Below are 114,733 nucleotides of genomic sequence, written 5' to 3'. Positions count from 1 at the left end.
GATACTTTCGCATCGCGCATGGCTGCTGTAATTTCAGCAAGGACGCCCGGTTTATCTGCTACAACAAAGCGGATATAGCTTTTTCCTGTGCGATTACCGCTTTCGGCGCGTCCACCGTCGGCCATTTGTTTGGCGGGCATGGCGAACACCGAACCGCCATCACAGCGGGCGATATCAATAAGGTCAGCGACAACCGCTGATGCCGTAGGCCCATCACCCGCGCCAGCGCCCTGGAACATCAACCGGCCGACAAAATTGCCTTCGGCAACCACAGCGTTTGTTGACCCTTCGATATGGGCAAGGGGATGATTTTCAGGAACCAGATAGGGGTTGACGCGCTGGAATAATTTTCCGCCATCAATCCGTGCCATGCCGAGCAGGCGGATACGATAGCCCAATGCTTTTGCCTGACTGATGTCAGCGGCCATGATATTGCGAATACCAGCGGTTTCCACACCGTCAAAATCAACCGCTGTGCCAAAGGAAACAGCGGCCAATATTGCCAGTTTATGTGCAGCATCAACGCCGTCTATGTCAAAACTCGGGTCAGCCTCCGCATAGCCAAGATCCTGGGCATCTTTCAAAACAGCATCAAAGTCGCTGCCATATTTTTCCATTGTGGTAAGCACATAATTGCTGGTGCCGTTCAATATGCCATAGACCCGCTCGATGCGATTGGCCGCTGCGCCGTCGCGCAATCCCTTGATTACCGGGATACCGCCAGCAACGGCTGCTTCATATTTCAACGACACGCCCTTGTCTTCTGCCAGCAGAGCAAGCTCCATACCGTGATGGGCGATCATCGCTTTATTGGCGGTGACAAAGGATTTCCCGTGTTTCAGACTGTTTCGGGCCAGATCAAGCGCCGGACCGTCCGAGCCGCCGACCATTTCAACAACACAGTCCACATCTTCAGCGGCCAGTGCGTCCATATCATCAACCCACTTATAAGGTGTCAGGTCAACGCCGCGGTCCCGGTTACGGTCGCGCGCAGAAACCGCAACAACCGAAATAGGACGCCCGGCGCGTTGCGCTATCATTGCACCATTTTCGTTAATCAGGCGAATCACGCCGGAACCGACGGTGCCTAGACCAGCAAGAGCGATACGGAGAGGAGCTGTCATAATATAACCTTGAATTCGTGAAGATGGATCAACTGATCCGATAGTGATGATTAGATGGTGAATGAATGTCTCAGAGCGTCTAATAACGTTACAGCGCTATAATGCCAGCCCGTCCCAGTATTTTTAATCCCAGTATTTTTAATCCCGGTATTTTTTTATCCCGGTAGTTTAATCAACGCCCGTATGAAAAGTCATCATGCCCGCGACATTATATAGGAAGGGCCGCAACAGGAGGACTGAGTTGTCCGCCTGTATAAGCCTTGCTGTATTAATTATCTGCGAATTATCATCCACGGATCAGGCAGCCGAATTAAAGCCCGCGATACTCGGCAGGCCGGGATCGTAGACAATTGCCCAAATCCTGTATCACCAGATCATAATCGCGCCGTGCCTGGTTGGCATTGGCAGCGGAATCGCCGGCCAAGGCTTCTTCGGGCAATGATTTTGGCAGAAAGCATGCCAGCCGATACCATAGCAATGTATCGCGTTTGGGTGCGCGTGCTGCTGCATCGACAATTTCACTTAAAGATACAGCCCAGTGTTTTTTCTGCCCGGCGCGGCTTAATATAGTGATGGAAACCGGATCGCCGGTTTTGGTTTCCAGAAAAATCTGTGTCTCGCCTTCACCGATGATAGTGCCCGGAACGTGAAAGGCATTGCCAATACGATCAATGGCAGGCGGAGCATCACGGGCAACGATTTCCCGCACGATAGAACGGACCCGCTGGTCCCGCTCTGCTGTCCATGCAATCTGGGCGTCCGGTGCGGAAAGCTGTAATTCACCATTGGCAGCGGTAAGATTGCGCGCAAAAATTATAAACGGTTTTTTCTTTATTTTCGGGGCCCGTCCACGCGCGTCAAGGGGCAGGTCGATAAGATAGCGAATCGTCTGTGGGGCTCCGCCCTGACCCCGAATCAAGGCGATTGTTGCGGCTTCAATATAGAATCTTTGCGTGCCGGGAGGCGCATTAGGCGCTCTTTCAGGCTCAACTTTAATGGCTTCCTTAATTGTAACATGAGCTATCACAGGCGAACTGACACTAAGGTCAGCAAGATCGGCGTATTGCAGCGAGTCAGCGGTGGAATCCGATTGTGAAAATGCCGGAGAATCAGCCATTAACGCATAAAGAAAGGCGGCCAGTATCAGAATTGATTTATACATGATTATCCTATAATTTCGGGCATCTTCAGGACCGGTTTATAGGCAATATCAGGTGTTAATGACAGCTTAATTAATAGTAAGCAAACAAAGCGATTGCCTGTCTCCATATACCGCGTTAAAACATTTTTAAGATGGCTTTCACCTTCAAGAAAAGCTGTTATGGGGATTATACAGGAGATGCTGTGTGCTACTATCCAATGGTACGCAGTGTTGATCTTTTGCAAAGATCTGTTCCTGAGGGAAGAAAAGGAGTTATGTTTCTGAATGGCTTATGCTGACCAACAACAAATGAGTTCGAGCAAGATAGTTTCTATTATTCTTGTTGTGCTCATTCACGCGCTGATTGGATATGCTTTGGTTACTGGGCTGGCTTATAGTGCGGTCAAAAAAGTGGCCTCAGAGCTCGATATGATCGATATTCAAGAAGATGAACCTCCGGAAGAGGTTGTAGAACCGCCACCTCCGCCGCCGGACAAGCCGATTGAACCGCCTCCAGTGGTGACGCCTCCACCGATTGTGGCACCACCTGCTGCTCCGCGGCCGGTGATTTCGCAGCAGCCTATAGCGCCGCCAGTAATTGCGCCCGTTATACCTGCTCCGCCACCGCCACCACCTCCACCGCCCCCTCAACGGGCGAATCCGGAACCGCGCGGCAACCCGGGTAACTGGGCGAATGCTAACGATTATCCTTCACGTGCCCTGCGTGAGGAACGCGAAGGTACAACCAGCTTCCGACTGACTGTCGGGACAAATGGTCGTGTGTCTGATTGTCAGATCACCGGTTCCAGCGGACATTCCGATCTTGATGCGGCAACCTGCAAAAATATCAAGCGTAGGGCACGTTTTCGTCCTGCTCTCGATAGTGAAGGAAATCCTGCTGTTTCCACATGGTCCAGTCGGGTTCGTTGGCAGATACCTCGATAATGTAAAACGCAGCGCGGCTCGTTTCTCGGGCCGTTGCAAAAAACTAAATTTTGAATCTAATCTATCCTTGAGGGGAAAATATAATGTTTACTGAAATCTTAGCTGCCGCAGGATCAACGGCACCTCAAAACTCTTTCGGCTTCTGGGAAGCCATGCAGCAGGGCGGTATCATCGCCTGGTTTACACTGGCAGTTCTTGCTATCATGTCCGTGTCGTCATTCTACATTCTGTTTTCAAAACTGTTCGAACAGAATAAAGTGATGAAACAGGGTCAGGCTGCCCGCACAGCATTCTGGAAAGCAAACACGCTGAAAGAAGGCGCTGCGAAACTTGATAAGAACAGCGCGTATCGCCAGATTGTTGATGACGGTATCAAAGCCGAAGAAGATCACGCTCGTCTGACTGACCCTGTGGAAGCCCATGACTGGCTGCACGGTTCGCTGAACCGTTCGCAGGCGCAGATCAATTCTAAACTTGCGACCGGTCTGCCATGGCTTGCAACGGTTGGTGCTACTTCACCGTTTATCGGACTGTTCGGTACGGTTATCGGTATTTATCGCGCACTGATCAAAATCGGTATCGCTGGTCAGGCATCTATTGATGCGGTTGCCGGTCCGGTGGGTGAAGCTTTGATCATGACCGCGCTTGGTCTTGGTGTGGCTGTTCCTGCTGTTCTTGCCTATAACTGGCTGCAAGGTCGTAACAAGCGTATCGCAGAAGACCTGAGCGGTTTTTCCAACGACGTTCTTGGTTACATCTCTTCTGATGGTGCGGTGAAACCGACGACATTGAACAAACCCGCAGCTCCGGCAAAGCCCGCAACGGCAGCCGCTGCAAAGCCAGCCGCAAAGAAATAAGGCGCTAGCCATGGGCCATTTGCCGGCAACTGATGTTTTTGCAAATGGCCCTGGCTGCCCCTGATTTCCGAAGTGCAGAGTTTGCTCTGCCATTTCGATTAGTATTTTTTTGAGAGGATAGAATCTATGGCGATGAATGTTGAGGAGGTAGGCGGAGCTGAAACTCCTCTATCGGACATTAACACGACCCCGCTAGTGGACGTCATGCTGGTTTTGCTGATCATTTTCTTGATCGCCGTTCCGGTGGTGATCCAGACAGTAGAACTGGAATTGCCGGTTCTACCGTTTGAGGTGACGACAACAAAGCCGGAAAATGTCTTGCTCGCTGTTACGACAACAGATGCAGCAGGTCGTGATCCTGGCCATCCGGAATATTCGGGTGCTAATCCCGGCGGCAATTGCCGTATCTACTGGAACACGACGCCGATCAATTCCACCGAATTGGTTCAAAGGGCCGTGAAGCAGTTGGAAAACCAGATTGAATCTTATGGCGGTGTTGAAAACATGTCTCCTGAAGATATGCCCGAAGTGCATATCCGCGGTGACATTAACACCCCTTACCGGTGCATTGGCGGTGCAATTTATGCCATGCAACGCGCCGGTTTTGCCAAGGTCGGGTTCCTGTCTACACCGGTTGTAATCGAGTAGTCCGACACGGTATGAGTTATAGAGTTTTTAAGGAGACGCACCAATGGCCATGAGTGGCGGCAAAGATGATGGTAAGCCGATGATGGAGATGAACACGACGCCGTTGATCGACGTCCTGCTCGTTCTGCTCATCATGTTCATCATTACAATCCCGGTTCAGACCCATGCGGTCAAACTGGATCTACCTGTGGATAGCCCAGACCAACCACCGCCGGACATTGATCCGGTGAAAAACCGGTTGGGCATTACGCCGACAAACCAGATTTTGTGGAATGATACGCCTGTTTCGCTTACTCAAGTAGAAACATATCTGGCACAAACAAAGTCGATGGTTCCGGAGCCTGAGCTTCAGTTCCAGCCTGATGCTGTTAGTGCTTATTTGACGGTTGACCGCGTGTTGGCCAAGATCAAAGACAGCGGTGTCAGCAAATTCGGATTTGTTGGTAACGAACAATATAGCAGCTTTAACAAGGCATCACGTTTGCCCAACTAAGCCTAGCGATTATTCATACAGGAAGGGCGGTGGAGCGATCCATCGCCCTTTTTGTTGCGGAAAAGCTATGGTGGCTTGGGTAATTGCAGCGACGGGATTGGCGCGATTTAATGCCTCGATTTGATGCGTAGGCAATTACTTATGTAGCCTCACGAATAAGCCGCCGCCATCTATGATGTCCTTACTGTCATTATCCTCAACGCGCAGATAAAAGGTTATTTAACCGGCCATTTAGGAAAAGCCCCGTCTAAGCAGGAATAATGATATCGGGACATGCGGCCAAAGCGCAGGCCGGTATAGGCACAGAGATATGGGGCGGGGCTAATTCCAAATGTTCACGCTGACGCATCTCTACAGTGCCAGCAGGCTTGCTCGCTAAACGCGGAATATTGGCCAAGCCATCAGCTTGTTTTATTGCTAAACAGCAACGGCAGGCTGAACCTGTTCCCCGCTAAATTGTAGCTCGGCGAGTTTGGCATAGAGACCGTTCTGGCCGATCAGACTGTCATGATCGCCCTGTTCGACAATCCGTCCGTCATCCATCACAATGATCCGGTCAGCCGAGCGGATAGTGGCGAGGCGGTGGGCAATAACAATGGTCGTCCGGTCCTTCATCAGCCGGTCGAGCGCATCCTGAACCAGTTTCTCGCTTTCGGCGTCCAGCGCCGAAGTGGCTTCATCCAGCAGCAGGATCGGTGTCTTACGCAGCAGCGCGCGGGCTATTGCGACGCGTTGACGCTGCCCACCCGATAGCCGCGTTCCTGCTTCACCCATAAAGCTATCCAGCCCATCGGGCAATTCCAGCAGGAATTTCTCTGCATTTGCGGCGCGCGCAGCGGCCCATATTTCATCATCGGTTGCATCCCATTTGCCATAGCGCAGATTGTCGCGCGCCGAAGCGGCAAAGAGCACCGTGTCTTGCGGAACAAGTGCCATCCGTTCGCGAATATCCGCTGGATCGGCAGAGGGCAGGGCAACCCCGTCAATCCGGACGCTGCCGCTTTGTGGATCATAAAAACGCTGGGCAAGCTGGAATAATGTCGATTTTCCGGCTCCGGAGGGACCAACAACCGCGACGGTTTCGCCGGGTGAAACCGTGAGCGAGAAATGTTTTAGCGCCGCCGTTTCTTGCCGTGTCGGGTAAGCGAAGCTGACATTATCAAATGAAATCTGCCCCCGTGGAGGCTGTGGCAAGGCGATGGGTGATGCCGGAGCAGCAATGCCGGGTTCTTCCGAAAGCAATTCTGCAAGACGGCCCGCCGCCCCCGCGCCGCGAAGCAAGTCGCCATAGACTTCGGTCAGTGCGCCAAAGGAACCTGCGACCAAACCGCCGGTCAGCACAAATGCGGCAATTGTCCCGCCTGATATGCTGCCATCGGCAACGCCAAGGGCTCCGCGCCACATCAACAAGGTTATGCCCGTGAATACCAGCGCAATGACGACAGCGGTTAGCGCGGCGCGCAATCGTATCCGCCGTTTGGCCGTATCAAAGGTGTTTTCGACCGCGCCGGAAAAGCGTTCATGCTCGCGCTCTTCTTGTCCAAAGGCTTGCACGATTTTCATCGCGCCAAGCGTTTCGGCAATCATCGCTCCGACATCGGCAACCCGGTCCTGGCTAAAGCGCGAAACATTGGTGAGTTTCCGGCCAATGAACATAATCGGCAGGATGACAATGGGAATACCCAGCAACAGGCCAGCGGTCAGCGTAGGGGCCAGCGTGAACAAAAATATAATTCCGCCGATCCCGATAACCATATTACGCAGCGCCACCGATACGGTCGTGCCGACAATCTGTTCGATTATTGCGGTATCCGATGTCATCCGCGACGCAATTTCCGATGGCCGGTTTTCTTCAAAGAAAGCGGGGGCAAGGCGCAGCAAGTTGCGCTGGACCGCCAAGCGGATATCAGCAACCACCCGTTCGCCAAGCCAGCTCACAAAATAGAAGCGAAGGGCCGTGGCAACGGCCAATATGGCAACAATGACCAACAAAGTCTGGAAATAGGGGGCCACATCCCCGCCGCCCGATGCAAAGCCTTCATCGACAATAGACTTAAAGCCCCAGGGAATAGCCAAAGTCGCCAAGGCAGCAAACAACAGGGCTAGCGCAGCAAGGATGATTTGTTTCGGGTAACAAATGGCCCGATCCCACACCATTCGCAAGTTACCGATTTTTCTGGTTGCTGGCTCCTGGGCCTCTGACGGCTCCTGTTCGGGGGCAGTTTCGTTGGTATTTTCACTCATAAACAAAGCCCCTAGCAGCCCGAACTTTCGGTCACAATCCTGTTGGCAACCGGAAGAAGATAGTATGACAAACGCATTAAAACCGGCCTTGCATAAATAGGAAATAATTCCCCGATACCAAGAAGCCCTTCCATATTTTCGAACCAATATGCCAAGTAACGCGTTTGGTTATAGCCGGTGGCAGGCGAAACCCATTGGCCTATGCGGATGAGCTACCCACTGGTAACATCGTGCAAAAGCCCCTAAGAACCCATGACATTTTGGCGGTTTTCCGTTGAACGATTCGCTCCGAAAGTCAAGAAGGCAAACGGCAGCATAATAATTAGGGGGATATTCGGTGAACCAGATCGCATCAAAGGGGCAATTGCGAATGTCACTGTTACGATGGGTTTTTTTCATCGTTCCGGTGGTTGTATTATTGGGATTTCTATCTGGCCAGATAGCTGGATCAACCGAAGATAACCGCTGGTTTCAAGCGCTGGTAAAGCCGGATGCACAGCCGCCCGGATGGATGTTCGGCGCTGCATGGACAGTTCTTTATATCATGATGGGCACCGCACTGGCGATGGTAATGCATGCCCGCGGTGCGCCGTTGCGCGGTTTGGCGATTCTGTTGTTTCTGGTCCAATATGCCATGAACCTGCTCTGGTCACCGCTATTTTTCGGCATGCATCAGGTAACAGCTGCATTTTGGCTGCTCATCGGAATATTGGTGGCCGCTTTTGTCACAACCGTAGTTTTCGGACGCGTCCGCAAGGCCGCGGCATGGTTGATGGTTCCTTATCTGGCATGGTTGTGTTTTGCCGGTATATTGAACAAACAGATCATCGAGCTGAACCCGCGTGCGGAAACACTTGTTGTACCGGCGGCCAGTACCCAGATATAAGTCCTATCAACAGCCTGACCCCCAGACGGAGAATATGACATGCAGAGCCAGAACAGATTTTTTGATGACCTATCCAAAGTGTTGAACGGCTTTGCGGGCACGGTGGCCGGAGTAGGCCGTGAAGCCGAGGCCGGTGCGCGGGAACGCGCAAAGGAATGGTTTGGCGGTATGGATTTCGTATCGCGTGAGGAGTTTGAAGCGGTCAAGGAAATGGCGGCAAAGGCCCGCGCAGAGGCGGACGCATTGAAAAAGCGGCTTGATGCTTTGGAAAAAGCGGCTGCCGGTGCGGCAAAACCCGCAGCGCGAAAACCGGCTGCGAAAAAGGCTGCTGTAAAACCTGCGGCCAAGTCCCAACCAAAGGGCTAGGTTTAATCCCGCTTTGGAAATATGCTTGATGGTAAAATGCCACTGGTTCCTTGCGCCGATTATCCACAATCTTCCCACAAACAATGTAGATGAGCGCCCCGCTTCGCTTGCCCTCTATGCTGTGCTGGGCCACTAAGGCCTAAGAACACAGTCTGCGACACGCGAACAGCGACGCAAATGATTTGGAGCCGTTATGCTTGACGATATTTGGTCCGAGCTGGATCAGGAAGAAGCCCCGCCGGTTGATATGCTGGCTGCGTTTTTTGAAGCGCGTGGCTGGTCGGTCAACCATGCCAGCGACGAAGAGATTTCGGTAGAGATAAAGGGCAATTGGACCAGTTATCAATTACGGGCGGTCTGGCGGGACGAAGACCATGTGCTGCAATTGCTGCTGCTGCCGGAGATCCGCGTTCCCGATGACAAGAGGCTCGCCATTTATGAAACGCTGGGGCTGATAAATGAACAGCTGTGGCTGGGGCATTTTGATTTTTGGTCGAGTGACAATATATTATTGTTCCGTCATGCCATCATGTTGAACGGCAGCGGGATGCTCGGCCTTGATCAGGCACAGACAATTGTCGATATGGCGATTGATGAATGGGAACGCTTTTACCCCGTGTTCCAGTTTGTCCTGTGGAGCGATAAAAGCCCGCAGGATGCAATTGCCCATGCTATGATTGATATTCAGGGCGAGGCATGAAGGACTGTTAGCTGCTTTGGACAAGGAGGAAACCGTTAGTGCTGTGCCTGTCGATGCACGTTTCTGAATTAAGCACGGCGTAAAGGCCGTAAACACCCTTCGACAGGCTCAGGGTTAACGGAAAAAGGATGCTTGTCCAAAAGGGATAAACGCCAAGCACAAGAGGAAGATTTATGATTGCAGACGGCTATAACAACATCTGGTTTATCGGTTGCGGCAATATGGGCGGAGCGATACTTCAGGCTTGGCTTGATCAGGGTCTCGATGCAGGCCGGGTCACGGTGATTAAACCTAATCAATCTGCGCTGCCCGGCGGATTAAAGTCGCAGCCCGATTATCCCGAAGGCCCGGCGCCTGATCTGGTCATGCTGGCGATGAAGCCTTATCAGCTGGATGATGTCTCTGCCGGACTTGCGCCGCGTGTGACGGGCAATACCCATATTGTTTCCGTGCTGGCGGGCACCGAACTCGACATGCTGCGCCATGCCTTTCCTGAAGCCGGTAAAGTCATCCGCCTCATGCCCAATATGGCTGTCACCGTTGCCAAATCACCGATGTTGCTGATTGCGGAAGGGGATGATGAAGACCTGAAGCAAAAGATGAATCAGCTATTCTCTCCGCTTGGGCCGCCCGAATGGCTGGAAAACGAAGGGCAGATGCATATTGCAACGGCTTTGTCGGGGTCCGGCCCTGCCTTTGTGTTCCGGTTCATTGATGCACTGGCCGGCGCTGCGACAGATTTGGGGATGAACGAGACACAGGCCGCGCGCATGGCACTGGCCATGGTGGATGGCGCGGCAACGCTGGCGGTGGCATCGGACGTCAGCCCCGGCACGCTTGCGGATCAGGTGGCTAGCCCGAACGGCGTAACGCGCAAGGGACTGGATGTGCTGGACAAAGATGGCCGGGTCCATGCGTTGCTGAACGATGTCCTGAAAGCAGGGCGGGAGCGCAGCCGCGAAATGGCCGAAGAAGCGAAGAAATAGGGGTAAATCCTAGCATGGTTTGAGTTGGGCAATTTGGGTAGGCGCTGTCCTACATGAATGGGATATGATACCCATTGTCCGGCTCTTTCTCATTTTTGAATCTTGCGCTTCGGGATGGCAAAATCCTGTGTAATCACCGTGTGATTTGTGTGAACTTTGAAATCATCCCCGCCATTATTATCCCCGTCAATATTATCCCGGCCAAAATCAATGGCCAATATTATCCCGTTGGCTGAAAAATAAGCTTCCTTGGTGTGAACTTAGTGAACTTAGCGCCGTTATTTCTTGTCCTGACGCAGGTCGAACACCATTTGCCGGTCGGTTTCGGGGATCAAGCCTTCCAGAACATGCCAGAACCCCGATACGGATTCCTGTCCGGCGGTGACATAAGCGGTGGAGAGGCGTTCCCGCAACTGCGTGAACAGCTCGGCTTCCAAAGCCACGCCTTCGTCCGTTAACCGCAATAATTTTTGCCGGCGATCCACCGGGCCGGTTTTTGTCACGACCAGACCACGATCATTCAGTTCTTTTAACACCCGTCCCAATGATTGTTTCGTTATCGCCAACAAACGCAGCAATTCACCGACAGTCAGATCGGGTTGGCGCGCAATAAAATAGAGCGCCCGATGATGTGCCCGCCCAAGTCCCTGTTTTACCAGCTCTTTGTCAATAGCGTTGGTCAGGCGGGTATAGCCGAAATAAAGCAGCTCGATTCCGCGCCGCACTTCATCTTCGCGTAGAAAAAGTGGTGATGCTCCTGTGGAAGCCGAAGAACGAGATAAGTCAGTCATGTTGACATATCTTGACATGCAGTTTCAGGGATTGCAAGATAATCCATATCACGAATCTTATATATATATTATCAAAACAGCGGAGTGAAAATAACCGGATATGGCCAATAGCGACAGCCTGGAATTTCTGGTCGAAAAACATAGCAAGCCGGTGCCCCCTGCTGAACGGACCGAGATTTTGATGAATCCGGGTTTTGGTAATCTGTTTACCGATCACATGGTGTCAATCCGCTATAGCGAGGGGCAGGGCTGGCATGATGCCAAGGTTCAGGCGCGCGCGCCCATTCCTATGGATCCGGCTTCATCGGTTTTGCATTATGCCCAGGAAATATTCGAAGGGATGAAGGCTTACCGGCTTGCCGATGGCACGACCGCGCTGTTTCGGCCCGAACAAAATGCGCTCCGTTTTCAAAAGTCGGCCCGGCGCATGGCAATGCCCGAATTGCCCCAAGAGATTTTTCTGAAATCGGTTGAGGCACTGGTCGATATTGACCGTGACTGGTTCCCGTCTGCCGAAGGCGGGTCGCTTTATTTGCGGCCTTTCATGTTCGCCAGCGAGGTGTTTCTAGGCGTTCGTCCGGCCAAGGAATATCTCTACATGGTCATCGCATCGCCGGTCGGCGCTTATTTCAAAGAAGGGGCTTCGGCCATTTCGATCTGGGTATCGGAAGAATATAGCCGCGCGGCACCTGGCGGCACCGGGGCGGCCAAATGCGGCGGCAACTATGCCGCCAGCCTTGTGGCTCAGGCAGAGGCCATTGCACAGGATTGCGATCAGGTCGTATTTCTGGATGCTGCCGAACACCGCTGGGTCGAGGAACTGGGCGGGATGAACCTGTTTTTCGTGATGGACGATGGCCGGTTGATTACGCCGCCGCTCACCGGCACGATTCTGCCCGGTATCACACGGGAATCGATCATCACTCTTGCCCGTGAAGAGGGGCTTGAAGTTAGCGAAGAACCATATGCGATTGACCAGTGGCGCAGCGATGCAGCCAGCGGAAAATTAAAGGAAACCTTCGCCTGCGGAACCGCTGCGGTAGTAACGGCAGTGGGAACAGTCCGTTCTGCACAAGGTGATTTTACGATAGGTAGCGGCGGGCCGGGCCAGTTAACAGAAAAGCTGCGGATGCGGCTGGTCGATATTCAGCGCGGCCTTGCCGAGGACAAATATGGCTGGGTTAAACGATTGTTCTAAAATAAGCTGCAACTGGCTCTTGCCCCATGGAGGTAAGTTGGATATTAGGCCCACTTCGCTGACGAACGCGGCGCCATTATCGGGGCCGTAAAATTTGTTGGGGTGTCGCCAAGTGGTAAGGCAGCGGCTTTTGATGCCGCCATGCGCAGGTTCGAATCCTGCCACCCCAGCCAATTTTTCTTAGACAGTCAAGCTTTTGAGAAACCTTTGATTTCTCTACAAATTAACACCCCGTGTTACCCCCTAGCGGTCCCCCAGAGCGGCCTTTTTGATGGCGTGTGTTTTATCCGATACAGCAGGGAAGATCCGCGGGGAGCTCAATCCTAGATAAAAAATTAGCCGGTCAGAAAGCCATAGCTCCTGACCGGCTTATCTACGAACCTATCGCTTAATTCCTGAACATATTAACTCATCCAAGAATTACATCATAGGAAATCAATATTTGAACTTAGCCTGTACCGCAATTGTCCGGGGGGGCTGAATATATTTGCCGATCAGACCAGGAGACAGGGGCGTATTGAACGCGTGGGATGCGGTGATTTCATTGGTGATATTTTTACCGATGACAGCCAGTTCCCAACGTTTATCACTCGACTGGACACCTGCACGAAGATCAATTTTTTGATAAGCCTCCTGTCCAGCTGCTGGATTGAAAGATTCTTCCAGGAACGAGAAGCTTCGGAAGCTCATAGTGCCACCAGCGATGAAATTGACCGAGTCGGTAATTGGCTGCTCGACATTGAGGCCGAAAGTCCCGCTCCATTTTGGAGCGCGGGGCAGGCGGCTGCCCGCCGCATTATTATTCGCCGGGACACAACCAGGGTTTGTGAAAGAACATGATGCGCCCGGAAAGTCCAGATATTTTGCATCGAGATACGCCACCGATCCTGTCAGTGAAACGCCCGTAAGAATGTCGAACGTGAAGTCACCCTCGACACCTTGGCTTCTGGCCTTACCCGCATTGGATGTAATGAATGAATTGGTTATTGCATCGAATGATGACACTTGCAGATCTTTGAACGTCGTGCGGTAAACTGCGACATTAAAACGTAGTGACCGGTCAAGAACCGCTGCTTTCAGTCCCGCTTCATATGTTTCGGCAGACTCTGGCAGAATTTCGAATTGGGCCGGCGTGGTAGTTGATTGCGCGCCGATAAAGCCACCGGCTTTTGATCCCTGTCCATAAGATATATAGGCCATAATATCCGGAGTGACATCATATTGAATCGCTACAGATGGGTCCCATTCCCTTTCGACACGGCGACCTGACAAAGGTGTATCTAGCCATGAAGGAATGACGGTTCCGGTATTGGTGCGCTCCTGCTCGGCGGTTTTCCGATCATATGTGTAACGCAGGCTACCGATAAGCCGCAACGCATCGGTCATATGAAAGGTCATACTGCCGAACGCAGAGATCGCCGTATTTTCTTGACGGAACACTCGCTCCGATGAACCATTAAACGGGCCGAAAGCAATTGCTGTCTGACCCCTCAGATCATAATCGTTTATATGGGCATAGGCTCCTAAGATATATTCCAGCCGTTTCCCTGCGGGTGAGGCTAGGCGAATTTCCTGAGAAAACTGGGAAAAATCTTCTGCAAATAAAGATCCAAACAACGGAGCGGGGCCAAAATCTGAATCAAGCCGCTTTTCGAAATCATAAGATGAGAACCCCGTGATTGATGTGAGCACATGCTCCCCAATCTCGAAATTAGCGGTTGCAGATGCATTAAATGTGTTGGTGTCGTCAAAATCCTTATCCACGAACCCGGGAAAGCCGGATGTTGCACGCTTAAGATCAGGATCGCTAGGGGTAGCCAAGCCTTCTGTTGCAGTGCCGGTCAAATCAACACTACCCCCTTCAACCCGTATCAACAGGTCTGCAGGGCCGCCGGAATCAATGAGAAGGGATCCGCGTGCGAAAAATGATTTTCGCTTTGGTTCAAATCCGCCAAGCATGACATTCTCGATAAATCCGTCGGTATCTTCATACTGGGCCGCAATACGGGCACTCACCACATCACTGATTGGCCCCGATACCATTCCGGCAATACGCGTTCCGCCTAATTCAAATTCATGGCTAGCCTCAAGAGAGGCCGTAAAATAATCGGTTGGCTTGGCGCTAATCACGCTGATTGCGCCAGCACTGGTATTTTTACCTACCAATGCACCTTGCGGGCCACGCAGAACCTCTACGCGCTCTACATCCAGAAACGGCGCTTGGAATTGACGGGCGTGGCCGCCATAAATACCGTCTACGAACAGGCCAACCGTTTGCTCAAACGCCAGGTTGCCCGGTGTTGAGCCGATACCGCGGATATAGAAAGCATTATTGCCCGGAGTTGCCTGAACATAAAAATTGGGCACATATTGATCAAGCTCGGTAAAATCCTGCACTCCCATGTCCGACAATGTTTCTCCGGAAAGGACAGCCATCGAGATCGGTACGTCCTGGACATCCTGTTCGCGCTTCTGCGCCGTCACAATGATAGTATTGTCAGACGCGGCTTCACTTTCACTCGCAGTATCTTGGCCAAATGCAGGTGTAGCTAATAAAAAAGATGCAGCCGTTGCATATAAGCCGACGCGAAACGCAGATTTTGTATCTTGAAAAGTGATCAACAGACTTCTCCCATATACGCACGATACGATGTCGTGCGTGTTTTCTCATTGGTTAATTATGCTGGTAACTTACATAATAAGCAATTTGAATGTTGTAAAGTAGGTTGACATTATTTAGGGTGCGGCAGTGGCTGCAAGATAACTCTGCTTCGCTATAAAGCGGGGGGATGCAGGCAAAATTGGACAAGTCTCTCGTCTGCAAATAAAAAGCTGAATATGCGCTTATGATGTATATTTTTAGCTGGGTGGGAGAGGTGATAAGGAGAGATAAGCTATTATGTTCACACGTCGCAATGTTGTAAAAGGTGGCGCTGCATCCGTTCTGAGCGGCCTTCTTGCCAGTTCTCTTTGGGCGAAAGGCCCTAAGGCACCTAATATTATATTCATTCTTGCAGATGATCTCGGCTACGCTGACCTGAGCGTCTTCGGCAGAGAGGATTTTGAAACCCCCAATCTTGACCGGCTCGCAGCATCCGGCATGGCGTTGACGCGCTCCTATGCGAATTCGAGCGTATGCTCCCCGACGCGTCTTGCGCTGATGACCGGGCAATATCAATATCGCTATCCCGGTGGATTAGACGAACCGCTCGGCGTCGATCCCACGCTTGGACTACCTGCTGATGTTCTGACTTTTCCTGACCTGCTCAAGAAAGCGGGCTATGACACATCGCTCGTCGGTAAGTGGCATCTTGGAGGATTACCGGAATTCGGGCCATTAAAAAGCGGCTATGACCGGTTCTGGGGAATATATCAGGGAGGTGCTGATTATTTTGATCATGGAATGACAATCCATAGTAAATTCACCCATGACTTGTGGGATGGTGAAAAAGAAATTCACCGCCAAGGCTATCTCACGGATCTGATTACCAATCAAAGCCTACGTGAACTGAAACATTTCAAAGCAAGGCAAAATCCGTTTTTACTCAGCGTACATTACACAGCCCCTCACTGGCCATGGGAAGGTCCCGAGGACGAAGAAATAGCGGCAGAAATTAAAAATTCTTTTCATTATGATGGAGGGAATAACGCAACCTATGCTGCTATGGTAAAAAGTCTCGACGATGGTGTGGGGCGCATAATGGACGCTCTTTATGCCAATGGTCAGGCAGATAATACTATCATTGTTTTTACCAGTGATAACGGCGGTGAAAGATTTTCCAAGATTTGGCCATTCCGCGGGATGAAGGGCGAATTGCTGGAAGGCGGAATACGTGTTCCGACGATTTTCCATTGGCCCGGTCACATACCAGCAGGAACAACAAGCGATTTGCCGAATATGACAATGGATTGGGTGCCTACTCTACTTGCCGCTGCAGGCATTGAGGCACGAGATCAAATCCCGCTTGATGGAATTAACCTGTTACCCAATTTATTATCCAAGACGACAGGCCAGGATAGGACGCTCTTCTGGCGACACAACGCACAAAATCAAAGTGCGGCTGCCAAAGGGTCATGGAAATATTTGTCGATGAGCGGCCATGAGTTTCTCTTTGATCTTGCCGCTGATCCGCGTGAAGTTGCGAATTTGAAAGACAAGCATCCGGATATTTTCACAAATCTGAAAAGCAGTTTTGCCAAATGGAATAAGGAAATGCTCCCCTACCCAGAAAATAGCTTTAGTTACGAGTTCCGCGGCAAAGGAAATATTGCTGGATATTAGATGGCCAGCCCTTAATTGATAGCGGAGCCAAGCCCTGTAAAAAAGCGTATATAGCTGCTAAGAAATGGTGATCTGGGGAGGTGGGCCCCAATCTTTTGACAAAGCATTGCGAAAAGCTTTCAGAGAGCCAGCGCCTATACGCTTCCCAAGCTGCAACTCCAACTCTCCGAGAATCTCGAGTGCGTCTGCACGAAGCTTAACTGATTCTTCGCTGAAATTCACTATCTGAGCGCGCTTGTCATTTGGGTCTGCTTCAATGGACAATAAATTATCTTCGGTCATTTCTTGCAGCATTTTGCTGACGGCTTGTCGTGAAATACCCAAATTCCGGGCAAGGTCTGCTGGGCGTTTTATATCCAGCGCAATATTGGCAAGCATGATTGATTGGCTACGTGAGATGCTTTGCCAACCTCGCGCCTTCAGCGCCGATTGCAGGCCTTCGTCAAACCAGTAAAAGGCACGCATTACGTCCATGATCATAAAATTAGCAGTCATGCGCCCGTATTACCTAGGTCGCTTGATTGCGCAAGTTAGTTGAACGCCGATTTTGCGAGTGGGAAAATATAGCCGCCATTGTGAAAAGAAAGCGGGGCGCGATTGGAACTCGATGACACATCAGTGATCTCGCCAATGACAACGGCATGGGTGCCATGGTCCACAATCTGGGTGGGGCAGAGCACCATCGTGGCACAGCTGTCGACCAGACGGGGCGGCTTTCCTTCTTCCAATAGCCAGTCACCAACATCAAATTTCGCATTTTGTGTAGCACCGCCACCGCACCGCTTTGATAATTCTTCGTGGCTATCTGCAAGAAAGTTTAAACCGATGTCAGCGCCCTCTGCAATAACGGAGAAGGTTGCATTGCTGCGATTAACGCAGACCAACATTGAAGGCGGATCCATGCTTACTTCGCAAAAAGCCGTGGCTGCCATAGCAAAATTTTGTCCATTATGTTCGGCGGTAATAACCGCAACAGGCCGCACTAATGAGCGCAAAGCGTCACGAAGTCCTGTAGCGATCTCGTTTTGAACAATGTTTTTGGTCATAGCAACAATATGGCTTCACTCATAAATAATGTCAACTAGATTGACATTATAATAACAGCCGTTATGCAATAACTAACCAATTATGGAGAGCAACATGTCCGAGATCAAAGCTGATCGTATTATTCCTGCTGGCGATGATTTTCTTTCTAAACAAGAAATTTCATCCATCACCCCCGAAATATTAATCGAGCGCATGATCGCTCTTAAACCGCTGGTAGCTGAACGGGCCTATTCCGCCGAAGAAAATCGTCGTCCCGATATTGATGTCTGGAATGCGCTACGCAAAAGCGGCTATTTTTACATATATGTTCCTAGTCGGTTTGGCGGGCTTGAGTTCGACCCGGATACTTATATTAGCGCTACCCTGCCTGTCGCAGAGGCATGTCCTTCAACCGGCTGGACAGCGTGTTTTGCTGCGGAGCACAATTGGTTCGTAGCCCAGTTACCCGAAGCTACCCAAGCTGAAGTTTGGGGAAAAACACCTTATATAATCGCTCCCAGTGCAGCATTTCCTCCCGGTACGGCAACTCCAGTAGATGGTGGCTACCGGCTTTCGGGTCACTGGAAGTGGGGCACTGTTGTTATGGACGCTGACTGGATCATGGTACAAGCGCTTGAACCACAAAAAGACGGCCCCCCGATCGCTAGAATGATGCTGCTACCCGCCGAACAGGCAGAGGTAATCGACACATGGCAAATGTCCGGAATGGCAGCAACGGGTAGCAATGATATTGTCGTCAATGACATCTTCGTGCCCGAGGATTATCAATTCGCCACAGCCGAGGTTCGGTCAGGGCGCGGAAACGGGCGCGAGATATACGGACCGGGACTATATGGTTCCCCGATGCTACCAAATCTGTGTATCACCGCATCAATCCCTGCGCTCGGCGCAGCACGTCAGGCCGTTACGCTTTTGAAGGAGCGGCTGAATGTTCATATCAAGAAAGGATCAGATGGCTCCAGCGTCGAAAAGCCGGCTGCCCAGATGCGGTTAGCGCGCGCTGATCTGCTAGCACGCAGCGCTGAACGCACAATTCGATGGGCTGCGAAAGAAGCACAAGCGATCGGTGAAATTGACGAGCCAGATCAGACCAGCGAACGTATTCGTCTTCGCGCTGAAATTGCCATTGCCGTTCAACAATGCGTAGAAGCGGTCCGGACATGCTGTGAAGCGGCTGGGTCCAGTATCTATGCGCTTGATAATCCGATGCAGCGTCTGCTGCGTGATGTTCAGGTCATGCAGAGCCACGTCGTCTATGATCTTGATCTTGCCACAGAGCTACACGGACGTGCTTTAATGGGACTGAAACCCAATTCACTACTGACCTAGATTTATAAACGCCCAGGCAAGGCGAATGTCTGCCTTCTATGGAAACAGTCAATTTGGTGATTGGCGGAAATATTGGCATAAAGCGGGCTGGCGGTAATTAGGCCGTCAGCGTTCTGTTATACAGCTGCAATAAAGTTGATAGCTGTCGTTCAGTCATGCTGAATATTTCAGAATTGTCGGATTTTCTATCCGCAATATATGTTATTAAAAGATAGCATATTGGCCATTTTATCTCACCGTAGAAAATAGCAGACATTATATGAAAAATATCTTTGGCTTAGGCGCAACCATATTAGGCTTTATTTTAGCCGTAGCTGCGGTCAGCTTTGCCGGAAAGCCTTCAAATGCCGCGATAAGCCTCGATCCAATAGAAGCGTTATCGGTATATTTTTTTTTCTTTTGCCTGGGTGGGCGGAACCGTGGGCACTATCATTGGAGTGGTGGTGCTTTTGGGATATTCCGCGCTCTGCTATTATATCGGGATCAAGATATATGCCGCAATATTCTCCCGCGATTGATAGGTAGCTTTGGTAGCCACTTTAGATGGCATTACCCTCATCTTGCTCAAGAATTATTAGCTATCCTCACAGCACTGAAGCCAAAATACTCATATAACCCATGCAACCAAAAGCTGGCAGATGCGTAAATCACTCAGACCGTAGTTATAATAATGAGCAGGATAAAATGAAAAAAAAGCATAAGAGGTATTTCTGGAGAACACTTACCGCCGCCGCTGTCTCAGTAGCTGTCCGTACAGTGATGAAGAAATTTCAGGATAAATCTGAAAACGACAGTTCTGGTTCCGGAGAATTGACGGGATCAATTGATGGCAGCGCGGAGCAAGCCTAGCGAAAAGCATATAATATATGAATGTCGCAATCTGTTGTTACACTAAGATGAATTCGGGCCTGGCTTTCAAGGGCAGTTGCCATAATGTTTAGTGGTGACGCACAAATCGACCTTTTTCTGCGTATATTGCTTCTGGGGCCAGTTGCACTGCTCTGGGTGGTTTTAAATGTGCGCCTGATCGGGTTGCGCTCGTTTTCCAAAATGGCAGCTTTTGATTTTGTGGTAACAATAGCAACTGGTTCCCTTTTGGCGAACGCCGTTACTGTGGAAAAATGGACATCATTTATACAATCTATAGGTGCCATTAGCGCTTTACTTGGTTCGCAATATCTTGTCGCTAAAATGCGGATTCACTTCCCCCAACTTTTTAGATGGCTCGCCAATGAACCTGTGGTTTTAATGAAAAACGGCCAGTTTCTGGACGAAAATCTTAAAATAACGCGGGTCACACGTTCTGATGTTTATGGTAAACTTCGCGAGGCAAATGCCTTGAATCTGTCAAAAGTGCATGCCGTGGTATTGGAAACGACCGGAGACATATCGGTTTTACATGGTGATAAGGCAGATCAAGCTATATTGCCTGAGTAATCGGATGGTTTTGCTGCTAGGCAGACCCGTGTCTTTGGCACGTAGTTGCGTGTTTTTATAGAGGCAACGGCTATATCCTGAGAAGTCAAAGGAACGCAGACTATGAAGATAGCAATAATCATAGCCATGCTCATTCTTGGCTATCCTGTCGTTCCATTGTCAGCGCAAAGCTTTCCTTCGATTGGTGACACTGAAGAAAATGCTGCTCAGTCGGTGACCGGCGATGATAAGTCATCTGCAATTTCTACGTCGGACAACGGCACGACAGACGAGGCTATTGCCCGGCGATTACAGGGCATTTATCAAGAATTAAAAGGACTGGAAAAGACCGTGGTAGCGGTAGATTCCGGTGTTGTGTCGCTATCCGGTTCGCTGGCCAAGCCCGGAGATATTACGCGTGCCGAACAGATTGCATTGCGTGTTGACGGTGTGGTTGCCGTACAAAATAGCCTGACGCGCGACGCTGATGTATCACGCAATCTGGCTCCGGTTATGGAGCAATTGAACGAGCGCATTCAACAGTTGGTGCAGCTTTTGCCTTTACTGGGAATCGCAATTGTCATCATTATAATATTCTGGCTTTTGGGTAGCCTTGTCGCGCGCGCCAAAAGATTTTGGTCGCGTGTATCGCCTAATATTTTTCTCGCAGATCTGCTGGCGACTACGGTACGACTGCTATTGACGCTTATCGGCATCGTCATTGCCCTCGATTTGTTAGGCGCTACGACTTTGATCGGTGCCATATTAGGGTCAGCAGGACTTATCGGCCTTGCGCTGGGTTTTGCTATCAAGGATACTGTCGACAATTATATCAGCTCGTTAATGCTTTCCATCCGGCAACCTTTTCGCGCCAATGATCATGTGGTGATCGGTGATCGGGAAGGCAGGGTGTTACGTCTTACGAGCCGCGCGACCATTTTGATGACGTTAGACGGAAATCACCTGCGTATTCCCAATAGCACTGTCTTCAGGGCAGAAATATTGAACTATTCCCGCAATCCCGAGCGCCGTTTCGATTTCATATTGGGTGTCGATGCTGACGATGATCCCGGGATAGCGACTAAGGTGGGCACGGAATGTCTTCTCGCATTACCTTTTGTTCTTAAAGATCCTGCACCGGGTGGCCGTCTGGAAGAGGTGGGTGACAGTAATATCATGCTGCGCTTTGTTGCCTGGGTTGATCAAAATGAAACCGATTGGTTCAAGGCGCGCAGCGCAGCGATCCGTGCGGTAAAAATCACTCTTGAAGCGCAAGGCTTTGGTTTGCCGGAACCAATATACCGCCTGCGTTTTGACAGCGGAAGCCCGTTGGAAATTGCACGTGGTACGCAAAGCATTTCAGCAAATGAATCGAAACCGCAGCCTCGTACAGAAATATTGAAGACACATGATGATGTGTCGATCGATAAGGATATTGAGGAAAAAGTTAATGACGAGCGTCAGAGCAATCAGGAACAGGATATGCTCGATGAGGATCGGCCAATAGAGTGAATGAATTAATATTCGTGGCTTCAATATTCTCAGGATTATAGTCGGATGACGATATCGGGCAGACGGAATATTCCTTCATAAGGTGCGTGGGCAATTATTGGAACGATTATGCGGTTATGGCCGTTGTATGAAGTAACCATTAACCAAAGGAATTAGGTAAATGACCAATATTTCAAACGCAAAAATTGCCATTCTCTCAACAGACGGTTTTGAAAAATCAGAGCTTTTTGAACCGCGGAAACAATTATCGGAAGCCGGCGCAACGGTAACTATCGTCTCGTTGGAAGCAGGTGAAATCAAAAGCTGGGACAAGAAAGACTGGGGCGAAAGCGTGTCCGTTGATATGACACTCGATGAAGCGAATGAGGAAAATTTTGATGCGCTTGTTCTACCGGGCGGTCAGATAAACCCCGATCTGCTTCGCGTTGAAAGCAAGGCGATTGATTTTGTGAAAGCATTTTTCAATGCGGGCAAGCCTATAGCAGCCATTTGCCACGCACCTTGGCTGCTTATTGAAGCTGATATTGTGAAGAACCGTAAAATGACCAGCTATCACTCGGTGAAAACCGACATGATAAACGCGGGTGCACAATGGGAGGACAGCGAAGTCATTGTCGATAATGGCATCATTACCTCACGTAGTCCCGACGATCTTGATGCTTTTTGTAACAAGATCATAGAAGAGGTGCGTGAAGGTCAGCATGCCCGCTGAATAGACCGTAAAAGCGCCGCAACTTTATGCCGAAAGGCGCTTTTGCAAATCAAGCCCGCTTGGTTCCTGAAAAGGGCGAAGGCCGAACTCGGGTAAAATCGCGAGCATATGATCAAAAATGTCCGACTGGATGCCCTCATAGGCCGTCCAGTTGGTCGTGTTCGTGAAGCAATAGATTTCAATGGGTAGGCCTTTTGATGTCGGGTCAAGTTGGCGCACCAGCAAGGTCATGCCCTTGGCGATGTCAGCGTGGGCACGAAGATATTCGATGACATAGGCGCGAAATGTGCCAATATTGGTAACGCGGCGGCTATTGACCGGATCCCGGCCAGCTTTTTCGATCGTCGCATTCCATTTCGCAAGCTCGGTCTTCTTCTGGCCGAGATATTCGTCGAGGAGGTGAAACCGGTGCAAATCTTCCTTTTCTTCGTCCGTAAGGAAACGGATTCCATTCTGGTCGATGAAGATAGAGCGTTTGATTCTTCGTCCGCCTGACTCGCTCATACCGCGCCAGTTTTTAAAACTCTCGGATATCAGCCGATGGGTCGGAATGGTCGTGATCGTCTTGTCCCAATTCTGCACTTTGACTGTGTGCAGTGCAATGTCGATCACGTCGCCATCAGCATTTAATGCTGGCATTTCAATCCAGTCACCCACGCGAAGCATATCGTTTGAGGTAAGTTGGACCGAGGCAACAAGAGAGAGGATCGTGTCTTTAAATACCAGCAGCACAACCGCCGCCATTGCGCCAATACCCGAAAGAAGGAGGAGCGGTGACTCGTCCATAAGTTTGGCGATGATGAGTATCCCGACGCCTGCATAGAGGACAATCTTGAGCATCTGCACATAGCCCTTGATTGGCCGGGTCGCAGAATCGGGCCGCTGCTCGTAGACTTCCTGGGCGAGAGTTAGAACCTTGCTGAACGCCATGCCGATAAAAAGTATGATTGAAGCGGCAACCACATTGCTAATCACAGTGATGACCGTAGGCGGCAAGTGCGGGACCAGATTGATGCCGTTCGATATAATGAGCGCAGGCACCACATTGGCAAAGCGCGATACAACCGGAAGCGGGCTAAGATTATCGCGTTGCAGCCAACGTGTAGCGATCCGCAGAACGATGTGTTTGACAATAAAATTAGCTATCCACGCAACAAGCACAAGAATGCCGAGGCCCATCAGCGTTTCGACCCAATTCGGTAGATCGGTGAGAAACGGGAAAACTTCAGTAATCAAACGGCTTTCAGTCGTAAATTGGCGCATAGCGTTATACCCGGCAGCGGGCTCTATCTCCTGAAGTGAGCGAGTGACGTGATGCTCAATTCGTGGCCGATGTCTCAGCCTGTGTCAACGACAGCATGGCTGTTCGTGTTCCGCACCAATCTGGATATTCGGCCCTTTTTCAGCGGGTCGCGCAGGGTGCCATCAGTCATCTGCTCCTCCGGATGTTTTTCGGATCTAGGCTGCCGCTACGTTGAGCACTGGATCGAATCAAGAGCGTGCTGCGTTACTACGATTTAGTGGGGGGAAAATGGTCCGCACCGGCATATAGGATTTAAAAATTGTTGGCCGATTATGCAAAATGGACCAAAATGGTAGGAAATTGTGTAAACCTATGTAAAATCGCGGCTGCAGCGCTGGTAAAACTCGCAAACATGCCGCTAGATGAATGAAATACAGTATATTTGACATGTAGCGGCTATGATTAGCTTGCTGCACGCTACGGGGAATGTGAATGCGTATTGCTATCGCTGACGATGATAAAGAAGTTGTCGAGTTTTTGGGAAAGATCGTTGAAAAGCAGGATTGCGTGTTTGTGGGCTTCAATGATGGTGATTCATTGAGCAATGCATTGCTGCGGGATACTTTTGATCTGGTGATATTGGATTGGAATATACCGGGTAAAACCGGATTAGAGATCCTGAAATGGATGAAAGAGGCGATCGATGACAGCCCGCCTGTCATGATGATGACGAGTCGCACCGCTAAACAGGATATCAGCGAAGCATTAAATGCCGGCGCTGATGATTATGTCACCAAACCGGAAGACCCCGATGTAATCGCTGCTCGGATCAACGCGATCCTGCGACGCAGCAATGGCGCAGCCGCTATGGAAACGACCGCGCAATATGGGGAGTATATACTGGACCGGATCGAGCAGAAGGTTAGACATAAGCAAAATGAAATCTCGCTAACGGCAAAAGAATTTGAATTGACCGATTTAATGTTCCGCAACCGCGATCGAACTTTGTCGCGCCGTTATATCATGGAAACCGTCTGGCGCACCAATGCGCATCTGACCACCCGGACGCTCGACATGCATGTTTCGCGTGTGCGATCGAAATTGTCTTTGAAGCCGGAGAACGGGTTTCGAATTTTCACAGTGTTCGGATATGGTTACAGACTGGAGACATTGAGCAACGCTGTATGAATATGACCCTTGGACAAGATAGACACAAATATTTCACTTGCTCACATATTATATATTTTTGTCTAATTATCTTAGTTGCTTTTCCGACATTTCTATTTCCCAATATTGCTTATGCGCGGGGTAATGTGGGGGATGACCATATAGAATATATTATCAAACGCGGTGACACTCTGGTTGATTTGGCACAGAAATATCTGCGTGGACATAATGATTATATAACGGTTCAGCGCATCAACCGCATAGATAGCCCAAGGCTTCTTCCGATAGGCAAAAAAATAGCAATCCCGTTCAATCTGCTGAAATACCGTCCTAGCGAGGCCAGTTTGGCTGCTTATCGCGGAAAGATTTCCATTGGCCATGAAGGTCGGACGATAAAGCCGGTAGCAGGTATGAATATTCCCGAAGGCAGTGTTCTTGCAACCTCATCAGGCAGCTTTCTAGCGCTTCAACTGGAAGACGGATCGCGGATTTCCATGCCCTCTAATAGCAAGATGCGGATTACCCGGCTGCGCCATATTCTCTTAACCGACAGTGTGGATTACGAATTGGCGGTTGACCGGGGCCGCTTACGATCAAAGGTGGCTCCTTTTGACAAGGGATCAGACCGCTACCGGGTTCGCACGCCAGTCGCAGTATCGGCTGTGCGGGGCACCGATTATAGGACCCGGGTCGATGAGAACAGCGGAACCGTCTATTCAGAGACAGTTGAAGGCGTGGTTGACGTTGCAGCAGGCGAAACCTTTTCGGATAGCGGGGCTGTGTCAATTCCCGCCGGAACGGGTGCTGCGGCTAATGCTAGTGGTGAATTGTATAAGGCCGATTTGCTGACGCCTCCGCAACTTCTGGAACCGGCCAAGGTTCAATCGGAAGACATGCTGGAATTTGCAGTCGAACCGCGTGGCGCGGCTACGGCGCATCGCATTTTGATCTCAACAGACGCGGGTTTCGTTGATGTTATCGCGGAACAGCTAGAAAATGGCGAAAAGATACAATTGCCCGGCATTGCGGATGGCCAATATTTTGCCAAAATTACAGCTTTTGGTCCCAATGGTTTTGAGGGCATGCCAGCCAGCTACTCTTTCAAGCGCCAACTCAGCACATTAAGCGGTAGCGCTGTCAAAGATGATTTTGGTTATCGCTTCAAATGGGCAGGTGCTGGCAAGGGTAAGCGTGTTTATCGTTTCCAGCTCTTTCTTAACGATGAAAACTCCATTCCGGTGGTTGATGAAGCGGGATTATCATCCGAGACTATCACCTTGTCCGACCTGCCTGATGGCACGTATTATTGGCGTGTGGGTGTAACACAATATTCCCCGGACCCCGAAGAAGAGGCTTTTCAGAAATGGACCGATTTTGAAAAATTGATAGTGGCTGGCTAGTCGAAACCGGTTAACCACTTCATGGTATGAGCCGGCCTGTATAGCCTTAATTGGAGAGCGGATTATCAATGAAACTGCGCCGCCGTCTGGGCATTGAATGGGCTGGTGTGGCGATGGCGGCTTCGCTTATTGTCGCCGGTTTGATCCATTGGAATAGCCTCTCCGGTTTTGATCATCTAATCTATGATCAATTGTCGGAATATGACCGGCCAGCAGCATCGCAAGATATTTTGATTATCTCGGTCGATGAGGACAGTCTGGAAAATTTCGGCAAATGGCCATGGCCGCGCAGTCGCCATGCCGAATTGCTGGATATATTGGCTCAGGCAGAACCAAAGGCCGTTGCCTTTGATATATTGTTAAGCGAACCCGGCGATCCGCAAGAGGATATTGCTTTTGCCAATGCTGCGGCCAAAAATGAAAATCTGTTTTTACCGGTGCATTTTGTTTTTCCTGGCCGGAACGGCGCAGCATTTTATATCAAGAAACCTATCGCGCCATTTGAAGAGGCCGCCAGCGGTGTCGGACATGTAAACCTGTTATTTGACCGCGACGCTGTGGTGCGCCGGACCGCACTTTGTTTTGGTAGAGACACAGATAAAACAGGTAATCAGGCTAAGTCCCCGGGCCATTGGACGCATTTGATGGAACAGGTCTACCGCAGTGTGAGTGGCCGCACTTCGCAAGCATATGCGCGTCTGGACTATTGCGGTCAGCCGCTACTCATCCCCTATGCAGCCCGAGGTGCATTTTCACAGATTCCTTATGCGGCTGTAGTTAATGGAGAAATTCCCACCGATTTTTTGCGGGATAGGATCATATTGGTTGGTGCTACAGCTCAAGGATTAGGGGATCAGCATTCTGTGCCGCTCGGTGATGGCGGGCCTATGGCGGGCGTAGAAATTATGGCCAATATGCTGGGTGCTATCATGGCGGATAATTTTATCACGCCAGTATCGCAGGGAACCCGGATCATATTGGCATTGATACCAACCTGGGTTTTGCTGATCGGATTTTGGCGATGGCGGCCTCGCACCACGATTTTTATTTCGTTGGGCCTGGTGATGGTAATTTTGACGACGAGTGCAGTGCTATTGTCCTTCCGGATATGGTTCGCGCCTGGTGCTGCGCTGGTCGGTTTGGCACTGGTATATCCGGTCTGGGGCTGGCGAAGGTTGCAGGCGACCAGCGATTTCATGGATAATGAATTGAAAAACTATCGCAGTGATACGCCAGATATTCCGGTCTTGCAGCCATCGCTTGGGCCGGTCGATCTGGTGACGGAACAGGCTGAGGAACTGGCCCATGCGATTAAGCATGTCCGCGACTTGCGCCGTTTCATTTCTGATGCGCTGAACAATTTGCCCGACCCGATGTTCATTACGGATTTGCATGAGAACGTGATATTCGTCAACAAACTCGCCAAAAGCGGTGTCGGGACGCAAGATCTGGCTCTCGATGATATGATGGAGCGTTTTGTTGCACCGGAAAATTTGGATGATGTCAGAGAATATGTGAATCTGAATCATGAAATGCAGGAACATGACTTTGTGAATTTCACATCCCGAAACGGGGAGGTCTATGCATTACGCCGCGCGCGAGTGATGTCGAATAAAGGCGAACTTCGCGGACATATCCATTATCTGGCCGATATTACCGAAGTTGCCAATGCGGCGCAGGAGCGTGAAGAAGTCTTGCAACTTCTCTCCCATGACATGCGATCACCGCAGGCTGCAATATTGGCTTTGCTGGATGGGATGGAAGTGACCGATCAAGTCAAAAGGATAGAATCCCATGCGCGGCGCACTTTGGCGCTGGCCGATAATTTCGTCGGTCTGGCGCAAATTAAATCAAAAGACTTCTCCGGCGAAGCGATATTGCTGTCCGATCTTGTGATTGAAGCCAGCGAAAGCCTGTGGCCGATTGCAAATCAGCGCGGGATTAAAACCACGGTGGATGATCAGTCGGAGGATGCTTTCATCATCGGTGAGCCATCCAGCCTTTACCGCTCGTTTGCCAACCTGATCGACAATGCGATAAAATATTCTCCTGATAATAGTCATATAAATATAGTGCTGCGTAATATCAGCATTGATAATAAGCTGTTTGTTTCGGTGGCTATTACGGATCAGGGCGAGGGTGTCGCCGATGACATGCTGGAACATTTGTTTGACCGTTTCGCCAGCGATGATGCCGGGGCAAAAGGGGCAATCAAGGGGATCGGGCTGGGCCTGAATTTTGTCGCGACGGTTATTGATCGTCACGGCGGCACTATAAGCGCGGAAAATACCCGCGAAGGGGGTGCGCGGTTCACTGTCTTGCTGCCGCTGGCCCCTGAACTTGCAACCGGATAATGAGACTGGATAACCGGGCTATTCAATCCCGCTACGGGTGCGCGTTTTGATATTCATCGGCTTATCAATTTTCCCCAGATCGGACAGGGCAGCATCCACCAGATGGGGTAAAGATTGTTCCAGTGAACCCTTGCAGTGATATTCTGCGGCCGTGCCGGAATAATAAGCCGATCCATCCAAAATATTAACCATGGTGATGGTCAGGCGATGCTCCCTGTCATCACAGGATTGCAAAAGTTTGCGTTTCTTTTTTTCGGCAATCACGTTGAGCTTATCATTTTCACCTGTAGTCATCGCAATGGATGCCGGGCGGTTGGCCAAAGCTATATGAACCCGTATCGGGGCGTCTTCTGTTGCAACAAAGTTTTTACTTTCCAACACGCCGGCAACTATTTTTCGCGCTGTCTGATAGGCAGGGCTATTTTGTTCCGGCCTGGCAGTGAAGCTATATATTTTTTTCGTGGGCAATGCCGGACCGGCCTGTGTTTGAATCCGGGTTTCAATCGGACCAACACAGCCCGAAACAGCGGCGACTATCGGGATCATCAAGACGGCAAAGCAGCGCATAGCTATCCTTCAGGTTCATTAGTGACCGAGCAATCCGATAAGGACCTGATCGGTAAAGTCACGATGTTAGGCGGTCGTCTCGCAATATATAGCCTGTTTTATCACAAAACGGGCAGCGCCTTATTTAGCGGGTCAACGCATAGTAAATGACATAAAGCCAAGAGAAAAAACCATGAATAATCGCCCAGATTATTGACTTATGTGTCGTAAAACTGATGGCTATGGCAAGAGCGCTGCCAAAGCCGACGCCCTTGCTGACAATTTCCTTACGCACATAGGTGGCGCCACGGCTCATCGGTGACGCACCCGTCGGATAATCTTCGGGACGCATTCGCTCTGGCTTAATTTTCTCGGCCATAGGATCAGGCAGCTTCCTTAGATCGCTCGGAAAGTTCGTGGTTGAGCATTTCTGCAAGAAGGAATGCCAGTTCCAGCGATTGCGCTGCGTTTAGACGCGGATCACAATGCGTATGATAACGGTCCCCCAAAGAGGCATCTGTAATCGCTACGCCGCCACCAGTGCATTCCGTCACATTCTGGCCGGTCATTTCACAGTGAATACCGCCAGCAAAAGTGCCTTCTGCGCGGTGGACCGCAAAGAAGCCGCGAACCTCAGCCAATATCCGCTCAAACGGGCGTGTTTTATATCCGCTATCCGCTTTGATCACATTGCCGTGCATCGGGTCACAGGACCATATAACGGGATGACCTTCCTGTTTGACAGCGCGGACCAGCGGCGCAAGCCCGCTTTCGATTTTGTCATGGCCAAAACGGGAGATCAGAGTAATGCGGCCCGCTTCCCGGTTGGGGTTGAGCGTGTCGAGCATTTTAAGCAGATCGTCAGCTTTGAGCGAAGGCCCGCATTTCATACCGATGGGATTGCCAATACCGCGAAGAAACTCGACATGCGCTGAACCTTCAAACCGGGTGCGATCCCCGATCCACAGGAAATGGGCGCTGGTATCATACCATTGGCCGGTCAGGCTGTCCTGCCGTGTCAACGCTTCTTCATACGGAAGCAACAACGCTTCATGGCTGGTATAGAAAGATGTGGTTTTCAATTGCGTTGCGGTGTCCGGATTGATCCCGCACGCTTCCATGAAAGATAGTGCTTCGCTAATCCGGTCGGCCATTTCTTCGAATTTCTTGGCCCAAGGGCTGCGGCTCATGAAATCATGGGTCCAGCCATGGACTTCTTGCAAATTGGCATAGCCGCCGGTGGAAAAGGCCCGCAGCAGGTTGAGCGTTGCCGCTGCCTGATTATAGGCGCGGATCATCCGGTCGGGGTCGGGTTGACGAAGAGATTCATCAAATTCGATGCCGTTGATAATGTCACCGCGATAGCTGGGCATTTCTATGCCATCTTGTGTTTCGGTCGGTGCTGAACGGGGCTTGGCAAATTGCCCGGCCATGCGGCCCAGCTTTACCACCGGCATTTTTGACGCATAGGTTAATACAACCGCCATTTGCAGGATGACCCGAAATGTATCGCGGATATTATTGGGGTGGAATTCGGCAAAACTTTCCGCGCAATCACCGCCTTGCAACAGAAAGGCCCGACCTTGTGCAACTTCGGCAAGATCTTCTTTCAGACTCCGCGCTTCACCGGCAAAGACCAGTGGGGGATATGTACCAAGCAGTTCTTCGGTATCCGCGAGCTTCTTTGCATCGGGATAATCAGGCATTTGCAGCCCTTCAAAATTCCTCCAACCGTTCGGCGTCCAGTTCGTCGCCATTTGTGCACTCCAATATCTTTAGTAGCTGTCAATTCAAATCGGGTGCTCTTAGGCCCGTTTCAAGGGCAAAGGCAAGCAAAAGCACGGCATGGTTGCGTCCGATACCAACCCGCCATGCTGCCGGACGGTCTTTATTTGCTTATCCTCCTGCGGGTTTCACTTTCCAGGTTCCGGAATTGCGATATTCCGGTTTGATCCGGCTATCATCGGGCAAATGCTGTTCGGTAAAGGATTTTTCACTGCTATGGTGCTTGGTTTCCCTGTTGTAGGAGAGGGCTTGATCGCTGCGGGAGGGAGCCGGCAAACCGTGTCTACGCGCATTATCTGCGGCCATGGCTTCTGCTGCGCGGGCTTTAACCGCGGCCTTGCGCCGGCCGGCTTCATAGGCCTTTTCCAGTGCGATGGGATCAAGCGATGGAGCGGACGCCAGATTGTGAACGCGCGGATTGGGGCCGGGCAGGGGTTCACCGCCACGATAGATCTGGTTAAACGCGCTGGCTTTGCCGGCACTGCCTTGCCAACTGTAAAAACGGTGCGCGCCAATCGTTCCCAAGAAACGCAGGCTTTTAGCCCAATAGGGGTGGATTTCGGTTGTGTGATAATGTGTTGCGGTTCCGACCGGCGATATGCTTTTACCTGACAATGCCATAGCCGCGACTTTTTGCGCCCGCTTCCAATGGAAGAGTGACGGCGTGCGGCGCATTGATCCGTCACAAGTATAGGAAAACTGGCATCCGGTCACGCGTTCACTGCCCTGAAATACCACGCCGCAGACGGTAGCGGGGTAGCTGGGATGGCGCACCCGGTTCAGCACAACCTGTGCCACGGCTTGCTGTCCTGCATCGGGTTCCAGCCCGGCTTCATAATATATTGCTGACGTCAGGCATTGCATCGCGCGGCTATTGTCGGTTGCCGACCCTTGAAACACAGCGGGCGCGAGCATGGGAGCCGATGCTGCTTGGGCATTTTCGCTGAAATCTTGTGAAATCGCATAGTCGGGGGCGAGAAAATAAAAAGCGGAACCAGCGAAATTCTCTTCCGGCCGCTCTACTGGCTGTAAAGCGGGATCGCTGGGTACATATTGATGGGCATCAAGGCTTGCCTGCGGCGTGATTATGACTGTGAGCGTCAGGCTAAGAACCAATAGGCAGAGCAAGATCCGCTCGCGTGCATTTAACGCCAGCCCATGTGGCATCCGCCAGCCCGTTATGGATGCTTCACGCTTGATAGTCGTGGCAATCGTCGGTCCATTGCCCCAGGGGGCCGCGTCAAAATAGGGCGCGTCGCGAGAAGGCGTATCGGGTGAGGGCGCGATTACATATCCCGCCGGACCGGGAATGGCGGGGCCACCATTGCCAAGTTTCGGCACATAGGGAGGAGGAACGCGCACTATAATCAAAACCTTGAAAAACGCCCATGCGGGCCCAAAGCCTGAAGAATAGAGTCTATTGGTGTCTATATCGTCAATGAAAAGCAGGGTGTTTCAAGATGGGACGTAGCGCAGGCGGATGTGAACGGCTTAGCACAGTAAATCCGCGGAACAGGCGGCTTATAGACTCAAGTTGCCCTTAAAATGCCCCAGTTAAATCAGGCTGTTTTGTTCATATATAGCTTGGCAAATTCAGTGCGGCAGGTGATTCGCTTCCTGCAAATTGACCAGATGCCGCGTTATAGCATAACCGATTATGCCAAATAACACGCCGCCGACAGCTGGTCCGATCACAATGCCTTCCAATCCGAAAAGCATATCACCAATCCATAGAAACGGTAATATGCCAAGCGTGTTGCGTAGCCAGTTCATAATCATCGACCATTGGGGCCGCTCCAGATTGTTGCAAGTGGCATTGGCGATGAACAATATACCGTTAAAGAAGAATAAGGGCGCAAGAAAAGCTGCAAACAGCCAGAACACATCGCGGCCCTCTCCCTCCAGATTGAACAGATCGCTGATCGGGCCGTTCAACAGCATCAGCACCGGCCAGATTATCAGGGTATAACCAAGGGCAAAGCCCATCGACTGTTTGATCGTCAACCGGATACGATCAAATTGCAGCGCACCGAAATTTTGTCCGATAATCGGCCCGACTGCACCGGAGAGCGAGAAAAGCAGGCAAAATGCAACTGGCACCACCCGGCCCATGACTGCAAATCCGGCAATAACCTCGTCCGGATAGCTGGCGATGTAGCGATAGGTAATGAACCCGCCGACCGGCGTGGCAACATTGGTCAGTATCGCCGGGAGCAGGATCGCAATAATAGGTTTCAGGTCTTCCCGGAAAAGAAGCGAAGAAAATACCTGAAAACCGCCATAATGTCTGATGATCGGAACAACGGCCAATATGGATGAAACAATCGCGGCGCATGCCGTGGCGATGGCCGCGCCGTTAATGCCAAGGCCAAAGCCGAAGATGAAAATCGGATCGAGTATAGCATTGGCGATGCCCATGCTTAACGTCACGATCATCGCGCGCCGCGCCGCGCCGTGCGCCCGCAAAAAACCGGAGCAGACCATGGCCGTCACGCTGAACGGCATGAATGGAGCAACAATGCGGATATAGCCGGTGGCAGCGGCTTTCGCTGTTCCGCTGGCTCCGGCAAGATCGAGTATCTGCGGCGCAAAGATAAAAAATATAACCGCCAGCGGAACGATCAACAGCATGCTGAGCGCCAATATATTGGTGAGATAGCGGCGGGCATAGGCGCTATCGCCCTGGCCAATTTTGCGCGCTGCCAATGCGCTTGCCGCGATCATCAGGCCGATATTAAATGCGGTTCCGAAAAACAGGATGGTAGAGGCAAAGCCCATTGCGGCCGTGAGTGCATTATCGCCCAATTGCGCGATATAGAGCAGGTCGACAAAATCGACGATAAACATCGTCAGCAGGCCGATGCTGGCTGTCAATGTCATGACCGTAATATGGCGCATCGGACTGCCGGTCAGAAATATAGCGGGCTGGCTGGCGATAATATTATCCTGAAAAAGAAAGGTCCGGAATAATCGGGCTTGGACTAAATTACACTATAGCGTTTTGCTATCAGCTTAAATCCCCTCTATGCTAAAACAAAAAGGTGGGGGAGCAATTATGTTCATGCGGTTTAATTTTCTGCTTGTTGCAGCGACGATGGTTTCGGCCTGCGCGGTGAGCGGCGATGAGCAGGAAAATGATAGACGTGATACGACGGAACAAGGCTATTTCGAACGCAAGAATGTCGCGCCCGACCCCGCTGAAAATGAACAGGCTCCGCGAAAGCCGGAACATGCTTATGCGCGAACCGCGCTGGATTGTATCAACAAGCAATATCCGAACAAGATCAGCCATGTCATGTCCAGTGCCAATGATGTGCAAGAGCCAGTGCAACTGACGCCGGTTTTCTATGGCTGTTTTGATTGGCACAGCGCTGTGCATGGTCATTGGCTCCTGACACGTCTGTGGGGCAATGGTTCTGTGCCCGAAATGGATGAGGAGATCGCGGCGGCTTTATCCTCCAATTTTACCAAAGAGAAAATCGCCGGTGAACTGGCCTATTTCAATGGCAATGACCGCGCTTCGTTCGAACGGCCTTACGGCCTTGCGTGGTTTTTGCAATTGACTGCGGAATTAAGGGAAATCGCAGCGGGGGAGGGGCCAAAAGCGGATCAGGCCCGGCAATGGCTTGATACTCTCGTGCCGCTGGAATCGGTGATTACAAACCGGATTAAATCATGGATACCCAAGCTCGCCTATCCCATCCGCTTGGGCACGCATAATCAGTCTGCTTTTGCTTTCGGGCTGTTTCTTGATTGGGCACGCACGAGCGGTGACGGGCAAATGGAACAGCTTGTCACCGAGAAAACTTTGGACTTCCACCGCGATGACCGCAATTGTCCGATCGCCTATGAACCTTCGGGGGAGGATTTCCTCTCTCCCTGTTTAATGGAAGCGGACCTGATGCGACGGGTGCTGCCCGAGGGTGAGTTTGCCGACTGGTTAAGCCGGTTTCTGCCCAATATCCCGCAGGATGGTAGCGAGGACTGGCTGTCGGTCGGTATTGTCAATGATCCCAGTGATGGCAAGCTGGTCCATCTGGATGGTGTAAATCTGTCGCGTGCATGGGCTTTGGAAGGAATCGCAACGGCTTTGCCCGGCGGCGATAAACGTAAAGCGGCGTTGCTCGCTTCGGCAAAACTGCATGGCGAGGCTGGTGAACAATCGGTCCGTACGCCCCATTATGCCGGTAGCCATTGGCTAGCCAGCTTTGCGACATATTGGCGAACCGAACGTGGTCTGACCCGCCCGGAAACGGCAATCGGCAAGGCCGGGGCAAATTCAGGGCCTGCCACACCAGATAGCGCGTTGCCGGAATAAGTATATGGCATCGCGTTTCATTCCGCACCCTGATAACCTGACCCCGCAAGTTTCACCTTTTTGGCATCACTTGTTTCCGGTCAATATAGACCTTGCGCTAAAGAGCATATTTGGCGTCTGGGCCGCTTATCTGCTCGTTAATATATTGCGTGCAGCGATGTGGGGCGCGCCGGATCACAGCCATCCGTTTGTGGATTATATCGTCACTGCCGCAATTTCCGTTTCGGTGACATGGCTTCTTTATCGCTTGCTGGTCCAGGTGGAGCAACGCACCGCATTTGCGGTCTTTATTCTGGTGGTTCCTACCGTCTTTCTGGCTCTGGCGACTGTTTATCTGACCAATTTTATATTGGGTTACCCCCGGTCAATAATGGAGAATATCAGCGCAGTGCATCATATTCCGCTGGATCAGGCGCTTTCGCATTTCTTTGATACGGCCTTTGTTCATTATCTTATATTTCTTGGCTGGGGCGGCATTTATCTGGCCATGGCCAATAACCGTAGCCGACAGATAGCATTGGTCCATAGCCGCAATCTGGAACGCTTGACCCGCGAAAGCGAGATGCGCGCGCTGCGCTATCAGCTTAACCCCCATTTTCTCTTTAACGCGCTAAACTCTGTCAGCTCTTTGATCATCGACAAGAAAAATGATCCGGCGGAGCGTCTGGTCGATGCGATCTCCGATTATATGCGATCTGTGTTAAATGATGACAAAGAGGATATGATTAGCGTCGAGCAAGAGATTGCCCAGCAAATCCGCTATCTAGAAATCGAGCAGGTCCGTTTTCCCTGCCGCCTTAGGTTCACTGTGGATATCGACCAAGATGTTAGAGACTGGAAAATACCCGCGCTTATTCTTCAGCCGCTGATCGAAAATGCGGTCAAGCACGGAGTGGCGCAATCATCTGTGCCGGTTCGTATCGCTATCAAAGCAATTAGAGATGCAGATCGCCTGAAATTGGTAGTTACAAATGACGGGCGTGTGCAGATGAGCGGTTCAAAAGTAAAAGGGACCGGAACGGGGCTGGCCAATATACGGGAACGATTGGCGGCTATCTATGGCCCGGCGGCGGGTTTGTTTACCGGAAACGGTCCGGATGAAACAGTGAGTGCGACCATAATTATTCCCGATGAACAACAGATTTTCGGGGATTATTGGCTATGAAGCAGGATTATAAACTCGACATATTGATTGTTGATGATGAACCTTTGGCGCTTCGCCGGATGAAAGCGTTATGCAGCCGGATGGATAATATTAACCGGATTGATGTTGCCAATGAAGGGCAACAAGCACTGGACCTTCTGGCGCAGCAATGCCCGGATGTGGTTTTGCTCGATATTGATATGCCGGACATATCGGGCATGAAAATAGCATATCGCTGTAAGAACTCCGACCAATGTCTGGGAAAAAATCCGGAGATTATTTTTACCACTGCACACAGCCGCTATGCGGTTGAAGCCTTTCGTATTGATGCGACGGATTATTTGCTGAAACCTGTGAAAGAAGCGTTGTTAAAAGAGGCTCTCGACAGGGTTTTACAGCATAAACGGCGAGAGCAAATCAATCAGCCAAAAGCCAGCCAGCCATTGACCAATGACCATTGGCTATGGGTGCAGGACGGAAATGCCGCTGTCCAGATACGCAGCGCGGATATCGGCTGGATTATCGCTGAACGCGATTATATGCGCCTGTGCCTGCCAGACCGCACATATCTGGTGCACGAGCCAATGCGGTCTTTGCTTGAGCGGCTTCCCCCGGATTTATTTGTCCGGATCCACCGTTCTGCTGCGGTGCGCCGGGACTTTTTGCGCGACATCCGGCGAAAGGGACGACGCAAATATATCGTGGTTGAAAATAATATCGAACTGACCATCGGGCCAAGCCATCTTGAAGCCGTCATGCGCGCGACCAACCGTTAGGGCGACAGCTTTTCTATCGCCCTAACCTTATTTTAAGCTGGCGGAGTTGGTTTGTCCGATTTGGTGACAGAATAGCGCGGTGCCGGGGCGGGCTGTAGTTGACCACCGACATCGACAAAGGTTTCCCGCTCGACATTATGAGGATGCTGTTTTGCCTCGCTCAATGACAGGACAGGTGCGAAACAAATATCCGTTCCCTCCATCAGCTCGCACCATTGATCGCGGGATTTGGTCAGGAACAGGGCCGTCAGCTTTTCTTTCAGCGGCTTCCAGGATTTCGGGTTCATCTGCGAATCGAAATCCGCATCATCCTCCAAGCCGGCTACTTTGCGTAGCTGCGCGTAAAATTGCGGTTCGATTGAGCCGAGCGAGATATATTTGCCATCCGAAGTTTCATAGGTGTCATAAAAATGCGCTCCGGTATCGAGCAGGTTGACACCGCGTTCATCGCGCCATTGGCCGATATTATGAAAATCGAATATCATGGCCATCAAAGCGGCTGATCCGTCGGTCATCGCACAATCGACAACCTGACCTTCTCCGCCGGTTTTGGCGTGTAGCAATGCCGATACCATGCCCAGCGCCAGCATCATACCGCCTCCGCCAAAGTCGCCAACCATATTGATCGGCGGTGTCGGTTTTTGGCCCTCGCGGCCAAAGCCGTGGAGCGCACCTGAAATAGAGATATAATTGATGTCATGACCAGCGGCATGAGCCAGCGGCCCATATTGGCCCCAGCCGGTCATCCGGCCAAAAACCAGCTTTGGATTATCTTTCAACAGGACCTCCGGGCCAAGGCCAAGCCGTTCCATAACGCCGGGGCGAAAGCCTTCGATCAAACCGTCGGCTTGCTTGACCAGATCACGCGCTTGCTGAATCCCCGCTTCGGTTTTCAAGTCCACTTCCACCAGTTTGCGGGAGCGTGAGAGAGCAAGGCGACTATCGGGCGCCCCGCCGGGACGGTGCAGAACAGTGACATTTGCGCCTTGATCCGCGAGCATCATGCCGCAAAATGGCCCTGGACCAATGCCTGCAAATTCGACGATGTTAATTCCTGCCAGTGGTCCGGCCATATCCTACTCCTGTTTAATCAAATGATTAAACGTCCTATGCAGGCGGTGGATTCTAATCAAGCAGATTTATGGCTGTTTTATCGCGAACGGGGGCTTTTACGCAGCGGTGAGCGTTTGCCATCAGCGGGCTTCAGGTAACGGGGCGGTTCATATTTTGACTGGCTCACAGGTTTACGCACAAGTTTTGGGTCAATCATATGGTCGAAAGCGATCCCAAGGCGGCCTTGGGCAACCCATGCAACCTTGCCAGTGATACGGCCGATATTACGTAATTCCAGTTCCACCTTGTCGCCGCGTTTGGCAACTACCGGCGCTTCGGCCATCAGGCCACCGGCCGAAAGATTCCGGATGCGGACTTCGCCGCAATCATCGCCCTCTACAAAGCGCAAAGTTGCGTGCAGGAAGAGGCTGTCCCGTTCGAGCTCGCGCTTGGGCATACCGCTAGTCTGGTTGTTCTTGCCCAAGTTTTCGTCAAATGGTTCTCTCATCTATTGCCCTGCGACCTATTTACAACCTGTGTTACAATATCTTTTCCTGAAGCTGTTAATAGCAGTAAAAGGATGGAAAATTCGTTAAGATTTTACGCAGAAATAGATAGGGATACACGGCTGGAAACGGAGTTATTTCCCGGTCATACCGCGTAAAGCCACCCAGATCCGTGAGAGGGTGAGGGGCAGTTGCACAGGGGGCGGTTTATACAGCCCCGTTATTGATCGCGGGAGATTTTCTCGTTGCGCTCATGGGCTTCCTGTGCCTCGACGCTCATTGTTGCGATCGGACGGGCGACCAGACGTTCCAGCGATATGGGTTCGCCAGTTACCTGACAATAGCCATATTCCCCTTCTTCGATCCGGCGCAGCGCTGCATCTATTTTCGATGTCAGTTTGCGCTGCCGGTCGCGGGTCCGCAGTTCCAGACCCCAGTCACTTTCGCTAGAGGCGCGAACATTGAGGTCGGCCTCCTGGATTGGCCCGTCTTGTAAATGAGCCAATGTTTCCTTCGACTCTTCAATAATATCGCGCTTCCACTGTTGCAGAGCGCGCTGGAAATAGGCCAGCTGCCGTTCATTCATAAATTCTTCGTCGGCACTAGGATGATAGTCATCTTCAAGCACAATTTCGCTAATAGGACCGCCCTCTGTAGCGGATGGTTTTTTCGCTGAGGTCGCCAACTCTACTCTCCAACAACTTACCCAACCCGTGGGTGGGCGTATGAACGACTATGGAGCGGCCCTATAAACTCGGCTTTCGTGATACACAAGATACAAACGAATGTTGCTGTATGATTCCTGTCATTCAATCGCCTTATCATCGATTCGGTGTCGGTAAAAATACGGCTGAATATCCTCGTTTTTTCCGGCTATGTTAAAGACATGCACAATAAACGGTATCAATTCGGGACATTAACTCTGCTTTGAAAGAGTTGTGATGAATCAATTGCGTAATTTCTTCTAAAACAGAGTTAATTTCATTGTGATTGCTGCATTTATATGCGCTTTTGGGATCTGACGGAACGCCTGAGTGCGAGTCAACTTGATGACGGGCTTAACCGTTCCAGAAGCAAAAGAGAGTGAGCAACATGTCGGTAAAAATGGCTTTGGCAAAATTATGTGCGTGCACCTGTGGCGGCGCATTAATTGGAGGTGGAGCAGTGCACATCTCCGAAGCACCGGCAGCGCCATATATTAAAAAAATCGACAAGAAAAAGAAGCTGCGTACCCGAGTCGTGAAACGCGCTGCGCCGCGTAAGGTAAAACGCATACGTCGAACGGTGACAACAGCGCCTTCTTGTGCGCCTACGGTGATAAAAGTTGCACAAGCTCCGGTTCCGCTTCCACCGCCCTATATGCCGCCGCCTGTATCGGATGTTCCCGTATTGCAAAGTAGCAGCGGTTCCGTTCCGGTGGTCATAGGCGGTAGCAGCGGCGGTGGCTTTGGTGGCGGATTCTTTGGCGGGTTTTTCGGTGGCGGATCAACCGGCGGATCGGTTGTTATTTCCTCCACCAGCAGCGGTTCGACGAGCACATCTTCAGGCGGCAGCTCCACCAGCGGCGGCTCGACCAGCACTTCGACCGGCGGTGTTTCCACCAGCGGCGGTTCGACCAGTACCTCGACCGGCGGTGTCTCTACCAGCACGTCTACCGGCGGTGTCTCTACCAGCACATCGACCGGAGGCAGCAGTTCATCCAGTTCATCGAGCAGTTCCAGCTCGTCCAGCTCGTCCAGCTCGTCCAGTTCATCAAGCTCAAGCGGCAATGATACATCGACAGGGAGCAGCGGATCGTCAGGAAGCTCCGGCTCATCAAGCAGTTCCAGCTCATCGACCTCATCCGGGGCGAGCAGCACGTCATCGAGCTTTGGCGGCAATAGCACCTCCAGTTCAAGTTCATCTTCGTCATCATCGTCCAGCTCCAGTTCGAGTTCCAGCGGTGGCTCAAATGGTGGTTCCAACGGTGGCACACCGGTCCCGGCACCGCCTGTGATCTTGCTCTTTGGCGCAGCAGCAGCGGCTCTCTTTGCCCGCAGCCGCATGGCAAAATCGCAAATACGCGAAGGGTGACTGCATCTGTAAAAACCGCGAAACGTCGGCATTCAAAGTCAAACCATAGGGTCAAAGCATACGATTGAGGCTTGAATGAAAGCGGTCTGCTCGGCATAGGCTTGTCGCATGCATGATCTAAGATATATCAGGGAAAACGCGGCCGCTTTTGATGCCGCACTGGCGCGGCGCGGCGCGGAGCCGGTGGCAGCAGCCATATTGGCGCTGGACGAGCAAAACCGCAGCATCACGACCCGCCTGCAAGAAGGACAGGCGCGGCGCAATGAAGCATCCAAAGCCATTGGCAAGGCCAAAGGGCAGGGCGATGAAGAGGCCGCACAAGCCTTGATGGCAGAAGTGTCGGCGCTCAAAAGCAGCCTGCCAGCGTTGGAAGAACAGGCACGCGACGTTTCTGGAAAATTGCGCGACATTCTTGCCGCGTTGCCCAACCTGCCTGACGCCGATGTTCCGCAAGGCGAGGATGAAGATGATAATGTCGAGCTGGAGCGCTGGGGCACGCCGCGCAGTTTTGACTTCAAACCGCGTGAGCATAGCGATATCGGTCCTCCGCTGGGTCTGGATTTTGAAACGGCGGCGGATATGTCTGGTGCGCGCTTTGCGTTCCTGCGAGGCCAAATGGCGCGGCTCCAACGCGCTATTGGTCAATATATGCTCGACCAGCAAACAATAGAAAACGGCTTTCAGGAATGTGCGCCGCCGCTTCTTGTGCGTGACGAGGCCGTATTTGGCACGGGGCAGCTTCCGAAATTTTCCCAAGACCTGTTCCAGACCACCGATGGCCGCTGGCTCATCCCGACCGCAGAGGTCAGCCTGACGAATAGCGTGCGGGAACAGATATTGGACGAAGCGCAATTGCCGGTCCGCTTGACCGCGCTCACCCCCTGTTTCCGCAGTGAGGCCGGTGCAGCGGGCAAGGATACCAAAGGTCTGATCCGCCAGCACCAGTTTGAAAAGGTCGAGATGGTGGCCATTGCCCATCCCGATCACAGCGATGCCGAACATCTCCGGATGACCGAGGCGGCGGAATCAATCCTCAAGGCGTTGGAGCTGCCCTATCGCAAAATGCTGCTCTGCACCGGTGATATGGGCGCAACCGCGCGCAAGACCTATGATCTGGAAGTATGGCTACCGGGGCAGGATGCGTACCGTGAGATTTCGAGCATTTCCAACTGCGGCGATTATCAGGCGCGGCGCATGAACGCCCGTTTCCGCAGCGAGGGCGAGAGCAAGGGCACACAATTTGTCCATACGCTCAATGGCTCGGGCCTCGCCGTGGGCCGGACTTTGGTTGCGGTGCTTGAAAATTATCAACAGGATGATGGTTCTGTCATAATTCCGGAAGTGTTAAAGCCTTATATGGGCGGAATTGAACGGTTGGCGGTTGTCCCTGAAACATCTTCGCAGGAGTGACGAAGAAAAAGGAAATATCATGCGTATATTGCTAACCAACGACGATGGATTTGACGCTCCGGGCATGAAAATATTGCTTGATATAGCGCAGCATTTTTCCAATGATATCTGGATTGTCGCGCCCTCCGATGAAAATTCCGGAGCCGGACATTCCTTGACTCTCACTCGCCCATTGCGGATTCGCAAGCGCGGGGACCAGCAATATTCGGTAGATGGCACCCCGACGGACAGTGTGATGATGGCGGTGGCAAAAATCATGAAGGATAATCCGCCCGACCTTATCCTGTCCGGGGTCAACCGCGGAGCCAATCTGGGTGAGGATGTGACCTATTCGGGCACTGTTTCAGCCGCTATGGAAGGTGCGCTGGCCGGTGTGCCGTCGATTGCGCTTAGCCAGAGCTATGCACGCGGAGAGATGGGCGATGACGTGCCGTTTGAAGCAGCCCTGCAATGGGGGGAGCGCGTGCTGCGCCCGTTAATAAAACAGAGCATGGATCACCGGACGCTGGTAAATATCAATTTCCCCGCGCTTCCGGCGAGTGAAGTCAAAGGCATCCGTATCGCCTCGCAAGGGATCCGTGATTATGGCCGGCTACAGATTATCAGCAACCGCGATCCGCGCGGATTTGAATATCACTGGTTCGGCCTTGGCCCCATGGTCGAAACACCGGCGCATAGCACCGATCTTGAAGCGATAGCCGACGGTTATGTCTCTATTACGCCGCTGCATCTTGACCTTACGCATTATGAATCGATGGACAAGCTGAACAAGCTCTATGAAAAATAGGCGTGTTTAGCCCTTTCGACCGACAAGTTACATCTTACGCGTGGACAAAGGGCGAAAGCCGATGATAGGCTGGCAATGGTCTATAACAGGGGCTATATACTGGAACCGCAAGTGTATATTGAAATTGGCACCGATAAAAAGCCCGTAAACCCCGCCACAATTTTTACGAAGCGGATCTGATCGCATTATGGCCCGACGCGGTTCCCGAAATATTTCCGACTATCTGACGCTGCGCCGTCGTCCGGGTCTGCCGATCTGGATAGACATTGCGTGGCGGGTTTTGTTCGTCCTGGGGCTGATTTCTGCTGCGGTTGCGGTACACTGGTTTGACCGCAACGGCTTGCAGGACAGCTATGACGGCGATGTCAGTTTTTACGACGTCATATATTTTACCATGATATCCATTACGACCACCGGATATGGCGATATCACTCCGGTGACAGAGCGGGCCAGATTGTTCGATGCCTTGCTTGTGACACCTATTCGCATTTTTGTTGTGCTTATATTTGTTGGCACAGCCTATAATTTTGTATTCAAAAGAACCTGGGACAAATGGCGCATGAAAATTATCCAGAGTAATTTGCACAACCATATCGTGATTGCCGGCTTCGGCACCAGCGGTAAGGAAGCCGTGCATGAATTAATCGCGCGCGGAACCAGCCCTGAAGAAATTGTCGTGGTTGATCCTTCTGATGATGCCTTGTCGGAGGCTGAAAAACTTGGCTGCGCCGTGATAAATGGTGATGCCACGCGCGACGGCGTATTGATGGATGTCAAAATATCGCGTGCCCGTTCGATGATTGTTTCGGCTGGCCGCGATGATACCAGCATATTGATCGTTCTGACCGCCCGTCATCTCGCCTATCATCTACCGATCAGCGTTTCGGTCCGTGCGGCGGATAATGAAATGCTGGCACGGCAGGCGGGAGCAACAACAGTGATTAACCCGGTAAGTTTTGCCGGATTATTGCTAGCGGGCAGTTGTGAGGGCGCGAAAATCTCCGATTATCTTAGTGATCTGGCTTCGGCAACTGGCCGGGTAAAGCTGGTGCAGCGATCTGTCACCGAAGAGGAAGTCGGTCTGTCGATGCAGGATATTGCCAAAGACGGGCTGGGCGTCCGCATATACCGCGATAATAATATGTATGGTTTTTGGGAGGAGGAAGCGAAGAATCTGGAAGCCGGTGATATTATCGTAGAGATTATGCCGGGCACGGTTGAGGAGGGTAAGAAAGCAAAAGAAGATTAAGCCATATTGGCCAGTTTTCCTGCTCCGTGGAACCTTACGACCTTTCAGGTGTAGTTTCAGGGATAGGAGAATAGAACATGGCGAAAATATTCGAGTTTCTTAAAAAAGATCACGACAAGCACCGCGAATTACTTAAAAAAATTGAAAATACTGAAGGCGATAGCGCTGACCGGCGTGAATTATTCACGGAGTTCCGCGAAGAAGTGACCGCGCACGCCAATGCAGAGGAACAATCCCTCTACGCAGAAATGCTGTCCCGGCCAGAGTTACAGGCAGATGGCCGCCATTCTGTAGCCGAGCATAAAGAAGTGGATGACCTGTTGGCCGAGCTGGCCGACATGGATATGTCTTCTCCCGGCTGGCTTCAGAAATTCAAGAAACTGCGTCATGATTATGAACATCATATCGACGAGGAAGAACAAGATATGTTCCCTGCCGCAGATGAAGAGTTTGCCGCAAAATGCGAAGAACGCCTCGGCGACCTATATGCCGACCGCTATCCGGAGGAACTGGAAAGTGCACAACAAGGCATCGAACATGATGACCGGGAATAGGTTGGTGTTCGGCCTTTACATCGCAGCATAACCCCGTCAGTCCCGACGGGAATGACGGGGTTGCCCGTTTTCCAACAACGCTTTCCTACACGCCTTGTTTCATGGTATTTTATGCCTGTTTTTCCTGTTTCATGCAGGATGACTGCAACGAAGATTTGCTTGTGAGACGGGTGTGAATTGTGTGAACTTTGGAGGCAAGCTGCGCCGGGACGGCAAAGCCACAGGATATGCCAAAAGGGTGTGTGAAATGTGTGAACTTTGGAAAAAACCTATGCCGCAGCTACAGCCCGAAAGGATTGTTTGATATGTATAAGCGGCGTAAGATTTTTGAGTAGTTACAATGATTTAGATGGGGTTTAGCTGGGGTTTAGCTCAGCCACGCATGAACCAGTCCCATGGCGATATAGAATAATAACCAATATCCTGCGTCGATAAAGAATAGCGTCTTGCTCTTTCTTGAGAACAGATAATTGGTGCCGATGGCGGGAATGATGAAGGTCAGGGCGATGCCGGTCGACATCATCATTTTTACATGGAAGGGCGGCTGGCCAAGGCGGAAGAATAAATGCGCGAGCATGGCAGAGGAGACCAGCGAGAGAATAAAAGCACCGCCATAGATCAGGGCCATGTTGCCGCTATTGACTTCATCTTCGCTCAGACCAACAGCGCCCAACCATTTTTTGCCCATGACAGGACCATACCAGATGCCACCGACCAGAAACCCGCATAGCGCAGCCAAAACAATAGCGAGCCAGTTCACCTCAAGAATATCCATTTCGTCCTCCCCGATTGTAACTATCGGCTTTTATACCTAAATTACCGATAATGCCAGCAACGCTGCTCAAGCAAAGGATTTGCCCGGCTAATATCTATGCAGACGGGGCGTGACTCACAGGAGAATAGGTCGTAAAGGCGCGCAATATGGCAACAGCAATATCCTCCCCGCCCAAAGTCGGCATGGTGTCCCTTGGTTGTCCCAAGGCGCTGGTCGATAGTGAACGTATTTTGACGCAGCTCCGCTCTGACGGCTATCAGATGTCGGGCGACTATGCGGGGGCGGATGTCGTGCTGGTCAACACCTGCGGATTTCTCGACAGTGCCAAGGAAGAATCACTGGAAGCTATTGGCGAGGCAATGGCCGAAAATGGCCGGGTGATTGTCACAGGCTGCATGGGCAATGAAGCCGATGCGATCCGCGCACGCTTTCCCGGCATTTTGGCCGTCACCGGGGCGCATCAATATGAAGATGTGGTGAGCGCAGTCCATGAAGCAGCACCGGCTGCGCGGGGTGCGTTTGTTGATCTTGTGCCGGATGCGGGGCTAAAGCTCACGCCGCGGCATTACAGCTATTTGAAGATTTCCGAAGGGTGCAACCACCGTTGTTCCTTTTGCATTATCCCGTCCTTGCGCGGTGATCTGGTATCGCGGCGACCCGATGCAATCCTGCGCGAAGCGGAAAAACTCGTCGCCAACGGGACGAAGGAACTGCTGGTCATCAGTCAGGATACCTCGGCTTATGGTGTTGATATTAAACATCAACCCCGCGAGTGGCGCGGCAAAGAGGTTCGGGCGCATATGACCGATCTGGCCGCAGCGCTGGGCGAATTGGGTGTCTGGACCCGGCTTCATTATGTCTATCCCTATCCGCATGTGGACAAGGTTATCCCGCTGATGGCAGAAGGCAAGATCACGCCTTATCTCGACATTCCATTTCAGCATGCCGCACCCAATGTGCTCAAACGCATGAAACGGCCCGCGAATGAAGCGAAGGTATTGCAGCGGGTGAAAAGCTGGCGTGATATTTGCCCCGATCTAACCATCCGCTCGACCTTCGTGGTCGGCTTCCCCGGCGAGACAGAGGAAGATTTCCAGTATCTGCTCGACTGGTTAGAAGAAGCCCAGCTTGACCGGGTTGGCGGTTTCCGCTTTGAGCCGGTCGAAGGTGCCGCCGCCAATGCTCTTGACGGCGGTGTGCCCGAGGAAGTCAAAGAAGATCGCTATCGCCGGTTTATGGAGAAAACCGCCGCGATCAGCGCTGCGAAACTGCAAGCCAAAATTGGCCGGACATTGCCGGTAATCATTGATGAAATTGGCGTCCCTGATGAAGATGGCGACATTGGTGCCACAGCGCGGTCGCAAGCCGATGCGCCAGAGATTGATGGCAATATGTTCTTGCGGAATATAAGCGCTGATCTTGCGATAGGGGACATTATCGAAGCGGTTGTCGAAGATGCCGACGCGCATGATCTTTATGGGGTGCCTGTCTCGACCCGATAACAGTGAATATAGTCATTATATATCAGGAAAAAGGGCTTTTTAACTAATAATGGCCGATTTATGCTAAAAATACAGAATAAGCTCTAGTATTATTTAACCATAAACCTGCACATCTCGGAAATCTATTTAATATATGGAAGCCGGCATGGATAAAATGACCCAGAAGCTATCTTCGGCACGCCAGGCGAGCATGATGTCGGCAGCAGAGGTATTGCTGGCCTGTATGGTAACAGCAATTGCCTATCTCACGCTATTTGGCATTGATGAAAAATTCTGGAATGTGATGATTTTAGCGTTGATCGTACCATGGATCATATGTTTTCCGGCCAATCTCTATGGCACGACACAGCGTCAGCGATTAATGGAAGTGGCGGACAAGCTCAAAGCCTCACACCATAGGCTTCAACAAGATAATAAGGATTTGCAACGCCGGGCAAATATTGATGGGCATACGGGGCTGATTAACCGGGAGCATTTTCTGGCGCTCTTTAATGAGCGATGTAAGCAATCTGCGAATAACGTCCTGCTGATCGTCGATGCGGATCATTTTAAATCTATTAACGACAGCTATGGCCATCCGGTGGGCGACAAGGCGTTGACGCTGATATCCTCTGTATTAAAAAAGGTCATGCGGAAAAATGATCTGGTTGGCCGTATTGGTGGTGAGGAATTTGGCGTATTGTTGCCTGATACATGCGAAGCCGAAGGCGAGGTTATTGCCGAGATGGTTCGCCACGAGATTGCAGGTATAATGTTTGAGCCGCGAGCAGGTGTTTACCATCGCCTGACCGTGAGTATTGGCATAGCCGGTGTGCCGCCATCTAAAGAGCGTGCCTTGTCGATGCGTAACGCCGATAGCGCGTTGTTCGAGGCCAAGCGCCGTGGTCGCAACCGATGTGTGCTCTACTCTCCCGGTATGCGCGAAAAGCCGCGCCCTTTTTATGAAGCTAATCATATGCAAAATACATTCGCCCTGCGCGCCTGAACCAAGTTCAGTAATTCCGAGACCGGATCTACAGATTAGCAATGACGGGCGCTGCCTCCACTGCTAGTGCATTCTGCCATGACCGATAAAGATTCCAACAACGCCGCACCGTCCGTTAATAGTGCCAGTGAGCAAAAGCACCTCTATCTGGTTGATGGTTCGGCCTATATTTTCAGAGCTTACCACCGTCTGCCTCCGTTAACGAATCTTCATAATGAACCAGTAGGTGCGGTATATGGTTATACGACTATGCTGTGGAAGCTTGCCGATGAACTGCACAAAGCCGATGGACCGACCCATTTGGCAGTAGTTCTCGACAAATCATCGAAAAGCTTCCGAAACGATCTGTACAGTGAATATAAGGCGCATCGCCCTGAACCACCGGAGGACCTGCGCCCGCAATTTCCGATGATCCGCGATGCCACACGGGCCTTTTCGCTTCCGCTTGTCGAAGAAGATAATGTCGAGGCGGACGACATGATCGCCAGCTATACTAAAGCGGCGCTCGAGAAAGGCTGGAAGGTTACCATTGTATCATCGGACAAGGATCTGATGCAGTTAATTGAACCGACAGATAATAGCCGGGTCGATATGTTGGATACGATGAAAAATGTCCGCATGGGCAAGGCGACAGTCGAAGAGAAATTTGGTGTCGGCCCGGAAAAACTCGGTGATGTTCTGGGTTTGATGGGTGATAGTGCGGATAATATTCCCGGCGTGCCTGGTATCGGACCGAAAACCGCGTCCAAACTGATCAACGAATATGGCGACATAGAAAGCGTGCTTGCTGCTGCGCCTGATATGAAAAAATCCAAGATGAAGGAAAATCTTCTTGCGAATATCGAGCAAGCGCGTCTTTCGCGGCTGCTGGTATCTTTGAAAGATGATTGCCCGCTACCCTATACGCTCGACAGCTTTGCCTTGCAGGATATACCCGATGCGCCGTTGCGGGATTTTCTGACCCATCATGGTTTTAATTCCTTACTCAAAAAACTGGGGGGTGGCCAAGCAGAGCCGCAAAATCCGGATGTTGATAAGGCAGGATATGATGTATCCTTGGTCAAGCCCATTGAAGCGCCAGCGATTGACCGCAACGAATATGAATGTGTGCAAAACCTGGCAGACCTCGATCAATGGATAGACCAGGCGCGTAAAGCCGGAGTTTTTGCAATTGATGTTGAGACAGATAGTCTGGAAAGCGTATCTGCGCGCGTCGTCGGAATATGTATGGCGACTGGTCCTAACAAAGCCTGTTACATACCGCTTGGACATGGGAACGGCGATATGTTTGCCGAATCGCCTCAACAGATATCCCTTGAGGACGCTCTGGCACGGCTAAAGCCGCTCTTGGAAGATGAGGCTGTACTGAAAGTAGGGCAGAATCTGAAATATGACCTAACTGTTCTTGCTCAACATGATGTTCGCATTTCACCGTTTGACGACACTCTAGTAATGAGTTTCAATCTTGATGCGGGGTTGCATGGTCATGGCATGGACGAATTGGCCAAACTGCATCTTGATCATGAATGCATCAGTTTTAAATCGCTGACCGGCACTGGTAAGAAAGCGATAAGCTTTGCTGAAGTGCCACTCGAAAAGGCAACCGAATATGCTGGTGAGGATGCGGATGTCACATTGCGCCTTTGGGAGGTGCTGCGCCTGCGTATGGCTTCGGAACGTGCAACGCGTATTTATCAAATGGTTGATCGTCCGTTAGTTCCGGTGATTGCCAAGATGGAAGAAACGGGTGTGCTGGTCGATCGTGAAGAACTGGCAAGGCTATCGCAAAGCTTTACCGCTGGTATGGCGAAACTAGAGACACAAATCCATGATCTGGCTGGTGAAAGTTTTTCGATTGGTAGCCCCAAGCAGCTTGGCGAAATCCTGTTTGGAAAACTTGGCCTAAAGGGCGGGAAAAAAGGCAAGAGCGGGCAATATTCAACCGATGTCACGGTGCTTGAGCGGCTAGCTGATGGGGGCGAGCCGATTGCACAGAAAGTCGTGGACTGGCGGCAATTATCAAAGCTGAAATCCACTTATACTGACGTCCTTCAGCGGCAGATTAATGAGAAGACTGGACGTGTGCATACCAGCTATTCGCTTAGCGGAGCGCAGACCGGGCGATTGTCTTCTACTGAACCAAATCTGCAGAATATTCCGATACGGACCGATATTGGCCGACAGATTCGGCAGGCCTTTGTCGCTGCGCCGGGCAATGTCATATTAGCTGCGGACTATAGCCAGATCGAGCTGCGGCTTGCTGCTCATATGGCTGATGTCGATACGCTGAAGGCTGCCTTTGACGCTGGTGAGGATATTCATAATCGTACGGCACAGGAGCTATTCGGGGCAGTTGATCGAGAAACACGGGCGCGCGCAAAAACGATCAATTTCGCGATCCTTTATGGCATCTCTCGATGGGGGCTGGCAAAACGGCTAGAGGTTGATGCGGATGACGCCCAGGAAATGATCGACACTTATTTTGAGCGTTTCCCCGGCATCAATCGTTATATTTCACGGACGCTACAATCCGCGCGAGAGAAAGGCTTTACCGAAACATTATTTGGTCGGAAAACCCATTTTGAGCGTCTGAAATCATCTAATCAGGCAGAACGTCAAGGAAGCGAGCGTGCCGCGATAAACGCGCCGATTCAAGGAACCTGTGCCGACATCATCAAACGTGCCATGGTCCGCATGGGACCGGCATTGACTGAGGCCGGGCTGAATGATGTAAAAATGCTGATGCAGGTCCATGACGAACTTGTTTTCGAGCTTCCGGAAAAAGATGTCGATGCGGCCTCCGGCGTAATCCGCAAGGTGATGAGTGGCGCTGCCGAACCGGCGATAAAATTGTCAGTGCCACTGGATGTCGATATCGGAACTGGCAAGACCTGGGACGAAGCACATTAATGGTGCGTAGATAGCTTTGTCTATCCCCAATAGTATCTCAAAAATGTGAATAATGCTTCTGCATTATGGATATGACACGTTCGACCAACAGGTCTGTTGTTAGCTTGTTAAACTTATAGCCAAAAGCCGTAGCACGCTCGGCAAGCTAAGAATTGCCCTTATATCACAGTAGCTCTTTTGATTTGCTCAAATGAACTCTGGCAAGATTGACCATTTCGCGTGATCTGTGCACTTAGCGCATAAATATCCGAATTATAGTATAATAAACGCTAGAAATAGATGAAATGCGTAAAATATATCACTATAAAATACGAAAAAAGTTTACAGAGATGGGGAATCGTGGCACTAATCTCCTATATCAGTAAGGAGATGACGGAATGTCGAGTGCGGCTATGGCAATGGATAATGCAGCGAAGTTGGAATCGGGCGAATGGTTAGCCAACCTCGATAATGCGCTGAAAATCGTCGCCGCAAATAGTGATAAGACAAGGGAAGATCGTCGCGTTGCAGATGAATCCATGGAGGCCTTGAAAAAAACCGGTTTAATGCGTGCTTTTTTGCCTGCAAGGCTTGGCGGGCTTGAAGTTTCGCCCCAAGAATTTTTTGCGGCCCAGATCCAGATTGCGGAAGCTGATATGAGTACCGCCTGGGCGGCCGGTATAATTGCGGTGCACTCTTTTCAGATCGCATTGATGGATGAGAAGGCGCAAATTGACGTTTATGGCGATGATCCGGACACATGTGTTTCCAGTTCCTATAATCCGGTTGGTGGCAAGACGGAGCGGGTCGATGGTGGTACTATGTTGTCGGGCCGCTGGGGTTGGAGCTCCGGATCAGACCATTGCACCTGGGCGCTATTGGGTGCGATTATTCCCGGCGAAGGCTATCGCACTTTTCTTGTTCCACGCAGCGATTACAAAATCGAAGATACCTGGTTCAGTATGGGTTTGCAGGGGACGGGTTCCAATGACATTGTTATTGATGAGCCGGTATTTGTGCCCGATTACCGCACTCATAAGCAGATTGACGGTTTTAAAGGTGTGCATAGTCAGGAGAGCCCGCTTTTCGATATCCCATGGGCGCAGATATTCATTCGCGTCGTTTCTTCGGCTGCTATTGGCGCCGTGAAAAAAGCAGTTCGATTATTCGTCGATAATTCGGCTCAAAGCAGTACAGACCCAACCAAGTTGCAGGGAGATCCGGATATTACCCGGCGTCTGGCAGAGGTCCGGAATCTCGTCAGCGAAACCGAAGCGGTTATGTATGCCAATTTTTCGTCGATGATGGATGCGGTTTGTAATGATAAGGAAATTACGATCGAGGATCGTGTCCTTTATCGCTATCAGGCCAGTCTTGTGATTGAGAAAATGATTAAAGCGATTGATATGCTTTTCGATGTCGCAGGAGGGCGTAGCGTATTTACTGGTTCGCCAATTCAGCAGATATGGCACGACATCCATATTGCCCGGGCGCATGTTGCGAATAGTCCAACCGCATTCGCGCGCAATCTTGGTGCAGTAACTCTTGGTGCAGAAAATACCGATATGTTCATTTAAACAATGGTTTTAGTGGCTGATACTTTGCCTGTCATAAAATCCGCATATAATAAAAATACTTATCTATAAATTGTGTAATGCGTAAAAAATATTGACTTTTGCTACGTAATAAGTGAGTATTTCGCTAAGGGCAATAGACCCGCTTATTTATAATTCTGGGGAGGACAAAATGCCTATTTTTAAAAGTTCTAAATATACTGTTTTTCTTGCGGGAACATGCCTCGCTTCATTGTCGATGCCAGCCATGGCACAGGCAGACAAAGTTGGTGCTTCCAGTGCAAACATCATCATAGTCACGGCGAACAAGCGCGAAGAAAATTTGCAGGATGTTCCTGTTGCAATTTCCGTGATTGGTACAGAGCAGCTTGAAGTAGCGGGATTTGACGATGTTCGTGACCTAAGCGGCCTTGCGCCCAATCTTACGGTTAATCCGGGCGCTAATAATCCTACTGCAACTGTTGTGGGTATTCGTGGTATTAGCGCGGGGGGGGATGAATCTCTTACGTCGGACCAATCTATCGCTTTATATATTGATGGTATTTACCTTGGGCGCGCAGCTGCTTCTGTCATCTTTTCAAAAGATGTTGAAGCTGTTGAAGTTTTGCGTGGGCCGCAAGGGACATTATCAGGCCGTAACTCTACTGGCGGTGCTGTCCGTTTCCGTATGCGCCGTCCTACGGAAGAATTTGGCGTGGATGTTGAGGCGGGATATGGCAATCAGGATTCCCGTGAAGCTCTTGCTCGATTGAATAGCGGTAATCTCTTTGACGATAATGTCCGTTTTTCATTGACCTATGCCCATTCCCAGAATGACGGATATGTCGACAATCTTTTGACTCAGGGCAATGACCGTGACCCGGGTGCGAATAATGTCGATTCCTTCCGCGTGGCCATGGAGGCGGATCTCGGAGATACGGGATCAATTTATTATTCATTCGATTATTCTGATTTTGTGACCCATTCACAGGCGTTTCAAACGACCATTGCAAATCCTACTGTGACAGGGTTTCTGGCAAACTCGACGACTACGGCGGGATGTAGTCTGGAAATCGTGCCGACGCGACAAGATGCACTATGCCTTGATGATGATTTCGCAACCGAGAGTGAAATTTATGGCCATGTCTTCAAAATGGAGAATGATTTTGGCGGTGTAACGGTTCGGAGCACGACGGGATTCAGGAGTTGGCGCAGTTTTCAACAAAATGCTGATCTGGATGGCTTTGGACCGATCACCGGGCCGGCATTTAGCAACGCAACCTTGTTTAATGGTATCACGCCGGCGGCATTATTGATACCGTTCACGGGGAGTGCGGCTGCGGCTAATTTTGTGTCCGCGACGCCCGTTCCAAACATCACGACTTCGTTATTTGCGACTGGCAACAAGCGCAAACAGGATCAGATCAGCCAGGAAATTGAGGTGCTTTCCAACAGTTCAGGTCCGTTCAATTGGGTTATCGGCGCATTTTATTTCTATGAAAAAAGTAAGGAAAATAACCGGCAAGATGCTGGATTTCCTCTGGATGTAGACCAGATACTTCGCTTCAATCCCAATTTCGGTGCTGCAGGTCCTTTACTAGCCGACGGTCTGGCGCCTGGCACCAGATACCGTGTTATCGAGAATAGCTCGAATGTGACCTATACCACTAGCGGCGAGTCCATCGCGCTTTATGGCCAAGGTGAATATCGCTTTGGTGAGAATGAAGATCTAGGGGTGACTTTAGGTTTGCGCTACACTTGGGACGAGAAGAAAATCAACCAGACTTCACCTTTTACCAATGTGGGTACTGTAAATTTTAGCGAGCCAACCGGACATTTGACGATTGATTATCGTTTTTCCGATGATGTGAATATCTATGCGAAGGCTGCGCGGGGATATCGTTCGGGCGGATTTAATATCCGTACACAGCAAGACCCATTTGATCCGGAGATTCTCTGGTCCTATGAAGCAGGGGTTAAAACGCAATTCTGGGATAATCGTATACGGTTTAATCTGGCTGGATTTTATGCTGAATATACCGATCAACAAATCAGTCAGCCTGTGACCAATCCCGGTGGCGGAGGCTTTGGGGTGTTAACCGTTAATGCCGGTAAGACCCAATATAAAGGTGTCGAAGCAGAGCTTTCGATCGAACCGTTTGACGGGCTGCAATTTAACGGCTCATTTGGCTATGTGGATAGAGAATTCAAAGAATATCCGCTAGCGCTGGCAGATGGAACGGTGATCGATATTGCGGATCAGGTCATCAGCAAGACCTACTCGCCATCAACATCGGCTAGTGGTTCTGCGCAATATACGCATTATTTTGCCAATGAGATGTTTTTGCTGACGCGCGTGGCTGCAACCTATGAGGGTAGCCGTTTCTTCTTCACTGCGCCGCAAACTTCGCCCTTTGCAAGAGATCTGAAAGCACGCGCGCGTACGCTGGTAGATGCCCAAATTCGCTTGGGGGACATTCCTCTGGCAGGGGATAGCAAAGGATTCGTCCAGCTTTGGGGTAAGAATATTTTTGATAAAGAATATGAAACCCGTGCGATTGACTTTGGCGCATTAGGTTATGGAGGTTTTTATTACGGACGTCCTGCAACCTACGGTGTGACAGCTGGCGTTAGTTTCTGAACTGAATAGTTTGACGATTAAAAAGGCTCGGCTGGAAATGGTCGAGCCTTTTTATTATCAGCCAGCGTTCCTTAGCGGATAGTCGATATAGCCTTTGTCTTCGCCGGTATAAATATGGTCCCTATCAACTCGCGCAAGCTCTGCACCTTCCTGAATACGCTCCACTAAATCAGGATTACTTATGAAATAGCGGCCAAAAGAAATCGCTTGCGCTTGTCCGTCAGCTAGTATTGCCGCAGCTTCATCGACTTTTAGATTATTATTGGTGATAATCGATCCGGAATAATTTGCATTCACGAAGCCAAGCATATCAGCAACATCGACCAGATGCGTATATGCAAGGCCCAGCTTGTCCGCGCCGCGCAACAGTGGGCCAAATGTAGCTTTCGGATCATCATCGTGCATATCATTGTAAGGATTATATGGCGATATGCGAAAGCCGACGCGCTCGCTGCCAATGGCATCGCCCATCGCTTCTAAGACCTCTAACGTAAAGCGGATGCGGTTTTCCACTGGTCCTCCATATTCGTCCGTACGCTGATTGCTGTGCGGGTTGAGAAACTGGTTGGGGAGATATCCGCTGGCGCAATGCAGCTCAACGCCGTCCATTCCGGCTTCTCTAGCATTGCGTGCTGCTTGAGCAAACTCCTGAACCACGGCGCGTACTTCGGAGGTCTCCAAAGCGCGGGGCATTGCTGTTGGCACAGGGACGCCATCCGGGCCGGGCACTTTGTTAGCACAGGCAATTGCCGAAGGTGCGATTACTTCGGACGAGTCTTGCTTGTTAGCGGTTACACAAACTCGCCCGCAGTGCATAAGCTGCATCACAATTTTTCCGCCACGTTCGTGAACCGCATCCGTGACTTTGCGCCACCCTGCGATTTGATCTTTTGACCAGATGCCGGGTGTGCGCCAATATCCTTTTCCAGCGGGACTTGGCTGTGTACCTTCTGTAATAATCAGGCCGGCAGACGCACGTTGACGATAGTATTGGACCATATTTTCGGTCGGAATATCGCCGGGACCGGACCGGTCACGGGTCATGGGTGCCATGATAATTGCGTTAGCCAAATCCAGTGCGCCTAGTTTGACAGGTTGAAATAATATCTCATTCATACGAAAACTATCCTTAAATAGGTATACTGGCTGATTTTTGCGTTATACACTAGGGTAAGTATTACGCGTTTCAAAGGGGCATTGGTATGGACTACGATTTTGGTGGAAAAGTCGCTCTTATTACTGGCGCAGGAAGCGGCATCGGACGCGCCACTGCGCTTGCTTTTGGTAAATCCGGGGCTTCTGTAATTGTCAGTGATGTTAATGAGCAGGGCGGTGATGAAACCGTTGACCTGATTAAGCAAACTGGCGGTCAAGCGATATTCATACGGTGTGACGTGGCGGACGCCAGCGCGGTGGATGAGATGGTCGAGCAAGCACTCAAGGAATATGGCCATCTGGACTACGGACATAATAATGCAGGTATCGCCAATGTGCAGGCTGACGAATGGGATGAAGATGTCTGGGCGCGATCGTTAAGCATAAACCTAACAGGGGTGATGCATTGCATGCGCGCTGAAGTCAAAGCCATGCGAGAAAGGGGCGGCGGAGCCATTGTAAACACCTCCTCGATTAATGGATTAACCGGCAACGCATCACAGCCAGCTTATGTGTCAACGAAACACGGCGTGATCGGTTTGACCCGTCACGGCGCTTTGAAATGGGCGAAAGACAATATTCGGGTGAACTGTGTCTGCCCCGGAGTGATTGAAACTGCGATGACAGAAGCAGTGGCCAGTAATCCGCAATATCGCGCTGCGATGGAGAATATGACACCGCTTGGCCGCATGGGCAGGCCAGAGGAAATCGCAGGCGCGGTTTTGTGGCTCTGTAGCGATCAGGCCAGTTTCGTAACCGGCCATCCGCTTGTCATTGATGGCGGCGCAACCGTTGCTTGAGAACCGGCTCAGGCCCGTAGCTCCGTTTTCATAACCTTTCCCGATGCATTTTGGGGAAGGGCGTCAACAAAACTGACAAGACGCGGCACTTTGTAATTTGCCATATTGCTTCGCGCCCAGGCGATTAGCTCGCTATCGGTAAGCGATACTCCGGGCCGCAATACGACAAAGGCTTTGCCGATTTCGCCCATTCGTTCATCCGGAACGCCGATGACGGCCACCATTTCAATAGATGGATGGGCGGCAAGTAGCTTTTCCACTTCCGCGGGATAGCAGTTGAATCCGCCTGAAATGTACATGTCCTTTTTGCGGTCGGTTATGCGGACATAGCCATTTTCGTCCATCGTTCCGATGTCACCGGTATGCAGCCAACCATCAGGATCAATTGTTTCAGCAGTGGCCGCCGGATCATCAAGATAACCCAGCATTACGCCATAGCCGCGCACAAGAATTTCTCCGGTTTCTCCGCAGGGGATTTCACGGCCCTCGTCGTCGGCAATGCGGACCTCATGGCCCGGTATCGCCTTACCGCAGCTATTGGCGATAAGCTCCGGACTATCGCCGGGGCGGCAAGCGGTGATATTTGTGCATTCGGTCATACCATAAGCGGTCAGAACACGGTCAAAGCCAAGCTCGTCATACATCCTCTGGATAAGCGATGGTGGAACGGTTGCTGCGCCGGTCATGGCTGATCGCAGGGAACTGCTGTCAAATTTTCTTCCGGCCAATTCGGCTAATAATGACTGATAAATTGTTGGCGGTCCGGGCAGAAAAGCAATGCGATCCCGTTCAATATGTTCAATGGTTTTTTGCACATCAAATGCGGCCATGGGCACGATCACCGCTCCTTTGATCATAGCGGCAACCCAGCCAGCCTTGAAACCAAAGCTGTGGAAAAAGGGGTTTATGATCAAATAGGGATCTCCTTGCCGAAGGTCGACAAGCTGTGTCCAGTTATCAATCATCGGCAAGATGCGGTTATGCGTGGTCAGAACGCCCTTTGGAGTTCCTGTGGTTCCGGAGGTGAACATTATGTCACTGATATCATCCGGTTGGCACAGAGCCAAAGCATCATCAATAATGGTCTCATCAGCATCGCCGGTATTGCAAAAATCGGCCCAATGCCGGTCTAGGCATATAGTTTGCTCAAGCGAGGGTATATGTTCACCTGCGATCAGGGCAGGATAATCTGCGCCCAGAAAACTACTGACAGTGAATAATATCCTTGAGGACGTCCGCCGCAATATATCGCCAGCTTCGCCGCCTTTCAGACGTGTATTCAGTGGCACAATAGCGGCTCCGGCAAGCTGCGCGGCAATGGCTGCGACAATCCATTCGCGGCTATTGGGCGCCCATATTGCAATACGGTCTCCGCGTAATATGCCGGCATGTATTAATGCCGAAGCGGCATGACGCACATTCCGCCATAAATCCGTGTAGCTCCAGGTTTCTCCATGCTCCAAAATAGCAGAAGCATCACCATGTTTTGCAGCAGCGGCCTGCGCAAGATGGGGGATTGTTGGCGGAAGTTCACTCATTTTTAGCCCTAAATATCCTGCATGTTTTCTGGACCCCAAAAGGCCTGCATCTGGATCACTTTCCCCTGTTCATTGAACTTGAAGAGATCAATTACCTCAATCCGTTTGTCACTACCGTCAAGGTTAAGCTCAACCGCAAATGGGAAAGCCGCATAATCATCCGCACAGCGTATCGGCCCGAGCAGCTTAAGCCGTGTGCCCATTTTAACGGCTTTAGAGAAAAAGGTTCTTAAGCTATCCCTGCCCGTGAGTATCGGGGTACCAACAGGATCTTCAACAGTCGCGTCATCAGCAAATATGGAAATTATACCCTGAGGATTACTATCGGCAAAAGAAGCTATATAAGTCTCAACCGCTTTAATTTTGTCGGCCGCACTCGCACTCTCACTCATTCCACTTCCTCCGGGTAGTAGCGGCTGATCGTATCAATAACACAAGCGGGTTTCTCTTCGCCTTCGATCTCGACTGTCACTCTTACAATCTGTTGAATGGCGCCCTTAATTTCTTCAACTGCAACAGTTTCTCCAGTCGCGCGAATACGGCTGCCGACTTTCACTGGGGAAAGAAAACGAAGACGATCCGCACCGACATTTACGGCGTGACTAAATCCGCGCACTTCGACAAGTTCAGGCAAAAAGGCATTAACCAGACTCATCGTCAGATAACCATGCGCAATAGTAGTGCCAAACGGACCGTCTTTGGCCTTTTCGACATCAACGTGAATCCATTGATGATCGCCGGTCACATCGGCAAAACCGTTGACCCTTTCCTGATCTATTTCAAGCCAATCGGTCGGGCCAAAGCTGGTCCCTTCCTGCCCGATCAAATCTCTGGGATTATCGTAGATTTTAACCATGGATTGTTCCTTAAGCGCGTTGGCTGGATACGGATAATATCTCGCCGGTCATATAGCTGGACAAATCGGAGGCGAGGAACATCATGACATTGGCTACTTCCCAGACCTCCGCCGGGCGGCCAAACGCTTCTTTGGATGAAAGCTCTGCCAACAATTCATCGGTGGTCACTTTGGCAAGGAAAGCATGCATGGCGATACTTGGGGCGACTGCATTAATCCTCACACCAAATTCTGCCGCTTCTACGGCTGAACAGCGCGTAAAAGCCATCACACCGGCCTTTGCCGCAGCATAATGCGCTTGCCCTTTTTGGGCGCGCCAGCCGAGAACGGACGCATTGTTCACAATTGCGCCGGATTTTTGCGTTTGCATATGCGGCAAAAAGGCGCGTGTCATGCGAAAGACGCTGGTCATGGTAACGTCAACGACGCGGTGCCATTGTTCGTCAGTCATATCCACAACCGGAACTTCTCCGCCAAGCCCGGCATTGTTGATAAGGACATCAACCCGTCCCAGATCACGTATGGCCGCATCGCGTAGTCCGTCAACATGGTCCTGATTAGTCACGTCGCAAACGCATGTGGCGGGGCGCTGCCCTACCTCTTGTGCGATTCGATCCGCCGCTTCGTTTAAGCGACGTTCATGAAAATCACTGATGAGCACGCTCGCCCCTTCTTCCGCAGCGCGTTTGGCCGCCGAATAACCAATGCCGGTCCCTGCTGCAGCGGTGACGACGACCGTTTTGCCTTTCAGCAAGTTTATTGGTTCGGGATAGCTCGGGATATTCATGTGTCACCTCTTGGCTCGCGCGGCATGCCCAGTGCACGCTCGGCAATCATATTTCGTTGGATCTGGTTGGTTCCACCATAAATTGTGTCCGAGCGTGAATAGAGGAACAAATTGGGTAGCATGCTCCATTCATATTCCGGATTATCAGTTACTTCTGCCGCTTGTCCGATGACATCCATGGCCAATTCACCAAGCGAGCGACGCCAGCTTGCCCACTGTATTTTATAGGTCAGCGCTGCGCCATCCACTTTTGAATGATCAGTGTTGGATAGCATCCGAAGCGCGCCATAGCGCATTAACTGCAATCCCGTTTCCGCCTTAGCAATGCGTTGCCGGATCAGGGGGTCATTTGCGCTGCCATTCGCCTTTGCCGCCGCGATGATGGCGTCAAGCTCGTTGCGGAAACCCATCTGCTGACCAAGTGTCGAAACACCGCGTTCAAAGGACAGTAATCCCATGGCAATTTTCCACCCCTCCCCCGGCGCGCCGATCAGGCTGTCTTCCGGGCAAGTGGCATCGGTGAAAAAGGTTTCATTAAATTCCGCATCACCATTGATTTGCTTGATACCGCGAATGTCTATTCCGGGCTGGTCAATTGGCATCATCAGGAATGTCAGCCCTTTTGGGCCTTTGGTGCCTTCTTCGGTGCGGGCAATCACAAAAATCCAGTCAGAAATATGCGCGAGGCTTGTCCATATTTTCTGTCCGTTCACGACCCATTGGCCCCTTTCAAGATGTGCCTTGGTCCGCACACTGGCTAAATCGGAACCAGCATTAGGTTCGGAAAAGCCCTGACAAAAAATTGTCTTTCCCGCCGCAATATCAGGCAGGAACTGTTTTTTTTGTTCATCCGTGCCGAACGTCAAAATTGTTGGCCCCGCAAGCTCGATGCCGATATGGTTGACCCGGCCCGGCACACCTGCACGGGCATATTCTTCGGCAAAAATAACCTGCTCGGCAAGGCTGGCATCGCGGCCGCCCCATTCTTCGGGCCAGCCGATACAGGACCATTTGTGTGCAGCAAGCTGTTGTTCCCACTCTTTACGCCGCTCCGCCTTTTCAGTGAGCGTCATAATGCCCTTTATGTCGGAAAATTCTCCGGCCATCTGGTCATTCAGCCAGTCGGCACATTCAGCGCGAAAATCTTCCTCTGCTTTTGAGAAACCCAGTTTCATGCTGCTTCTCCCAATAGCATGGCGGCGATCTGTTCGTTGTGCCACGCGCTGTTTTGTAACAGGGTTTGAATGGAGCGCGCGCGTTTGAAAAACAGATGTGCATCATGCTCCCAAGTGAAACCGATGCCGCCGTGAAGCTGGATCATGTCACCGGCGCATTTGAAATAGATGTCGGCGCAAAAACTTTTGGCTGAATACAGTGCCAGCAACACGTCGTCAGCACCTTCGTCGACTGCGCATGCTGCCCAGTAAACAGCAGAGCGCGCTTGCTCAATCTCGATCATCATGTCGGCGGCGCGGTGTTTATAGGCCTGAAAACTGCCAATGACCCGCCCAAACTGCACGCGCTCCTTGGAATAGGCCACGGTCCGGTCAAGACAGGCCTGAGCCCCGCCCAAAGCTTCAGCAGCCAGACATATCCAGCCACCCGTGTTTGCCGCTTGCACTCCGGCATGCCAATCGGGCAGAGGGTCACCTTTCGCGCCTGTAAGAGTGATCGTGACAAGGGGACGTGTCTGATCCATTGTTGTCAGTGTGTTTACACTGACAGCGGGATCATTCGCCTCCACAATCCATGCACCCGAAGGGCTGGCCAATAAGAATATATCGGCGATATTGCCGTGGGGTACAAATTCGACTGTGCCGCTCAGGCTGTTATCGTCAGCTTCCAAATTGTCTGGATTCCTCGCCGCAGCAACGATTTCGCCGCTTGCGAGCTTTGGTAGCCAGCGGGACTTCTGTTCCTGACTACCACCGGCGGAAATGGCTTGCCCCGTCATTGTCTGCCCAAGCAGAGGGATGGCGGCTACTTGCGCACCGGCTGCTTCGGCAATATTGGCAAATTCGACCATGCCGAGGCCAGAGCCGCCAAATTCTTCGGAAATTAATAGTCCACTTAGGCCCAATTCCTGACAAAATGATTGCCAGGTTTCGCGGTCAAATCCATCGGCATCCATTGCTTGACGTGTACGTTTGCTAGTCGCGGTTTCAGCAAAAAATTGCTGAGCGGTCTCGGCGATCATCGCCTGTTCGTCGGTAAAGGCGAAATCCATCACCCTGTCCCCCACACTTTTCTTGGAGGTGTACGCTCCTGTAATAACCGAGAAACAGCCTCTCCGACATCAGCGGGATCCCATTTGGCACCCGCATCCACAACTGGCCCTTCTCGCCAGCCGTCTTCCAGCATGATTTTACCGCCCTCCAGTTCAAAAACGCACCCGGTTACGTCTTTTGACAGTGAAGAGCCTAGCCAGACTACTGTTGGAGCGACATTGGCCGGATCCATAACATCAAAGCTCTCGCCCTCGGTTGCCATTTTCTCTGCAAAAGCCTGTTTCGTCATGCGGGTTCGTGCCGCAGGTGCAAGCGCGTTGGCGGTTATGCCATAGCGTCCAAGCTCGGCGGCCTGAACCAGTGTGAGGGATGCTATGCCGCCCTTTGCCGTGGAATAGGCAGCCTGCGCTATTGAGCCTTGAAGTCCTGCACCTGATGTTGTGTTGATGATCCGGGCATCTACTTCGTGACCTTCTTTTGACCTGCTGCGCCAATAATCTACCGCATGTCGCGCAATACAAAAATGTCCGCGCAAATGCACATGCATGGTGGCATCCCATTCATCGAGTGTGGCGGAAACAAACATCCTGTCGCGAACGATCCCGGCATTGTTGACGATGACATGAAGGTCGCCAAAAGCCTCAACCGCTGCATCGACGATCCGTTTTCCAGCATCCCAATCGGTCACGTCGTCATAATTGGCTATGGCGTTGCCGCCTGCAGACTTAATTTCATCAACGACAGCATCGGCTGCGCTAGTATCGCGGCCTTCACCGCCTAGAGATGTGCCAATATCGTTGACCACAACATTGGCGCCTTCCGCTGCAAATGCAAGCGCATAGGCCTTGCCAAGGCCGCCTGCCGCGCCTGTTATAATGACTGTTCTTCCGTCACAAATTCCCATTAGAGCCTCTCGATAATTGTTACATTTGCCTGACCACCGCCTTCGCACATGGTTTGCAGGCCATATTTCCCGCCCGTACGTTCCAGCGCGTTGATCATGGTTGTCATCAACCGCGCACCAGTAGCGCCAAGCGGATGGCCAAGCGCTATTGCGCCGCCATTCACATTGACTTTCTCATGCGGGATGCCGAGTTCTTTCATCCACGCCAGAGGTATGCTGGCAAAAGCCTCGTTACATTCGAAAAGATCAATATCGTCCACGCTCATACCCGCTTTTTTGAGCGCATATTGCGTTGCGGGGATAGGCGCGGTCAGCATCCAGACCGGATCATCAGCGCGGACAGAAATATGATGCACACGGGCCCGCGGTTTCAGACCATGATCTTTGACCGCTTGTTCAGAGGCAACCAATATGGACGCTGCACCATCACAGTTTTGGCTGGAAACACCCGCGGTAACGCGGCCACCTTCCTGTATGACTTTCAAACCTGCCAGTCCTTCCAGCGTCGTGGTTGGCCGGATGGTTTCATCATGCTCCAGACCGTTGAGCGGTGCGATTTCATTCTTGAACCAACCATTATCGGTCGCCGCTTGTGCGCGTTGGTGGGAGGTAAGGGCAAATTCTTCCATCTGCTCGCGGCTGATGCCCCATTTTTCAGCAATCATCTCGGCGCTGTTAATCTGATTCAACAAACCATCACCATAGCGTTCAATCCAGCCGGGTGAGGTGTTGAACGGATTATCAAAACCATGAGCCGCACCCGCATACATTGCCGCAGAAATCGGAATGGCATTCATCGCCTGGCTACCGCCTGCAACAACGAGATCCTGTGTTCCCGACATCACGCCTTGCGCGGCAAAATGCACAGCTTGCTGAGAGCTACCGCATTGACGGTCAATTGTTGTTCCTGGGACATGTTCGGGCAGTCCGGCTACAAGCCAGGCCGTACGTCCTATATCACCAGCTTGGGGACCAATTGTATCGCAACAGCCCCAAACCACGTCTTCAACAGCACCAGCGTCGATACCGGTCCGTTTGACAAGTTCTTTCAGAGGATGCGCGCCCAGATCAGCGGGATGCACATCGGCAAAGCTGCCTTTCTTACGCCCGATTGGCGTGCGCACTGCATCAATAATATAGGCTTCTGCCATGGTGTTGAGTCCTTTGATTTATATAAATGTATGTTGTGGTCCGATGGGCATACCGCCGCCAATCACGGCATCGTCAATACGACGCAGATGAAAGGCCCGATCCCCCCATGCACCAGCTAATGCCCAGCTACGTTTCATCCAGAAATGCAGGTCCACTTCGTAAGTATATCCCATAGCGCCGTGAATCTGGATCGCGGTTTCGCTCACCGCCCATGCAGTATCGCCCGCGGCAATTTTTGCGTGGCTGATCGCGATGGCTGCATTGCTACTTTCATCGTCCATCGCCTGTGCCGCGCGCCAGACTACCGGGGCTGCAAATTCCGTTTTGACGCGGGCTGTCGCAAGATGATGTTTTACGGCCTGAAATGCACCGATAGGCTGACCGAACTGGTTGCGGATCTTGGCATATTCGACTGTCTGATCCAACATCGCTTCGGCCAGACCAAGTAGCTGTGCCGCCGACATGAGCGCACCGAAATTCAGCAGTGTTTCATCATCGCTGGCATCAGCGGGCAAAGATGATAGATTGCGCATGGAATCGACGCTTTGTAACGGCTCGCCACCGGCATTCCCGTCCGCGACCCATCCGTTTATTGTGTGCGCCAGCGCCACCTTGTGATTTCCTGCCGCAATATCGCCAAGCATATCGCGCTCCCCCCGCCTGATAAGCCAAGGAACACCAACAAAAGCGGTATCTACCAGTGGCTCAGCAAGCGCGGCGCGACCACATTCCTTTGCGATGAGCGCAGCATCCAGAAGGCTAAGGCCCAAACCGCCTTGATCTTCCGGCACAAGTAATCCCGGCAATCCCATTTCTGTCAGCCCTTGCCAGATGCTGTCATCGCGATTGTCCTGCTCATCCAGCCGGCGTAGGACGTCGGGACCATGGGTGCCACTTAAAAAGTCCCGAACACCCTCGGTCAAAATAAGTTGATCTTCGGAAAGACGAAAGTCCATCAGCCTGCTCCCTGTCGCGGTAAACCGAGCAGGCGCTCGGCTGTTATATTACGCTGGATTTCATTGGATCCGGCATAGATCGGGCCAGATAACGAGAAGATATAACCCTCAAGCCAATTGTTTATCGAGCCGTCATCAAATTGGGCCAATTCAGCGGAGGCTCCAAGCAATTGCATGGCTGTCCTGTTCATATCGCGGTCAAGTTCGGACCAGAAAATCTTGTTCAGGCTGGCTTCTGCGCCAATTTTACCACCAGCCATAATTTTTGATGCTACGCCGTAAGTGTTATACGCATAGGCCTGCGTGGCCATCCATGCTTCCATGACCTTTTCGCGGGCGGAGGGTGCGGCCTTGTCTTCATGTTGCCGGAACAATTCGATAAGCCTTTTCGCCGTCGCTTGAAACCGGCCTGGGGAGCGCAGCATAAGACCGCGTTCAAATCCAGCGGTTGCCATGGCGACGTTCCAGCCTTCACCTTCACCGGCCAGCATATTTTCTGCCGGAACGCGGACCTCGTCGAAGAATAGTTCTGCAAATCCGGGCTCGCCATGTAATTGGCGGATGGGACGGCGTGTAATGCCGGGGCTGTTCAAGTCAAAAAGTAAGAAACTCAACCCCTTATGCCGTTTACTGCCTTCTTCTGTGCGGAATATTCCAAAACCCCAATCGGCAAACGAAGCTCGGCTTGACCATGTTTTCTGACCGGAAATGACATATTCATCGCCATCGCGAACGGCTTTGCATGTAATTGCAGCCATGTCTGATCCGGCTCCCGGTTCAGACCATGCCTGTGCCCAGATTTTCTCGCCTCTGGCCATTGGAGTCAGAAAACGGGCTTTCTGCTCGTCTGTTCCATATTCCATGATAGTCGGGCCGAGCAGGAAGATACCGTTTTGATTAGCACGTAAGGGCGCGCCGGACGCCCAATATTCTTCTTCAAATATCAGCCATTGGATCAGATCAAGTCCCCGCCCGCCATATTGTTCCGGCCAAGTCACCATGCCCCAGTTACCTGACGCCAGTTGGCGCTCCCAAGCGACATGCTGGTCATAGCCTTCCTGTCGCTCTAATGTGATAAGTGGCTTGTCGGGGACATTCTCATTGAGCCATGTCCGTACTTCCTGACGGAAGGCATCCTGCTGGGTTGAATAATGTAAATCCATCAGAATTTCGCTGCCTCTCCGCCTTCGACAAATGCGTCGCGTGATTTCTGGCTGTCCTCATGCATATACATTTCCAGAGTAAAGCCTTGCTCCCAGCGATATCCGCGATCGACATCACGAGGTTCCAATCCGTTCAGCGCTTCTTTGGCAATCACCAGCGCTTTGCGGGATTTTGCCGCGATAATTTCGCAAAAAGCGCGAGCTTGTGATTCAAGTTCGTTGCGAGGCACCACTTTCTCAACCGCTCCAAGGCGATAAGCTTCCTCTGCCGGAATATTGCCGCCAGTAAAGAACGCAGCGCGCACTTTGTGCAAAGGCAGCATCCGTGACAAATGACTGGCACCGCCCATCGCGCCGCGGTCAACTTCAGGGAGGGAGAAATAGGCGTCATCAGCCGCAATAATCGTATCACTGGCCCCGCAAATCCCAATGCCGCCGCCAATTACAAATTTGTGTACGGCAGACACAACCGGAATCTCCGCGTCCCGAATGGCTTTGAAAGTCAGATAGTTACCGCGATTTAATATGGTAATGCGTTCGGGATGCGCCTGCATTTCCTTTATATCGACACCGCCGCAAAACCCTTTGCCCTCGGCACGAATCAGGACGCAGTTTACATCTTCATTCCGTGCAGTGTCCGTAATTATTTCGGGTAACGACATCCATGTATCGCTATTAAATGCATTTACCGGCGGAACATCGAAAACGATCTCCGCAATCTTGTCCTTGATATGACATTCTATGCCCATCAGGCCGCTCCCTTTTTTATATTATTGTTGGTCAGTGCCGCAATCCGTGCGCGTGCTTCTGTTTCAATTGAACTCAGCAGCTCGTCACAGCTAGGCAAGCTATCGAGCCGCCCGCCCACCATGCCGGTTGCCATCAGTCCGTTAGTCTCATCGCCATCAACCACGGCGCGCTGGATCATCATTGGCGCGGCTGCAGCCATCATCGCCTGCGGGATAGTCATGCCGCTACTTTTGGTCATGCCGCGTGCGGAACGGAGCATATCGCCCCAGCTAGTCCCGGTCTGACGTTTCATTTCCATTCCGGCTTCGATTGCCCGTTTCCACATTGCCAAGCTTCCCGAATTCTCAATCGCTTTGAGCATCGGGTTGCGGATCATGCGCTGGGGAATGCCATCAATCTTGGTAGTCACGATGATGTCGTTTGTCGTGGCATTAGTATAAGCAGATTTCGGTCCGGCCGGAACGGGCGAATCGCTGGTCATCATAAATCGCGTACCCATCGCAATGCCTGCCGCACCAAACGCCAGCGCCGCCGCCAAGCCGCGGCCATCACCAAAGCCGCCCGCCGCAATTACTGGCACATTCACGGCATCAAGCACTTGAGGGAGGAGTATAGTAGTGGGAACCGAACCTGTGTGCCCGCCGCCTTCGCCGCCCTGAATAGTGATCGCCTGACAACCCAGTGCAACCATTTTCTCTGCGTGTTTCTGGGCTCCGACTGTTGGCATGCAGATAATACCCGCGTCATGGAACCTGTTAATCATTTCCGCATCCGGCCCGCGCCCGAAGCTAACTGCTCGAACGCGATCCTTGTTAGCGAGGATGATTTCGACAATTTCTTTCGCGCCGGGTTGAAAGCTATGAAAGTTCACACCGAAGCCATGCGGTGTCATGTCCTTCAGCTTGGTGATTTCTTCTGTAAGCTCCGCTGGTTTCATCACCGCCCCGGCAAGGAAGCCAAAGGCGCCTGCATTGCAGGAAGCCGCAACCAGCGCCGGTGTCGCAATCCATCCCATAGCCGTCTGGACCACCGGCAAGCGGCAACCCAGCATCTCTGTAAGCGGAGTGGATAGCGGATCACTCATGAATCAGCTTTCGTTCGCTTGTTTCTTGTTCTTCTCAGCCATCTTCTTGCCGTCAAATCCGGCAATATAATCACCTTTCACAAGCTGGTTTTGAGCATGGGCGAAATGATGATAGCCGAATGAAGCATCAATGCCGGCTTCTTTCCCGGCAAGGGTATCCATGTGGTTGCAGGCTTGCTTGGCAAGTTGCAAAGCCAAGCGGGGTTGCTCGACAATACGCTCGGCAACTTTTTGCACTTCACTCGCCAGTTGATCGCGCGGAACAACACGGTTGAGCATACCCATCTGATAGGCACGTTCGGCGCTCATGCGCTCTCCGAGAAACAGAAACTCCTTGGCAATGCGGGTATTCAGTTCAAAAGTATGCGCGAAATATTCCACACCGGGAAAGCCCATTTGCAGCACCGGGTCCTGAAAAAAAGCATCATCAGATGCGATGATCAGATCGCAAACCCACGCAAGCAACAGCCCGCCAGCGATACAACCTTTATGCACTTGAGCGATGGTCGGTTTTGGGATAGCACGCCAACGCTTGCACATGCCAAGATAGACTTCCTGCTCGCGGATATACGCCTTTTCTGCGCCCGGCTTGTTCGCATGGTCATACCACATCAAGCGGCGGTCAAAGCTGGAATGAAAATCGCGCCCCGGCGAACCTATGTCATGGCCTGCGCTGAAATGCTTGGCATCGGATTTCAAAACAATGCATTTTACAGCATCATCATCCACCGCTTTCATGAACGCATCATCCAGCGCATAGGTCATTTGGCTGTTTTGTACGTTGTGAAAATCGGGACGGTTGAGTGTTATCCACGCAATGCCGTTCTCTACATTATATAATATAGGCTCGTCGGTTTCATAAACCGGTGTTACGTCTTCTTTAAGAACCAGATCGTCGCTCATGCTGCTACCTTCACTGCTGGGGGGTTGTCCCGGATTACATTTGCACGAATGTTATGCGGGTCGAGTGTATTGATAATTTGCAGAGCATCTTCGCCGGGAAGTGGCGTTTCGCCTTTGACAGCGTTGATAAGTTCAAATCCGGTTGCTTCCTGAACTTCGTCAAAGCTGACGCCGGGGTGCAGGGTAATCACACGAACGGCATTGTCCGGACCGCCAAAGTCCATCACACACAGATTGGTAACCATTTTTTTCAATTCGATGCAGGTATAATTACCGCCCGCAATCCGTTTTGCTGGGTTATATCCAGCGCTCGACACCATATCGACCTCGCCCTCGACAAAGGTGCGTTTGGAATGAAAGGGTATAAACATCGAATTCGGGTGATAAATACTGTTACCCGGAAAACCGCGAACGCCCAGCATTTGTGTTTTGGGTTGCTCATGCGTTCCGCCAAGCCGTGATAAATTGGTCTGCCCAAAACGATCTATCTGAGTGGGCGTGACCATTGCATGGCGACGGCCGGGCCAGACAGCGCTGTCAAAAAACCGTGAAAACGGCAGGTGGCCGGATATTTTCGGTTTATAATCACCGCGCGGTCCGAGGGGAACCGGCTGTTCAACCAGATAAGCCTCGCCATCACTCATCATAAGACCGGGAGAATGGGTCAGCTTTGCTAAGCCTACGCCAAGGCGCGGGATAGGGCCAATGCCTGTACCAATTATTTCTTCGTCGGTACGAAATGCTTCAGAGCATGCAAAGATGCAAAGTTCAGAGAGTGTAATATCAGTCATCAGTATATTGCCAGCGGGACGTTCATCACCGCTTCCTTTCCGCCAACTTTATTGAGATAATCCGCTTCGTCGGCGCCAACAAACTTATCGGCAACCGCGTTCCAGTCGCCGGGGTCTTTCGCAGCACCGGCATAAGCTTTGAATGCCTTCATGTCCGGGCCATAGAGCGGAGGCATTGATGATGGATGAGCGCCGCCGGGGATTTCCGTCACGCCGGTTACAAAACAGCGTTCAAAAATATTTGCTTTGGCATCGTCCGGATAATGGTCTTCCATCTTGTCGACTAATTCTTCGCAAGACACATAAGTCTTCGCTGCTGCTTTGGCGAACCACTCGTCATAATAGGAGTCTGGCCCCAAGAGCTGGACATTGCCGCGATGATCACTGCGGTTGGCGTGGATCAACGCTGCATCCAATTTAATCGCTGGCATTGCAATCAGCTTTTCACCGTCATCATATGGGGATTGCACCATTTTAAGGCCACCCAATTCAGCTATATCAGTGCCTAGCCCAGCGCGTGTCGGCAAGAACGGAAGTCCAAATGCCGCGGCCTTCAAGCCCCATTGAAACATGCCTTCGTCAAGCTCGAATATTTCAATTTGCCCTGCTTCTCTTGCTTTCCGGAACCATGGTTCCAGAGGAATGGCATCGAGAGATACAAAAGCAAAAATAAGTTTTTTTACCTTACCAGCAGCGCAAAGCATGCCGACATCTGCACCGCCATAAGCAGCGATAGTAAGGTCTTTAAGGTCCGACCGTATTATTTCGCGGATCAGGGCCATCGGCTTGCGCCGAGGTCCCCAGCCGCCAATACCCACCGTCATACCGTCTTCAAGTTGGGCCACGATCTGGGCCGGTGTCATTCGTTTATCAATCATCAATCTGCCTTTTCTTTTGCAGCTTTTTCTTCAGCCATTGCTTTTTGCCATGCCCATTCATGGCCCCATTTGCTCACTTCGGTATGAGCGGTGGGGACCCATGTTGCCGGATCGACGACCAGGCCGTCCCAGCCAAATTCCAAATCAAAGCCGCTTGGGGTTTGCATATAGAAACTGATGACTTCATCATTCATATGCTGACCCAATGTTGCAGAAACAGGCACGTTTGCCGCCAGCATTCGTTCATAACCGGCATCAACGTCTGCGCGGGTTTTGGCTTCCACCATGATATGCACACAGCCCGCGGGCGGTTCTGGTATCTGTATGACCGCAACGCTGTGATGACGACCAGTTGCGGCGTGCATGAATGCGATACCCATTTTCGGTGATCCGGGAGGGCCCGCTTCAATTTCGGGTAAGTCGGTATCGCCAAATCCCATGACGTTGAGGTAGAAATCGTGGGTTTCCTGAAATTTCAACGTGCCATAAACGACATGCCCCATACCGATTTTGCCCGTGACAAAACCGCTGACTCCTGCAGGGGATTCAAAAGCTGTGCTCGCCGTCTTGGCACTGTAAAAAATTTCAAGCCGGTTGCCAGCAGGATCGGTGGAGCTAGCAAGCGCGGTTACATCGCGGCTATTGGCATCCTCATTCGTAACATCGCGCCCGGCTTCGCGAAGCTGTTCTATCATTGCGTCAAAGGATTGCTCGTCGGCCATTTCCCAACCAGCAACGGCGAAACGGTCCGTATCACTTTCCATAATCCGGAAGCGGGCTGCGCGATCATCAAGACGGAAGCGGGTTGCTCCATCTTCGCCCTTTCCGTTCGGCATTGCGCCGACAACATTTGCCAAATAGTCATTCCATTTTGCTGGATCGCGCGTTTCAATCACGACATAGCCCAGCGACTGCACAGATGATTTTTCTGCCATGGCTTAGTTTCCTTTTACCAAATCAAGAAAATAGGGGCGCTCCCCACCGCCATCGACTTCCAGCCGTGCACCCGAAATATAGCTTGCCATTGGTGAGCACAGGAAAGCGGCCGCATCGGCTACATCACTGCCTTCGCACATTCGGCCAAGCGGCAGAGAACGAGAAACCTGTTCCTGTGCATCGGCATCCCCATAAGTCAACTCGGTATTCTCCGTTTTTGCCAGCCCGACAATAATGGCGTTCACCCGGATGTTATCCTTGCCCCATTCCTGTGCCAGCGTCTGGGTAAGGTTAAGCAAAGCTGCCTTGGCTGAGCCATAAACAGCTGTACCGGGGGATGGGCGTATACCCGACACACTTGCGATATTAACGATAGAACCGCTCTTCTGCTTAGCCATATAGGGATGAGCGGCCTGAGCGAGATAGAGCGGACCGAGAAAATTGAGCCGGGTGATGGCATCAATGAACCGTGGTGATGCGTCCTCAATAGGGCAGGGGGGTGATCCGCCTGCATTATTGACCAATATATCAAAACGGCCATGGGTTTCTGCAATTTCATCAACCATTGCACGCGCTTGTTCCGGGGCACGAATGTCACCGCTGACGAAATGTACACTGTCAGGTAGTGTTTCAGGAGCGTTGCGCCCGCAAACAATAACCTTTGCGCCCGCATCTGCCAACCGCGCCGCGATAGCACGGCCCAATCCACGGGTTCCACCAGTTACCAAGGCTACTTGGCCATCAAAATCTATTGCAGGCAGCAATGCCACTCCTTCACATTTTCTGTTTTTGTTCTGTATTTGAGATCAGAATCGGAACTCCATATGAGCCATTTTGAAATACAAACGCAAGCAAATTTGATTTTTAAAATTGACGATTTGCGTATTTTAAGGCAATAAAAATTACGAATATAGATGTTTAAAGGTGTTTCGACGCGAATTCAACCTTCGAATGGCCTTAAAATGGTTGCATGGGATGGTAATAAAGGAGGATGCGATGCTAATCAGCGAGCAAATGACGTATGAAGTGAGCTCCGGTTATAAGATAAATATAACGGAGGCTGGTCCCAAAGACGGGCCACCTGTTGTGTTTTTACACGGCAGCGGTCCGGGTGCTTCGGGGACTTCGAATTTCAGTCAGAATGTCGATGCGTTCGTTGATGCCGGCTATCGTGTTGTTTTGCCGGATCTCATCGGTTATGGGCAATCATCAAAGCCCGAAAATATAGATTATACGCTGACATTATTTGTCGATACGCTCTATGAGGCGCTTTGCTCGCATGGCATCCAGCAAGCCGTGTTGATCGGTAACTCGCTAGGCGGCGGTATAGCGATCCAGTTGGTGGCGGACCATCCGGACTTTGTGTCGAAACTTATTTTGATGGCGCCGGGCTGTATCGAGGAACTGGATATTTATTTTGCTATGCCGGGAATCGCGAATATGCGGTCTTCTTTTGGCAGTCCGGACTTTGGTCCCGAAGATCAACGCAGGCTGATCGAGAGCCTGGTTTTTGATCCGGTTCATGTGACAGATGCGCTGGTCAACGAGCGGTTCGAGGTTGCACGGACACAGCCAAAAGAGGTGCTGACGCGGATGAAAACGCATAATGTGCGGCCACATCTTTCCAAGCTGACCATGCCCATATTGTTATTTTGGGGCCGCAATGAAGAGTTCATGCCGCTAACCGGGATCGACTATTTCTTTGAAGCTTGCGAAGATGTGCGCTGCATTACGTTTAACAAAGTTGGTCACTGGGTCCAGCTGGAACGCACCAATGAATTTAACCGCTATTCCATAGAGTTTCTCAATGCCTGATATCGCTGATTATGGCGCGCAGCTATACTCTGCGCTTCGTGAACGGAAAACTCTAAAACCTCTGATTGCCGTCGATCCTGAGCTTAGCATTGACGACGCTTATAAAATTTCACTCGATTTGCTTGCCCGCCGCTGCAAGGATGGAGAGAAAGTGGTCGGTAAAAAAATCGGTGTTACGTCCAAAGCCGTGCAGGTCATGCTTGGTGTGTTTCAGCCGGATTTCGGTTTCCTAACCGACGCCATGTATATTCAAGGTGATATTGATGTCGCTAAAACGGGATTGATACAGCCCCGCGCAGAAGCAGAAATTGCTTTCATTTTAAACGACAACCTGAACGGTCCCGATATCACCGCAGAGCAAGTCATCGCCGCGACAGACTGCATCGCGCCATGCTTTGAAATTGTCGATAGCCGGATTGAGGACTGGAAAATCAGTATCGTTGATACCGTGGCGGATAACGCAAGCTGCGGTGTCTTTGTTATCGGGGAAACCCGCGTTGATCCGCGAGAATATGATCTTCCGAATTTGAAAGTTACCGTGACAAAAAACGGTGAAGCCCTGTCCGAAGGCTTGGGTTCCGCCGTGCAGGGAAATCCTGCCGAAGCCGTTGCGTGGCTGGCCAACACTTTGGGGCGTCATGGCGTTACGCTAGATGCAGGGGATATCATATTGTCCGGCAGTCTGGTTCCGCTGGAGCCGGCAAAAAAGGGGGATATTTTTGAAATGATGCTTGAAGGAATCGGCGGCTGTAGCGCTCGTTTTGTGTGAGGCAGATTTCTTGAGCAGATAGGAGAATTTCGATGCAGAAAATCAAGGCTGTAATTATCGGATCGGGCAATATTGGCACCGACCTGATGATGAAAATGATCAAATATCCCCAGAATATGGAGCTTGCGGCGGTGGTTGGCATAGACCCCGAAAGCGAAGGGCTGGCAATGGCACGGGACCACGGTATCGCAACCACGCATGAGGGCATTGAAGGGCTTAGAAAGCTTGAATGTTACAAGGATATCGGCATCGCATTTGATGCAACATCGGCCTATGCCCATAAAATTCATGACGAAGCCTTGCGTGCGGACGGCATACAGGTTGTTGACCTAACACCCGCAGCAATCGGGCCTTTCACCATTCCCACGGTTAACATGGACGAGCATCTTGGCGAACCTAATGTCAACATGGTCACTTGCGGCGGGCAGGCAACCATTCCGATGGTGGCGGCTGTCAGTCAGGTTGGTACGGTCCATTATGCGGAAATTGTCGCGTCTGTCTCGTCCCGTTCTGCAGGTCCGGGAACACGGGCCAATATTGACGAGTTTACGCGCACGACAGCCAGAGCAATTGAGGCAGTTGGTGGTGCGGTAAAAGGAAAGGCTATAATCATCCTGAACCCGGCTGAACCGCCGATGATAATGCGCGACACTGTTTTTACTTTGTCGGAAGGCGGCAATGAAGACGCCATTCGAGCCTCCGTTGAAGCGATGGTTGCCAAAGTCCAGCAATATGTACCGGGATACAGGTTGAAGCAGGAGGTTCAGTTTGAGCGCTTTGGCGACAATAATCCGTTGACCATTCCCGGGCACGGCAAATTTACCGGCATAAAAACGTCTGTGTTTCTGGAGGTTGAAGGAGCGGGCGATTATCTGCCTTCCTATTCCGGAAATCTCGACATTATGACAGCTGCAGCCAAAGCGACAGGCGAATTACTGGCAGAGCGGAGGATGGCAGCATGAGCTTTGATGTAGAATCACAAAAACTTTATATTCAGGATGTAACGCTTCGAGATGGCATGCATGCTATCCGTCACATGTACGGCATAGAGCATGTCCGTGACATCGCCAAAGCGCTGGATAAAGCCGGTGTCGACGCTATTGAAGTGGCGCATGGTGACGGGTTGAACGGAGCCAGTTTTAATTACGGCTTTGGAGCACATACAGATTGGGAATGGTTGGAAGCGGTTGCCGATGTATTGAAGAAATCTGTGTTGACCACACTGATCTTGCCGGGTGTCGGCACAGAAGAGGAATTGCGCCGCGCCTATGATCTAGGTGTCCGTTCCGTTCGTGTGGCGACCCATTGTACTGAAGCAGATGTTTCCAAGCAGCACATCGGGATTGCCCGTGATCTGGGCATGGATGTCTCCGGCTTTTTGATGATGAGCCATATGATCGAAGCGGATATGTTGGCGCAGCAGGCGTTGTTGATGGAAAGTTATGGGGCGCAATGCGTCTATGTGACAGATAGCGGCGGCGCGCTTGATATGGATGGTGTCCGCGACAGGTTGGGGGCTTATGACAAAGTTTTGAAGCCGGAAACCCAGCGCGGTATTCATGCACATCACAACCTCTCATTGGGCGTGGCGAACAGCATTGTTGCTGCTCAGGCAGGCGCTGTACGGATTGACGCCAGCCTCGCAGGAATGGGCGCTGGTGCAGGTAATGCGCCGCTTGAAGTATTTGTTGCAGCAGTAGACCGTAAAGGCTGGAGCCATGGTTGTGATGTCATGGCACTGATGGACGCAGCCGAAGACCTTGTGCGTCCGTTACAGGTTCGTCCTGTACGGGTGGACCGTGAAACTCTGGCGCTGGGTTATGCCGGTGTCTATTCGAGTTTTCTGCTCCATGCGGAAAAAGCTGCTAAAGATTATGGCCTTGATACCCGCGACATATTGGTCGAACTTGGTCGCCGGAAAATGGTCGGTGGTCAGGAAGATATGATCGTGGATGTCGCACTGGATATGGTAAAAGCACGGGCGTGAGCCAGCCTTCGCTTCATCGTCCACTCTCGGTTGCAGACGTTCCGCAATGGGATTTTGAAACTGATGTAGTGGTCATCGGCTTTGGTGCAACTGGTGCTTGTGCGGCGATTGAAGCCAGCGCGACCGGTGCCGATGTCATTATCTTTGAGCGTAATTCGGGTAGCGGGGGCGCTTCCGGTCTATCAGGGGGTGAAATCTATATTGGCGGGAATGGCGGGACCGAAGTGCAGCGCGCGGCGGGTTTTGAAGACACAACCGAAGCCTTTACCCGTTATCTTAAAATGGCTGGCGGTCCTTGCGTTGATGAAGCGAAATGCGAACTTTACGGACAAGAGGCGCTTGCCCATTGGGAATGGCTGAAAGCTCATGGCATTCCCTATAAAGGCAATTACCTGCCCGGAAAGCATATAGAGCCGATGGGAGATGACACGCTCATCTGGTCCGGCAGTGAAGCCGCGAAACCATTTTGCGACTATGCCAAGCCAGCGCCGCGCGGCCATGTTATTCAATTCATGGGCTGGGGCGGGGGGCGAAAGCTGGTCGATATTCTGGAGCAACGCACGCGTGACATGGGCGTGCGGATCGAAACCGACTCCCGCGCCGTAGCCTTGATTCAGGATGCCGGGAAAATTGTCGGAGCTGTAATGCGGATCGACAATGAAGAGCGCTATGTCTTTGCCGAAAAGGGTGTGATTCTGGCGACCGGCGGTTTTGTGATGAACGACGATATGCGCCGAAAATATTGCCCGTTAACCTTTAAAATCAATGATCCAATTGGAGACAAAGATGATGGCTCTGGCATAAGTCTAGGGATGGGAGCGGGCGGGGAAGCCATTCACATGGATCAGTTTTTTACCACTTGCCCGTGGACTATTCCGGAACCTCACGCCTGCGGGGTTTTTGTAAATATTAACGGACAGCGTTTTATCAATGAAGATTGCTATCATGGACGCGTATCCCGAACGATGATCGATCAGCCGGGCGATCGGGTTTATCTCTTGCTAGACAATGCCCACTATATTGAACCGTTTGAACATGCACGGATGACTATGGCGGGAACGGGGGACGACTGGGCAGAAGTGGAACGGGAGCTGGAAATGCCGGAAAATACGCTTTCTGCGACGATGGAATTCTACAATCACCATGCTGGTAAGGGATATGACCCCCTTTTCGGTAAGCAAGCGCCTCTATTAAAACCGCTGGACCAAGGACCGTTCATCGCACTTGAATTGAATTTTGAGAGCAGTTATTTTAGTTTTTTTACCTTGGGCGGGCTCAAGACTTCAACGGATGCCGAAGTGCTTGATCGAAATGGAGGTGCGGTGCCCGGCCTTTTCGCAGCTGGACGCTGCACCTCGGGACTTCCGGCATGGGGGCATGGTTACAGCTCGGGGTTAAGTTTGGCCGATTGCACTTTTTTTGGCCGTCAAGCAGGGAGAAAAGCCGCAAATGGGCCAGTTTGATTTCAACCGACTCCGCCGTCTGGAAGATGCCGAAGCGATCCGCAATCTGATTGCCAGCTATGGTCCGTTGGCAGATTCTGGGGACGCTAGCGCTGTGGCCGCCCTATGGACAGGTGACGGTAGCTATAGCGTAGGGGATTTTGGCGTAGCGAAGGGACGGCAGGCAATCACTGCTCTGATTGAATCGGACATGCATCAAAATCTCATGAAACAAGGCTGCGGTCATATCCTGACTTCTCCTCATATCATTCTGGGTAACGATAGCGCAATTGCAACCAACCACAGTATAGTCTTTCGGCATGTGGATGACCGCTATGAAACATGGCGGGTGTCGGCCAATCGCTGGCAACTCGTTCACACAGATGACGGCTGGCGTGTGGGTCACCGTGATAATCGACCCCTGAGCGGAGATGAGCGCGCACGGGCATTGCTCAGCCTGTAAGCTGTCCGCCGTCAATATTAATTACGCTTCCGGTCATCTTGCGCGCCTTGTCAGAAGCAAGATAAACGACCAGTTCAGCAATATCCGCCGGTTCGCATATACCGTCAAGTAGTTTGGGCGCATTGCGCATCATCAACGTCCAGTCCACATCCCCTTCTGGTGGTGACTGGTGTCCCATAGGTGTATTCACTTGCCCCGGCGCGACAGCGTTGACGCGAACATTCTGTGATGCAAACTCAACTGCCAGGCTCTTTGTGAGGCCAATAATAGCATGTTTCGATGCGGCATAGGCAATCGTATAAGGCGTGCCCTGCAACCCGGCGGTAGAAGCCATGTTGACGATATTGCCGCCGCTTTTAATGAGGTAGGGGAGCGCGGCCCGGCATAACGTGAAGACGCTAGTCAGATTGATCGCGATCACTTTTTGAAAGCGCTGTTCATCGAAATCCAGCGTCGGTCCCCAATCCAGCAGCCCAGCAATATTACATAGACAGTCGATACCATTATCTGCCGCTTTCGAAATCAGAGCCTTACAAGATTCAATGTCAGCAGCGTCGTAGGAAATTGTCTTTACACGTGTGGAAACCATCGCTGCGGTCTCCGAAAGTCCGTTTTGATCAATGTCGGCCAGTGTCAAAACTGCGCCTTTATCTGCCAGAAAAATCGCAGTTTTCCGGCCTATACCGGACGCTGCACCGGTCACAATTATATGCTTGTTTTTGAGTGACATCACTATCTCCTTTAATGTTGCTTTGCGTAGTATATACAATAATCTCTTACGCAAAGGAGAAAGCCGTTGGAGATAGAAAACCGCGTCCGGATATTGGAGGATGATAGAGCCATCAGGGATTTGAAAGCCCGCTATTTACGAGCCGCTGATGGTAAGGATATTAAGGACATGCGCGGCTGTTTTCTGAAAGATGCCGTGGTGGAATTTGAAGGTTTCCCTCGCTTTGAAGCGCGAGAGCCGTTTATTGAAACTTTCCAGCAAATGGCCTGTGTGCCGGGTATCTTTGATATTCACCACGGGGCAAACGGGGTGGTTCAGTTTGAAAACCAGAACCGTGCAACAGGCCAATGGTCGCTGCTATTCCATAATATCAACCTTGAAGCGCGAACGCTGACGCAGATGGGCGTGGAATATGATGATATATTTGAAAAAGATGATGCGGGCGAATGGCGGATAGCCCATACTCGCTCACGGCGGACAAGCGCATTAGTGCATCAGATTGACAAGGAAGGTCAGCCGACAGTTACTGTCATGGGCCAGATGGAAGCGGCGTTTGGTAAATAGCGCAGCTCCTGTAAACATGCTGTAGTGATGATGGATATACAGGCGCCCATCCATGGCTTATCATTTTGCAAAGGCCACGCAACTAAACCACAATTGCAAAGTCCGTTATATTTGTCGGTCTGTTATAATATCATCTCTGCATGATCGGTCTAAGAGCCAACGGCTTCAAAATCTGCTTCACCACATGGGAGAAATAGACATTGAGCAGCCGCTGGATCTTAAAATAATCGTCTGCGTTCACGCAGGGTTAGAACTCAGCGCCAAGCGAGAGGCCAAAGGTGCGTGGTTCCTGATAATATCCCAGTAGCAGACCGCCAAAGCCAGGACCAAAGTCGATAAAGTTGGACGGTGCACTCTCATCGGTTAAATTTCGGACCCAGCCGGTCAGTCTAAGCTTCGTTGCACCTAGTTGAATATCTGAGACGGTGGCGCGAAGGTTGACCATGACCCGGCCCGGCGATTCTGAATCACTGGCCACCTGTGCAGTTGGGTCCGTCGGGCGCAACTGATACGGGAAGCTATGATATTTAGAAACCATGCTCAAATCACCCAGCAGGTTAAAGCGTCCCCAGTCACCCTGTGCGACACGCCAGTCTACGCCAAGGGAGGCCGTATAGCTTGGCGTCTGCGGAAAGGCGCGGTTGTCTGATACGTCCATTCCTTTCTCGAAAAAGCTGTCATATTCTGCATCAAGATAAGCGAAAGAACCGTTGATCGTTAGCCAGTCAGCCGGACGAACAGATGTCTCAATCTCCAGACCTTTGATGGTTGCTGATGCAGCATTGAGAACAGTCGAAGATGCCGCGCCGGTTGCGTCAAACACAGATAGCTGAATATCTTTATGATCATCGTAGAACGCCGCTACATTAAGCGTCATAATACCGTCAGCCACAACGCTTTTGAAGCCAAGTTCGTAGCTGTTGACTTTTTCAGGCTGATAGGGATTGCAAAGTTCCGGTGTGCCGGTCGGGCAATCAGCAGTTGGTGCGACAAACTGGTTTGTTTCACCATTGAAGCCGCCTGATTTGAAACCTTTAGCAAAACGGGCATATACGTTCAGATCCGGATTGATCTGATAGGCCAATGTCGCCGATGGGCTAAAATCATTATAATTTGCATCGGGCAGATCGCCGAACTGAATGTCTGCAACTGTGAATGGTAATCCTGCGGACGGGATTGCCGGATCACGCAAAAGCTGAAGAAACCGGCTGACGCTCTTCGTTTCTTCCGTATAACGCCCGCCCACAGTCAGAGTCAGTGTATCGGTAATATCAAAATCCACTTGGCCATAGACTGCCCATGCTTCGGTTTTAGAACCATAGCGGGAATCGAATTCATTGCCAAATGGACCAAATACACCGAAAAATGTTTGCGGGTTAAAGGTTGTGGCTTTTTCATCGTAATAAAAAGCACCCAGAACATATTTAACCCGGTCGTCCCAAGCTGCGCCAGCCAATTGCAATTCCTGACTGAAGCTGTTCATATCAGTAAAGCGTGCCGTGGTTGCGATATCAATTGGGGAGCCATCCAGATCTAGCCGGTCCTCATATTTCAAATCCCGATAGGCTGTAACGGATTTTAGTTCAGCTGCTCCAAGGTCAAGCGTTGCGGTCAACGCGTGACCATAGGTGCGTGTTTTTTCGAATATATTGGCGTTAAGGCTTAATTGATCCTGCCGTTCCGAATCTGCGAAGAGATGAAGCGGAATGCCGGTATAATTCGGGCTGTTCGGATCGAAAATATCCGAAGGACCACCATTGCGATTAACACGCAGCAACTGACCGGGAAGGGGTGTTTGATTATATTTGCTATAATCATAGCTGTAATCAAATGTCAGATTATCTGTTGGTTCAAAGCGGACCTGCGCCATGAAACTTTTGCTATCAAGTGAGTTTGCTTCGCTTACTTGGGGCGGATTGGCAAAAGAATTGGCGCCAGGAAACGGATTATCTACTATGTCATAAAAACCGTCACGCTGTGCAATTTGTCCGGAAACCTTGACCGAAAACGGGCCAAAGGCTGGCAGATTAAGGACCGCTTTGCCGCGCCAGTAATCATAATTGCCATAGGTAATTTCTGCTGATCCGGATAGGTCGCCTGTTGGTTTCGCGGTGACCAGATTTATAGCGCCAGCAAGAGTGTTGCGTCCATATAGTGTTCCCTGTGGACCGCGCAATACTTCAACGCGCTCGAGATCAGCGACATCAAAAATCGCGCCCTGATTCTTGGCGATGTAAACGCCGTCAACATAAATACCTACGGCGGGTTCCCACGTAACCGCAGGGTTGATTGTAACAGAGCCGCGTATTGAAACCTGAGCGGTTGTTGAACTGCCCGGCGCTCTCTCAATCTTTACGTTGGGTGCGACAGAGCCAAGGCCTTCAATCGATGTAACGTCACGGGCTTGCAAATAATCCTTGCCGACTGCCGAAATTGCAATCGGAACTTCCTGAATATTTTCTTCGCGTTTTTGTGCTGTTACGATGATAATATTCGAATCTTCTGAATCGCGGGCGGTGCTATCAGACTGCTGGGCATATACTGGGCTAATCACTAATCCGGCGGCAAGTGCGCCGATAGCTGCGCTATTTTCAAGACTCGAGATCATCTTATTTTCCTATCCTAAAACGTAATTTTCTCTCTGATAAAATACGCAAAATATAAATACAAGCCATTTTGCATTGATATTGCGTAAATATTATAATAGATATGCAGGAAGTGGTAGTGGGGAGTTAGCGTGATCACTCAAACAATAGAACAAAGAGTTGCTCGGCTGGAAGCGCTGGACGAAATAAGGCAATTACCTGCTAAATATGCATTGTCGCTGGATATGCGGGATATGGATGCCATGGTGTGTTTATTCCCTGAGGATGTGCGGGTCGGTAAAGAGGATAGCGGCCGTAAAGCGTTACGCAGCTATATGGATAAAACCCTGCGATCTCCATTCACTGGAACGTCACATCATATCGGTGGGCATATCATTGAATTTGACGATGAAGCCCATGCACATGGCATCGTATATTCCAAAAATGAGCATGAAACGCCCGTAAAAGATGGCGAGGACGAGTGGGTAATCATGCAGATGATGTATGTAGATGATTATATTCGACAGGATGGCCGGTGGTATTTTGCTCGCCGTTTGCCACTCTACTGGTATGCTACCGACCTTAATAAGCCGCCTGTTGGCGATAAAAAAATGCGCTGGCCGGGATCAGACTGGACGGAAGGCAATTTCCATAAGTTGTTTCCCAGCTTCGCTGAATATTGGGAACGTGACGGTTCAAGCGAACAGCCCGTGCCGGAGCCAGCCGCCGCTGAAGATTTCCTGAATCAGATGCGTCGGGGTGCTGCAGCGCCTAAGGTGAAGATCAGAGCTGACTAACGCGTTAAGAATCTATCGGAGCTAGACACCATATTGTTCAATTGTTTACGCCGAGCGCATCGCGCACAGCTATATAACCGAAGGTCAGTGCAGGGCCGATGGTCGCGCCAGCCCCCGGATAGCTTTCCCCCATTGCTGAGGCCGCATTATTGCCAACTGCATATAGACCGGCAATCGGCTTGTCATTGTGGCCGATCACGCGTGCTTTATCGTCCGTTAATAATCCGCCATTGGTTCCGATATCGCCGGGATATATTGGCATCGCGTAATACGGCCCCTTGCTTATAGGGCGTAAACAAGGATTTGGTGTCACGCGCGGGTCGCCATACATTTTATCATAAGTGGCTTCGCCCCGCTTGAAATCGGGATCCTCCCCCTCCACTGCGTGATCGTTGTAACGGGTGATGGTGCTCGCAAGGGTCGAAGGATCGACGCCTATATTATTCGCTAGTTCTTCAATCGATTTTCCTTTCTTAAGGATGGATTGCACTTCGCCGCGCTGGAACCAGTCCGGCATTAAAGGGAGCAGCGGGCCAACGGGATAATTATGCCGATATTCGTGATCAAAGACAAACCAGCTAGGTGAGGCGTCATTATGCTCCTGTTCTCGCCGGGACATTTGTTGACCGACTATATGATAGGATGCCGCTTCATTGAGATAGCGTTGACCTTTTTGGTTGACCATCATGGAACCCGGTAATGCTCTTTCTATTGTGCACAAACGGCCCCTATCTTCGCCCGGAACGTAAAAGACTGGCGCTGCCCATGCTGACTGCATGTTCATGGTTTTGGCACCAACACCCATGCCAGCTTTGATGCTGTCACCAGTATTGCCTGATGTTCCGCCGGAATAGAGAGTGTTTCTGTAAAGTGGGGCATATTGTTCGCGCATTTTTGTGTCTTTATCAAATCCACCAGCGGCCAGAATGACACCTTTGCGAGCATGCACGCGAACATTTTGGCCTTGTTTTGTAACTATCGCTCCGATGATCTTTCCATCTTCCTCAATCAGTTTGTTCATGGGGCTGTCTAGCCAGACCGGGACATTCTTCCTGTTGAGGGCAATACGGAGTCCGCCGACCAAAGCATTGCCCAAAGTCAAACGCCTGTCTTTTCCAGATCTGAAACGGAAAGGCAGGTCCAGCCAATAACGGGCTAGGCTTTTTGTAAGATGCCACCACCAGCCCGGTTGCCGGAAGAGCAGCGTATATGTTTCATCAAAATGCCAGTTCAGATATCCGAACAGGCTGGCAGCGGGTGAGGCATAGCGCAGAGTCTCGATATCCTTGCCCAATTTACGCCCATCCATGGGTAAGGGCATATGCGTTCGATAGCCAGTGGGGCTGCCTCCCGGATTTTCCGCATGATAGTCCGGATAGGGGAAGGCGCAATATTCGATGTCGGTATGCTCACCCATCCAGCGAAGCATATTGGAGGCATTGGAGACGTAGGAGCGGATATTCGCATCGGGGACATTGTCCTTAGACAAGGCTCTTACATATTGGAACGCAACGTCCACATTGTCGTTAAATCCGGCTTCTCTGGCCTGATCGCTGGCAGGTATCCATATACCCGCCCCGGAGGTGGCGGAGGTGCCGCCCCACAGGCTTTCTTTTTCAATAACCAAAACTTCCGCGTTATTTTCTGCGGCAACCAGGGCGGAGAGCAATCCTCCGGCACCCGACCCGACGACCAGCAGATCGACGTTATATTCTTCCATCTTATCTGATGTTACATCCATTACGGCTTATCCTTTCGGCTATGTTCAGGACGGTAGGTAAAGCTGCGCAGATTTGCCGCCATCTACCGGCAGGGCAATCCCGGTGATATAGCTTGCCGCATCGGACAGCATGAACACAATCGCTTCAGCCAGTTCTTCCGGATTGCCGCCTCGTTTCATGGGAATAGCCTCAGCGGTTTTGGCTGCCACTTCAGGAGCTTTTGCAACAAACTCTTCGTTGCTCGCTGTTTGCACTTGCCCCGGGACAATCGCATTTATCCGCACGCCGCTATCGGCTGCTTCCATCGCGGCGACCGCAGTAAACTGGATAAGCGCGGCCTTTGATGCTGAATAGCTCGACATATAGGGCGCAGCACGAATGGCTGTGGTGGAAGAGATATTCACAATGCTGCCTTTCCCGGCCTTCATCATCAAGCCCATTGCAGCTTTTGTGCCGACAAATACGGCATCGGCATTGACGGCAAAATCCTTACGCCAATGGTCCAGTTTCAATTTTCCTATCGGCGCATAATGAACCGACATGGCGTTATTGACCATCATGTCCAATCGCCCGTAGCGACTGGCTACATCTTCAATCAATGCGGCAAAGGCATTGCTGTCGGTGACATCGAGTTGTTTTGCCTCAACTTTGCCGCCTGACGCTTTGATCGCGGCCTCTGTTGTTGCCAGCTTTTCTTTTCCGCGCGCGCAAACAATAACCGTTGCGCCGCGCGCTGCCAGCATTTCTGCAGTAGCGCGGCCTATACCATCACTACCACCAGTGATGATCGCGACTTGTCCGTCAAATCTCTGGTTCATGAACTTGCTCCTGCAGGAATGGTGTTTAATTTGGCATCCTGGGCCCCGGTCAGCACACAATGTGTTCCGGTGGGTAAATACATCATAGTAACGCAGCGATTGCATGCGGTGCATCCGGACGTTTCGTTCGCACCGTTTTTCCAGCGGTTGATAATCTGTGGATCATGGATAAGCGCGCGGCCCATTGCGATGGCATCAAACTCGTCGCTGATAATTTGATCAACGCCCTGCGCCGATGCTGCGCCGCCGATATATGCAAGAGGCAGGTCCACCGCTTCGCGAATTTTCAAAGCATTCTCACGCAGATAGTTTTCGTGGAATTGCACTTCTGGCGGGGCGTTCAGCGATTGCAGCCACATTCCGACAGCAATGAGCAAATTGGCTGGCTTGGTTGAGGATTTGGGGAGGGATGAACCGAACATGGCTTCAATCGATTCGACATTTAATCCGTTCGACAACACCGCCATATGTGCGCCCGTGCTTTGCAGGTATTTGGCGATCTCTATGCCATCCGCGATGGTATTTCCGCCTTTGGCTCCGTCGGTCATGCTGTATTTCACCAGCACGGCCAGATCTTTGCCTACGGCGTCCAGAACGCGCGATAAAACCTCGCTAGGGAATTTCATCCGCCGTGCAATAGTTCCGCCATAAGCGTCCTTGCGCTTGTTATATACAGGCGACACGAACTGACTAAGCAAATATCCATGGCCCATATGCAGCTCCACTGCGTCAAAACCGGCCTCTCTGGCAAGACAAGCCGCAGCAACAAATTCTTCCGCAATCGCCTCCATCTGGGATTGGTTCATCGCTTGTTTGAAAAATCGGTTGGATAATACGCCGACTTTGTTGAACCCGCCGCTGGAACTGAGCGGTTTGGATGTCTGCAATTCGGATTTTGGCAGAAATGTAAATGATCCGGCGTGGGTTAATTGCGCACTAATCGCGCCACCATGCCGGTGAACCGCGTCGGTCATCGCCTTCATGTCGGTCAGTGAATCGCGTTCCATTGTGACCTGGTCGGCAAAGGTGCGTCCATCACGGCTGGTCGCGCAATAAGCAACCGTGGAAAGCGCCGCTCCACCTTCGGCCATCCGTTCATGGAATAATGACAACCCCTTTGACACCAGGCCACCCTTGGCCATGCCTTCATTGGTTGCTGCTTTGATGAACCGGTTGCGCAGCTTCAGCGGTCCGATAGTTATCGGGTCAAAAGGTGATTTGCTTATCTCGGACAATTGATCACTCTCCCATATATTTTTATATAACGCAATTGACGCATACATATACTATATGTCAATATCATGCGTAAATAATGATAATAAATATTACGAATATAGGAAATTATAGGATGAATAAGGGCGAAAAGCGAGTCGTTATCGTGACAGGAGCCGGTCAGGGCGTCGGACAGGGTGTTGCGTTGGCATTTGCTGCAATTGGTTGCAATGTTGTACTTGCCGGAAGAACATACGAAAAACTGGAAACGACCAGAAAGGTGATCGACGACCGCGGGGCGGGGCGCTGTCACAGCATTGCCTGTGATGTAAAATCCGCCGCATCGGTAGAGGCTTTGGTCAATGAAACGATCGAGCATTTCGGACGGATTGATGTGCTGGTTAATAATGCGCAGGAAGTGCCGATGGGCACTTTAGAGCAGGTTACTGACGAGAAGTTTCTGGCCGGATTTGAATCGGGGCCGCTTGCTACGCTGCGGTTGATGAAGCTGGTCAAACCGCATCTTGTCCAGCAAGGCGGCGGCGTAATCGTCAATCTGGTTTCTTCTGCGGTAAAGCGTTGGGATATGGCCGGCTATGGTGCTTATGCGGCGGTAAAACAGGCGATACAGTCGCTGACCAGGGCTGCTGCTTCTGAATGGGGCGGCGATAATATTCGGGTGTTGAATATCGCCCCTCACGCAGAGTCACCGGGGTTGAAAGGCTGGGTAGAAAATAATCCGGAAGAAGCACAGGCATTTTTCAAAACCATACCCCTTGGCCGCATCGGTACTTTGGAGGGGGATATTGGTGAAGCGGTCGTTGCGCTTTGTTCTCCGGCCTTGGGATATTTGACCGGAGCGACGATTCCGCTGGATGGCGGACAAGCCAATTTCGATTAAGACTGAAACATAAGACGGGCTGGCGCTGCGCGAGACGGCAGGGCCATATATTTTACAGGAGAAACAGATGACTGAACCCAAAATTGCATTGGTGACCGGTGCCAGTCGCGGCGCCGGTGCGGGTATTGCCCGCGGCCTTGGTGAAAAGGGAATGACCGTTTATGTCACAGGCCGGACTGTGACACCCGGAGATGCAAAGGGCTGGGACGGAACGGTGTTGCCCGGAACGGTCAGTGAAACCGCCGATGCAGTCACCAAAGCCGGTGGCAAGGGCATTGCGGTAATGTGTGATCACGCAGATGACAGCCAGGTCGAGGCGCTGTTCAAGCAAATTGCCGACGAGCAGGGGCGTCTGGACATATTGGTCAATAATGCGGCATCCATCCACCATCAACTGATTGAGAAAAAGCCGTTCTGGGAAAAGGAAATCGCAGCCGTCGATATTCTTGATGTCGGTTTGCGTTCCGCTTATGTTGCCAGTTGGCATGCTGCAAAGATGATGGTCGAGCAAGGGTCGGGCATGATTGCCTTCGGTTCTTCCTTTGGTGCAAGCTGTTACATGCATGGTCCAGCTTATGGCGCGCAAAAGGCGGGGCTGGACAAATTTGCCCATGACATGGAATTTGATCTGCGCGATACTGGCGTGCGGATTGCGTCCATCTGGATGGGGCCGCTGATTACCGAACGATCAAAAATCGCCCAGAAAGTGAACCCGGAACAATATGAGGGTTTCATAGATACAGCGGAGAATCCCGAATTTACCGGGCATATTATTTATGGTCTTGCCACTGATCCAATAGGGGCGAAGTTATCGGGACGGACTTTAATTGCAGCGGAGGTTGCCAAAGATCTTGGTATCACGGATCGCGGAAACGAGCGGCCGTCCTATCGTGATATGCTGGGCAGTCCCAATGAACCGAATCCGGCAGCAGTTTATTGATCCTTTAATTAACAATGCGTTGGCCATGGGGTTGTTGTATTCGTAAATTAAATGATATAAAAATACGCATAATGTAAATATACAGGCGTTCAGGCACATGTATCTATAGTGTCGGCAACATTAGAGCAGGAAGAGGTATGAAGGCGAAAATCAACAGTTTTGACTCACGGGGCAAAATGCTGTGAGCAGACGTGATCCGGTATATGAGGCGCTGACTGCGTCGGGCACGCCGTTTGAGATCGGCGAGCAGAACGGTATGCGTCAATTTGTCAATGCGCCGCCCGATATCAATATACTGGTTGAGACTGCCCGGCGGCATGGTGACAAAGTGTTCGTGGTTGAAGGCGATCGCCGCCTGACCTTTGATGAGCTTTTTTCGCTTCGCGATGCGCTGGTCCCGGCGCTGGAGATAAAACGTGGGGACCGGGTTGCGATTTGCATGTGTAACCGGACGGAGTGGATGATCGCATTTCTGGCCGTCGCAAGGGCCAATGGCGTATCGGCGCTGGTTAACAGTCGCGGTTCTCCGGAGGAATTAAACCGGGCTGTAAATGATGTTTCCCCGGCATTGGTGCTGGCTGACAAAGAACGCGCAAAATTACTGCGCGCTGGCGGATATGATGGCCGGATACTGGAAATAGATGACTTTCCGTCCTCCGGGCCGGAGTTGCCGGATTTTGAACCGGCACATCCCGATGATCCCTGCACGATATTATTTACTTCGGGCACGACCGGACAAGTCAAGGGGGCTGTATTGTCCCACCGCAACCTCATCAACGGGCTGATGAGTGTGCAGATGACCGGCATGATGGTCTTGCACGACACGGCAGCCAAGCTGGATATTCCTGTCGAGCAGATATTGGCCAATCTTCCGCAGCAAGGCGCGCTGCTCGTCAGCCCGCTTTTCCATATATCCGGCCTCGGTGCGTCGTTTTTGTCACCGCTTTGTGCGGGTTCGAAAATTGTGATTATGCCCCGGTGGGATGCCAATGAGGCCACCCGCTTGATCGAGCGGGAGCAGATCACGGCTTTCTCGGGTGTTCCGACAATGATGTGGGATATGCTGCGCGGGGCGCGTGAAACGGGTGCGGATTTGGGGAGCCTCCGCAATATTGCATCGGGCGGTCAGGCGCTTCCTGTTGCGTTGCTGGACGAAATCCGCGCGATGTGCCCCGGCGCTGTTATGGGAACGGGATACGGAATGACCGAAACCTCCGGCAGCATATCCATGGCGGTTGGAGAAGATTTTATCCGCAACCGCGCAGCGGCTGGCCGTGTCACTTCACTGGTGGATGTCCGTATCGAAGGACCGGGTGGAGAAGAATTGCCATCCGGTGAGACAGGCGAAATCGTCGTGCGCGGGCCAATTGTCATGCAAGGGTATTGGAATAACAAGACAGAAACCGACAAGGTTCTATCTGCGGATGGCTGGCTGAAAACCGGCGATATCGGCTATGTTGACGAGGAGGGCTATATCTTCATCGTCGATCGCAAGAAGGACATGGTCATCTCCGGCGGCGAGAATATTTATTGCGCCGAAGTGGAGCGCATCATCGGGGGCATGGATGATATTTCGGAATGTGCGGCATTCGGCATTCCCGATGAACGGTTGGGTGAATTATTGGTCACGGTGGTGGTCCAGCGCGGCGAATATACGGCGGCTGATATTATCAACACAGTGGGTGAGCGACTGGCGCGATATAAGGCTCCGGCCGATGTTGTGTTCACTGAGGAGCCTTTGCCGAGAAACGATGTAGGCAAAGTGAATAAAAACAAATTGCGCGCTGCATGGCCGCATATTTCTGGAGCGGAATAATGGGATACCCCAAAGATATTAAAATTGTCGATTGCATGCTTGGCATACCGGAGGCCGAGGACAAGTCGGAATGGTACGAGAGTTTCAAGCCGCTGTTAAAAGACGAGCAAAGCCGCGAGATGTTCAAAATGCCCGCGCAATATATGTTCAAAGATATTCCCGACACCGATAACGCAGATGATTTCGTTAAATGGACGGTCGAACAAATGGACCGGTTCAATATCGAATATGCGCTTGTCGGCTGGAATGATAATGACACATCGCGGCGGGCCAAGGAGCAATATCCTAACCGTTTTTTCTTCGATATGCCATGCAATCCCAATAATGGCATGGAAGAAGTGCGGCGGATCAAAAAGGTACATGCCCAGGTCGGATTAAGCGCCATCAGCGTTTTTCCTGCCGGGACAAATCCGCAGGTGCCGATCAATCACAAATATATGTTCCCGCTTTATGCCTGCGCTGTGGAGCTGGACATTCCCATTTTGCTGAACGTCGGTATTCCGGGACCGCGTATCCCGATGGAAACGCAGAAAGTCGAACATCTTGACGAGCTGTGCTGGTTTTTTCCGGACCTGAAAATAGTGATGCGCCACGGTGCAGAGCCTTGGGAAGAGCTAGCTGTAAAATTGATGCTGAAATGGCCCAATCTCTATTATTCGACGAGCGCCTTTGCTCCGAAACATTATCCTAAAGCCATTATCAACTACGCCAATACGCGCGGAGCCGACAAGATAATTTACGCCGGTTATTTCCCGATGGGGCTTAGCCTCGACCGGATTTTCTCGGATATGGAAAACGTCCCGCTGAAAGATGAAGTCTGGCCAAAGTTTTTGCGCGAAAATGCGATGAAACTTTTTAAACTTGGAGAAACACAATGAATGCAAGTGCATCTCATGGAGAAGCCGCAGTAATGGACGCGCGAACGGCTCCTGTTGCAGCTTCGCAAGTACTGGAAAAAATGACCAAGGAAGAGATTGAGGCATGGCGGGTTGCCGATTTACCGGGACGTTTGTCTCCCGAAGAACGCAATCTTAATATCGGGTTTCCTGTCGGCTGGTATCCCCTGATGTTAAGTGAGGAACTGGCCATAGGTGAAGTGAAGCCGCTGCGTTATTTTGCACAAGACCTTGCCATTTGGCGCGGAGAAGACGGCGAAGTCCGGATGATTGAGGCTTATTGCAAGCATTTGGGCGCACATATGGGCTATGGTGGTAAAGTGCACGGCAATCTTCTGGAATGCCCCTTTCATGCGTGGCGCTATGATGGTGAAGAAGGTGTAGTAAAAGATATTCCCTATGCAAAGGCGATCCCCCCGCAGGTTAAGCGCAAATGTAAGGACACTTGGCCGATGCATGAGGCCAACCAACTCATCTGGACATGGTATCATCCCGACGGTGTAGAACCACAATATGAAGTGGTTGACCTGCCGGAAGCGACAGACCCCGAGTGGTCGGATTTTGATGAGTGCAGATGGACCATTTATGGCAGCATCCAGAATATGGCTGAAAATGGCGTCGATTTTCCGCATTTTACCTATATTCACGGTGTAGCCAGTCCGCCGGTATCCGAACTGGAGTGGGGTGAATGGGATCGCAAAGGTATTGTGCGTGCCAAAATGGGTACGCCAAGAGGAGAAGTAGACGGAAAAATTACCTCAATCTCCCAAGGACCGGGGCAAAACTGGGTGCGGTTTGAAGGCATCTGTGAAACATTGTTAATCGCGTGCATCACGCCGGTTGAGCTCGACCAGCTGGCTGTCCGTTATTTCTATACTCAGCCGATAAGCCAGATCGAAGGACCAATGGCCGGACTTGCAAGAGCAATTATCAAGGATGTGAACAAACAGCTCGATCAGGACAAGGTCGTTTGGGATCGCATGAAATTCGAGGTAACTCCGCTGATTTGTGACGGAGATGGACCGATACCAAAGTTCCGGAAATTCTATTCGCGCTACTATGCTGATAAACAGGTTGCTGAGAATATAGCATCACTCGGCAAGAAAAGTACCAGGGCGTGAGCATGATACGCTGGTCGGTCATGGTCAGCGGGGTGGCTACCGGAGTGTTGGTTGCAACGGGTCTGGTATCGGCTCGCTCGCTTACCGGATTGTCTAATGTTACCGGACAACCAGACATTTCTTCGCCCCGGGTCATGCCCAAGAGCGGCCTTCTCATCAGTGTGATGATAGGTCGTCGTAACAGGAACATTTTATTTCGGCCAGCAGCACAAAAGTAAAACGGAGCCGTTGTGAAGTTCCATGTTTTTGGCGCAGCGGCAGAAATTCAGTTGAAGATAAAATCCGGACTAGAATTAAGAGGAAACTGAAAAATGCGCGGATTGCAAAACAAGGTCGGAATTGTCGCAGGCGGGGGCCGGGGCATAGGCGCAGCTACTGCACGGCGTCTGGCTGAAGAAGGCGCGCATGTCGTAATTGGCGACATTGTAGAGGATTGGGCGAAAGAAGTTGCACAGAGTATCGCAAGCACGGGCGGCAGCGCTGTCGGAGTTCATCTGGATGGTACATCCCCGGATTCCCAGCAAGCTATTGTCGCGAAAGCGGTAGAGCAATTTGGCACGCTAAATTTCTTCCATTCCAATCTGGCAGGGGGAACCGAAGGGGATGTCAACGCGCTGGAATGTCCGCTTGATGTGTTTGACAAATCGGTTTCGATCAACGCGAAAAGCCATTTAATCGCCACACAGGCCGCGCTGCCGGTCATGCTTGAAAATGGTGGTGGGGCGATGATCTATACCAGTTCGGGCGCGGCGTCGGGCGGTTCGACGTGGCAGGTGGCTTATCCGATGACCAAAAATGCCATTCACGCGCTCTCGCGTCATGTTGCCGCCAAATGGGGCAAAAAAGGAATTCGCGCAAATGTCATCTGCCCCGGTCTGGTGCTGACCGAAGCTGTCGAACAACATATGACAAAAGAACAGGTCGAAACTGGATTAAAGGCGGTTCCACATGTCCGTCTGGGCCATCCGGATGATATTGCTGCGGTGGTGGCATTGCTGGCTTCGGATGACGGGGCATGGATCAACGGCCAAGTATATCACGTAAATGGTGGCACACAAATGCGCGACTGAGCCGAACGGCATCTTGTATTTTAATATTAGGCGAGGAATCTAAAATGAACGCATCCACAGCGGCTTCGCCAGCTATGCAGAGTAAATCCAACCAGTGGATTGCTTTGGTGGTTCTGCTCTTGATCTATATTTTTAATTATGCGGACCGCTATCTGATTTCAGGGCTAGTGGACCCGATCAAAGCAGAATTTAATGTTGGCGATCAGTTTATGGGGCTTTTGATGGGCCCCGCTTTCGCGATTTTATATACCACGATTGCTATTCCTCTGGCTCGGCTTGCGGACCGCTCTTCCCGTATTACGATCATCTGTGCTGGTTGTCTTGTATGGAGTTTGTTTACAGCATTGTCGGGCGCGGCCAACGGTCCGTGGACGTTGGCGCTGGCGCGACTGGGCGTGGGTGTAGGGGAGGCTGCATTTGTTGCGCCCGCTTATTCGCTATTGTCCGACTATTTTGCTCCGCATCAAAGGGGCGTGGCATTTGCGATACTGGGGCTTGCGGTATATTTTGGTCAGATAACCGGATATGCTGCCGGTCCCGCAATTGCAGAAGCATATGATTGGCGCATGGCGTTTTATGTCATGGGAACGGTGGGAGTTGTCTTGTCCAGTGTGGCATGGTTGGTTGTGCGTGAACCTGCGCGGTTACAGATTACTACCAAGGCCAATCAGGTTGCTTTATTACCTCTAATCCGCCTGTTGGTGAAAACACGATCCTATGTCTTTATGATGTTGGCCATGGGACTTGCGGCTTTGTCTGGCGTAAGCTTTGGTTTTTGGGGGCCAACTTTGTTCCATCGTATTCATGCCGTTCCCCTGACGGAAGCCAGCACGACTTTCGGGCTATATTTTGGATTGGCCGGACTGTCGGGAATGCTGCTTTTTGGCGCGGTTTCGGACCGTCTTGCCAGAGGCGGTATGCAGCGGCCTTTGCTTTTGTCCGGTATGGCGATGTTGGCAGCGTCGGCCTGTATTCTCGCTTCGACGTGGGGAGAGTCCTTGTTTATCGCAAAAATGCTGGCTATTCCGTCCGGGTTGCTCGGCGGTGGCTGGTCGATAGGCATTATGCAATCGTTGCAATATCTTGTTCCTGACAGGTTCCGTGCGACGAGTACGGCGCTATTCGTCATGGTAACAACTTTCCTCGGCTTTGTTGTTGGACCATGGGCTACAGGCGCGCTTAGTGAATGGTTCGGGGATGACGCCATGTCGCTGCGTTGGGCGCTGACAATCGTCATTCCCAGCGGGATTTTAGGGGGACTGTTAGCCCTGCTTGGAGCACGGTATCTTGAGAGTGATAAAACCGTTCTGGCTAATGAAAATTGATTACCTATCGTAAAATATTGGAGCCTTCAGGATATTTACTCATAGCTTCGGCTTAATGCGGAGTTGATTCAAAAGTGAAAATGAAACAAAGACTTCGTATGAACGAAAAATTCGAAATAGATGATATAGATCGTTCCATCATCCGCGAATTGCGCCGGAATGGCCGTGCAACAAACCAGCAAATTGCGGACCGGCTTGAGCTGGCGGCTGCGACAGTTTCATCAAGAATCCGCAGAATGGAACAAGCAAACAAGTTGCGGGTGATTGCTGTTTCTGATTTCCATGCCCATGGATATGATCTGCTTTTGGAAATCGCGATCGAAGTTGAGAATCGCCCCGCGTCAGAAGTGGCGAGAGAACTTGCCAAGCTGGACGAGGTTTTTGCCGTTCATCTGGTAACAGGGCGCTATGACATTGATATACTGGTCGTGCTCAGAACATTTGATGAGTTGCAATCATTTGTTTCAGAAAAGGTTTCATCGATCAGAGGTATCCGTTCAATGATGCCCGCCATTGCAGTAGATGTCGTAAAATACCGATTTGATGTGGCGCCGATTGTGGCGAAGGGGAAAATGTGAAGCAGCTTGATAAACCGGAACTGGACGAACTCGATTTTAATCTGATCGAGATTTTATCAAATGACGCACGCCTTTCAAACCGCAAGATTGCCGCAAAACTTGGTGTAACCGAGGGGACTGTGCGTGGCCGGATTAAAAAGCTCCAGCAAGAACGCCTGATTGCATTTACAGCGGTGACCAGCCCGGACCTTCAAGAAGATGACAAGCTGGCCTTCATCGGTGTTCAGACCAATCTCGATCAAGTAGATGAGATTGCCAGCCAGGTTTCCAAGATGTCAGGCGTGACCGGTGTTATTATTACTCTGGGCCGGTTCAATATGTTGGTGATTTGTTTGTTCAATGAACTGGGGCAATTACACAAGACCGCCTCTGAACAAATTCTCTCTATGCCGGGCGTCCACCACGTTGAAACATCCATCGCGGTCGAGACAGTAAAATATAATAGCCGGATTGTGAGGATTACGGACGAAGAGCACCCGCTTGAGGTATAATCGACCTGCAACGATGCGTAGCAAATGATTGCCTAAAATACGCAATTTATTATTATATACGCCTATGGGCGTGAATCTACCTAAGATGCTTGCCTATTATTTTCGCTTTGTATAAAAGCAAAGCATAAAAAGATTAGGAGAGCAATCATGGCGACAACCGCCGATTATAAACTGGGCGAATATACCTATCCGCGAGGATGGTTTATGATAGCGAGTTCTGCAGAGGTTGGTGATACGCCTCTTGCTGTGCGCTATTTTGGTGAAGACATGGCGCTTTATCGCGGCCAGAGCGGGCGCGTATTTTTGGTCGAGGCCTATTGCCCGCATATGGGCACGCATCTCGCCAAAAATACCACTTCCTACGTTATCAAAGACCGTAGTCATGTCGAAGGCGACAGTATCCGCTGTCCCTATCACGCATGGCGGTTTGGTCCGGATGGAAAATGTAATGATATCCCTTATTCTCCCGGCCCGATTCCCAAAAAGGCTTGCTTGAAAAGCTGGAAAGTTATCGAGCGTGCGGGATGCCTGTGGGTGTGGCACGATGAGGAGGGCGGTGAACCGGATTATGATCTGCCGGCGTTTGAAAATTATGGCGAGGCGTATTGGGTCAACTGGAACATCGCGCCGCTTGGTGAGTTGAACAGCCACCCGCAGGAGATTGTCGATAATATAGCGGACAAGGGGCATCTGGTTCCGGTACATGGTAGTGAGGATATGGAGCTTTTTGAAAATCGCTTCGAGGACCATATTTGCTGGCAGGTTTTGAAAGCAGGCCATCGTACTCTCAGCAGCAAAGACGAGGGGATGACCAATGACACCTGGTACACCGGCCCAGGAATTTTGCAATCTACTATGGAAGGGGATTATCCTTCACATATGTTGATCGCACATACGCCGGTTGATGATGGCGTTGTCAAAGTTTGGTACGGTCTGCTGGTCAAAGCCCCAAATGCAAAGCCAACCGATGAAGACATTGCGATCGCCGGACAATATGAACAAGCCGGGTTGGATGCTTTCGCGCAGGATTTTGAAATATGGTCCGCCAAGCGCCCGTGTCTTGCGCCGATGATGGTCAAGGGCGATGGTCCGTTCGACAAGGTGCGAATCTGGTATAAGCAGTTCTTTAATGAGCGTGCGCGAGCCGGTGAGTTTCAGAAGCGCGTTAACGGGAATTATATTTCAAAAGGAACCACGCGGGATCCATGGGAGGAGGTCGCCTGACAGTATCGCTTTCGGGCTTGGGCTTGTTCTTCCTATAGCAGGGAGATCAGGCCCAAAGGCTGGGAATATTATCTCCGGTTAACTTGATAATCTTCTTTAATATCCGTTTGGTGTCCGCAATCTCGCCAGGCGTAAAATGATCCAACAAATCATCTTCAAATGCCTTGGCCACTGACAATGTTGAAATGAATATCTCGCGGGCCTTCCCGCTAAGAGTAAGCGCGTCATTCTCTCCTTCCAAAAGAGCCGCGTTCTTCATTTTTTCAATAGCTGCATAATCGGGCGCATGACCGGTATGAGTGAGCCGGGCAATAAGTTCGTCCGTTGAAAGTGGTGCATTCATACCCAATACGGCGATCACCAGATATTCGGTCTGGTTGATGCCAAATTCTGCTGTTTTCGTGCGAGTTATTTCCGAAGTCTGAAAATGCGCGCGAGACAGAAGGTAGAGAAAAAAATCCTCTGTAAAACGGGCCTCATCAGGCTCGACAGTCGGACCATGATCAGCAGATATTCTGGAGCGGGTTTCGGCGTAGCTACCACCATGAAAAACAAGGGGCGACTGATCGCATCTGTCGAATGCGATAACCTCTCCCACAAAAATAATATGATCGCCGCCTTCATATTGATGGACAGTCCTACATTCAAATCTAGCAGCGAAATTATTCAGTACGGGCGATCCGATCGTCCCTGTTTGCCAATCAACATTAGCGAATTTGTCTGTGCCGGAGCGCGCAAATGCATTGGATAAATCTTCCTGGAGGCAAGAAAGGATATGCACAGCGAAATGGCCACTATCGCGAAAAGCATCCAGTGACTGGGATGACTTGGCCAGCGACCACAAAACCAACGGCGGGTCCAGCGAAACCGAGTTAAAGCTGCTGGCAGTAACGCCTACTGGCATGTACGGGTCTGTTGCAGTTGTGACAATCGTTACGCCAGTGGCAAAAGATCCCAATGCGTTGCGAAACTCCTGAGTGTTCAGGGGGAGATTTGTCATAGCGCGCCTCTAATCAGATAGCCGACAGTGATTATGTTAAGTTTGATAAATGCTCTATGGCATAGAATTACGTTTATAACAATAAATTATCAGATAGAGCGCTGAAATGCGTAATATCTTAAGAAATAATCTACGTAAACCAGGGTTATTTCATGGCATTGCGGCTAAATGGCGCGCACATCAATTGCCTTCCCGCTCAATAAGTGGTCGTTTAATTGCATCCGGTTCTTAAGTTTCTGATATAATCGACAAGTGTCGGGTTATGCCAAAAACATTTATTGACGGCGCGCCGTGATAGAGCGGCCATGTTTGTTCAAAATGGTCAATTCACCATCATTTATCGAATAGCTTTGTGCGCTCTGCAATATGCTTGTCAGCCGTTGATCCTGATTCATTAATGCCGGAGCGCAGGCTTTGCGGGTCATGGCCATCGCACCGCTGATATTGAGAGAATTGCCAGAAACTTCATAATTACCGGAAAAATAGTTGCAGCCTCCAGAACCGGAAATTTTGCCATCAGTGCTGAAAGATACGGTAACATTGCTGCTATCAATCACTCCGCCGCCATTAATGTCTTCAATTGCCCAGGGGCCCTCTTGCAACGCTGCGCTGTTCATTTCTCCAGTAGTATTGACCATGACCAGCTTGAGCTTGCCAGCATTATAAGTTGAGGATGATAGATCCACGATATGCCCTGTATTGGTTCTCCAGATAATATCGCCGGTCTTTGAACGTATCAGAGCACGCACTTCATATGTATTGCCGGGGATTGTTGATTGATCCACGACGAATGAAAACGGGACAGGCACATTTTTCCCGTCAAGAGAAATATTGGTTCCGGCAAATATGTTGGCGAGAGGGTTGCTCAAGGAAGCATCAAGCAACACCACAGAAAGTTCTGCGCCAGGCGGTAAGGCAATACGCTCGCGATAATATACTTCACCGGTAATCGTAGTCTTCATAGCCTGTTCTTTCACGACACCAGAATCGCCCGGGTTATTTCCCATGGTCGTACAACCAGCGATCAAACCGGCTAAAGCGGTTGCTGCTAAAATCTTGTACAATTTCATTTCAAATTCGCTTTCCTGATTATTATCATCGTGCAACCCGTTTGATCGGCGTGCAACAGGCAATGACAGGTGCCTAGACTGGCCATTCTATCATTACGGAACATAATGCTTACAGGGGCCTGCGGCAAATGCAATCTCGCTTATTGAAAGAGCAATTTCGATCATAACATTCATTCAATGGATCGCGATATAAGGCGCCCTTACTTGTGTAATCAGCCGTTCTTTCACGGTTGATCTTAGCAATCCCGCTATTTGGATAAGCTAATACCGGCTCGAAAAGATAACATATGGCGCACCTAGGAGGAGAAAGTTCGAACACCTTGTTCGATATTCTCGCTCAATGGAATCAGGTGCTTAGCGCAATCCAAATCCCTGCAAATGCCCCCGAACGGGACATTTGCGGGGTGGCGCGATGACGACAAAGACACCTCCCTTTTCCCTCAGACTGACTTTTGAAGAACGCGCTAGGCTTGAAGAGCTGGCTGGCGACATGCCGCTTGGGGCGTATATCCGCCGCAAGGTCTTCGACGGTCAGGGGCTCAAGAAGAAACGTGCACGTGCTCGGTCTCGCCGACCGATCAAGGATGAGCAGAAGCTGGCGCAGGTACTGGCCATGCTTGGCCAATCGAGGATCGCCAATAATCTGAACCAGCTCGCCAAGATGGCAAATCTCGGTACGCTTCCCGTTCTCCCCGATACGGAACGCGACATTCGGCGCGCATGCGCCGACGTGGCGCTGATGCGGCGGGAGCTTCTTCGCGCGCTCGGCCATCGTACCGATGTGGAGCCGTCATGATCCTGAAAGGATCACAACGAAACGGCGCAAAGCAGCTCGGGCTGCATCTCCTCAAGGCCGAAGAAAACGAGCATGTCGAGCTGCACGATATTCGCGGCTTCATGTCCGATGATGTCGTTGGCGCGCTCCGCGAAGCCGAAGCCATCGCAAAGGGCACAAAGTGCCGACAGTTCATGTTTTCGGTGTCTCTGAATCCGCCCGAGAACGAGCGTGTCCACGTTCGCACTTTTGAAAAAGCACTGGAAGCCATCGAAGAGAAAAACGGCCTGACGGGCCAGCCGCGCGTCGTTGTTTTCCACGAGAAGGAAGGACGGCGGCACTGTCATGCGGTATGGAGCCGGATCGATCCCGAGACGATGACCGCCAAGCCGATGTCTTTCTACAAGAACAAGCTTCGGGAAGTCTCGCGCCAGCTCTATCTTGAGAACGGCTGGCAAATGCCGCGCGGCCTGATCGATCCGAAGGACCGCGACCCACGCAACTTCTCGCTTGATGAATGGCAGCAGGCCAAGCGGATCGGACGCCATGCGGGCGAACTGAAAGAACTGGTACAGGAAGCCTGGGCGACTTCGGATTCAGCTCGCACCTTCGCGCACGCTCTCGAAGAGCGCGGCTTCTATTTGGCGCGCGGGGATCGGCGCGGCCATGTGGCTGTCACCTTCGAAGGTGAAGTCATTTCGATCTCACGGGCGACGGGCAAGAAAGCGAAAGAGCTGCACGCTCGTCTTGGAAAGCCCGACGCATTGAACAGCGTTGAGGAGACCCGCAAGCGCATTGCTGAAGATATTCTCCCGCGCATCAAATCGCATGTCGATGAAGCGCGCGCGTCCGCCCGTGCCGAAATCGGTCAACTGAATGCGCGCCGAGTGGAGATGGCGAAGGCGCACGCTGATGAACGCGCCAAGCTGGACGCAGGCCAGAAGGCGCGGTTTGAAGCTGAAGCCCGCACAAGAGCGGATCGCTTCCGCAAAGGCATGATGGGCCTGTGGGATCGTCTGACAGGCAAGCGGGCTCAGCTCGAAAAACAGAACCAGCTTGAAGTGATGTGGGCGCTGCGCCGCGATCAGGATCAGCGGCAAATGACGATCAATGCGCAACTGCGCGAGCGCGGTGAGCTGCAAAAAGAAATCAACGCTGCGCGCACCAAACATGCGCAAGCCTTGCGTGCCCTGCATCACGATGCCGCCAACTATCGCCTGATGCGCCGTGGTGAAGAGCCCAAGGCAAAGACCGCCTTCGAGCGTTTGGATACGCTGCGAGCCGAACCGAAGAAGCAGCCGGAACGTCCACGCTTCGACAAGCTCAAAGAGCGAAAGCCCGAGCGTCAGACGCGTTCCACCACGTCGGCGCAAGATCGCTTGCGCAAACTGCGCGAGCAAAAAAGAGAAGGACCGTCCTATGACGGTCCTGATCTCGACCGATAACCATCGCTAGAACAACGAGAGCTGTCGCGCGGCTTCTTCGCGCTTCTTCCATTGCGGGGTCTGCGCTTCATGCTCAAGCCACGCAACTACGTAGGCAACGGCTCCGCCATATTCGTCCGTGACATCGCTGTGCAGATAGTGCGAGCGATAGCCTGTCTCGGTGATGGGGATTATCCCATTGCCGATGACGTTGACTTCGATGTGGTCGAACGTCGACCACTGATGTCGATGATAGCTGATGCTTATCGCGACACCGTGCCAGTCGATCTGACTGGTGACTGGGGCGCTCATGAGCGCCCCGCGTCATTTGCTGGTGAAGCCGTATCTTCCAGCGGCTCTCGCAAGACGATGCGACCGCCGACAGGCAGGGATTCGAGCTGAAGCGTGTAGCCTTTGGCATCCTTATGCATCCATGCTGCGCCGACTTTGTTCCAGAAGGATTTGTCGCCTTTCTGGGTGACGTGCCACGCCAGAAACTCAGGGGCGCGGAACTCGCGTGTGCGCTCTTGCGCGGTTTGGGTGTTGTTGCGTGCCATGACTGATCTCCTTTGTTCGGGTTGGCTTGCTAACGCCCCCCGATGAGACCGAAGGAAAAGGATCGCCGTGTCATGTCCAACACGGGTGAGGCCTCCGCCGAACTGGCGCGGGCAGGATATTGATGCGCGATCCGCATTCGGTCAGGGGAAAGGCGAATTGCTGCAAGCCGTGCGCGGGCAAAGGGCCGCTCATGCTGCACTGACTGCCGACGCCGAATGCCTGTTCACGCGTTCTTCAGCGCCACCTTCCGATAGATTTCCAGTTCGTTACCCCGATCCATCAGCGCCTTCTCTGGGCCATGGATGATGTGTGCGAGGGCCGAAAGGCCCTGAACGGTTCGGGGCCTCCTGACAATCAACAGGAGGTGACGATGAAACTCATCACACGCTTCGATGCAGCATCGCGCAGCACAGCCGAACTGCATGCTCTTTTACGCGAGGCTTTCAACACCTTTGCTTCCGCTCCACGCGGATCGATTGAACGCAGCAATGCACTGGCTTCGCTGCACAATATCGAGGCCGAACTGGCGGTACGCCCGCCAGGTCTATGAGGCCATCAACGCGGCTGGCCCGAAGGCCAGCCGCAATTGTGCTAAGCTTCAAAATCTTTCATTATTGTCATCCTCCCAATAATCGGCAGGGTCTTCTAGTTCATAAAATTCAGAGGGAGTGTAAAATGACGTTTGTACGTAAATATCACCAACGCCCGCCGCATTCAGATGTGACAATCCAGCAATCTTTAGACCACAAGCGATACACTCAAACTTCGATGGAAGATATTCTTGTTTTTCTTTGATCATGTCATCTTCCAATGATTGCTGAGATGCAGACACAGGATCACCAACAACCAGCGCAGTATTCCCACACGATGGGCAAATAACTCTATGGCCAGATTGCCGGGTCGCCCAAACTTCCGCCTGTGAAGTTGCCTTATCCTTCTCGGGGTCCTCTTTTGCGTCCCAAACGTTCTTATGGGCTGAAACAAGCTTCAATACGGCCTTGGCCGTTTCATCTGCAGAAGCAGAAATCATCTCGTCAGCTAGTTTCGCTTCTTCATCTCCCCAGAAATCTTTTGGCTCTACCTCAAGGCAATTGAGAAGCACGTTACAAGCTCGATAAAACGTCGGAAGCCAAGACGAAGTCTTTAACCCGCTGAATGCGGTCTCGCTGGAATGGAGTTCCGCATTTCGCCGCTCGACATGCAGCAGGCAAAATTCCCTCAGTTCAGCATCGAAAGCTGGATCAATCTCGCTCTGCCGTTTAATGGCATCCGAAATCGAGATCGATTTTGGGATGAACTTCTTGGCGTTGGGTAACCTACCCAGTGCAAAATATACATTATGCCAATGGGAGAGATCAGCTACGAGTGCTGGGCTAATTTTTGTGAGGGCTGCACGCACCAGTAGTTCGAGACAAAGGCTCGACCATAGGCCGTACTGCCAATCGTCCTTTGAGAATTGAGCCATTTGCTCTGCGTATTGCTGCGCTTTCGCTAGAAGTGCTGACGAGTCCCAAGCATCTAAGTCTGTCGGAGATGTTGTCACTCTGCCCTCCCAAGATATGCACGTAGAATTATACGGCCTTTGTCCTTCGTAGAGACCGCACTACGACCATGCAGAATACGCCAGTTGTCAATTACAACTCCGATACCTTTAGTACTCAGGCGCAATTCATAGGCTCGCTCAGAGCCAATCGCTGTTGATAAGGCAGAAAATCCCGCTTCGCCAGCGGGGCTCGCAGGCGTCAGGAAGACACTGTCCCATCGAAAGATCGAATTGTTGTCGTTAGAAGCATCTAGCAGTCGCATTAATGGGAGTTTCCCGCGAACAGGTCGCCGAGGACGAACGAGAGCGCGATTCAACGTTCGACGCCCAATCTTCTCCACTAGCTCTAGTGAATCAATAATAGGCGTTGTGACATCATCGGCACCGCTCTCAGCCATTAGCACCAGATACCTTGGCGGCCTTTTCCAATGTGCCATATCGGTATGAAATGGGAATTTTTCGAGGCCGAAAAGACCACTATACGAAACAGGCGAGGCGTATGAACTTGGAGATGGCATTAAAGAATGCCAAGCAGAAAACACTTTTTCATTCAATCTATGGGAGAGCTCTTTAATTATAGAGTCTGTATCTACTGCGCTTTCAGCATTGAACACACAATATCCAAATTCTTCGAGCGCCTGATTAAGGCGCAAATGATCAAATAATGCATAATTGGCAGTAACTTCAGCCATATCAACAGGCTACGTTGAGACCCTCGCGGGTTCAAGGAGTTCTGGACTAGACACGGAACTGATCCACAGACGGCGCGGCTGGCCCGAGGGCCAGCCGCGAATTTTTCCGGATTGTCACGCGACGTTGCTCACTTCTTCGATGACAGGCTGAAGCCCATGCAGGAAATCGGCGGCCCGCTGGGCATGGGCGGCAGCGCTGAAGATCGCGCGCTTGTCGTTTTGCAGGACCTTGAGCCAGCTCTGAATATAGGCCGCATGATCGGCGCGCGGTTCGGGCGCGAGTTCAAGGTCAGCGCATAGAAATGCTGCACCAAGTTCAGCAACAAGCTCTTCGCGCGCATAGCCTTCATCGCCCCAACGCTTGCGCCCGAATTCGCGGTCAAGCCGCTTGGGGTGCTTGGTCCAGTGCGTCAGCTCATGCGCCAAGGTCGCATAGTAGCTTTGCGGGCTCCTGAAGGTCTCGAAGTACGGCATTTGCACATGGTCACTGCCGCCGCTGTAATGGGCAGAATTGCCGCCGTGGCGAATGTCCGCGCCCGTGCTCGCAAAAAACTCTTCAGCATGCTGAATGCGGCGCGCGGGATCGATGATCGCTTTCGGCTTGGCGTAGTAGTGCTCGGGCAAGCCCTCGATCTGCTCGACGTTGAAAACGCTGTATCCCTTCATGAAGGGAATCTTACGCTCCTCCTCGCTGCCGTCGTCCTGTTCTTCCGTCTTGGTGATCGTGTTCGCATAAACAACCAGATTGCCGCGCTCCCCTTTGCGAACATGCGCGCCTAGTTCTTTCGCCTGTTTGAAGGTCATCCAGTACGGAGACAGAAAGCCCGCCTCGATGCTGGCTCCCCAAAGCATCAGTATATTGATGCCGCTATAGGGCACGCCGTTGTGGCGGAGCGGCTTGGTGATCTTGCCTTCCATGTTGCCCGCGCTCCATGGCTTCAACCATGTCAGCTCGCCTTGCTCAAGGTCGGCAATGATCTTGTTGGTAACCCTTTCATAAATGTCGGTTTTCATCTCTTGTCCCCTCTTGGGTAGTCGGTTGCGCATGCAACCGGACTAGGCCCGCGCCGATGAGCGGGGGGACGGCCGTCCAGACCGAAAGCCATGGAAGAGGTGCGGGCGCAGGCGCAGCCGAGCCACGGGCCATGGCTTTCGCCCGAAGCCAAAGCGAAGGGCTTGGTCTTGACGGAGGACGGGGCCGCAGGCCCTCGAAACGAAAAGGAAGAGGTCAGCCCGCGAGGGCTGTCAGATGATGCGCAAGGGATCGAAGCCGAATGGCCGAGACAGCTTGCTGGCTCGGTTCACGAGAGCCCGATCCGTGAGGATGCGCCAGTCTTCTAGTTGTTGTACTGCAAACCAGCGGCATCGATGAACGCGAGATTGCGCAAGCGTGCATCTTTAATGAGATCAGCCCACTCGATGATCTCTATCACACCGCGGAATCTGCCATTGAGGTCCTGAATACGGCCCCGACCATCTGAAGTTGTCCGCCATCCATTGGTATGGATTTCGAGCTTTCCGACGATATCGGCGATCACATAGCAATAGAAGATACAATCGTCTGCGATTCTGACGCGTTGGTTGCGGAAGTCTTCGATTTCGCCGTTCTGAAGCCGCGTTATGTACTCACTGATTTGGTTCTGCGGCGAATATCGATCTTCATAATCGCGACGCCCTGGCTTCTTGAACTCAACCAACATCACACGGCGAAGCGGGTCTTCACCCTCTGCTCCTAGCCCGTGAATACGGTCGTAGATCAGTAGGTCGGACCGAAGCGTGCTGTTCGCGCCATCGATGAGTTGTGTAAAGGGTACATCCGAAGCGAAGTATTTGGTGAACGTCAAACGCTCATCAATGATCCAAAGATCATGGTCAGACCGCTCAACCCTTGATGGATCGTCCCCGCGAAGTCGCATCGGACAGATGAATTTATGCAGTGTTTCTTCGAGATGGAAATCTTCCGAGCCGTCATCACGTTCCCGAATGCGGCGAATAAGGACCTGCATGACATCAAGAACGACTTTTCGCCGCAAGACGTACTCGGTTAGCTGACGCTGTTCCTCCGCACGGATTTCAGCAGCGGCAGTCTTGATGGTCTCCACTAGGTTTTCCGGAACCTCATCGTTGCCACTGAGTTGAGATACGATTTGCTGAATTCGTTGATTGCGGTCCTTATCACGACGAATGCGGATGGGTATCAAAGCCTGTGCAAACTGCTCTGCCTTCGTCGCGTTTTTTGGCGTCCTATCCAATAACTGTTCAGCATCTTCAAAACCAAACGACGGATAGTCACTTAAGAACTCGCGAAGCCCACCAAGCCGCGACGCATCAAAACTATCGATCTCCTCATGGAGAGCATTTGTTCGAACATGTTCGGCGCACTCCTTGACGATCTGATCTACGATAGTCTCATCGAAATTGAACTGTGTACGTTCCTGATTGACCCGCTCATCGAGATAGTCACCCGAAATGCAACCGTGAAACACGCGATCAGCATCTGGCCCAAACCTACCAATACCTACGAGACCATCAATCTTACGCGTGGTAACGGTACGCCCGTTCGCCACTAGGTGAAGTTGATGCAGTCCGTCAAAGTTAGCACTTGCCTGTTTGTGGCAGACAAAGCTGGCGAGTTGGAGTTCACCGAACTCCTCAGAAGTCAAATGGGCGACCCCGCGATCTTCGATCTGCAATTCCTGAATTGCGTCGGGAAAAGTGGTCGAGGTCCCATCGATATCTAGGATAATTCTTGGCGAACGACCTAGAATGAAATCAGCAAAGAAATGCGAGCCAAAATGTTTAACGATGGTTGCTTGCTGAATCGGGAACTTCGAACGATACGCGCTTCCTCTAAGACCCTTAAAAGTGACCGTAGTCCCACGATCAGAAGCAGACCCGTTAATGGGCTCAATCTTCTCTTCAGTAATCTGATCGCTCGACTCAAGCTTGAAAACGAAACTGCGCCGAAACAACTGGTCGCCTGATTGATACTGACTGATGACGCTTACACTCTCGAAAGCATCGAGCCAAAGCAAACGACCAACTCCTTTACCGCCACGACCGATCTTGAAGTCAGTGTCGGTGGTACAGAACGCTTCGAATCTGGGATCTTCCAGACCTACACCGTTATCAGAAACGATGATTTCGATCCCGTCCTGATCACCCGCATTAGCAATGGTAACAGTGATGTCACCGCGCCTCTGAAACTGATCGCCGAAAGCATCCTCGATCGCATGGAGGGCGTTGCTGACAGCTTCGAATACAGGTTGCAGGGCTTCGGCGGCTTGCGAGGGCTTCGGAAGCCTTTTCACGCGATTGACGATATCCCCTTTAAGTGTGGTCATAGCTCCCTCGCTTCTCTGAGGGCACGATTGAAGAAGTGCCGCGTTGCCTTATCGCGCGCTTCAGCGTCAGTAAGGACGATGTTCTTCATCTCGTTATCGCGCTGGAACATGCGGATAGCGCCTTGGAAGAACGCATCACGGAACGCAGCATAGACGACATCGGGCGGATTATTCCGCAGCATCTCCGTCATGTCCTCGTCCATGATATCGCGGTTGACCTGCTCGAAGCGGATCATGTCGGCTTCCGAAAAGTCCGTTCCGTGACGGTCATTGAACGCCTGAACGATCTCGGACAGTTCCCTCTTTTCGTCTTCCGTATACGGCTTGGCGCCGAATTCACTGATGGCCTTCAAAGCTTCGGTATCGCCAGCGCCGAGTGAAGCACTGCCAGCCTCTTTCTCTACGACCTTGAATGCCTGAAGTCGTAGCATGTCGTCGGTGATCTCGATCTCGGGCGGGACCTCGCGGTTCGGCAGGAGTCGAGACAACCAGTTGCCATAGGTGGCAAGCTTCTCAAGGCTTGTGTCTTCAAGGCGCATGATCTGCGCGATGAAGCTGTAGAAGCGTCCGAAGCTCTTCAGGAGCTGGCGGAACTCTTCTTGCCGCCCTTCATCGTCATCTGCTTCGAAGCGCGCGACAGCATGTTTGACGAGGCCTTCAAGCTGGGCGCGATCTGCGCCGCTAAGCGGCCCCTTGAAGTAGGTCTGCGCGAAACGCTTGATCTCTTCCTTATCGAGATAACCGAAGCGATAGAGCCGCCCTTCGAGGTCGTAAACCATGTTCGGATCGGACATGGCCTCGACGGTTGTCGCTTCGAAGAATGGTTTGAACGCGGTTTGAATATCTTCAATCGTATTCTGAAAATCTAGAATGAACGTCTGATCCTTGCCTGCTCGGGTTCGGTTCAGCCGCGAGAGTGTCTGGACGGCCTGAAGCCCTGCGAGCTTGCGATCTACGTACATGGCGCAAAGCTTGGGCTGATCGAATCCCGTCTGATACTTCTCGGCGACGATCAGGATTTGATAGGTTTCAGGGTGCGGTGTGCCGTCTGGCTTGAACCCGTCGAATCGGCCAGGAAGCTCGGTTTCCGAGAAGTCGTTCAGATCGGCTTCAGTGTAGGTCTCTCCGTCGAGTTCAAGATCGCCGGAAAATGCAACGAGTGCTTTCAGGTCTCCGTAGCCCTGCTCGCGAATGTATTTCTTCACCCCGAAATAATAGCGCAATGCATGCTCGCGGCTTTGGGTGACGATCATGGCTTTGGCCTGACCTCCGAGCATCCCCATGACGTGGCGACGGAAGTGCTCCACGATAATCTCGACCTTCTGCCCGATGGCTGTAGCGTGAAGGTTCGCATACCGAGCCACTTTGCGTTGACCGCGCCGCCCGCTCAGCTCGGGATCATCTTCGATGGTCTTTTCTAACTGGTAGTAGGCCTTGTAGGTCATATAGTTCTGGAGCACGTCCAGAATGAAGCCCTCTTCGATTGCCTGCCGCATCGAATACAAATGGAACGGATGAGGTAGCCCATCAGGGCCTTGCACGCCGAACCGCTCAAGCGTGACGTTGCGAGGGGTCGCCGTGAATGCGAAGAAGCTGATGTTGGACTGTGGCCCGCGAGCCTTCTGATATTCCGCAATCAGGTCCTCGATGTCATCGCTCGAAGAAGCTTCGCGCGTAAGCGCATCTGTCATTGACTGCGCCGCCTTGCCGGACTGGCTCGAATGGGCTTCGTCGATGATGACCGCAAAGTTTCGTTTGCTCTGACCCGAGAGAGCCTTGAGATGATCGGTCGAAAACTTTTGGATCGTCGTGACGATGATCCGCGCCCCTTTGGCGATTGCGTCCTTGAGCTGTCGGGATGTCCCGTCAATCTTCTTCACGACGCCTTGCGTCTGTTCGAACTGCGAGACAGTGCTTTGAAGCTGGCGGTCAAGAACGATGCGATCCGTAACGATGATCGCTGTGTGGAAGACCTGCGCGTCATCTGCATCGTGCAGATTGATTGCATGGTGAGCGAGCCAGCCAATGGTGTTGGACTTGCCCGAACCAGCCGAGTGTTGAACGAGATAATTTTGCCCTGCGCCGCTCGCTCGGGCGTGAGTCATGATCTTCCTTACCGCGTCAAGCTGCTGGAAGCGCGGGAAGATCATCACCTCATTCTTGCCGCTCACTTCTAACGTCATGAACTGACCGATGATGTCGATCAGGACCGAGCGGGAGAAGATAGCCGAACCCCAATCGCCGTCACCATAGAGGTAAGCAATGCGGTGTTCGCTCTCGACATCGGGATTGCCCGCGCCGCCGTCGCGCCCCCGATTGAACGGAAGAAATCGCGTCTTGCCATTTTGAAGCCGCGTGGTCATCGACACATTGTCTTCATCAATGGCGAAGTGAACGAGCGCGCCCCGCTTGAAGGTCAGTAACGGCTCATTCGCAGGCGAGCGATCAGTGCGATACTGCTTTTCTGCATGTCTGAACGTCGTGCCTGTCAGAAGATTTTTCGCTTCAATCGTCGCGATGGGCAGCCCGTTCAGGAAGAGGACGACATCAATACGGTTGCCGTGCTTCTGGCTGTAGACGACCTCATCCATCACACTGAGAATGTTCGCTTCATACTCGGCGACGCGTTTGGGCTCTAAGCCACTCGCTGGACGGAAATAGCAGAACACGAACGGGATGCCTGGGACGATCTTTAGGCCCTGTCTGAGCACATCCAACAGACCGCGATCTTTGAGAGCTTTGTCGAGCTGCTTGAACAAAACATCTTCGGCTGAACCCGAATAATGCTGCTCTAGCTTCTCCCAAGACTCCGTCTGCGTCTCTTTCAGAAACCGAACGACAAGCTCACGGTCCATCGCCAGCGGCTTGTCGAAGTGGATTTCACCAGTGTAACTACGGCTTTTTTCGGAGCCGACGCGACGAAGATAGCCTTGTGTTGAAACAAGGCTTTCGATCAGATGCTCTTGGAGCACATCCTCCTTGTGAAGATTGGATGCTGTGTGTGAGGTCATTTGGCGAGCACTTTCTCGAACCACGCAAGAGCGGCTTCGCCCTCCTTTCGGGTGATATCGTCTACGGTTCGGCTATGTCGGATACTGTTGCGAAGCTCTGCGAGCTGTGAGAACTTCTGCGCAAGCGTTTCCTTGTTTTTGAAACGGTCGGCAAAGCGCTCCCAGAGAGCTTTGGACAAGATCGTGTCCTGAACTTCGCGCAAATCAAAATGCTCTAAAACGCCTTCGGCATGGTCATACCGCTCTGCGTCAAGTGACGCGTTTTTCCTGAGCGCCCGTTGGATGCGCTGCTGAGCATTGTCGAGTAGATGGGGCGGGAGATGGCTCGGATCATTCTCTACTGCTGAGACGATGACTTTCCTCAATCCAAGTTCGATGCCTTCGATCTCTGCATCCAGTTGGCGAAGGTTGGGCGGCAAGTCCAAGCGCTCTTTGATGAGCAGGTTTTCGATACCGTCGAGCAAAGTGCGGTGACGTTCGGCAAGAAAGTCTTCGTAATCGTCTGGGGTAAAGGGGTCGCGAAGCAGTATCTTCAGAGCCGCTTTGCTGATGAAGTGCGACTCAAGAATGGCAAGCACTGTCGTCTCGCCGTTTTCCGCGATCAGTTCAGGCAGATACTCGTTGGGCAACTTCTCGCGAATGACATTTCTGTTCGTGTCGCTGGTGAGGGGCGATCGATTGAGGATCGAATTGATCGCTGTGCCAAGATTGTTCTCTCGCCCCCACCATGCAGGAACAATATGGTGATCATCTAGGTCGCCGTAGCGCGGCACATCTCCCGTCATCCAGTCGCGTGCGCCAGCAAGCACAAAGAGATTGAAGATCGCGGAATAGATTGATGAGCCGCGCTTCACCTCACTGCGCAGGTCGAGGTTTCGATACGAATGCGCAAACTCGTCGATGAGTACGGGCTTTGCCTCGTCATTGCCGAGCCATTCCCGCATGGCGGTGAAATCGCGCGCTGCGGTGGATTCCACAGAACTTGAATAACGGGTGAGAAAGACGGATGCCCAGTACCAAAGACGGACCTTGCGGCGCGCTGAGAGCTGTTTGTTCGAAGGTTGCGCTGCGACAAGCGTGTTGATCGCTGCAAACGCAGGCACAATCGATGCGTAAGGGATGTAGGCCTGACCGACGACACCGTATTCCTGCGGATGCCGAAGCAACTCGATGACGCGCTCAAGTGCATTCACCGCCTGATCCCAGAGCGCGACAAATTCTTCGGTACTGCCCACAAGCACGTCCTGCCGACGCGTGCCGTCTGGTAGGCGAACGGGTTTCTCGACACCTGGCTGAAGGAAGTAAAGGTACTTGGGTGAGCAATAGCTCTGGCGCAGGATCGACATCACCTGAAGGATGTAGACGTTCATCTTTGGCGTATCGATGAAGCTCAAACGGTCGCGCGCCTCGCGGTACATGTGCTTGAGCTGGATGTCTTTCGGCTTCATCAGCGCGTTCAGAAGGTCGAACACGTCCAACTGAACGCCCTTGCTGTTGATCTGAGTAAAGATGTCACAGACCTTCTCAACCCCGATCTCCCGATCCAACTCGATGTGAGAGATTTGGTACTGTTCGATGGTCTCGCGCATCTCCTCACCGAACGCGGACGCGTTTGTTGCATGGGTCTCTGCGACTGCGCGCTCCTCATCGGTGTCGGCTGCGTCCGCTTTCGCCTTCCAGAAATTCCCGTAGGCCTCCACCCATTTGTAGAGTTCGAAACCGCCTTTGCCGATCACAGGGAGCGGGAACACATGGCGCTCAAACTGAACGTCTTGGCTATCGATCAGTGCACGGCTTTTCTTCGAAAGCCACTCATAGCCAAAGGCCTCATCCGTCTCACCCGCCATGAACTTATCGACATGAATGAAATAGATCGCGCGCTTGGCACGGTTCGGTAGTGAAATATCGGGTGCAAGAAATGCGTAATGCATCGCCGTAAGGCGCTGCTGGCCGTCCAGCACGATGTACTCGGGCGACCCGCCGTCGCTGTAGCCGTAAAGCCCTTCGCATGCGAGAAGTTTGATGTTCTGGTCCTTGGCCTTCCAGAGCAGGAGGCTACCGATGTAGTAGTCTGAGAAGATCGACCGCATCAGGTCGCGGATGTCCCACGGAGCCCACTCGAATTCTCGCTGAAAGTCGGGAATGACGAATCGCCCTTCGCGCATCCGACTGATCAGCGTGTTCAGGCTCACATGATCTGGCTTCTGTGCATCCTTCATGCGCGCGCCTCCCGAAGAGCCATATCCTCTTCAATCTGATCAAGGCGGCGGTCAGTATTTCCTTCCTTGCCCCAAGTCTCTACATTGATCTGACCAGTTACAGCGGAGGTGATCAGGGCTGAACGCAATTCAGCCAAGCGCTCGATTGATACTTGTATTGGTGTCAGGACCGCTTCGATTGCTGCATCATTTGCGGCAATCCGATTTGCAATTTCGACTTGCTCTTCAAGCGGCGGAAGCACTAATCCGACTTGACGGAAATGTTCCCAATAGAGGCGCTGCCGAAAGTCAGCAATTCCTTTTGAGGATCGTCGAAACTCTTCGATCCACATTGGCGTTCTTAGTAGGTGTTCGAAGAATGGAGCGTGTATTTCTTCGGATGGACGAGCTACGACATAGGCTGGACTAACCAGCCCATCAACTTTTGCAACACCGAAGCCTCCCTGCCAAGCACGCATCATATTGTAGACAAGATCGCCAACGCGGACACGCTTGTAAGCGTTTCGGTCCTCAATATGCGTCACAATTCGATGGCGGTCCTCATCTTCCAATTCACGATCTGATATGCCCCAATTGATCGAGACCGAAAGTACAGGGAGCTCTTCGCCACCCATTTCGAAAGATTCCCGAAATACAGCCGCGACCCTCTTGACTCGCCAATGTGACGGCGCAAATGGCAGTTGGCCCAACCCCGTACCCGATTTTTCAGATATATTTGACCCCGTAACCTCCTCTACCGAAAACGACTTTTGTTTTTCACGCAATAACTCGACTTGCCGCTTCTTTTTATCAATGAGCTCATCTATTTTAGAGACTTCCCCGTCCAAAAACTCAACTATCTGATTTTGTGCCTCTAGCTCAGGTATCCAAACCTTATTCGATAAACTCTCCTTCTTGATATGGCGCATTGTGCTGCCATGCGCGTCATCATCCGCCCACCTTGGGGCATGCGCTTTAATCACATAGTAGAGATACTTCTTTACTGCGTTCGTTTTAGGTAAGACCTTGAAAATATGTTGGTTCAAAATGGCATCGCCGCGGTTCCAAATGAACGCGTCAATAGTAGCTGACCACGAAAACAGCAGATCTCCATCGCGAATGAGAAGACCGCGATTGATTGTTCCATCAAAGTAATTATCGAACGGCTTACCTGTCAGCTGTGCAATCCGTAGGATTGGAAGCCCCGTATCTCCCCAATCTGATGGTTTGAATGCAGCGCCGTTCAAGAAGCGCGCGGCGTGTTTGATTGGCATCATCACGCTGCCACCTCCTTCAGAAGCCCTGCGATCTCGGCTTCGAGTGCTTTCAGCTCAGCGTCGATCTCTTCGAGTGGGCGGGGCGGCACATATTGGTAGAAGTAGCGATTGAAGTTGATCTCGTAGCCGACGCGACCAACCTGATTGTCGCGCGTATCCGTGTGGCTCTCATCAACCCAGGCGTCTGGCACAAAGGGCAGAACCTCACGCTTCATATACTCGCGCCAATCCTCTGATAGTGGAACAAGTTCATGGTCACGCAGTTCGGTATCAGGTTCGGGCTTACCGCTTTTGTCGGTGCAAATGTC

General features: G+C 51.5%; 109 protein-coding genes and 1 tRNA gene (2 of these 110 running past the window's edge). 56 read left to right on the top strand and 54 right to left on the bottom strand.

Going from position 1 to position 114,733, the window contains the following annotated elements:
* Both AB1K62_RS06690 and AB1K62_RS06685 read right to left on the bottom strand, forming a co-directional pair.
* A protein-coding gene (locus AB1K62_RS06690; RefSeq protein ID WP_367002334.1) for a homoserine dehydrogenase crosses the window boundary here: on the bottom strand, positions 1-1,124 show its 5' portion. Its footprint begins 172 nt before the window's first position; the window shows 1,124 of its 1,296 coding nt (coding positions 1-1,124); it begins with the start codon at positions 1,122-1,124; its stop codon lies off the left edge, out of view.
* A 310-nt stretch (positions 1,125-1,434) separates the two neighbouring features.
* Entirely contained in the window at positions 1,435-2,286 is an 852-nt protein-coding gene (locus AB1K62_RS06685) for a hypothetical protein (RefSeq protein ID WP_367002332.1), read from the bottom strand.
* A gap of 264 nt (positions 2,287-2,550) precedes the next feature.
* Here AB1K62_RS06685 and AB1K62_RS06680 point away from each other — a divergent pair, with 264 nt between their 5' ends.
* The 4 genes from AB1K62_RS06680 (at position 2,551) to AB1K62_RS06665 (ending at position 5,208) form a co-directional block, all read left to right on the top strand.
* Complete coding sequence (locus tag AB1K62_RS06680; RefSeq protein ID WP_367002330.1) at positions 2,551-3,210, top strand: energy transducer TonB; 660 nt, start codon at positions 2,551-2,553, stop codon at positions 3,208-3,210.
* 83 nt (positions 3,211-3,293) lie between these two features.
* Positions 3,294-4,067: a MotA/TolQ/ExbB proton channel family protein gene (locus AB1K62_RS06675; protein ID WP_367002329.1), complete on the top strand. Its 774-nt coding sequence runs from the start codon at positions 3,294-3,296 to the stop codon at positions 4,065-4,067.
* A gap of 126 nt (positions 4,068-4,193) precedes the next feature.
* A complete protein-coding gene (locus AB1K62_RS06670) occupies positions 4,194-4,715 on the top strand; it encodes a biopolymer transporter ExbD (protein ID WP_367002327.1) in 522 nt (173 codons plus the stop codon).
* Positions 4,716-4,758: 43 nt separating this feature from the next.
* Entirely contained in the window at positions 4,759-5,208 is a 450-nt protein-coding gene (locus AB1K62_RS06665; RefSeq protein WP_367002325.1) for a biopolymer transporter ExbD, read from the top strand.
* Positions 5,209-5,625: 417 nt separating this feature from the next.
* Here AB1K62_RS06665 and AB1K62_RS06660 read toward each other — a convergent pair whose 3' ends face one another.
* A complete protein-coding gene (locus AB1K62_RS06660; protein WP_367002324.1) occupies positions 5,626-7,452 on the bottom strand; it encodes an ABC transporter transmembrane domain-containing protein in 1,827 nt (608 codons plus the stop codon).
* Positions 7,453-7,789: 337 nt separating this feature from the next.
* Here AB1K62_RS06660 and AB1K62_RS06655 point away from each other — a divergent pair, with 337 nt between their 5' ends.
* From AB1K62_RS06655 to AB1K62_RS06640, 4 genes are all read left to right on the top strand, one after another.
* On the top strand, positions 7,790-8,338 hold the full coding sequence (locus tag AB1K62_RS06655) for a TspO/MBR family protein (RefSeq protein WP_367002322.1): 549 nt from the start codon (positions 7,790-7,792) through the stop codon (positions 8,336-8,338).
* A gap of 39 nt (positions 8,339-8,377) precedes the next feature.
* A complete protein-coding gene (locus AB1K62_RS06650) occupies positions 8,378-8,704 on the top strand; it encodes an accessory factor UbiK family protein (protein WP_367002320.1) in 327 nt (108 codons plus the stop codon).
* A 193-nt stretch (positions 8,705-8,897) separates the two neighbouring features.
* Complete coding sequence (locus AB1K62_RS06645) at positions 8,898-9,404, top strand: YbjN domain-containing protein (RefSeq protein ID WP_367002318.1); 507 nt, start codon at positions 8,898-8,900, stop codon at positions 9,402-9,404.
* Between the two features lie 173 nt (positions 9,405-9,577).
* Entirely contained in the window at positions 9,578-10,390 is an 813-nt protein-coding gene (locus AB1K62_RS06640) for a pyrroline-5-carboxylate reductase (RefSeq protein ID WP_367002317.1), read from the top strand.
* 89 nt (positions 10,391-10,479) lie between these two features.
* Here the strand turns inward: AB1K62_RS06640 and AB1K62_RS06635 are convergent, their stop codons facing one another.
* Positions 10,480-10,608, bottom strand: coding sequence for a hypothetical protein (locus AB1K62_RS06635; protein ID WP_367002315.1), 129 nt, complete (start codon positions 10,606-10,608; stop codon positions 10,480-10,482).
* 60 nt (positions 10,609-10,668) lie between these two features.
* Positions 10,669-11,181: a MarR family transcriptional regulator gene (locus AB1K62_RS06630; RefSeq protein WP_367002314.1), complete on the bottom strand. Its 513-nt coding sequence runs from the start codon at positions 11,179-11,181 to the stop codon at positions 10,669-10,671.
* Between the two features lie 100 nt (positions 11,182-11,281).
* Here AB1K62_RS06630 and AB1K62_RS06625 point away from each other — a divergent pair, with 100 nt between their 5' ends.
* Both AB1K62_RS06625 and AB1K62_RS06620 read left to right on the top strand, forming a co-directional pair.
* On the top strand, positions 11,282-12,379 hold the full coding sequence (locus AB1K62_RS06625; RefSeq protein WP_367002312.1) for a branched-chain amino acid aminotransferase: 1,098 nt from the start codon (positions 11,282-11,284) through the stop codon (positions 12,377-12,379).
* A gap of 98 nt (positions 12,380-12,477) precedes the next feature.
* A tRNA-Gln gene (locus AB1K62_RS06620) sits at positions 12,478-12,552 on the top strand.
* 262 nt (positions 12,553-12,814) lie between these two features.
* Here the strand turns inward: AB1K62_RS06620 and AB1K62_RS06615 are convergent.
* Entirely contained in the window at positions 12,815-15,001 is a 2,187-nt protein-coding gene (locus AB1K62_RS06615; protein ID WP_367002311.1) for a TonB-dependent receptor, read from the bottom strand.
* A 277-nt stretch (positions 15,002-15,278) separates the two neighbouring features.
* Here AB1K62_RS06615 and AB1K62_RS06610 point away from each other — a divergent pair, with 277 nt between their 5' ends.
* Positions 15,279-16,661 (top strand): sulfatase-like hydrolase/transferase, encoded by a 1,383-nt coding sequence (locus AB1K62_RS06610; protein WP_367002309.1) that lies wholly within the window; start codon positions 15,279-15,281, stop codon positions 16,659-16,661.
* A gap of 57 nt (positions 16,662-16,718) precedes the next feature.
* Here AB1K62_RS06610 and AB1K62_RS06605 read toward each other — a convergent pair whose 3' ends face one another.
* Together AB1K62_RS06605 and AB1K62_RS06600 are read right to left on the bottom strand one after the other, a co-directional pair.
* The gene (locus tag AB1K62_RS06605) at positions 16,719-17,156 is read right to left on the bottom strand and encodes a helix-turn-helix domain-containing protein (protein WP_367002307.1); all 438 of its coding nucleotides are present in this window, start codon (positions 17,154-17,156) and stop codon (positions 16,719-16,721) included.
* Positions 17,157-17,191: 35 nt separating this feature from the next.
* A complete protein-coding gene (locus AB1K62_RS06600; protein ID WP_367002306.1) occupies positions 17,192-17,707 on the bottom strand; it encodes a flavin reductase family protein in 516 nt (171 codons plus the stop codon).
* 94 nt (positions 17,708-17,801) lie between these two features.
* On the opposite strand from AB1K62_RS06600, the gene AB1K62_RS06595 reads away from it, so the two are divergent.
* The 6 genes from AB1K62_RS06595 to AB1K62_RS06570 all read left to right on the top strand — a co-directional run bounded on the left by AB1K62_RS06595 (position 17,802) and on the right by AB1K62_RS06570 (position 22,677).
* A complete protein-coding gene (locus tag AB1K62_RS06595) occupies positions 17,802-19,037 on the top strand; it encodes a hypothetical protein (RefSeq protein ID WP_367002304.1) in 1,236 nt (411 codons plus the stop codon).
* A gap of 259 nt (positions 19,038-19,296) precedes the next feature.
* A complete protein-coding gene (locus tag AB1K62_RS06590; protein WP_367002303.1) occupies positions 19,297-19,683 on the top strand; it encodes a hypothetical protein in 387 nt (128 codons plus the stop codon).
* 38 nt (positions 19,684-19,721) lie between these two features.
* Positions 19,722-19,886 (top strand): hypothetical protein, encoded by a 165-nt coding sequence (locus AB1K62_RS06585; protein WP_367002301.1) that lies wholly within the window; start codon positions 19,722-19,724, stop codon positions 19,884-19,886.
* An 84-nt stretch (positions 19,887-19,970) separates the two neighbouring features.
* Positions 19,971-20,474 carry a YetF domain-containing protein gene (locus AB1K62_RS06580; protein WP_367002300.1) on the top strand — a complete coding sequence of 168 codons (504 nt, stop codon included), beginning with the start codon at positions 19,971-19,973 and terminating at the stop codon, positions 20,472-20,474.
* A 102-nt stretch (positions 20,475-20,576) separates the two neighbouring features.
* Positions 20,577-21,965, top strand: coding sequence for a mechanosensitive ion channel family protein (locus tag AB1K62_RS06575; RefSeq protein WP_367002298.1), 1,389 nt, complete (start codon positions 20,577-20,579; stop codon positions 21,963-21,965).
* Between the two features lie 160 nt (positions 21,966-22,125).
* Positions 22,126-22,677: a type 1 glutamine amidotransferase domain-containing protein gene (locus tag AB1K62_RS06570; protein ID WP_367002297.1), complete on the top strand. Its 552-nt coding sequence runs from the start codon at positions 22,126-22,128 to the stop codon at positions 22,675-22,677.
* Positions 22,678-22,701: 24 nt separating this feature from the next.
* Here the strand turns inward: AB1K62_RS06570 and AB1K62_RS06565 are convergent, their stop codons facing one another.
* On the bottom strand, positions 22,702-23,940 hold the full coding sequence (locus AB1K62_RS06565) for a mechanosensitive ion channel family protein (protein WP_367002296.1): 1,239 nt from the start codon (positions 23,938-23,940) through the stop codon (positions 22,702-22,704).
* A gap of 472 nt (positions 23,941-24,412) precedes the next feature.
* Between AB1K62_RS06565 and AB1K62_RS06560 the strand changes: the two genes are divergently transcribed.
* The 3 genes from AB1K62_RS06560 to AB1K62_RS06550 all read left to right on the top strand — a co-directional run bounded on the left by AB1K62_RS06560 (position 24,413) and on the right by AB1K62_RS06550 (position 28,841).
* Positions 24,413-25,108: a response regulator transcription factor gene (locus tag AB1K62_RS06560; protein WP_367002294.1), complete on the top strand. Its 696-nt coding sequence runs from the start codon at positions 24,413-24,415 to the stop codon at positions 25,106-25,108.
* Between the two features lie 125 nt (positions 25,109-25,233).
* Complete coding sequence (locus tag AB1K62_RS06555; protein WP_367002293.1) at positions 25,234-26,487, top strand: FecR domain-containing protein; 1,254 nt, start codon at positions 25,234-25,236, stop codon at positions 26,485-26,487.
* 68 nt (positions 26,488-26,555) lie between these two features.
* Entirely contained in the window at positions 26,556-28,841 is a 2,286-nt protein-coding gene (locus tag AB1K62_RS06550; RefSeq protein ID WP_367002291.1) for a CHASE2 domain-containing protein, read from the top strand.
* 18 nt (positions 28,842-28,859) lie between these two features.
* On the opposite strand, the gene AB1K62_RS06545 is transcribed toward AB1K62_RS06550, so the two are convergent.
* From AB1K62_RS06545 to AB1K62_RS06525, 5 genes are all read right to left on the bottom strand, one after another.
* Positions 28,860-29,408, bottom strand: coding sequence for a hypothetical protein (locus AB1K62_RS06545; protein WP_367002289.1), 549 nt, complete (start codon positions 29,406-29,408; stop codon positions 28,860-28,862).
* Between the two features lie 124 nt (positions 29,409-29,532).
* Complete coding sequence (locus AB1K62_RS06540; RefSeq protein WP_367002815.1) at positions 29,533-29,766, bottom strand: hypothetical protein; 234 nt, start codon at positions 29,764-29,766, stop codon at positions 29,533-29,535.
* A gap of 4 nt (positions 29,767-29,770) precedes the next feature.
* Positions 29,771-31,144, bottom strand: coding sequence for a class II 3-deoxy-7-phosphoheptulonate synthase (locus tag AB1K62_RS06535; protein WP_367002287.1), 1,374 nt, complete (start codon positions 31,142-31,144; stop codon positions 29,771-29,773).
* Positions 31,145-31,283: 139 nt separating this feature from the next.
* Positions 31,284-32,534, bottom strand: a complete 1,251-nt coding sequence (locus tag AB1K62_RS06530) for a cell wall hydrolase (protein ID WP_367002285.1) — start codon at positions 32,532-32,534, stop codon at positions 31,284-31,286.
* A 231-nt stretch (positions 32,535-32,765) separates the two neighbouring features.
* Entirely contained in the window at positions 32,766-34,070 is a 1,305-nt protein-coding gene (locus AB1K62_RS06525) for an MATE family efflux transporter (RefSeq protein WP_367002283.1), read from the bottom strand.
* A gap of 163 nt (positions 34,071-34,233) precedes the next feature.
* Between AB1K62_RS06525 and AB1K62_RS06520 the strand changes: the two genes are divergently transcribed.
* From AB1K62_RS06520 to AB1K62_RS06510, 3 genes are read left to right on the top strand one after another with little or no spacing between them, the layout of a single operon-like run.
* Positions 34,234-35,490, top strand: a complete 1,257-nt coding sequence (locus AB1K62_RS06520; RefSeq protein ID WP_367002282.1) for a DUF2891 domain-containing protein — start codon at positions 34,234-34,236, stop codon at positions 35,488-35,490.
* Between the two features lie 4 nt (positions 35,491-35,494).
* Complete coding sequence (locus AB1K62_RS06515) at positions 35,495-36,655, top strand: histidine kinase (RefSeq protein WP_367002281.1); 1,161 nt, start codon at positions 35,495-35,497, stop codon at positions 36,653-36,655.
* The gene (locus tag AB1K62_RS06510) at positions 36,652-37,410 is read left to right on the top strand and encodes a LytTR family DNA-binding domain-containing protein (RefSeq protein ID WP_367002279.1); all 759 of its coding nucleotides are present in this window, start codon (positions 36,652-36,654) and stop codon (positions 37,408-37,410) included. Before AB1K62_RS06515 ends, AB1K62_RS06510 begins: the two co-directional genes overlap by 4 nt.
* 32 nt (positions 37,411-37,442) lie before the next feature.
* Here AB1K62_RS06510 and AB1K62_RS06505 read toward each other — a convergent pair whose 3' ends face one another.
* The 4 genes from AB1K62_RS06505 to AB1K62_RS06490 form a co-directional block, all read right to left on the bottom strand.
* Positions 37,443-38,483, bottom strand: a complete 1,041-nt coding sequence (locus AB1K62_RS06505; RefSeq protein WP_367002278.1) for a CaiB/BaiF CoA-transferase family protein — start codon at positions 38,481-38,483, stop codon at positions 37,443-37,445.
* A gap of 77 nt (positions 38,484-38,560) precedes the next feature.
* On the bottom strand, positions 38,561-38,971 hold the full coding sequence (locus tag AB1K62_RS06500) for a PilZ domain-containing protein (RefSeq protein ID WP_367002277.1): 411 nt from the start codon (positions 38,969-38,971) through the stop codon (positions 38,561-38,563).
* A 218-nt stretch (positions 38,972-39,189) separates the two neighbouring features.
* Positions 39,190-39,609: an RNA polymerase-binding protein DksA gene (gene dksA, locus AB1K62_RS06495; protein ID WP_367002786.1), complete on the bottom strand. Its 420-nt coding sequence runs from the start codon at positions 39,607-39,609 to the stop codon at positions 39,190-39,192.
* A 715-nt stretch (positions 39,610-40,324) separates the two neighbouring features.
* Positions 40,325-41,074, bottom strand: a complete 750-nt coding sequence (locus AB1K62_RS06490) for a hypothetical protein (RefSeq protein WP_367002275.1) — start codon at positions 41,072-41,074, stop codon at positions 40,325-40,327.
* Between the two features lie 76 nt (positions 41,075-41,150).
* On the opposite strand from AB1K62_RS06490, the gene serS reads away from it, so the two are divergent.
* From serS to AB1K62_RS06470, 4 genes are all read left to right on the top strand, one after another.
* Positions 41,151-42,452, top strand: coding sequence for a serine--tRNA ligase (gene serS / locus AB1K62_RS06485; RefSeq protein WP_367002273.1), 1,302 nt, complete (start codon positions 41,151-41,153; stop codon positions 42,450-42,452).
* A 19-nt stretch (positions 42,453-42,471) separates the two neighbouring features.
* Positions 42,472-43,239 carry a 5'/3'-nucleotidase SurE gene (surE, locus tag AB1K62_RS06480; protein WP_367002271.1) on the top strand — a complete coding sequence of 256 codons (768 nt, stop codon included), beginning with the start codon at positions 42,472-42,474 and terminating at the stop codon, positions 43,237-43,239.
* A gap of 187 nt (positions 43,240-43,426) precedes the next feature.
* Positions 43,427-44,488: a potassium channel family protein gene (locus tag AB1K62_RS06475; protein ID WP_367002270.1), complete on the top strand. Its 1,062-nt coding sequence runs from the start codon at positions 43,427-43,429 to the stop codon at positions 44,486-44,488.
* Between the two features lie 77 nt (positions 44,489-44,565).
* Entirely contained in the window at positions 44,566-45,042 is a 477-nt protein-coding gene (locus AB1K62_RS06470; protein ID WP_367002268.1) for a hemerythrin domain-containing protein, read from the top strand.
* Between the two features lie 367 nt (positions 45,043-45,409).
* Here AB1K62_RS06470 and AB1K62_RS06465 read toward each other — a convergent pair whose 3' ends face one another.
* The gene (locus tag AB1K62_RS06465; protein ID WP_367002267.1) at positions 45,410-45,817 is read right to left on the bottom strand and encodes a DUF1761 domain-containing protein; all 408 of its coding nucleotides are present in this window, start codon (positions 45,815-45,817) and stop codon (positions 45,410-45,412) included.
* A 146-nt stretch (positions 45,818-45,963) separates the two neighbouring features.
* On the opposite strand from AB1K62_RS06465, the gene rimO reads away from it, so the two are divergent.
* The 5 genes from rimO to AB1K62_RS06440 all read left to right on the top strand — a co-directional run bounded on the left by rimO (position 45,964) and on the right by AB1K62_RS06440 (position 55,387).
* Complete coding sequence (rimO, locus tag AB1K62_RS06460) at positions 45,964-47,319, top strand: 30S ribosomal protein S12 methylthiotransferase RimO (protein WP_367002265.1); 1,356 nt, start codon at positions 45,964-45,966, stop codon at positions 47,317-47,319.
* Positions 47,320-47,464: 145 nt separating this feature from the next.
* Positions 47,465-48,304, top strand: coding sequence for a GGDEF domain-containing protein (locus tag AB1K62_RS06455; protein ID WP_367002263.1), 840 nt, complete (start codon positions 47,465-47,467; stop codon positions 48,302-48,304).
* 78 nt (positions 48,305-48,382) lie between these two features.
* The gene (gene polA / locus AB1K62_RS06450) at positions 48,383-51,214 is read left to right on the top strand and encodes a DNA polymerase I (RefSeq protein WP_367002262.1); all 2,832 of its coding nucleotides are present in this window, start codon (positions 48,383-48,385) and stop codon (positions 51,212-51,214) included.
* Positions 51,215-51,591: 377 nt separating this feature from the next.
* Positions 51,592-52,770 carry a flavin-dependent monooxygenase gene (locus tag AB1K62_RS06445; RefSeq protein ID WP_367002261.1) on the top strand — a complete coding sequence of 393 codons (1,179 nt, stop codon included), beginning with the start codon at positions 51,592-51,594 and terminating at the stop codon, positions 52,768-52,770.
* Between the two features lie 169 nt (positions 52,771-52,939).
* Positions 52,940-55,387, top strand: a complete 2,448-nt coding sequence (locus tag AB1K62_RS06440; RefSeq protein WP_367002260.1) for a TonB-dependent receptor — start codon at positions 52,940-52,942, stop codon at positions 55,385-55,387.
* A gap of 57 nt (positions 55,388-55,444) precedes the next feature.
* On the opposite strand, the gene AB1K62_RS06435 is transcribed toward AB1K62_RS06440, so the two are convergent.
* Complete coding sequence (locus AB1K62_RS06435) at positions 55,445-56,503, bottom strand: alkene reductase (RefSeq protein WP_367002258.1); 1,059 nt, start codon at positions 56,501-56,503, stop codon at positions 55,445-55,447.
* 86 nt (positions 56,504-56,589) lie between these two features.
* Between AB1K62_RS06435 and AB1K62_RS06430 the strand changes: the two genes are divergently transcribed.
* Positions 56,590-57,342: a glucose 1-dehydrogenase gene (locus AB1K62_RS06430; RefSeq protein WP_367002257.1), complete on the top strand. Its 753-nt coding sequence runs from the start codon at positions 56,590-56,592 to the stop codon at positions 57,340-57,342.
* Positions 57,343-57,350: 8 nt separating this feature from the next.
* Here AB1K62_RS06430 and AB1K62_RS06425 read toward each other — a convergent pair whose 3' ends face one another.
* The 17 genes from AB1K62_RS06425 to AB1K62_RS06345 are packed head-to-tail and all read right to left on the bottom strand — an operon-like array spanning position 57,351 to position 73,032.
* Positions 57,351-58,880 carry a FadD3 family acyl-CoA ligase gene (locus AB1K62_RS06425; protein WP_367002255.1) on the bottom strand — a complete coding sequence of 510 codons (1,530 nt, stop codon included), beginning with the start codon at positions 58,878-58,880 and terminating at the stop codon, positions 57,351-57,353.
* An 8-nt stretch (positions 58,881-58,888) separates the two neighbouring features.
* The gene (locus AB1K62_RS06420; protein ID WP_367002254.1) at positions 58,889-59,272 is read right to left on the bottom strand and encodes a nuclear transport factor 2 family protein; all 384 of its coding nucleotides are present in this window, start codon (positions 59,270-59,272) and stop codon (positions 58,889-58,891) included.
* On the bottom strand, positions 59,269-59,736 hold the full coding sequence (locus AB1K62_RS06415; RefSeq protein WP_367002253.1) for a MaoC family dehydratase: 468 nt from the start codon (positions 59,734-59,736) through the stop codon (positions 59,269-59,271). Before AB1K62_RS06415 ends, AB1K62_RS06420 begins: the two co-directional genes overlap by 4 nt.
* Positions 59,737-59,746: 10 nt before the next feature.
* Positions 59,747-60,523 carry an SDR family oxidoreductase gene (locus AB1K62_RS06410; protein ID WP_367002252.1) on the bottom strand — a complete coding sequence of 259 codons (777 nt, stop codon included), beginning with the start codon at positions 60,521-60,523 and terminating at the stop codon, positions 59,747-59,749.
* Positions 60,520-61,698 (bottom strand): acyl-CoA dehydrogenase family protein, encoded by a 1,179-nt coding sequence (locus AB1K62_RS06405; protein ID WP_367002251.1) that lies wholly within the window; start codon positions 61,696-61,698, stop codon positions 60,520-60,522. Before AB1K62_RS06405 ends, AB1K62_RS06410 begins: the two co-directional genes overlap by 4 nt.
* Positions 61,695-62,750 (bottom strand): acyl-CoA dehydrogenase family protein, encoded by a 1,056-nt coding sequence (locus AB1K62_RS06400; protein ID WP_367002249.1) that lies wholly within the window; start codon positions 62,748-62,750, stop codon positions 61,695-61,697. Before AB1K62_RS06400 ends, AB1K62_RS06405 begins: the two co-directional genes overlap by 4 nt.
* On the bottom strand, positions 62,750-63,655 hold the full coding sequence (locus tag AB1K62_RS06395) for an SDR family oxidoreductase (RefSeq protein WP_367002247.1): 906 nt from the start codon (positions 63,653-63,655) through the stop codon (positions 62,750-62,752). Before AB1K62_RS06395 ends, AB1K62_RS06400 begins: the two co-directional genes overlap by 1 nt.
* The gene (locus tag AB1K62_RS06390; RefSeq protein ID WP_367002245.1) at positions 63,655-64,806 is read right to left on the bottom strand and encodes an acetyl-CoA C-acetyltransferase; all 1,152 of its coding nucleotides are present in this window, start codon (positions 64,804-64,806) and stop codon (positions 63,655-63,657) included. The genes AB1K62_RS06395 and AB1K62_RS06390 overlap by 1 nt, the downstream gene beginning before the upstream one ends.
* An 18-nt stretch (positions 64,807-64,824) precedes the next feature.
* Positions 64,825-65,763, bottom strand: a complete 939-nt coding sequence (locus tag AB1K62_RS06385; protein WP_367002243.1) for an acyl-CoA dehydrogenase — start codon at positions 65,761-65,763, stop codon at positions 64,825-64,827.
* Positions 65,763-66,926: an acyl-CoA dehydrogenase family protein gene (locus tag AB1K62_RS06380; protein WP_367002242.1), complete on the bottom strand. Its 1,164-nt coding sequence runs from the start codon at positions 66,924-66,926 to the stop codon at positions 65,763-65,765. The genes AB1K62_RS06385 and AB1K62_RS06380 overlap by 1 nt, the downstream gene beginning before the upstream one ends.
* Positions 66,926-67,675, bottom strand: a complete 750-nt coding sequence (locus AB1K62_RS06375) for an enoyl-CoA hydratase family protein (RefSeq protein ID WP_367002240.1) — start codon at positions 67,673-67,675, stop codon at positions 66,926-66,928. The genes AB1K62_RS06380 and AB1K62_RS06375 overlap by 1 nt, the downstream gene beginning before the upstream one ends.
* The gene (locus AB1K62_RS06370) at positions 67,675-68,760 is read right to left on the bottom strand and encodes a nitronate monooxygenase (RefSeq protein WP_367002239.1); all 1,086 of its coding nucleotides are present in this window, start codon (positions 68,758-68,760) and stop codon (positions 67,675-67,677) included. Before AB1K62_RS06370 ends, AB1K62_RS06375 begins: the two co-directional genes overlap by 1 nt.
* A 3-nt stretch (positions 68,761-68,763) precedes the next feature.
* Positions 68,764-69,663, bottom strand: a complete 900-nt coding sequence (locus AB1K62_RS06365; protein ID WP_367002238.1) for an enoyl-CoA hydratase — start codon at positions 69,661-69,663, stop codon at positions 68,764-68,766.
* The gene (locus tag AB1K62_RS06360; protein ID WP_367002237.1) at positions 69,660-70,454 is read right to left on the bottom strand and encodes a ketoacid CoA transferase; all 795 of its coding nucleotides are present in this window, start codon (positions 70,452-70,454) and stop codon (positions 69,660-69,662) included. The genes AB1K62_RS06365 and AB1K62_RS06360 overlap by 4 nt, the downstream gene beginning before the upstream one ends.
* Positions 70,454-71,332: a CoA-transferase gene (locus AB1K62_RS06355; RefSeq protein ID WP_367002236.1), complete on the bottom strand. Its 879-nt coding sequence runs from the start codon at positions 71,330-71,332 to the stop codon at positions 70,454-70,456. The genes AB1K62_RS06360 and AB1K62_RS06355 overlap by 1 nt, the downstream gene beginning before the upstream one ends.
* Positions 71,332-72,267: a VOC family protein gene (locus AB1K62_RS06350; protein WP_367002234.1), complete on the bottom strand. Its 936-nt coding sequence runs from the start codon at positions 72,265-72,267 to the stop codon at positions 71,332-71,334. The genes AB1K62_RS06355 and AB1K62_RS06350 overlap by 1 nt, the downstream gene beginning before the upstream one ends.
* Positions 72,268-72,270: 3 nt before the next feature.
* Positions 72,271-73,032 carry an SDR family oxidoreductase gene (locus tag AB1K62_RS06345; protein WP_367002232.1) on the bottom strand — a complete coding sequence of 254 codons (762 nt, stop codon included), beginning with the start codon at positions 73,030-73,032 and terminating at the stop codon, positions 72,271-72,273.
* A gap of 232 nt (positions 73,033-73,264) precedes the next feature.
* Here AB1K62_RS06345 and AB1K62_RS06340 point away from each other — a divergent pair, with 232 nt between their 5' ends.
* Genes AB1K62_RS06340 through AB1K62_RS06315 form a run of 6 tightly spaced genes read left to right on the top strand, consistent with a single transcriptional unit; the run spans position 73,265 to position 78,744 of the window.
* A complete protein-coding gene (locus AB1K62_RS06340; RefSeq protein WP_367002231.1) occupies positions 73,265-74,083 on the top strand; it encodes an alpha/beta hydrolase in 819 nt (272 codons plus the stop codon).
* Positions 74,076-74,852 (top strand): fumarylacetoacetate hydrolase family protein, encoded by a 777-nt coding sequence (locus AB1K62_RS06335; RefSeq protein ID WP_367002230.1) that lies wholly within the window; start codon positions 74,076-74,078, stop codon positions 74,850-74,852. Before AB1K62_RS06340 ends, AB1K62_RS06335 begins: the two co-directional genes overlap by 8 nt.
* A gap of 32 nt (positions 74,853-74,884) precedes the next feature.
* Complete coding sequence (locus AB1K62_RS06330) at positions 74,885-75,814, top strand: acetaldehyde dehydrogenase (acetylating) (RefSeq protein WP_367002228.1); 930 nt, start codon at positions 74,885-74,887, stop codon at positions 75,812-75,814.
* The gene (gene dmpG / locus AB1K62_RS06325) at positions 75,811-76,839 is read left to right on the top strand and encodes a 4-hydroxy-2-oxovalerate aldolase (protein ID WP_367002226.1); all 1,029 of its coding nucleotides are present in this window, start codon (positions 75,811-75,813) and stop codon (positions 76,837-76,839) included. The genes AB1K62_RS06330 and dmpG overlap by 4 nt, the downstream gene beginning before the upstream one ends.
* Positions 76,836-78,302 (top strand): FAD-dependent oxidoreductase, encoded by a 1,467-nt coding sequence (locus AB1K62_RS06320; RefSeq protein WP_367002225.1) that lies wholly within the window; start codon positions 76,836-76,838, stop codon positions 78,300-78,302. The genes dmpG and AB1K62_RS06320 overlap by 4 nt, the downstream gene beginning before the upstream one ends.
* Complete coding sequence (locus tag AB1K62_RS06315) at positions 78,289-78,744, top strand: nuclear transport factor 2 family protein (RefSeq protein WP_367002224.1); 456 nt, start codon at positions 78,289-78,291, stop codon at positions 78,742-78,744. Before AB1K62_RS06320 ends, AB1K62_RS06315 begins: the two co-directional genes overlap by 14 nt.
* Here AB1K62_RS06315 and AB1K62_RS06310 read toward each other — a convergent pair.
* A complete protein-coding gene (locus AB1K62_RS06310; RefSeq protein WP_367002222.1) occupies positions 78,734-79,474 on the bottom strand; it encodes an SDR family NAD(P)-dependent oxidoreductase in 741 nt (246 codons plus the stop codon). The two genes, AB1K62_RS06315 and AB1K62_RS06310, sit on opposite strands and share 11 nt — an antisense overlap.
* Before the next feature lie 66 nt (positions 79,475-79,540).
* Between AB1K62_RS06310 and AB1K62_RS06305 the strand changes: the two genes are divergently transcribed.
* Entirely contained in the window at positions 79,541-80,038 is a 498-nt protein-coding gene (locus AB1K62_RS06305; protein WP_367002221.1) for a nuclear transport factor 2 family protein, read from the top strand.
* Between the two features lie 247 nt (positions 80,039-80,285).
* Here the strand turns inward: AB1K62_RS06305 and AB1K62_RS06300 are convergent, their stop codons facing one another.
* A complete protein-coding gene (locus tag AB1K62_RS06300; RefSeq protein WP_367002220.1) occupies positions 80,286-82,646 on the bottom strand; it encodes a TonB-dependent receptor in 2,361 nt (786 codons plus the stop codon).
* A gap of 129 nt (positions 82,647-82,775) precedes the next feature.
* Here AB1K62_RS06300 and AB1K62_RS06295 point away from each other — a divergent pair, with 129 nt between their 5' ends.
* On the top strand, positions 82,776-83,420 hold the full coding sequence (locus AB1K62_RS06295; protein WP_367002218.1) for a nuclear transport factor 2 family protein: 645 nt from the start codon (positions 82,776-82,778) through the stop codon (positions 83,418-83,420).
* A gap of 37 nt (positions 83,421-83,457) precedes the next feature.
* Here the strand turns inward: AB1K62_RS06295 and AB1K62_RS06290 are convergent, their stop codons facing one another.
* The 3 genes from AB1K62_RS06290 to AB1K62_RS06280 are packed head-to-tail and all read right to left on the bottom strand — an operon-like array spanning position 83,458 to position 87,194.
* Positions 83,458-85,161 (bottom strand): FAD-binding protein, encoded by a 1,704-nt coding sequence (locus AB1K62_RS06290; protein WP_367002217.1) that lies wholly within the window; start codon positions 85,159-85,161, stop codon positions 83,458-83,460.
* Between the two features lie 24 nt (positions 85,162-85,185).
* Positions 85,186-85,959, bottom strand: coding sequence for an SDR family NAD(P)-dependent oxidoreductase (locus tag AB1K62_RS06285; RefSeq protein ID WP_367002216.1), 774 nt, complete (start codon positions 85,957-85,959; stop codon positions 85,186-85,188).
* Positions 85,956-87,194 (bottom strand): NADH:flavin oxidoreductase, encoded by a 1,239-nt coding sequence (locus AB1K62_RS06280; protein WP_367002215.1) that lies wholly within the window; start codon positions 87,192-87,194, stop codon positions 85,956-85,958. Before AB1K62_RS06280 ends, AB1K62_RS06285 begins: the two co-directional genes overlap by 4 nt.
* Positions 87,195-87,307: 113 nt before the next feature.
* Here AB1K62_RS06280 and AB1K62_RS06275 point away from each other — a divergent pair, with 113 nt between their 5' ends.
* The 11 genes from AB1K62_RS06275 to AB1K62_RS06225 all read left to right on the top strand — a co-directional run bounded on the left by AB1K62_RS06275 (position 87,308) and on the right by AB1K62_RS06225 (position 97,533).
* Positions 87,308-88,072, top strand: coding sequence for an SDR family oxidoreductase (locus AB1K62_RS06275; protein ID WP_367002214.1), 765 nt, complete (start codon positions 87,308-87,310; stop codon positions 88,070-88,072).
* Positions 88,073-88,139: 67 nt separating this feature from the next.
* Complete coding sequence (locus tag AB1K62_RS06270) at positions 88,140-89,012, top strand: SDR family NAD(P)-dependent oxidoreductase (protein WP_367002212.1); 873 nt, start codon at positions 88,140-88,142, stop codon at positions 89,010-89,012.
* A 181-nt stretch (positions 89,013-89,193) separates the two neighbouring features.
* Positions 89,194-90,828, top strand: coding sequence for an AMP-binding protein (locus AB1K62_RS06265; RefSeq protein WP_367002210.1), 1,635 nt, complete (start codon positions 89,194-89,196; stop codon positions 90,826-90,828).
* Entirely contained in the window at positions 90,828-91,706 is an 879-nt protein-coding gene (locus AB1K62_RS06260) for an amidohydrolase family protein (protein WP_367002208.1), read from the top strand. Before AB1K62_RS06265 ends, AB1K62_RS06260 begins: the two co-directional genes overlap by 1 nt.
* On the top strand, positions 91,703-92,845 hold the full coding sequence (locus AB1K62_RS06255; protein ID WP_367002206.1) for a Rieske 2Fe-2S domain-containing protein: 1,143 nt from the start codon (positions 91,703-91,705) through the stop codon (positions 92,843-92,845). Before AB1K62_RS06260 ends, AB1K62_RS06255 begins: the two co-directional genes overlap by 4 nt.
* A 2-nt stretch (positions 92,846-92,847) precedes the next feature.
* The gene (locus tag AB1K62_RS06250) at positions 92,848-93,063 is read left to right on the top strand and encodes a hypothetical protein (RefSeq protein ID WP_367002205.1); all 216 of its coding nucleotides are present in this window, start codon (positions 92,848-92,850) and stop codon (positions 93,061-93,063) included.
* A gap of 93 nt (positions 93,064-93,156) precedes the next feature.
* Complete coding sequence (locus AB1K62_RS06245) at positions 93,157-93,915, top strand: SDR family oxidoreductase (RefSeq protein ID WP_367002204.1); 759 nt, start codon at positions 93,157-93,159, stop codon at positions 93,913-93,915.
* 44 nt (positions 93,916-93,959) lie between these two features.
* Positions 93,960-95,240: an MFS transporter gene (locus tag AB1K62_RS06240; protein ID WP_367002203.1), complete on the top strand. Its 1,281-nt coding sequence runs from the start codon at positions 93,960-93,962 to the stop codon at positions 95,238-95,240.
* A 98-nt stretch (positions 95,241-95,338) separates the two neighbouring features.
* Positions 95,339-95,818: an Lrp/AsnC family transcriptional regulator gene (locus tag AB1K62_RS06235; RefSeq protein ID WP_367002201.1), complete on the top strand. Its 480-nt coding sequence runs from the start codon at positions 95,339-95,341 to the stop codon at positions 95,816-95,818.
* On the top strand, positions 95,815-96,309 hold the full coding sequence (locus AB1K62_RS06230; protein ID WP_367002200.1) for an Lrp/AsnC family transcriptional regulator: 495 nt from the start codon (positions 95,815-95,817) through the stop codon (positions 96,307-96,309). The genes AB1K62_RS06235 and AB1K62_RS06230 overlap by 4 nt, the downstream gene beginning before the upstream one ends.
* Positions 96,310-96,456: 147 nt before the next feature.
* Positions 96,457-97,533, top strand: coding sequence for a Rieske 2Fe-2S domain-containing protein (locus tag AB1K62_RS06225; protein ID WP_367002198.1), 1,077 nt, complete (start codon positions 96,457-96,459; stop codon positions 97,531-97,533).
* 46 nt (positions 97,534-97,579) lie between these two features.
* Here the strand turns inward: AB1K62_RS06225 and AB1K62_RS06220 are convergent, their stop codons facing one another.
* Together AB1K62_RS06220 and AB1K62_RS06215 are read right to left on the bottom strand one after the other, a co-directional pair.
* A complete protein-coding gene (locus AB1K62_RS06220) occupies positions 97,580-98,533 on the bottom strand; it encodes a flavin reductase family protein (RefSeq protein WP_367002196.1) in 954 nt (317 codons plus the stop codon).
* Positions 98,534-98,808: 275 nt separating this feature from the next.
* Positions 98,809-99,666: an META domain-containing protein gene (locus AB1K62_RS06215; protein ID WP_367002194.1), complete on the bottom strand. Its 858-nt coding sequence runs from the start codon at positions 99,664-99,666 to the stop codon at positions 98,809-98,811.
* Positions 99,667-100,015: 349 nt separating this feature from the next.
* Between AB1K62_RS06215 and mobC the strand changes: the two genes are divergently transcribed.
* Both mobC and AB1K62_RS06205 read left to right on the top strand, forming a co-directional pair.
* Entirely contained in the window at positions 100,016-100,399 is a 384-nt protein-coding gene (mobC, locus tag AB1K62_RS06210) for a plasmid mobilization relaxosome protein MobC (protein ID WP_293948682.1), read from the top strand.
* On the top strand, positions 100,396-101,823 hold the full coding sequence (locus tag AB1K62_RS06205) for a relaxase/mobilization nuclease domain-containing protein (protein WP_367002192.1): 1,428 nt from the start codon (positions 100,396-100,398) through the stop codon (positions 101,821-101,823). Before mobC ends, AB1K62_RS06205 begins: the two co-directional genes overlap by 4 nt.
* A gap of 6 nt (positions 101,824-101,829) precedes the next feature.
* Here AB1K62_RS06205 and AB1K62_RS06200 read toward each other — a convergent pair whose 3' ends face one another.
* Together AB1K62_RS06200 and AB1K62_RS06195 are read right to left on the bottom strand one after the other, a co-directional pair.
* Entirely contained in the window at positions 101,830-102,114 is a 285-nt protein-coding gene (locus AB1K62_RS06200; protein WP_367002190.1) for a hypothetical protein, read from the bottom strand.
* Positions 102,111-102,359, bottom strand: a complete 249-nt coding sequence (locus tag AB1K62_RS06195) for a hypothetical protein (RefSeq protein WP_283644618.1) — start codon at positions 102,357-102,359, stop codon at positions 102,111-102,113. Before AB1K62_RS06195 ends, AB1K62_RS06200 begins: the two co-directional genes overlap by 4 nt.
* Positions 102,360-102,426: 67 nt before the next feature.
* On the opposite strand from AB1K62_RS06195, the gene AB1K62_RS06190 reads away from it, so the two are divergent.
* Positions 102,427-102,666 carry a hypothetical protein gene (locus AB1K62_RS06190; RefSeq protein WP_367002188.1) on the top strand — a complete coding sequence of 80 codons (240 nt, stop codon included), beginning with the start codon at positions 102,427-102,429 and terminating at the stop codon, positions 102,664-102,666.
* 64 nt (positions 102,667-102,730) lie between these two features.
* Positions 102,731-102,910 carry a hypothetical protein gene (locus AB1K62_RS06185; protein ID WP_367002186.1) on the top strand — a complete coding sequence of 60 codons (180 nt, stop codon included), beginning with the start codon at positions 102,731-102,733 and terminating at the stop codon, positions 102,908-102,910.
* 48 nt (positions 102,911-102,958) lie between these two features.
* Here AB1K62_RS06185 and AB1K62_RS06180 read toward each other — a convergent pair whose 3' ends face one another.
* From AB1K62_RS06180 to AB1K62_RS06145, 8 genes are all read right to left on the bottom strand, one after another.
* Entirely contained in the window at positions 102,959-103,903 is a 945-nt protein-coding gene (locus AB1K62_RS06180) for a hypothetical protein (protein WP_367002184.1), read from the bottom strand.
* A complete protein-coding gene (locus tag AB1K62_RS06175; protein WP_367002182.1) occupies positions 103,900-104,595 on the bottom strand; it encodes a TauD/TfdA family dioxygenase in 696 nt (231 codons plus the stop codon). Before AB1K62_RS06175 ends, AB1K62_RS06180 begins: the two co-directional genes overlap by 4 nt.
* 114 nt (positions 104,596-104,709) lie before the next feature.
* Positions 104,710-105,609, bottom strand: a complete 900-nt coding sequence (locus tag AB1K62_RS06170; protein ID WP_367002180.1) for a zincin-like metallopeptidase domain-containing protein — start codon at positions 105,607-105,609, stop codon at positions 104,710-104,712.
* Between the two features lie 323 nt (positions 105,610-105,932).
* Positions 105,933-107,939 carry an ATP-binding protein gene (locus AB1K62_RS06165; protein WP_367002179.1) on the bottom strand — a complete coding sequence of 669 codons (2,007 nt, stop codon included), beginning with the start codon at positions 107,937-107,939 and terminating at the stop codon, positions 105,933-105,935.
* On the bottom strand, positions 107,936-110,950 hold the full coding sequence (locus AB1K62_RS06160) for a type I restriction endonuclease (protein WP_367002177.1): 3,015 nt from the start codon (positions 110,948-110,950) through the stop codon (positions 107,936-107,938). The genes AB1K62_RS06165 and AB1K62_RS06160 overlap by 4 nt, the downstream gene beginning before the upstream one ends.
* Complete coding sequence (locus AB1K62_RS06155) at positions 110,947-113,169, bottom strand: DUF262 domain-containing protein (RefSeq protein WP_367002175.1); 2,223 nt, start codon at positions 113,167-113,169, stop codon at positions 110,947-110,949. The genes AB1K62_RS06160 and AB1K62_RS06155 overlap by 4 nt, the downstream gene beginning before the upstream one ends.
* Positions 113,166-114,425 (bottom strand): restriction endonuclease subunit S, encoded by a 1,260-nt coding sequence (locus AB1K62_RS06150; RefSeq protein WP_367002784.1) that lies wholly within the window; start codon positions 114,423-114,425, stop codon positions 113,166-113,168. Before AB1K62_RS06150 ends, AB1K62_RS06155 begins: the two co-directional genes overlap by 4 nt.
* On the bottom strand, positions 114,425-114,733 hold the 3' end of the coding sequence (locus AB1K62_RS06145) for a class I SAM-dependent DNA methyltransferase (protein ID WP_367002173.1). 1,704 nt of this gene lie beyond the right edge of the window; the window shows 309 of its 2,013 coding nt (coding positions 1,705-2,013); the start codon falls outside the window, past its right edge; its stop codon occupies positions 114,425-114,427. Before AB1K62_RS06145 ends, AB1K62_RS06150 begins: the two co-directional genes overlap by 1 nt.

Source organism: Parasphingorhabdus sp. JC815 (assembly GCF_040717415.1).
Taxonomy (GTDB): Bacteria; Pseudomonadota; Alphaproteobacteria; order Sphingomonadales; family Sphingomonadaceae; genus Parasphingorhabdus.
Note: the sequence above shows the minus strand (reverse complement) of the source record. Positions and strands in the feature narration are given on the sequence as shown.

Bases quoted from the DNA above. Each gene is read 5' to 3' on its own strand.
- AB1K62_RS06330 (WP_367002228.1), top strand. From the start codon at position 74,885: ATGCAGAAAATCAAGGCTGTAATTATCGGATCGGGCAATATTGGCACC.
- AB1K62_RS06670 (WP_367002327.1), top strand. From the start codon at position 4,194: ATGGCGATGAATGTTGAGGAGGTAGGCGGAGCTGAAACTCCTCTATCG.
- polA (WP_367002262.1), top strand. From the start codon at position 48,383: ATGACCGATAAAGATTCCAACAACGCCGCACCGTCCGTTAATAGTGCC.
- dmpG (WP_367002226.1), top strand. From the start codon at position 75,811: ATGAGCTTTGATGTAGAATCACAAAAACTTTATATTCAGGATGTAACG.
- AB1K62_RS06610 (WP_367002309.1), top strand. From the start codon at position 15,279: ATGTTCACACGTCGCAATGTTGTAAAAGGTGGCGCTGCATCCGTTCTG.
- AB1K62_RS06285 (WP_367002216.1), bottom strand. From the start codon at position 85,959: ATGAACCAGAGATTTGACGGACAAGTCGCGATCATCACTGGTGGTAGT.
- AB1K62_RS06590 (WP_367002303.1), top strand. From the start codon at position 19,297: ATGAAAAATATCTTTGGCTTAGGCGCAACCATATTAGGCTTTATTTTA.
- AB1K62_RS06200 (WP_367002190.1), bottom strand. From the start codon at position 102,114: ATGAGCGCCCCAGTCACCAGTCAGATCGACTGGCACGGTGTCGCGATA.
- AB1K62_RS06170 (WP_367002180.1), bottom strand. From the start codon at position 105,609: ATGAAAACCGACATTTATGAAAGGGTTACCAACAAGATCATTGCCGAC.
- AB1K62_RS06420 (WP_367002254.1), bottom strand. From the start codon at position 59,272: ATGAGTGAGAGTGCGAGTGCGGCCGACAAAATTAAAGCGGTTGAGACT.
- AB1K62_RS06470 (WP_367002268.1), top strand. From the start codon at position 44,566: ATGGCGAAAATATTCGAGTTTCTTAAAAAAGATCACGACAAGCACCGC.
- AB1K62_RS06405 (WP_367002251.1), bottom strand. From the start codon at position 61,698: ATGAAACTGGGTTTCTCAAAAGCAGAGGAAGATTTTCGCGCTGAATGT.
- AB1K62_RS06400 (WP_367002249.1), bottom strand. From the start codon at position 62,750: ATGGATTTCGCCTTTACCGACGAACAGGCGATGATCGCCGAGACCGCT.
- AB1K62_RS06425 (WP_367002255.1), bottom strand. From the start codon at position 58,880: ATGAGTGAACTTCCGCCAACAATCCCCCATCTTGCGCAGGCCGCTGCT.
- AB1K62_RS06335 (WP_367002230.1), top strand. From the start codon at position 74,076: ATGCCTGATATCGCTGATTATGGCGCGCAGCTATACTCTGCGCTTCGT.
- AB1K62_RS06630 (WP_367002314.1), bottom strand. From the start codon at position 11,181: ATGACTGACTTATCTCGTTCTTCGGCTTCCACAGGAGCATCACCACTT.
- AB1K62_RS06240 (WP_367002203.1), top strand. From the start codon at position 93,960: ATGAACGCATCCACAGCGGCTTCGCCAGCTATGCAGAGTAAATCCAAC.
- AB1K62_RS06310 (WP_367002222.1), bottom strand. From the start codon at position 79,474: ATGTCACTCAAAAACAAGCATATAATTGTGACCGGTGCAGCGTCCGGT.
- AB1K62_RS06225 (WP_367002198.1), top strand. From the start codon at position 96,457: ATGGCGACAACCGCCGATTATAAACTGGGCGAATATACCTATCCGCGA.
- AB1K62_RS06275 (WP_367002214.1), top strand. From the start codon at position 87,308: ATGAATAAGGGCGAAAAGCGAGTCGTTATCGTGACAGGAGCCGGTCAG.
- AB1K62_RS06315 (WP_367002224.1), top strand. From the start codon at position 78,289: ATGGGCCAGTTTGATTTCAACCGACTCCGCCGTCTGGAAGATGCCGAA.
- AB1K62_RS06570 (WP_367002297.1), top strand. From the start codon at position 22,126: ATGACCAATATTTCAAACGCAAAAATTGCCATTCTCTCAACAGACGGT.
- AB1K62_RS06520 (WP_367002282.1), top strand. From the start codon at position 34,234: ATGCGGTTTAATTTTCTGCTTGTTGCAGCGACGATGGTTTCGGCCTGC.
- AB1K62_RS06380 (WP_367002242.1), bottom strand. From the start codon at position 66,926: ATGGATTTACATTATTCAACCCAGCAGGATGCCTTCCGTCAGGAAGTA.
- AB1K62_RS06410 (WP_367002252.1), bottom strand. From the start codon at position 60,523: ATGAATATCCCGAGCTATCCCGAACCAATAAACTTGCTGAAAGGCAAA.
- AB1K62_RS06300 (WP_367002220.1), bottom strand. From the start codon at position 82,646: ATGATCTCGAGTCTTGAAAATAGCGCAGCTATCGGCGCACTTGCCGCC.
- AB1K62_RS06550 (WP_367002291.1), top strand. From the start codon at position 26,556: ATGAAACTGCGCCGCCGTCTGGGCATTGAATGGGCTGGTGTGGCGATG.
- AB1K62_RS06245 (WP_367002204.1), top strand. From the start codon at position 93,157: ATGCGCGGATTGCAAAACAAGGTCGGAATTGTCGCAGGCGGGGGCCGG.
- rimO (WP_367002265.1), top strand. From the start codon at position 45,964: ATGGCAACAGCAATATCCTCCCCGCCCAAAGTCGGCATGGTGTCCCTT.
- AB1K62_RS06375 (WP_367002240.1), bottom strand. From the start codon at position 67,675: ATGGGCATAGAATGTCATATCAAGGACAAGATTGCGGAGATCGTTTTC.
- AB1K62_RS06435 (WP_367002258.1), bottom strand. From the start codon at position 56,503: ATGAATGAGATATTATTTCAACCTGTCAAACTAGGCGCACTGGATTTG.
- AB1K62_RS06360 (WP_367002237.1), bottom strand. From the start codon at position 70,454: ATGACTGATATTACACTCTCTGAACTTTGCATCTTTGCATGCTCTGAA.
- AB1K62_RS06585 (WP_367002301.1), top strand. From the start codon at position 19,722: ATGAAAAAAAAGCATAAGAGGTATTTCTGGAGAACACTTACCGCCGCC.
- AB1K62_RS06680 (WP_367002330.1), top strand. From the start codon at position 2,551: ATGGCTTATGCTGACCAACAACAAATGAGTTCGAGCAAGATAGTTTCT.
- AB1K62_RS06650 (WP_367002320.1), top strand. From the start codon at position 8,378: ATGCAGAGCCAGAACAGATTTTTTGATGACCTATCCAAAGTGTTGAAC.
- AB1K62_RS06150 (WP_367002784.1), bottom strand. From the start codon at position 114,425: ATGATGCCAATCAAACACGCCGCGCGCTTCTTGAACGGCGCTGCATTC.
- AB1K62_RS06350 (WP_367002234.1), bottom strand. From the start codon at position 72,267: ATGGCAGAAAAATCATCTGTGCAGTCGCTGGGCTATGTCGTGATTGAA.
- AB1K62_RS06415 (WP_367002253.1), bottom strand. From the start codon at position 59,736: ATGGTTAAAATCTACGATAATCCCAGAGATTTGATCGGGCAGGAAGGG.
- AB1K62_RS06490 (WP_367002275.1), bottom strand. From the start codon at position 41,074: ATGCCGACGTTTCGCGGTTTTTACAGATGCAGTCACCCTTCGCGTATT.
- AB1K62_RS06195 (WP_283644618.1), bottom strand. From the start codon at position 102,359: ATGGCACGCAACAACACCCAAACCGCGCAAGAGCGCACACGCGAGTTC.
- AB1K62_RS06685 (WP_367002332.1), bottom strand. From the start codon at position 2,286: ATGTATAAATCAATTCTGATACTGGCCGCCTTTCTTTATGCGTTAATG.
- AB1K62_RS06255 (WP_367002206.1), top strand. From the start codon at position 91,703: ATGAATGCAAGTGCATCTCATGGAGAAGCCGCAGTAATGGACGCGCGA.
- AB1K62_RS06545 (WP_367002289.1), bottom strand. From the start codon at position 29,408: ATGCGCTGCTTTGCCGTCTTGATGATCCCGATAGTCGCCGCTGTTTCG.
- AB1K62_RS06465 (WP_367002267.1), bottom strand. From the start codon at position 45,817: ATGGATATTCTTGAGGTGAACTGGCTCGCTATTGTTTTGGCTGCGCTA.
- AB1K62_RS06385 (WP_367002243.1), bottom strand. From the start codon at position 65,763: ATGGACTTTCGTCTTTCCGAAGATCAACTTATTTTGACCGAGGGTGTT.
- AB1K62_RS06600 (WP_367002306.1), bottom strand. From the start codon at position 17,707: ATGACCAAAAACATTGTTCAAAACGAGATCGCTACAGGACTTCGTGAC.
- AB1K62_RS06560 (WP_367002294.1), top strand. From the start codon at position 24,413: ATGCGTATTGCTATCGCTGACGATGATAAAGAAGTTGTCGAGTTTTTG.
- AB1K62_RS06430 (WP_367002257.1), top strand. From the start codon at position 56,590: ATGGACTACGATTTTGGTGGAAAAGTCGCTCTTATTACTGGCGCAGGA.
- AB1K62_RS06370 (WP_367002239.1), bottom strand. From the start codon at position 68,760: ATGAGTGATCCGCTATCCACTCCGCTTACAGAGATGCTGGGTTGCCGC.
- AB1K62_RS06340 (WP_367002231.1), top strand. From the start codon at position 73,265: ATGCTAATCAGCGAGCAAATGACGTATGAAGTGAGCTCCGGTTATAAG.
- AB1K62_RS06535 (WP_367002287.1), bottom strand. From the start codon at position 31,144: ATGGCGACGAACTGGACGCCGAACGGTTGGAGGAATTTTGAAGGGCTG.
- AB1K62_RS06395 (WP_367002247.1), bottom strand. From the start codon at position 63,655: ATGGGAATTTGTGACGGAAGAACAGTCATTATAACAGGCGCGGCAGGC.
- AB1K62_RS06270 (WP_367002212.1), top strand. From the start codon at position 88,140: ATGACTGAACCCAAAATTGCATTGGTGACCGGTGCCAGTCGCGGCGCC.
- AB1K62_RS06440 (WP_367002260.1), top strand. From the start codon at position 52,940: ATGCCTATTTTTAAAAGTTCTAAATATACTGTTTTTCTTGCGGGAACA.
- surE (WP_367002271.1), top strand. From the start codon at position 42,472: ATGCGTATATTGCTAACCAACGACGATGGATTTGACGCTCCGGGCATG.
- AB1K62_RS06500 (WP_367002277.1), bottom strand. From the start codon at position 38,971: ATGAGAGAACCATTTGACGAAAACTTGGGCAAGAACAACCAGACTAGC.
- AB1K62_RS06675 (WP_367002329.1), top strand. From the start codon at position 3,294: ATGTTTACTGAAATCTTAGCTGCCGCAGGATCAACGGCACCTCAAAAC.
- AB1K62_RS06160 (WP_367002177.1), bottom strand. From the start codon at position 110,950: ATGACCTCACACACAGCATCCAATCTTCACAAGGAGGATGTGCTCCAA.
- serS (WP_367002273.1), top strand. From the start codon at position 41,151: ATGCATGATCTAAGATATATCAGGGAAAACGCGGCCGCTTTTGATGCC.
- AB1K62_RS06580 (WP_367002300.1), top strand. From the start codon at position 19,971: ATGTTTAGTGGTGACGCACAAATCGACCTTTTTCTGCGTATATTGCTT.
- AB1K62_RS06205 (WP_367002192.1), top strand. From the start codon at position 100,396: ATGATCCTGAAAGGATCACAACGAAACGGCGCAAAGCAGCTCGGGCTG.
- AB1K62_RS06510 (WP_367002279.1), top strand. From the start codon at position 36,652: ATGAAGCAGGATTATAAACTCGACATATTGATTGTTGATGATGAACCT.
- AB1K62_RS06605 (WP_367002307.1), bottom strand. From the start codon at position 17,156: ATGACTGCTAATTTTATGATCATGGACGTAATGCGTGCCTTTTACTGG.
- AB1K62_RS06645 (WP_367002318.1), top strand. From the start codon at position 8,898: ATGCTTGACGATATTTGGTCCGAGCTGGATCAGGAAGAAGCCCCGCCG.
- AB1K62_RS06640 (WP_367002317.1), top strand. From the start codon at position 9,578: ATGATTGCAGACGGCTATAACAACATCTGGTTTATCGGTTGCGGCAAT.
- AB1K62_RS06260 (WP_367002208.1), top strand. From the start codon at position 90,828: ATGGGATACCCCAAAGATATTAAAATTGTCGATTGCATGCTTGGCATA.
- AB1K62_RS06665 (WP_367002325.1), top strand. From the start codon at position 4,759: ATGGCCATGAGTGGCGGCAAAGATGATGGTAAGCCGATGATGGAGATG.
- AB1K62_RS06565 (WP_367002296.1), bottom strand. From the start codon at position 23,940: ATGCGCCAATTTACGACTGAAAGCCGTTTGATTACTGAAGTTTTCCCG.
- AB1K62_RS06525 (WP_367002283.1), bottom strand. From the start codon at position 34,070: ATGCGCCATATTACGGTCATGACATTGACAGCCAGCATCGGCCTGCTG.
- AB1K62_RS06355 (WP_367002236.1), bottom strand. From the start codon at position 71,332: ATGATTGATAAACGAATGACACCGGCCCAGATCGTGGCCCAACTTGAA.
- AB1K62_RS06290 (WP_367002217.1), bottom strand. From the start codon at position 85,161: ATGGATGTAACATCAGATAAGATGGAAGAATATAACGTCGATCTGCTG.
- AB1K62_RS06445 (WP_367002261.1), top strand. From the start codon at position 51,592: ATGTCGAGTGCGGCTATGGCAATGGATAATGCAGCGAAGTTGGAATCG.
- AB1K62_RS06235 (WP_367002201.1), top strand. From the start codon at position 95,339: ATGAACGAAAAATTCGAAATAGATGATATAGATCGTTCCATCATCCGC.
- AB1K62_RS06505 (WP_367002278.1), bottom strand. From the start codon at position 38,483: ATGGCCGGACCACTGGCAGGAATTAACATCGTCGAATTTGCAGGCATT.
- AB1K62_RS06515 (WP_367002281.1), top strand. From the start codon at position 35,495: ATGGCATCGCGTTTCATTCCGCACCCTGATAACCTGACCCCGCAAGTT.
- AB1K62_RS06595 (WP_367002304.1), top strand. From the start codon at position 17,802: ATGTCCGAGATCAAAGCTGATCGTATTATTCCTGCTGGCGATGATTTT.
- AB1K62_RS06475 (WP_367002270.1), top strand. From the start codon at position 43,427: ATGGCCCGACGCGGTTCCCGAAATATTTCCGACTATCTGACGCTGCGC.
- mobC (WP_293948682.1), top strand. From the start codon at position 100,016: ATGACGACAAAGACACCTCCCTTTTCCCTCAGACTGACTTTTGAAGAA.
- AB1K62_RS06250 (WP_367002205.1), top strand. From the start codon at position 92,848: ATGATACGCTGGTCGGTCATGGTCAGCGGGGTGGCTACCGGAGTGTTG.
- AB1K62_RS06365 (WP_367002238.1), bottom strand. From the start codon at position 69,663: ATGAGCGACGATCTGGTTCTTAAAGAAGACGTAACACCGGTTTATGAA.
- AB1K62_RS06625 (WP_367002312.1), top strand. From the start codon at position 11,282: ATGGCCAATAGCGACAGCCTGGAATTTCTGGTCGAAAAACATAGCAAG.
- AB1K62_RS06185 (WP_367002186.1), top strand. From the start codon at position 102,731: ATGAAACTCATCACACGCTTCGATGCAGCATCGCGCAGCACAGCCGAA.
- AB1K62_RS06540 (WP_367002815.1), bottom strand. From the start codon at position 29,766: ATGGCCGAGAAAATTAAGCCAGAGCGAATGCGTCCCGAAGATTATCCG.
- AB1K62_RS06660 (WP_367002324.1), bottom strand. From the start codon at position 7,452: ATGAGTGAAAATACCAACGAAACTGCCCCCGAACAGGAGCCGTCAGAG.
- AB1K62_RS06455 (WP_367002263.1), top strand. From the start codon at position 47,465: ATGGATAAAATGACCCAGAAGCTATCTTCGGCACGCCAGGCGAGCATG.
- AB1K62_RS06165 (WP_367002179.1), bottom strand. From the start codon at position 107,939: ATGACCACACTTAAAGGGGATATCGTCAATCGCGTGAAAAGGCTTCCG.
- AB1K62_RS06175 (WP_367002182.1), bottom strand. From the start codon at position 104,595: ATGGCTGAAGTTACTGCCAATTATGCATTATTTGATCATTTGCGCCTT.
- AB1K62_RS06155 (WP_367002175.1), bottom strand. From the start codon at position 113,169: ATGAAGGATGCACAGAAGCCAGATCATGTGAGCCTGAACACGCTGATC.
- AB1K62_RS06390 (WP_367002245.1), bottom strand. From the start codon at position 64,806: ATGGCAGAAGCCTATATTATTGATGCAGTGCGCACGCCAATCGGGCGT.
- AB1K62_RS06575 (WP_367002298.1), top strand. From the start codon at position 20,577: ATGAAGATAGCAATAATCATAGCCATGCTCATTCTTGGCTATCCTGTC.
- AB1K62_RS06220 (WP_367002196.1), bottom strand. From the start codon at position 98,533: ATGACAAATCTCCCCCTGAACACTCAGGAGTTTCGCAACGCATTGGGA.